The organism is Vibrio sp. A1-b2 (genome assembly GCF_021726015.1).
GTDB classification, from domain to species: Bacteria; Pseudomonadota; Gammaproteobacteria; order Enterobacterales; family Vibrionaceae; genus Vibrio; species Vibrio diazotrophicus.
Genome location: NZ_JAKKCI010000003.1, coordinates 457,879 through 573,221, shown reverse-complemented (window position 1 = coordinate 573,221; position 115,343 = coordinate 457,879). Strand labels below are relative to the sequence as shown.

General features: G+C 44.3%; 92 protein-coding genes (2 of these 92 only partly in view). 49 read left to right on the top strand and 43 right to left on the bottom strand.

The genetic code is table 11. From position 1 onward, the window contains the following. The 4 genes from L3V23_RS10070 to L3V23_RS10055 form a co-directional block, all read right to left on the bottom strand. Positions 1 to 228: the 5' end (the start) of a sugar O-acetyltransferase gene (locus tag L3V23_RS10070; protein WP_102965031.1), read on the bottom strand. The gene continues 327 nt to the left of window position 1, outside the view; the window shows 228 of its 555 coding nt (coding positions 1-228); its start codon is at positions 226 to 228; its stop codon lies beyond the left edge, outside the window. 111 nt (positions 229 to 339) lie between these two features. Beyond that, a complete protein-coding gene (locus L3V23_RS10065; RefSeq protein ID WP_102965032.1) occupies positions 340 to 933 on the bottom strand; it encodes a DUF1294 domain-containing protein in 594 nt (197 codons plus the stop codon). A 138-nt stretch (positions 934 to 1,071) separates the two neighbouring features. Beyond that, the gene (locus L3V23_RS10060) at positions 1,072 to 1,476 is read right to left on the bottom strand and encodes an OsmC family protein (RefSeq protein WP_042479654.1); all 405 of its coding nucleotides are present in this window, start codon (positions 1,474 to 1,476) and stop codon (positions 1,072 to 1,074) included. A 36-nt stretch (positions 1,477 to 1,512) separates the two neighbouring features. After that, the gene (locus tag L3V23_RS10055) at positions 1,513 to 2,091 is read right to left on the bottom strand and encodes an exopolysaccharide biosynthesis protein (RefSeq protein ID WP_237292285.1); all 579 of its coding nucleotides are present in this window, start codon (positions 2,089 to 2,091) and stop codon (positions 1,513 to 1,515) included. 942 nt (positions 2,092 to 3,033) lie between these two features. On the opposite strand from L3V23_RS10055, the gene L3V23_RS10050 reads away from it, so the two are divergent. The 5 genes from L3V23_RS10050 (at position 3,034) to L3V23_RS10030 (ending at position 11,076) form a co-directional block, all read left to right on the top strand. Continuing rightward, on the top strand, positions 3,034 to 3,504 hold the full coding sequence (locus L3V23_RS10050; RefSeq protein WP_042479650.1) for a cytidine/deoxycytidylate deaminase family protein: 471 nt from the start codon (positions 3,034 to 3,036) through the stop codon (positions 3,502 to 3,504). A gap of 201 nt (positions 3,505 to 3,705) precedes the next feature. Continuing rightward, positions 3,706 to 5,529, top strand: coding sequence for a bifunctional diguanylate cyclase/phosphodiesterase (locus L3V23_RS10045; protein ID WP_237292284.1), 1,824 nt, complete (start codon positions 3,706 to 3,708; stop codon positions 5,527 to 5,529). A gap of 384 nt (positions 5,530 to 5,913) precedes the next feature. Beyond that, a complete protein-coding gene (locus L3V23_RS10040) occupies positions 5,914 to 7,350 on the top strand; it encodes a glyceraldehyde-3-phosphate dehydrogenase (RefSeq protein ID WP_237292283.1) in 1,437 nt (478 codons plus the stop codon). A 244-nt stretch (positions 7,351 to 7,594) separates the two neighbouring features. After that, positions 7,595 to 10,705 (top strand): DUF748 domain-containing protein, encoded by a 3,111-nt coding sequence (locus L3V23_RS10035; RefSeq protein ID WP_237292282.1) that lies wholly within the window; start codon positions 7,595 to 7,597, stop codon positions 10,703 to 10,705. Between the two features lie 146 nt (positions 10,706 to 10,851). After that, positions 10,852 to 11,076 (top strand): hypothetical protein, encoded by a 225-nt coding sequence (locus tag L3V23_RS10030; RefSeq protein WP_102965036.1) that lies wholly within the window; start codon positions 10,852 to 10,854, stop codon positions 11,074 to 11,076. 65 nt (positions 11,077 to 11,141) lie between these two features. Here the strand turns inward: L3V23_RS10030 and L3V23_RS10025 are convergent, their stop codons facing one another. The 3 genes from L3V23_RS10025 to L3V23_RS10015 all read right to left on the bottom strand — a co-directional run bounded on the left by L3V23_RS10025 (position 11,142) and on the right by L3V23_RS10015 (position 13,205). Then, positions 11,142 to 11,756, bottom strand: a complete 615-nt coding sequence (locus L3V23_RS10025) for a LysE family translocator (RefSeq protein ID WP_102965037.1) — start codon at positions 11,754 to 11,756, stop codon at positions 11,142 to 11,144. Positions 11,757 to 11,829: 73 nt separating this feature from the next. Next, positions 11,830 to 12,759, bottom strand: coding sequence for a LysR family transcriptional regulator (locus L3V23_RS10020; RefSeq protein ID WP_180980238.1), 930 nt, complete (start codon positions 12,757 to 12,759; stop codon positions 11,830 to 11,832). 2 nt (positions 12,760 to 12,761) lie between these two features. Beyond that, on the bottom strand, positions 12,762 to 13,205 hold the full coding sequence (locus L3V23_RS10015) for an Lrp/AsnC family transcriptional regulator (RefSeq protein WP_042479640.1): 444 nt from the start codon (positions 13,203 to 13,205) through the stop codon (positions 12,762 to 12,764). A gap of 284 nt (positions 13,206 to 13,489) precedes the next feature. On the opposite strand from L3V23_RS10015, the gene yjeH reads away from it, so the two are divergent. Beyond that, entirely contained in the window at positions 13,490 to 14,743 is a 1,254-nt protein-coding gene (gene yjeH / locus L3V23_RS10010; protein WP_102965039.1) for an L-methionine/branched-chain amino acid transporter, read from the top strand. A 30-nt stretch (positions 14,744 to 14,773) separates the two neighbouring features. Here yjeH and L3V23_RS10005 read toward each other — a convergent pair whose 3' ends face one another. Continuing rightward, positions 14,774 to 16,897, bottom strand: a complete 2,124-nt coding sequence (locus tag L3V23_RS10005; RefSeq protein ID WP_102965040.1) for a methyl-accepting chemotaxis protein — start codon at positions 16,895 to 16,897, stop codon at positions 14,774 to 14,776. A gap of 302 nt (positions 16,898 to 17,199) precedes the next feature. Then, on the bottom strand, positions 17,200 to 17,661 hold the full coding sequence (locus tag L3V23_RS10000) for a TetR family transcriptional regulator (protein ID WP_042479636.1): 462 nt from the start codon (positions 17,659 to 17,661) through the stop codon (positions 17,200 to 17,202). 406 nt (positions 17,662 to 18,067) lie between these two features. Here L3V23_RS10000 and L3V23_RS09995 point away from each other — a divergent pair, with 406 nt between their 5' ends. Both L3V23_RS09995 and L3V23_RS09990 read left to right on the top strand, forming a co-directional pair. Further along, on the top strand, positions 18,068 to 18,370 hold the full coding sequence (locus L3V23_RS09995) for a YfcZ/YiiS family protein (protein ID WP_042479635.1): 303 nt from the start codon (positions 18,068 to 18,070) through the stop codon (positions 18,368 to 18,370). A 126-nt stretch (positions 18,371 to 18,496) separates the two neighbouring features. Further along, positions 18,497 to 19,111: a hypothetical protein gene (locus L3V23_RS09990; protein WP_180980102.1), complete on the top strand. Its 615-nt coding sequence runs from the start codon at positions 18,497 to 18,499 to the stop codon at positions 19,109 to 19,111. A gap of 84 nt (positions 19,112 to 19,195) precedes the next feature. Here L3V23_RS09990 and L3V23_RS09985 read toward each other — a convergent pair whose 3' ends face one another. Further along, positions 19,196 to 20,299 carry a 1-acyl-sn-glycerol-3-phosphate acyltransferase gene (locus tag L3V23_RS09985; RefSeq protein ID WP_102962254.1) on the bottom strand — a complete coding sequence of 368 codons (1,104 nt, stop codon included), beginning with the start codon at positions 20,297 to 20,299 and terminating at the stop codon, positions 19,196 to 19,198. 245 nt (positions 20,300 to 20,544) lie between these two features. Between L3V23_RS09985 and L3V23_RS09980 the strand changes: the two genes are divergently transcribed. Further along, positions 20,545 to 21,153 (top strand): AraC family transcriptional regulator, encoded by a 609-nt coding sequence (locus tag L3V23_RS09980; protein ID WP_102965041.1) that lies wholly within the window; start codon positions 20,545 to 20,547, stop codon positions 21,151 to 21,153. Between the two features lie 66 nt (positions 21,154 to 21,219). Here the strand turns inward: L3V23_RS09980 and L3V23_RS09975 are convergent, their stop codons facing one another. Continuing rightward, complete coding sequence (locus tag L3V23_RS09975; protein WP_102965042.1) at positions 21,220 to 23,040, bottom strand: hybrid-cluster NAD(P)-dependent oxidoreductase; 1,821 nt, start codon at positions 23,038 to 23,040, stop codon at positions 21,220 to 21,222. Between the two features lie 282 nt (positions 23,041 to 23,322). Here L3V23_RS09975 and pyrC point away from each other — a divergent pair, with 282 nt between their 5' ends. After that, a complete protein-coding gene (gene pyrC, locus L3V23_RS09970) occupies positions 23,323 to 24,351 on the top strand; it encodes a dihydroorotase (RefSeq protein WP_102965043.1) in 1,029 nt (342 codons plus the stop codon). 80 nt (positions 24,352 to 24,431) lie between these two features. Here the strand turns inward: pyrC and L3V23_RS09965 are convergent, their stop codons facing one another. From L3V23_RS09965 to L3V23_RS09950, 4 genes are read right to left on the bottom strand one after another with little or no spacing between them, the layout of a single operon-like run. Continuing rightward, positions 24,432 to 25,346 (bottom strand): L,D-transpeptidase family protein, encoded by a 915-nt coding sequence (locus L3V23_RS09965; protein WP_102939810.1) that lies wholly within the window; start codon positions 25,344 to 25,346, stop codon positions 24,432 to 24,434. After that, on the bottom strand, positions 25,336 to 26,763 hold the full coding sequence (gene phrB / locus L3V23_RS09960) for a deoxyribodipyrimidine photo-lyase (RefSeq protein WP_102965044.1): 1,428 nt from the start codon (positions 26,761 to 26,763) through the stop codon (positions 25,336 to 25,338). The genes L3V23_RS09965 and phrB overlap by 11 nt, the downstream gene beginning before the upstream one ends. After that, positions 26,763 to 27,566, bottom strand: coding sequence for a MerR family transcriptional regulator (locus tag L3V23_RS09955; RefSeq protein ID WP_102965045.1), 804 nt, complete (start codon positions 27,564 to 27,566; stop codon positions 26,763 to 26,765). The genes phrB and L3V23_RS09955 overlap by 1 nt, the downstream gene beginning before the upstream one ends. Next, positions 27,556 to 28,509 (bottom strand): DUF523 and DUF1722 domain-containing protein, encoded by a 954-nt coding sequence (locus L3V23_RS09950; RefSeq protein ID WP_042479623.1) that lies wholly within the window; start codon positions 28,507 to 28,509, stop codon positions 27,556 to 27,558. Before L3V23_RS09950 ends, L3V23_RS09955 begins: the two co-directional genes overlap by 11 nt. A 329-nt stretch (positions 28,510 to 28,838) precedes the next feature. Between L3V23_RS09950 and deoD the strand changes: the two genes are divergently transcribed. The 6 genes from deoD (at position 28,839) to L3V23_RS09920 (ending at position 36,169) form a co-directional block, all read left to right on the top strand. Then, a complete protein-coding gene (gene deoD, locus L3V23_RS09945; RefSeq protein ID WP_042479622.1) occupies positions 28,839 to 29,549 on the top strand; it encodes a purine-nucleoside phosphorylase in 711 nt (236 codons plus the stop codon). Between the two features lie 68 nt (positions 29,550 to 29,617). Further along, entirely contained in the window at positions 29,618 to 31,087 is a 1,470-nt protein-coding gene (locus L3V23_RS09940; RefSeq protein WP_237292281.1) for a lactate dehydrogenase, read from the top strand. 178 nt (positions 31,088 to 31,265) lie between these two features. After that, positions 31,266 to 32,729, top strand: a complete 1,464-nt coding sequence (locus L3V23_RS09935) for a hypothetical protein (RefSeq protein WP_102965306.1) — start codon at positions 31,266 to 31,268, stop codon at positions 32,727 to 32,729. Positions 32,730 to 32,732: 3 nt separating this feature from the next. Beyond that, the gene (locus L3V23_RS09930; protein WP_102965047.1) at positions 32,733 to 34,310 is read left to right on the top strand and encodes a GGDEF domain-containing protein; all 1,578 of its coding nucleotides are present in this window, start codon (positions 32,733 to 32,735) and stop codon (positions 34,308 to 34,310) included. A 348-nt stretch (positions 34,311 to 34,658) separates the two neighbouring features. Then, entirely contained in the window at positions 34,659 to 35,039 is a 381-nt protein-coding gene (locus L3V23_RS09925; RefSeq protein ID WP_042479618.1) for a DUF3302 domain-containing protein, read from the top strand. Then, entirely contained in the window at positions 35,039 to 36,169 is a 1,131-nt protein-coding gene (locus L3V23_RS09920; protein ID WP_042479616.1) for an HlyD family secretion protein, read from the top strand. Before L3V23_RS09925 ends, L3V23_RS09920 begins: the two co-directional genes overlap by 1 nt. A 79-nt stretch (positions 36,170 to 36,248) precedes the next feature. On the opposite strand, the gene L3V23_RS09915 is transcribed toward L3V23_RS09920, so the two are convergent. The 3 genes from L3V23_RS09915 to L3V23_RS09905 all read right to left on the bottom strand — a co-directional run bounded on the left by L3V23_RS09915 (position 36,249) and on the right by L3V23_RS09905 (position 39,355). After that, positions 36,249 to 37,634 (bottom strand): DASS family sodium-coupled anion symporter, encoded by a 1,386-nt coding sequence (locus L3V23_RS09915; protein ID WP_102965056.1) that lies wholly within the window; start codon positions 37,632 to 37,634, stop codon positions 36,249 to 36,251. A gap of 215 nt (positions 37,635 to 37,849) precedes the next feature. After that, positions 37,850 to 38,707, bottom strand: coding sequence for an alpha/beta fold hydrolase (locus tag L3V23_RS09910; RefSeq protein ID WP_237292280.1), 858 nt, complete (start codon positions 38,705 to 38,707; stop codon positions 37,850 to 37,852). 57 nt (positions 38,708 to 38,764) lie between these two features. Then, on the bottom strand, positions 38,765 to 39,355 hold the full coding sequence (locus tag L3V23_RS09905) for a TetR/AcrR family transcriptional regulator (protein WP_042479591.1): 591 nt from the start codon (positions 39,353 to 39,355) through the stop codon (positions 38,765 to 38,767). A gap of 182 nt (positions 39,356 to 39,537) precedes the next feature. Between L3V23_RS09905 and zntR the strand changes: the two genes are divergently transcribed. The 5 genes from zntR to L3V23_RS09880 all read left to right on the top strand — a co-directional run bounded on the left by zntR (position 39,538) and on the right by L3V23_RS09880 (position 43,959). Beyond that, positions 39,538 to 39,957 carry a Zn(2+)-responsive transcriptional regulator gene (gene zntR / locus L3V23_RS09900; protein WP_102985661.1) on the top strand — a complete coding sequence of 140 codons (420 nt, stop codon included), beginning with the start codon at positions 39,538 to 39,540 and terminating at the stop codon, positions 39,955 to 39,957. Position 39,958: 1 nt separating this feature from the next. Beyond that, on the top strand, positions 39,959 to 41,056 hold the full coding sequence (locus L3V23_RS09895; protein WP_237292279.1) for an SO_0444 family Cu/Zn efflux transporter: 1,098 nt from the start codon (positions 39,959 to 39,961) through the stop codon (positions 41,054 to 41,056). A 166-nt stretch (positions 41,057 to 41,222) separates the two neighbouring features. Next, positions 41,223 to 42,155 carry an AEC family transporter gene (locus L3V23_RS09890; protein WP_237292292.1) on the top strand — a complete coding sequence of 311 codons (933 nt, stop codon included), beginning with the start codon at positions 41,223 to 41,225 and terminating at the stop codon, positions 42,153 to 42,155. 129 nt (positions 42,156 to 42,284) lie between these two features. Continuing rightward, positions 42,285 to 43,310, top strand: coding sequence for an acyltransferase family protein (locus L3V23_RS09885; protein ID WP_237292278.1), 1,026 nt, complete (start codon positions 42,285 to 42,287; stop codon positions 43,308 to 43,310). A gap of 82 nt (positions 43,311 to 43,392) precedes the next feature. Further along, entirely contained in the window at positions 43,393 to 43,959 is a 567-nt protein-coding gene (locus tag L3V23_RS09880) for an START domain-containing protein (protein ID WP_237292291.1), read from the top strand. Positions 43,960 to 44,024: 65 nt separating this feature from the next. Here L3V23_RS09880 and glgB read toward each other — a convergent pair whose 3' ends face one another. The 3 genes from glgB to L3V23_RS09865 all read right to left on the bottom strand — a co-directional run bounded on the left by glgB (position 44,025) and on the right by L3V23_RS09865 (position 51,169). Next, positions 44,025 to 46,211, bottom strand: a complete 2,187-nt coding sequence (gene glgB / locus L3V23_RS09875) for a 1,4-alpha-glucan branching protein GlgB (protein ID WP_237292277.1) — start codon at positions 46,209 to 46,211, stop codon at positions 44,025 to 44,027. A 165-nt stretch (positions 46,212 to 46,376) separates the two neighbouring features. Then, positions 46,377 to 48,557 (bottom strand): 4-alpha-glucanotransferase, encoded by a 2,181-nt coding sequence (malQ, locus tag L3V23_RS09870; protein ID WP_102953299.1) that lies wholly within the window; start codon positions 48,555 to 48,557, stop codon positions 46,377 to 46,379. 158 nt (positions 48,558 to 48,715) lie between these two features. Next, positions 48,716 to 51,169 (bottom strand): glycogen/starch/alpha-glucan phosphorylase, encoded by a 2,454-nt coding sequence (locus tag L3V23_RS09865; RefSeq protein ID WP_237292276.1) that lies wholly within the window; start codon positions 51,167 to 51,169, stop codon positions 48,716 to 48,718. Between the two features lie 531 nt (positions 51,170 to 51,700). On the opposite strand from L3V23_RS09865, the gene malT reads away from it, so the two are divergent. Then, a complete protein-coding gene (malT, locus tag L3V23_RS09860) occupies positions 51,701 to 54,409 on the top strand; it encodes an HTH-type transcriptional regulator MalT (RefSeq protein ID WP_042479577.1) in 2,709 nt (902 codons plus the stop codon). 57 nt (positions 54,410 to 54,466) lie between these two features. Here malT and L3V23_RS09855 read toward each other — a convergent pair whose 3' ends face one another. Further along, positions 54,467 to 54,823 carry a YibL family ribosome-associated protein gene (locus L3V23_RS09855; protein WP_042479576.1) on the bottom strand — a complete coding sequence of 119 codons (357 nt, stop codon included), beginning with the start codon at positions 54,821 to 54,823 and terminating at the stop codon, positions 54,467 to 54,469. 233 nt (positions 54,824 to 55,056) lie between these two features. Next, positions 55,057 to 56,004, bottom strand: a complete 948-nt coding sequence (locus tag L3V23_RS09850) for a sodium-dependent bicarbonate transport family permease (protein ID WP_042479575.1) — start codon at positions 56,002 to 56,004, stop codon at positions 55,057 to 55,059. A gap of 134 nt (positions 56,005 to 56,138) precedes the next feature. On the opposite strand from L3V23_RS09850, the gene L3V23_RS09845 reads away from it, so the two are divergent. Continuing rightward, positions 56,139 to 57,089 (top strand): LysR family transcriptional regulator, encoded by a 951-nt coding sequence (locus tag L3V23_RS09845; protein ID WP_237292275.1) that lies wholly within the window; start codon positions 56,139 to 56,141, stop codon positions 57,087 to 57,089. Between the two features lie 124 nt (positions 57,090 to 57,213). On the opposite strand, the gene cyoE is transcribed toward L3V23_RS09845, so the two are convergent. The 5 genes from cyoE to cyoA are packed head-to-tail and all read right to left on the bottom strand — an operon-like array spanning position 57,214 to position 61,941. After that, positions 57,214 to 58,080, bottom strand: a complete 867-nt coding sequence (gene cyoE / locus L3V23_RS09840) for a heme o synthase (protein WP_237292274.1) — start codon at positions 58,078 to 58,080, stop codon at positions 57,214 to 57,216. Positions 58,081 to 58,086: 6 nt separating this feature from the next. After that, positions 58,087 to 58,401 carry a cytochrome o ubiquinol oxidase subunit IV gene (gene cyoD, locus L3V23_RS09835; protein ID WP_237292273.1) on the bottom strand — a complete coding sequence of 105 codons (315 nt, stop codon included), beginning with the start codon at positions 58,399 to 58,401 and terminating at the stop codon, positions 58,087 to 58,089. After that, positions 58,401 to 58,994 (bottom strand): cytochrome o ubiquinol oxidase subunit III, encoded by a 594-nt coding sequence (gene cyoC / locus L3V23_RS09830; protein ID WP_042479560.1) that lies wholly within the window; start codon positions 58,992 to 58,994, stop codon positions 58,401 to 58,403. The genes cyoD and cyoC overlap by 1 nt, the downstream gene beginning before the upstream one ends. Then, positions 58,984 to 61,020 carry a cytochrome o ubiquinol oxidase subunit I gene (cyoB, locus tag L3V23_RS09825; RefSeq protein WP_237292272.1) on the bottom strand — a complete coding sequence of 679 codons (2,037 nt, stop codon included), beginning with the start codon at positions 61,018 to 61,020 and terminating at the stop codon, positions 58,984 to 58,986. The genes cyoC and cyoB overlap by 11 nt, the downstream gene beginning before the upstream one ends. Before the next feature lie 6 nt (positions 61,021 to 61,026). Further along, on the bottom strand, positions 61,027 to 61,941 hold the full coding sequence (cyoA, locus tag L3V23_RS09820) for a ubiquinol oxidase subunit II (protein ID WP_102953287.1): 915 nt from the start codon (positions 61,939 to 61,941) through the stop codon (positions 61,027 to 61,029). A gap of 655 nt (positions 61,942 to 62,596) precedes the next feature. Here cyoA and L3V23_RS09815 point away from each other — a divergent pair. Both L3V23_RS09815 and L3V23_RS09810 read left to right on the top strand, forming a co-directional pair. After that, positions 62,597 to 64,258, top strand: coding sequence for a methyl-accepting chemotaxis protein (locus L3V23_RS09815; RefSeq protein WP_237292271.1), 1,662 nt, complete (start codon positions 62,597 to 62,599; stop codon positions 64,256 to 64,258). A 148-nt stretch (positions 64,259 to 64,406) separates the two neighbouring features. After that, positions 64,407 to 66,293 (top strand): methyl-accepting chemotaxis protein, encoded by a 1,887-nt coding sequence (locus tag L3V23_RS09810; protein ID WP_042479552.1) that lies wholly within the window; start codon positions 64,407 to 64,409, stop codon positions 66,291 to 66,293. Positions 66,294 to 66,413: 120 nt separating this feature from the next. Here L3V23_RS09810 and L3V23_RS09805 read toward each other — a convergent pair whose 3' ends face one another. The 5 genes from L3V23_RS09805 to L3V23_RS09785 all read right to left on the bottom strand — a co-directional run bounded on the left by L3V23_RS09805 (position 66,414) and on the right by L3V23_RS09785 (position 71,460). Further along, a complete protein-coding gene (locus L3V23_RS09805; RefSeq protein WP_102965068.1) occupies positions 66,414 to 67,289 on the bottom strand; it encodes an NAD(P)-dependent oxidoreductase in 876 nt (291 codons plus the stop codon). A gap of 167 nt (positions 67,290 to 67,456) precedes the next feature. Then, a complete protein-coding gene (locus tag L3V23_RS09800; RefSeq protein WP_042479547.1) occupies positions 67,457 to 68,176 on the bottom strand; it encodes a YebC/PmpR family DNA-binding transcriptional regulator in 720 nt (239 codons plus the stop codon). A gap of 72 nt (positions 68,177 to 68,248) precedes the next feature. Beyond that, positions 68,249 to 68,458, bottom strand: coding sequence for a DUF3283 family protein (locus tag L3V23_RS09795; protein WP_042479545.1), 210 nt, complete (start codon positions 68,456 to 68,458; stop codon positions 68,249 to 68,251). Between the two features lie 204 nt (positions 68,459 to 68,662). Beyond that, positions 68,663 to 68,860: a hypothetical protein gene (locus tag L3V23_RS09790; RefSeq protein ID WP_042479543.1), complete on the bottom strand. Its 198-nt coding sequence runs from the start codon at positions 68,858 to 68,860 to the stop codon at positions 68,663 to 68,665. 623 nt (positions 68,861 to 69,483) lie between these two features. After that, positions 69,484 to 71,460, bottom strand: coding sequence for a replication initiator protein RctB domain-containing protein (locus tag L3V23_RS09785; protein WP_042479542.1), 1,977 nt, complete (start codon positions 71,458 to 71,460; stop codon positions 69,484 to 69,486). A 1,256-nt stretch (positions 71,461 to 72,716) separates the two neighbouring features. Here L3V23_RS09785 and L3V23_RS09780 point away from each other — a divergent pair. Beyond that, entirely contained in the window at positions 72,717 to 73,934 is a 1,218-nt protein-coding gene (locus L3V23_RS09780) for an AAA family ATPase (RefSeq protein ID WP_042479538.1), read from the top strand. 7 nt (positions 73,935 to 73,941) lie between these two features. Next, positions 73,942 to 74,913 (top strand): ParB/RepB/Spo0J family partition protein, encoded by a 972-nt coding sequence (locus L3V23_RS09775; protein ID WP_102965070.1) that lies wholly within the window; start codon positions 73,942 to 73,944, stop codon positions 74,911 to 74,913. Positions 74,914 to 74,969: 56 nt separating this feature from the next. On the opposite strand, the gene L3V23_RS09770 is transcribed toward L3V23_RS09775, so the two are convergent. Further along, positions 74,970 to 76,001: a spermidine/putrescine ABC transporter substrate-binding protein gene (locus L3V23_RS09770; protein WP_102965071.1), complete on the bottom strand. Its 1,032-nt coding sequence runs from the start codon at positions 75,999 to 76,001 to the stop codon at positions 74,970 to 74,972. 220 nt (positions 76,002 to 76,221) lie between these two features. On the opposite strand from L3V23_RS09770, the gene L3V23_RS09765 reads away from it, so the two are divergent. Further along, the gene (locus L3V23_RS09765; protein ID WP_102965072.1) at positions 76,222 to 78,252 is read left to right on the top strand and encodes a GNAT family N-acetyltransferase; all 2,031 of its coding nucleotides are present in this window, start codon (positions 76,222 to 76,224) and stop codon (positions 78,250 to 78,252) included. A 51-nt stretch (positions 78,253 to 78,303) separates the two neighbouring features. Here the strand turns inward: L3V23_RS09765 and L3V23_RS09760 are convergent, their stop codons facing one another. Further along, the gene (locus L3V23_RS09760; RefSeq protein ID WP_102965073.1) at positions 78,304 to 79,974 is read right to left on the bottom strand and encodes an EAL domain-containing protein; all 1,671 of its coding nucleotides are present in this window, start codon (positions 79,972 to 79,974) and stop codon (positions 78,304 to 78,306) included. Between the two features lie 355 nt (positions 79,975 to 80,329). On the opposite strand from L3V23_RS09760, the gene L3V23_RS09755 reads away from it, so the two are divergent. After that, entirely contained in the window at positions 80,330 to 82,003 is a 1,674-nt protein-coding gene (locus L3V23_RS09755) for a FapA family protein (protein WP_042479528.1), read from the top strand. Between the two features lie 95 nt (positions 82,004 to 82,098). Here the strand turns inward: L3V23_RS09755 and L3V23_RS09750 are convergent, their stop codons facing one another. The 4 genes from L3V23_RS09750 to L3V23_RS09735 are packed head-to-tail and all read right to left on the bottom strand — an operon-like array spanning position 82,099 to position 88,257. Further along, positions 82,099 to 84,213 (bottom strand): type I secretion system permease/ATPase, encoded by a 2,115-nt coding sequence (locus L3V23_RS09750; protein WP_102953276.1) that lies wholly within the window; start codon positions 84,211 to 84,213, stop codon positions 82,099 to 82,101. Between the two features lie 17 nt (positions 84,214 to 84,230). Further along, positions 84,231 to 86,141: an EAL domain-containing protein gene (locus L3V23_RS09745; protein ID WP_102967505.1), complete on the bottom strand. Its 1,911-nt coding sequence runs from the start codon at positions 86,139 to 86,141 to the stop codon at positions 84,231 to 84,233. 5 nt (positions 86,142 to 86,146) lie between these two features. Next, positions 86,147 to 86,809: a transglutaminase-like cysteine peptidase gene (locus L3V23_RS09740; RefSeq protein ID WP_237292270.1), complete on the bottom strand. Its 663-nt coding sequence runs from the start codon at positions 86,807 to 86,809 to the stop codon at positions 86,147 to 86,149. A gap of 56 nt (positions 86,810 to 86,865) precedes the next feature. Further along, on the bottom strand, positions 86,866 to 88,257 hold the full coding sequence (locus L3V23_RS09735) for an HlyD family type I secretion periplasmic adaptor subunit (protein WP_042479522.1): 1,392 nt from the start codon (positions 88,255 to 88,257) through the stop codon (positions 86,866 to 86,868). A gap of 283 nt (positions 88,258 to 88,540) precedes the next feature. On the opposite strand from L3V23_RS09735, the gene pdxH reads away from it, so the two are divergent. Next, positions 88,541 to 89,176 (top strand): pyridoxamine 5'-phosphate oxidase, encoded by a 636-nt coding sequence (gene pdxH / locus L3V23_RS09730; RefSeq protein WP_042479520.1) that lies wholly within the window; start codon positions 88,541 to 88,543, stop codon positions 89,174 to 89,176. A gap of 88 nt (positions 89,177 to 89,264) precedes the next feature. Here pdxH and L3V23_RS09725 read toward each other — a convergent pair whose 3' ends face one another. Together L3V23_RS09725 and L3V23_RS09720 are read right to left on the bottom strand one after the other, a co-directional pair. Continuing rightward, positions 89,265 to 91,088 carry an SUMF1/EgtB/PvdO family nonheme iron enzyme gene (locus L3V23_RS09725; protein WP_237292269.1) on the bottom strand — a complete coding sequence of 608 codons (1,824 nt, stop codon included), beginning with the start codon at positions 91,086 to 91,088 and terminating at the stop codon, positions 89,265 to 89,267. A 167-nt stretch (positions 91,089 to 91,255) separates the two neighbouring features. Further along, positions 91,256 to 92,362, bottom strand: coding sequence for a PEGA domain-containing protein (locus tag L3V23_RS09720; RefSeq protein ID WP_102953272.1), 1,107 nt, complete (start codon positions 92,360 to 92,362; stop codon positions 91,256 to 91,258). Between the two features lie 451 nt (positions 92,363 to 92,813). Between L3V23_RS09720 and L3V23_RS09715 the strand changes: the two genes are divergently transcribed. From L3V23_RS09715 to L3V23_RS09655, 13 genes are all read left to right on the top strand, one after another. Then, positions 92,814 to 93,623 (top strand): AraC family transcriptional regulator, encoded by an 810-nt coding sequence (locus tag L3V23_RS09715; protein ID WP_167828586.1) that lies wholly within the window; start codon positions 92,814 to 92,816, stop codon positions 93,621 to 93,623. Between the two features lie 340 nt (positions 93,624 to 93,963). After that, the gene (gene putA / locus L3V23_RS09710) at positions 93,964 to 97,083 is read left to right on the top strand and encodes a bifunctional proline dehydrogenase/L-glutamate gamma-semialdehyde dehydrogenase PutA (RefSeq protein WP_237292268.1); all 3,120 of its coding nucleotides are present in this window, start codon (positions 93,964 to 93,966) and stop codon (positions 97,081 to 97,083) included. Between the two features lie 24 nt (positions 97,084 to 97,107). Then, entirely contained in the window at positions 97,108 to 97,806 is a 699-nt protein-coding gene (locus L3V23_RS09705; protein WP_102965077.1) for a 1-pyrroline-5-carboxylate dehydrogenase, read from the top strand. Between the two features lie 104 nt (positions 97,807 to 97,910). Further along, a complete protein-coding gene (gene putP, locus L3V23_RS09700; RefSeq protein WP_102965078.1) occupies positions 97,911 to 99,401 on the top strand; it encodes a sodium/proline symporter PutP in 1,491 nt (496 codons plus the stop codon). 207 nt (positions 99,402 to 99,608) lie between these two features. Next, positions 99,609 to 99,842 carry a hypothetical protein gene (locus tag L3V23_RS09695; protein WP_042479514.1) on the top strand — a complete coding sequence of 78 codons (234 nt, stop codon included), beginning with the start codon at positions 99,609 to 99,611 and terminating at the stop codon, positions 99,840 to 99,842. Between the two features lie 173 nt (positions 99,843 to 100,015). After that, a complete protein-coding gene (locus tag L3V23_RS09690) occupies positions 100,016 to 100,492 on the top strand; it encodes an Lrp/AsnC family transcriptional regulator (RefSeq protein WP_042479512.1) in 477 nt (158 codons plus the stop codon). Positions 100,493 to 100,513: 21 nt separating this feature from the next. Next, complete coding sequence (locus L3V23_RS09685; RefSeq protein WP_102965079.1) at positions 100,514 to 101,956, top strand: coniferyl aldehyde dehydrogenase; 1,443 nt, start codon at positions 100,514 to 100,516, stop codon at positions 101,954 to 101,956. A 267-nt stretch (positions 101,957 to 102,223) separates the two neighbouring features. Then, positions 102,224 to 103,102: a nitrogenase iron protein gene (gene nifH, locus L3V23_RS09680; protein WP_102962302.1), complete on the top strand. Its 879-nt coding sequence runs from the start codon at positions 102,224 to 102,226 to the stop codon at positions 103,100 to 103,102. Positions 103,103 to 103,151: 49 nt separating this feature from the next. Further along, the gene (nifD, locus tag L3V23_RS09675) at positions 103,152 to 104,618 is read left to right on the top strand and encodes a nitrogenase molybdenum-iron protein alpha chain (RefSeq protein WP_102965080.1); all 1,467 of its coding nucleotides are present in this window, start codon (positions 103,152 to 103,154) and stop codon (positions 104,616 to 104,618) included. A 77-nt stretch (positions 104,619 to 104,695) separates the two neighbouring features. Beyond that, entirely contained in the window at positions 104,696 to 106,267 is a 1,572-nt protein-coding gene (nifK, locus tag L3V23_RS09670; protein WP_102965081.1) for a nitrogenase molybdenum-iron protein subunit beta, read from the top strand. A 63-nt stretch (positions 106,268 to 106,330) separates the two neighbouring features. Next, positions 106,331 to 106,552, top strand: a complete 222-nt coding sequence (gene nifT / locus L3V23_RS09665) for a putative nitrogen fixation protein NifT (RefSeq protein WP_102939849.1) — start codon at positions 106,331 to 106,333, stop codon at positions 106,550 to 106,552. Positions 106,553 to 106,566: 14 nt separating this feature from the next. Continuing rightward, a complete protein-coding gene (locus L3V23_RS09660; RefSeq protein WP_237292267.1) occupies positions 106,567 to 107,277 on the top strand; it encodes a NifB/NifX family molybdenum-iron cluster-binding protein in 711 nt (236 codons plus the stop codon). Further along, on the top strand, positions 107,270 to 107,584 hold the full coding sequence (locus L3V23_RS09655) for a hypothetical protein (protein WP_102965082.1): 315 nt from the start codon (positions 107,270 to 107,272) through the stop codon (positions 107,582 to 107,584). Before L3V23_RS09660 ends, L3V23_RS09655 begins: the two co-directional genes overlap by 8 nt. A gap of 130 nt (positions 107,585 to 107,714) precedes the next feature. Here L3V23_RS09655 and L3V23_RS09650 read toward each other — a convergent pair whose 3' ends face one another. Continuing rightward, positions 107,715 to 107,954 carry a hypothetical protein gene (locus L3V23_RS09650; RefSeq protein ID WP_102965083.1) on the bottom strand — a complete coding sequence of 80 codons (240 nt, stop codon included), beginning with the start codon at positions 107,952 to 107,954 and terminating at the stop codon, positions 107,715 to 107,717. A gap of 246 nt (positions 107,955 to 108,200) precedes the next feature. Here L3V23_RS09650 and nifE point away from each other — a divergent pair, with 246 nt between their 5' ends. From nifE to L3V23_RS09620, 6 genes are all read left to right on the top strand, one after another. Beyond that, complete coding sequence (nifE, locus tag L3V23_RS09645) at positions 108,201 to 109,646, top strand: nitrogenase iron-molybdenum cofactor biosynthesis protein NifE (RefSeq protein ID WP_102965084.1); 1,446 nt, start codon at positions 108,201 to 108,203, stop codon at positions 109,644 to 109,646. Between the two features lie 10 nt (positions 109,647 to 109,656). Beyond that, positions 109,657 to 111,063, top strand: coding sequence for a nitrogenase iron-molybdenum cofactor biosynthesis protein NifN (nifN, locus tag L3V23_RS09640; RefSeq protein ID WP_102965085.1), 1,407 nt, complete (start codon positions 109,657 to 109,659; stop codon positions 111,061 to 111,063). Continuing rightward, complete coding sequence (locus L3V23_RS09635) at positions 111,060 to 111,542, top strand: NifB/NifX family molybdenum-iron cluster-binding protein (protein ID WP_102965086.1); 483 nt, start codon at positions 111,060 to 111,062, stop codon at positions 111,540 to 111,542. The genes nifN and L3V23_RS09635 overlap by 4 nt, the downstream gene beginning before the upstream one ends. A 94-nt stretch (positions 111,543 to 111,636) precedes the next feature. Continuing rightward, on the top strand, positions 111,637 to 111,927 hold the full coding sequence (gene fdxB, locus L3V23_RS09630) for a ferredoxin III, nif-specific (RefSeq protein WP_102939844.1): 291 nt from the start codon (positions 111,637 to 111,639) through the stop codon (positions 111,925 to 111,927). A gap of 277 nt (positions 111,928 to 112,204) precedes the next feature. Continuing rightward, the gene (locus L3V23_RS09625) at positions 112,205 to 113,503 is read left to right on the top strand and encodes an HD domain-containing phosphohydrolase (protein WP_102965088.1); all 1,299 of its coding nucleotides are present in this window, start codon (positions 112,205 to 112,207) and stop codon (positions 113,501 to 113,503) included. Positions 113,504 to 113,595: 92 nt separating this feature from the next. Next, entirely contained in the window at positions 113,596 to 114,873 is a 1,278-nt protein-coding gene (locus L3V23_RS09620) for an HD-GYP domain-containing protein (protein ID WP_102965310.1), read from the top strand. Here the strand turns inward: L3V23_RS09620 and L3V23_RS09615 are convergent. After that, a protein-coding gene (locus L3V23_RS09615) for a DUF2057 family protein (protein WP_237292266.1) crosses the window boundary here: on the bottom strand, positions 114,860 to 115,343 show its 3' portion. It continues 143 nt past the right edge of the window; only the last 484 of its 627 coding nucleotides appear in the window; the start codon falls outside the window, past its right edge; the stop codon is at positions 114,860 to 114,862. The two genes, L3V23_RS09620 and L3V23_RS09615, sit on opposite strands and share 14 nt — an antisense overlap.

Here is a 115,343-nt window from a genome sequence, read left to right as displayed (position 1 = left end):
TTCTTCACCAATAGAGATGGTTTTGCCAAATTCACAGTGAAAAGGTGGCTGAACTAAACTTCTGCCAATTTTACCAAACAGCTTTGACTGCAATACCAGACGCTCTTCTTGGTCAATACACTGATTGATGTCCAGTTTGAGTTGCGCTGTGGTTTTACGAAGTTCCACTATTTCTGGATCGAAGCTGTCAAAATCGAGGCCATTCATCATCTTTTCTAATTCTGTCATTACTACGTCCTAATGCTTGATACATCTTTGATGACTAGAATCGAAATATTACCCCTTTTTATTCAGCGAAAAACAGAAAAGTGTAAAAGATAAATTTCCTCATTAACTCGTTTAACACAGCGAGATTAAACGAACCCACTCACGAAGTTGAACGCTGCCCTCGGGAGTGAGACTCCACACTAAGAAGGCGATATGCAGTGCCATGACGAAGAAAAACAGTAGCTGAAACGTAAAGGATTTAGGCTGCAAATTAAACGAATACTGCCCGATAACTGCACCCGGCCAGCCACCCAAGAACGAGAGAAATAACAAGGCAGATTCCCCCGTCACAGCCTTGTTTCGTTTCTCATTGCGCTTATCCAGTAGATAAATGGCGAGCACAATTGCGGTCGCGCCGAGATAGTAATAAACAATGAGTAGCGGGTACTGCCAAAAATAAACGCAACCGCCTAATGTCGCGGCAAACCAGACAACAATCAGCGTAGCCCATGGAAAAGAACGAACACCTTCTACATGAGTAGCTCTACGGTTGCCATTTTCATCTTGAGCAATGACGAAGCGAACAGGCTGTTTTAACTCGCCTATATTGACTGAGTTCTTTACGTCTGAGAGAAGAAATTTGATCCTCAGCGCCCCTGAATCAGGAATGATATAGCCATAGCCTCTGTCTATATACCACTCTGAGATTGTCCCTTTTAACGCCATGCTTATCTTTCAACAATGATTGATTCTTTAATCATAGCCAAGCAACACACAACCGCTTGGAAACTGTCACTGCGTTTTTCTAGCAGGCACAAAAAAGGCCGAGCACATAGCTCAGCCTCTCAAAAATTAACGCTTAGATTATGCAGCAACAATTTCCCAACTGTGGGTCATATCAACGGCTTCACCTAACATCAGACAGACAGAGCAGTATTTTTCCAGCGAATCCGCCGTTACTTGCTCAACAATCTTGGCATCCAGGTTTTCACCCGTCACAACAAAGTGAATATTTACCTTAGTAAAGATGCGTGGTGCCGTATCACGACGCTCGGCAGAAAGTTTTGCCACACAACCGGTCACTTTCTGTTCCGCTTTTTTTAGACCATCGACAACGTCAACTGAACTACAACCACCCGCCCCGAGCAAAACCATTTCCATTGGACTAGGTGCAGTAGAACCGCCATTACCATCCATCACAATAGAATGGCCTGAGTTAGATTGGCCTAAAAACTTAAAATCTTCGACCCACTTTACTTTTGCTTCCATTTTAATACTCATTCTTTATTGTTTCAGAACCTGATATTACAACGCTAACATCAATGAATTCCACGCCATTCTCACCATAATTTGGCTGATCCACATCGCCATCAAAGCAATCGCGCTACCAATCAGCAGGCACAAGCCATCGCGCTCAATAATACCCAATGCTAGACAAATAATCGCGAAATTTGGCAGAAAGTTAATAAACGGCAGAGGCAGAATAGCAATGGCAGCGAGTACACAAATCATCGCGCCAATCACTCGGCGGGCATTCGCACTGGATAGAGGTTCCCAACGCGGTTTTACATATTCTTCAATACGCTCCAGCCAAGGCATTACCTCTTGAGTGAACTTCAGCGTTTTTTCACGATGAATACGCTGTTTTTGAATGATATTAGGAAGCCGAGGAGCATGGAAACCCAGCGCAATCTGTAACCCAAGCAAAAAATCAGCGACAGCCGCAAAGAAGGAAATACCGGGAATAAGTCCTGCCAGACTCAACATGATCAGCAGTGCACCGTATGAACGGCGCCTAAGTAACTCTAAAAGTTCACCAATAGTCAGATACTGCTCAGGATGAGACTTGAGCGTGTTGATAAGAAACAGCGAGGTTTTTTCCAAAGTGACACCCAAAATGTATAGGTAGCGACAAAGCAAGGTACTTCATACCTAGCGCTATGCGATGTGTACAAACATTATCAAATTTGTCATCAAAAGACGCAATAGACTTAGCGGTCGAAGACAAAAATGAACAAAGAATTTACGTTAGACACATTTGCTAGGGGATATTTTTGAAATGTGAGGTAAAAGAAAACCCCACTAAGTTTTCACTTAGCGGGGTTCTATTCTCTTCGCAGCAATCCGGCTACTAATAGGTGCTCCCTGCATCTATTCCTTGATAATCTGCTGGTTCCTTCAGCGCATTCCATTTCATCGCCATCCTAGCGGTGTCCTGAATCTGTCATCCTGACAGACGCTTAATCCCTTAAGTTGTCTATTAACCGTTCTAAAACAACCATCCTAGCTATTTCGAACTTAACGTTAATATCCTTTGCTTTCCTTGCCGACCATTCATCCTGAACAACCGAATCTTCGTCCTGAAGATACTCTATCCGTGAGCTTTTCCATTTCCGTGCTAGCGTCCTGCCAACACCTTAAGATTACGACAACGCCACTTAGTAGCAAGTACGCTACGCAATAAATATATTGAAGAGTTTTTTGAGAATACGGTAAATATCTACATTTACAAATACTTAGAGAAGAAACCAACCATTAATCTCAAGCATTTAAATCAAATATCCTACACGCCTTGTAAGAGATATCTCACAAGACACACGAGTGATATCTACATCTGATTAAATAGGCCGACTCGACTTGGGTCGGAAGCTTTTAGTTTCTTATCTTTTTATAGACTAAAAGACGCAAAATCAGGGTATTATTACAACCAAACTACTTGTCGCCATGATGACTAGAACAAGCGGATAACGCACTGTTCAGCATCCAGCATAGCTTCAAGTAACAGATAACTAGCGCAATTAATGATTTAGCAGAGGAAGCCTCACTATGATTTCGAAATGGTCACAACGTTTTTACCAAATGGCAGAACTTGTTGGCTCTTGGAGTAAAGACCCTTCTACACAAGTAGGGGCCGTTATTACAAAACAAAATCGAATTGTTTCTGTGGGCTTTAATGGTTACCCACATGGTATTTCAGACAGCGCAAACACAGACGATAGAGATATGAAATATCTCAAAACTCTACACGCTGAAGAAAATGCCATTCTATTTGCTAAACGTGACTTGGACGGATGCGAAGTTTACGTGACACATTTTCCTTGTCCAAACTGCGCAGCCAAAATTATCCAAACTGGTATATCAGCGGTTCACTGCCCCGAGCAAACCGAAGATTTCCTCTCTCGCTGGGGAGATAAAATTAAGGTGAGCCAAGATATGTTTTTGCAAGCCGGTGTAAAGGTTAACTGGTTACCACTCAACGAGTTAAAACCAATAAGTGAAATTCATAACGAATCATAAAAATAGCCCTCCAGATGGAGGGCTATTTTTTTATTTGGCGCTCAATTTTGTCTCAAAAGTGAAACCACTATGCAACTTTGAACTGTCATTAACAATTTTCCTGCATGCAACTCAATGTTCGACTTTAACAGTGACTACACTGAAGTTCAGGTATCCCGATATACGTTTATCCAGTGGTTATTAAAAGTAAAAGGATAATTCATGAAGTCCACTACAACTGCGAACAACAATCCTGATCAAAAACACTTTCTCATTACGATTTTATTTCTAATCGCAGTCAGTGCCGTGAGTTACACCTTACTGACCGAACATCAAACCTTCGCGCGCTACTACTTCATTTATCCACTGTGTATGCTTGCTGCGTACTTTATGAGTAATATTTGGTTTAAACGCGTGCTATCCGTAGTCACTTTTGCCTTGCTGCTGGCAGGAAGTTATCTCGAGCCGCTGAATATCAGTGTCCTTTCCCAATCCTTTATATTGGTGCCACTCTGTTATATCGCGATTTTCCCCGGCTCACTGTGGCCAATAGCGGTCGCATTAAGCATTCTCGGGATTTACATCCCACATATTACGGGTGCACAAGTATCTGAATTTGTCGAAGCATCAATTGAACTCTCCGCTATCGCCATTTTTGCCACTGGCGGCACTTTCTACAAACAGAAACTGAGCAAACAAGTTGAACGCTATCGTAAAGACAGCCTTACCGACTTCCTAACACAAGTATCCAACCGCAAAGCGTTCAAACAAGATTTAGAATCGATAGCCAAAATTGCGGGGGAAACCAGTAAAACCAAATTTGCATTGCTGTTACTCGACCTTGATGACTTTAAGCAGATCAACGATTCACTGGGTCACCAACAAGGCGACTTATTATTAATTCAGTTCGCAAAGCGCTTAAGCGATTTGGATTTCAACCGTATCAACATATACCGATTAAGTGGCGATGAATTCGCGGTGCTATTGCAAGATAAGTACGATGTAAACTTCTACTCTCAGCAAGTTGCCACCTACATCTTAGAAGCCAGTCAATCGGCCTATCATCTCGACAAACGCAGTTACACCATGACCATCAGTATTGGTATCGCTTCATTGGACGATGCGTTATACGACACAGATATCTGGTGCCGAAACGTCGATATTGCACTTAAAAGAGCAAAACAAGCAGGTAAGAACAGCATTCAATGGTTTGATGAGAACTTGATTGGAGAAACAGTCCGCAGTTACCAAATAGAGCGGGAGTTGAGCGACGCCATCGAGAAAGGCCAGTTGGCGTTGTATTACCAACCTAAAGTCGATATCAAAACCAATTTAGTGCATGGGGCTGAAGCCTTAATCCGCTGGAAACATCCTGATTTGGGAATCATTCCTCCTGACGAGTTTGTAGGCGTTGCCGAACGCAGCCAACAAATTATTCCTATCGGACGCTGGGTGATTGAAACCGCATGTCAGCAAGCCAAAGCGTGGGATCAGTTGGGCCACCCGATTTGTGTCGCGGTAAACGTATCGACCGTACAGTTTCTTTACGATGACATTTTCCATGTTGTGACCAAAGCACTGAGAGACTCCCAGCTCAATCCTCAGTTATTACAGCTTGAAATCACTGAAACCACATTGATGCAGCAGCCACAGCGAGTGGTCGATGCGTGCCACGACTTACGTACCTTAGGTATCCGAGTCGCCATTGATGATTTTGGTGTTGCTTATTCTTCATTGAATTACTTAAAACAACTACCGATCGATGTGTTGAAAATCGATAAGTCATTTATCGATGAGTGCTGCTCCAACCACAATGACCACATGCTGGTGCGAACCATCATTCAACTTGGCCACAATATGGGGAAAATCGTCACAGCAGAAGGCGTGGTCAATGATGAACAGCTCTATTTATTGGCTACCGAAGGCTGTGACGAGTACCAAGGCTATTTGTACTCTCGTCCAGTTCCTCCTTATGAATTTATGGCTCTTTTATCGAGCAGAAAAGACGTTGCAATCCCTCGCCCTCAAGTCGCCGCTCACGGATAAGCTCATATCCCATCAACTCATCAACATAAGGGGCTTTTCGCCCCTTTAATGTTTACTCTTTGCGTAGATAAAATGATATACAGCCAATTTTTATGTAATACCAATCTGCATTGCCACAATAGAAATCGGACATAAATACAGATAGACGCGAAATAAGTTACCTCAATCACATTCTGTCAATACGTAAAAACACTTAAAAACTCACATTAAAGCTCTAACAATGATCGAGTTAACAGTTAAAAATATGGGCATTATTTTTTCTAGCAGAATAACCTATCAGACATTACAATCCTGCCACATAAAAATAACAATACTTATCCCCAATACCAAACGCAGTAAAAACTGTGGGTATCAGCTCAACCATAACGTGAAAGGTTTACAGCAATGAGTCCAGAAAAACATCTACTCGATTGGCAGACCAGCCAAACTATCGCAGAATCGATGTCACCATTAATCGGCCAGCTCTATCGTTTAAAAGGTGTTGAAGTTATTTTGTATGGTAAGACACTGATCAACGCCGCCACCATCGACATCATTAAAACCCACCGCATTGCCCGCCGATACACTGGAACCGCACTCTCTCTAGAACAAACCATGCCGATTTTGCAGCGCTTAGCTGAGCTAGACTTGTCGCCTTGTCGCATCGATATTGGTCAACTTGGTCACCAGTATTGGCAGCAACATACTGATGAAAACAACTTAGATGATTTTCTTCAAACGGCTCTGCTCAGTAGCTTAAACGGCACTACGATTACGACACCAAAAGACGTGGTTCTCTATGGTTTTGGCCGTATCGGTCGATTACTGGCTCGCTTGCTGATTGAAAAAAGTGGCCCAGGCTACCCACTAAGACTGCGTGCCATTGTTGTTCGCGGTGGTAAACATGGTGATTTGGAAAAACGCGCAAGCTTGCTAAGAAGAGATTCGGTGCACGGTCAGTTCAACGGCAGCATCATTGTCGACAACGAACATAAAGCACTCATTGTTAACGGCAACTTCATCAAAGTTATCTATGCCAACTCCCCTGAAGAGATTGATTACACCAGTTATGACATCCACAACGCACTCGTTGTTGATAACACGGGTGTATGGCGTGACAGCGAAGGGTTGAGCAAACACTTAAGCTCTAAAGGCGCAAGCAAAGTATTGCTAACAGCTCCGGGCAAAGGTGATATTAAAAACGTAGTATTCGGTGTTAACGAATCCGTTATTCAACCTGAAGACACCATTATTTCAGCAGCAAGCTGTACCACAAACGCTATCACACCGATTCTGAAAGCGATGAATGATAAGTTTGGTGTGGTATCTGGTCACATTGAAACCGTGCACTCATTCACCAACGACCAGAACCTCATCGACAACTTCCACAGCGGTGAACGTCGTGGTCGTTCAGCGTCATTGAATATGGTTCTGACTGAAACTGGTGCTGCAAAAGCCGTTGCAAAAGCGCTGCCTGAATTGGCGGGTAAGCTGACTGGTAACTCAATTCGCGTTCCTACGCCAAATGTTTCCATGGCGATCGCTAACCTGAACTTAGAAAAGAGCACAGATAAAGAAGCGCTCAATACTTATCTCAGAGAGATGGCACTGAACTCTGCCCTGTCAGCACAAATTGATTACACAGAATCAACGGAGATCGTATCTTCTGACCTTGTAGGTTCACGCTACGCTGGCGTAGTCGATGGTGCTGCGACCATCGCTCAAGATAACCGATGCGTTCTGTACGTTTGGTATGACAATGAATTTGGTTATAGCTGCCAAGTTGTTCATTGTATGGAACAGATGATGGGTGTGCGCTACAAAACATACCCACAAAAGTAAGAATTAGACTCCACAACATAATAATAACCGATACTGACGAAGTGGTTTCTGACCCAATTAGCCACTGCTTCTGATGACATCCCCCCGTTTTGCCGCTCTATCCCTGATATGAGCGGCTTTTTTTCATCATTTTTACAAGCAAATTTGCACCAGCAAACTTAACTCTTTTGGAAAAATATAGTTAAACTAACGGACTATATTTTTGTGAGAATTTTCTGAAGCAAGAAAGAGGCTAATACTACCTATGAAACAAGCGGTATCTGTGTTTTATGCTCGTTTTAAATCGGCACCGAAGTGGTTAAGAGCCTCAACATATCTAGCGCTTACCTATGTGGCTTATGCCGTCATAATCGGGCTTATTGCCCCTGCGGTTATTCAGTCGCAAGCGCCCAAGCAACTTAGCCAACTGTTAGGTCGCAATGTCCAACTTGAAAAAGTCTCGATTAACCCTTTCCTGCTCAGAGCTCGGATTGAAAATTTCGCCATTCTTGAGCAAGACCAACAACAAGCATTCACCAAGTTTGCAATGCTGGAACTGGAAGTGAACTTTTGGCAAAGCTTACTAAGCTTAACGCCAACTGTAGACCATCTGTTTCTTGTCCAACCTGAAATTCAAGTACAACGCTTAGACGAACACAATGCGTTTAACTTCAGTGATATTCTCGAAACATTAGCCAGCAACAATCCACCACAAAATGAAGAGAATGCGTCTGAAGAGGCTACCACCAACACGATTCCTGCATTCAAGGTTAACGCTGTTGCTATCACTGAAGGTGATGTCCGATTTGCAGATTCCGTTACTGGTGCTGACTTAAATTACCAACAGATTTCCTCAAAGCTCAACAACATTGATAGTCAGGCTTACGCTCTGAGCCTGCCTGCTAACCAAGATGGAAAACTGAATCTGACCGAAAACGCTAACCAATACCAATTTTCGTTAGTGAGTGCTGATCAAAGCCCGCTCGCTCTCAATGGTCAATTTCAGCTTTCTCCATTTGAAATTAAAGGTGATGTGGCACTCAACGATCTGACGCTAACGCCATATTGGCCATTCGCAAAGGACCAGATAGCAGCACGATTGAGCGATGGTTCAGTCAGCTTCTCAACCAATTACCATGCAAAACAAGTTAATGACTCACTTTCATACCAAACTCAGAACGGGCAGTTCTCGCTCTCCAGTCTCGTTTTTAGTGATCAACAATCTGAAAAAGTAAAACTGCCTTCATTGGTTGTCAGTGATATTCAACTGTCTGGCGATGAACAACTGATCAACATCGCTGATATTTCAATGCAAGGCTTATGGTTTGACGCATTGTTGGACAAGAATGGGCTCGATTTAGCCGCGTTGTTCACGCCAAGAACCCAAACAAACGGTGTTGCGCCTAATCAGGATACTTCAGCTAATCAGGCAGCAAGCCAAGAATCAGCGACACCGCAGTGGAAGGTTCGTCTTGAGCAATTCTCAATGGCAGATTCGGACTTCAATGTGTTGGAAAAAGTTCAGTCACAAGGTGTGCACTGGCGCGTGCACCCTATGACGGTAACAACTAAAACGATTCAAAGCGACTTAATCGACCCTATCGAATATGACGTCGCTCTTGATGTGAGCTCAAGTAGCAAGCAACAGCCAGAAAACACTAGAGGATCTTTTGCAACTCAAGGAAATGTTGATGTTAAAGCACTTAAAGCAGATGGCAATTTGTCCATTGATTCACTGGATCTGACACAGCTACAGCCTTATCTCACCCCTTATCTGAATATTCGCTTAACCAAAGGCGCACTCAATACCAAAGGAAATTACAACGTCAGTGGTGCAGACGACATTAATTTCGACGGCTCGCTCAGTGTTAACAATCTTTTGATGCGTGACACCATCAAGCGAGAACCTTTGATGAAATGGCAGAAAATGTCTGTGGACTCACTGCGTTTTAGTTCAAAGCAAAACCAGTTGATCATCAAAACGGTGTTGCTCGATGCGCCTTACGCTAAAGTAATGATTGCCGATGATAAGCGCACCAACATTGGCGATATTGTGGTTACTAAGCAGAGTGATACCTCTAAGACCGCAAATGACAACACAACCACAACCAAAGCGACAGTGACCACGAAGGGCATTAGCAGTAAGCCTATGTCGGTCATGATTCAACAGATTAAGTTTGCCAATGGCTCCGCGTTTTTCGCTGACAACTCGCTAACGCCTAACTTTGCCTCCGGTATTGAGCTACTCGAAGGTTCAATCAAAAACCTGTCTTCAACTCCGGGAACGAAAGCTAGTGTGGATATTGCCGGCAAAATTGACAAATATGCGCCAGTAACACTGAATGGTGAAATTAACCCACTGATTGAAAAGCCTTATCTCGATCTTGCCTTAGTGTTTAGAAGCGTTGAGCTGACTTCCGTCAATCCGTATTCTGGAACCTACGCGGGTTATTACATCGATAAAGGTCAGCTTTCACTCGACCTGAACTACCGACTAGATGACAACCAGCTTCAAGGTACAAACCATCTTGTTATCGACCAGTTGCAACTGGGTAAACCCAGTGATTCCAGCCTCGCCACCAGCCTGCCTATCACTCTGGCGATTGCGATATTGCAAGATCGTCACGGCGTGATTGATTTGGGTGTTAACGTCTCAGGTGAAGTGGATGATCCTGACTTCAGTTTTGGTAGTGTGATTTTGAAAGCGTTCGCCAACATCATTACTAAAGCCGTGACAGCTCCGTTCTCGCTGTTAGCTGATCTTGTCGGTACAGATGAAGAGTTGAATCAAGTCACTTTCCAAGCCGGTATTGCAACCTTAGATGACGAAGAGAAACAGCGCATAGGTAAACTTGCACAAGCGTTGCAGGAAAGACCGATTCTTAAAGTCAGTGTCGAAGGCTCTGTCTCTGCTCCAGACGACAGCTATGCATTGGCTGAACAGAATGTACAGAAAACCCTACTCGCCAATAGTGGGCTGGAAACACTTCCGGAACCATTCAGTGCTAGCCGCATTACCGAATCTGCGCCGTTAGTCGATGCTCTTGAAGAACTTGCAGAGAAACAATTGCAGTTAGATATCCGCCAAGAAAGAGATAAGGTCGAACAGCAGCTGACTGAAAAAGCCCAAGGCGCAGAAGTGACCAAAGAACAAATTGAGACCGTTGTTCATATGGGGCTCTATAATCAGTTGGTCAAAGCGACCAACGTCGATAAAAACAGTTTGAGTAATCTCGCAGCAGAGCGCGCAAAAGCGGTCAAAGCGTATTTGGTGGAAGAACAACAAATCAGTCCAGATCGAGTGTTCCTGCTCGACAGTAAGACCGATTTGAAAACAGAAAAAAGTGGTGCTGAGTTAACCGTAGGCGCTGAATAACTTTCCTCACTTCCTCACTTCCTCAACTCTAGCCCAATCCTTTGTTCTCTAAGGGATTGGGCTTTTATCATCTATCTGAATGGCTTGTTCATGTTTAATTCATCTGTGCAGGGCTAAGATGGAGGCAATCAAAACAGGAGCAGACAATGAATAGATTTCTTATTACCGTACTGACGCTCATAACTGGATTTTTCGCACTGACATTAAGTTTGTTGCTCGTCATTCCATTGACGATTGCAGCACTCATCACTGGCAAAAAACTGCAAAATCAACTGCATCGTCGTCCGTTTTATCAGGCTCAGAACAATCAGACCTACGGCAATACCATCGATGGTGAGTTTGAAGAAGTGCCCCCCCATTCGAAGTATTAACAAAGAACCCCTCGTCATTGAGGGGTTCTTTTGTATTTATGGCTAGAAAATAACGGGAGCTGAACTTACACCGTAAGCAGAACTCGCGCAGCAAGCAGCAACAAAACAATCCCTGACAAACGATCAATCAATACCGCTCTGGAACGCAGCTTGTCGAGAATGAGTGGGCTTGATAGCAAGAAGGTAATAAAGGTATACCACAAGCCGTCAATGACAAACGGCGTCACGACAATGATCGCTTTACTACTCAACTCATGCCCAACGGCAACAAACTGACTGAACAAGGCGATAAAGAACAGCGCAATCTTTGGGCTTAATAATGAAATCAAAAAACCTTCGCGCGCAGATTGCCATGCACTTACCGTTTCGCCAGATTCCAACTTCGCGGCTACACCACCTTTAGAACGAATGGCGTTGAACCCCAAAAAAGCCAAATACCCAGCGCCAGCATAACTGATAGTTTTAAACAGCAGTGGCGACTGATGAAGTACCACTGCCAAGCCAATCAATGTAATAAACGCATAAATACCTATGCCGAAAGCATGAGCCCACGCTGTAGCTAACCCGTTGCGACGCCCGCCAGCAAGGCTGTGCTTTGCAACCATAGCCAAGCTAGGTCCGGGAGACATAGCCCCCAACAAACAAATAGTAAAAAGTGATAGCCAAACTGTTATTGTCATCCGAACTCTCCTAGTTAGTCCCTAACCGTACTCGTCATTTGTTATTATTTGAAATCATATTTTCTCATCCTAGCTATGATTCTGAATCATAACCTATCGAATACTCAGAATGATTCATAATGTCGTAGACAAGCTGTCTAGCCCAGACGTGGGAAGGTTCGTTATCAAATTTAGGGTGCCAAAGAAGCCAATATTTATGTTTTGGAGTCTTAACCGGTAGCGGTTTAAATACCACATCAAAATGGTTTTTCATGTTGCGAGCGATATGCTCAGGAACAACCATTAAGTAGTCACTCATAGATAACGAGCGAAATGCTGCAGAAAAAAACGGTACCTTTAATCCGATATGCCTGACCTGATTAAGTTCAGCCAGCGCCTGATCGATATAGGTGTCTTTATCACCCCCTCCGGTCACTTTGATGTGCGAAAAACTTAATATGTCCTCAACACTCAAATTGTTTTTTTCTGACAACGGATGAGATTGCTTCATCACGCAAACCGGATAATCCTCGCCAATTTGCCACGAAGAAACGCCCTTAGGAGGTTCAGGCGACATAGTGGAAGCGAGCTGAATTTCAGAGTTTGCCATTTCTCCAATTAAACTTGGCTGCCAAAGGCAGTATTTAATTGAGACTTTAGGCGCTTGAACCGTTAAGGCTTCAACCATTTCAGGTAATAGATATTGCGCAACATAGTCACTGGAGGCGAAAACAAATTCACCTTTCCAAGCGCTTGGTTCAAATTCGGCTTCGATCATCAGTTCATCAAGTTCAACAAACCAATGCTCAAGTTTGTTTAGCAAGCTCACAGCTTTCGGCGTGGGCACTAACTGGTTGCCATCTCTGACTAACAAAGGGTCAGCAAACATCTCTCGCAGCTGACTTAGCTGGCGACTCAAAGCTGACTGAGTAATATTTAACTTCGTCGCAGCCTGACTGACATGACACTCTTCAAGCAACACCTTCAGTGACCGCAATAAGTTGAGATTTATTTGTGACATCAAAACTACTTAGCCGTGTTAAACAGTTCTTTTAAAACCGTATGCGTTATCAATTGACGCAGTTGGGAGTAGCTTTGCAGTTCATCTCGAATCGCATTTAACTTCGCCATGCTTTCCACTTCAACGTACAGCATCATATCGGTTTCGCCACTAATCGCATGGCACCACTTCACACCGGGGATCAGATAGATCTTGTGAGCATACAGCTCACAGGAGTGGAGGCTCGCAGAGGTATCAAATTTTAGCGCAAAATAGGCACTGACATTATTGGTGTGATCTGGCTCTGCGATTTGAGCGTGATAGCCCAAAATCACTTTGTCTTGTTCGAGTTTCTTAATACGTGCCGTAACGGCAGAGCGTGAAAGGTTCACTTCGCGGGCAATGTCACTCACAGATGCTCTCGCATCCCCTTGCAATATCTCTATGATTTGTCTGTCAAATTTATCCATCGTACATTCCCATTCTTTTCGCTTCTCATACGTTTTTTCTCAAATAAAAACGTTGAAAAGTAACCAACTTATCCCGTTGATTCATGGCTAATTTGACACAAATTGCATGGCTAGACTACTGACAATTAACGGGAAGTCTCTTTATGAAAGGAGTTTCACCGTCAAAATGGCGGAAATTCGATGAAAAAGTGTCACTTTGACGCTAAAGCAGAACGTTTTGCCAGATGCATCACATCTCAGTTTTGAGTAAGCTTTCGGCATAATAAGAATCAGGGAATGAGAACATGAACCAACTCAAACAAGAGATCACTTTGCTTTCTGGTATCGGTCAGCTATCGACCACATTAATGGGTACCGGATTGTTTATGATCCCAGCCATTGCAGCCGGAATTGCGGGCCATTTTTCACTTTGGGCTTGGCTCATCTTGTTTGTTGCTGTTTGCCCTGTTGCTTTAACTTTCGCAGCGCTTGGGAAAAAATACCCGAGTGCTGGCGGCACCGCGTTCTTTGTGCGTAAAGCGTACAACGCACGACTAGAACGAGCGGTTGCCTGGCTATTTGTAAGCGTCATTCCTGTAGGCGTACCCGCGGCTGTCGCCTTAGCTGCGGGCTTTTTACAGCAATTGTTACCTGCTCAGTTCAATAATGCCATTTTGGCTCAAGTGCTCACTGTGGCACTTCTTATTGGAGTAAACCTAGCAGGAACAAAATCTTCTGGCCGACTACAAACGGCCATCGCATTGAGCATCTTTGCATTGGTGGCATCCTTTCTCTGGATTGGAGATGTAGGAAGCGCCGACTTAACTATGCCAGCACTGAGTATCGATTCTATTTGGTCAATTGGTGCTGCGCTAGGAGTGATGTTCTGGTGTTTTGTGGGAATAGAAGCCTTCGCGCATATGGGCGAAGAATTCAAAAACCCACAACGTGATTTCCCGATTGCCATTCTGGTCGGATGCTTTGTGGCTGGTGCAACCTATTGGGCGTGTTCGGTCATTATCTTGAAGTTTGGAGCTTTTGGTACACCTGAGTTTGATAGCGCCTCTATTCCTTGGCTCAGTGATAAGCTCTTTGGCTCTCGTATGGCAATCATAATCAGCATCATCGGCTTCTTTGCATGTTTTGCCAGTATCAACCTATATACGCAGAGTTTATCGCGTATGGTGTGGGCGCAAGCCAGAGAATATCGTCCTAACAGCGCACTGGCTCAACTCTCTCAGCGCGGCGTTCCAGCCAATGCAACATGGCTGATTGGCGGCATATTGCTGCTATCGTGTGTAGTCGGTCAACTGTCGAATTTGGATTTGGAATTCTTCCTGAAACTGGCGAATGGTGTCTTTGTCTTAGTCTACCTGTTAGCCATGTTGGCAGCGTACAAACTACTGAAAGGGTATCAAAAGGCACTGGCTGTTGTTGCTTTGATTCTCTGTACTGGCGTATTTATCTGTCTTGGCTGGTCAATGCTGTATGCTCTGGTTATTTTTGCAGCCTTGGCGGTGCCATGGCAAAAAGAGCTGAAAACACAACACCCAATTTAGTAGCAAAGGCGGGATACCCCGCCTTTTGTTTTATGACGCTTTACGAACTTCAAACCGCCCAACCAATTGTTCCAATCGCTGAAGCGAGTTCTGCATTAAGGTTGTCCTGCGCGATAACTGTGAAGAAGCTTCCTGCAGTTTCACCACTGTCGATTGCGCTTCGTCGGCAGTTTGTCTGTGCTCCTCACTATTACGAGCGATGCCTTGAATTAAAGTAAACAATCCAGTGACAGACGTTTGTAAACGTTCACTACGAGAAGATTCATCGACAATCTGAGTGCTGTTCTCAACGTTGGTAATGCCTTCTTGCATATAGCTCACTGCTCGCTCTGATTGGGTATGCAACGCCGTCATTAGTTCTCCAATGCTGTTCGCTGCCTGAGAGGTTTTGTTTGCCAACACTCGTACTTCATCAGCAACCACAGAGAACCCTCTGCCATGCTCGCCCGCTCTGGCAGCCTCAATCGCAGCATTCAGAGCAAGTAGATTAGTCTGAGCCGTGATTTCCGTAATAACAGAGACGATACTGCCAATCTTCTGCATTTCTTCATTCACTTCATTGACGGTATGTGCCGAAGCTTGAACGATATTTTTAATCTCTTGAGCGCCTTCCGCCGCTTTTTGATACTCAAGCTGCGCCGCATGCACCGTTTGCTGCATAAGCTCGTGCATTTCAGTCGCGGTATCATTGGCGCTGTTAATTTCCTGACTCTGTACCCCAGCCAGAGAAAGCATATCCGTAATTGATGTGGCGGTCATATCACTGCTGGTAAGCAGCAACTGACTGCGGCGGAACATAGATTCCGACACGTTTTTCACCTCTTTACTGGCGAATACCAGCTCTTGAATAATCCCTTCAAGGCTATCAATAAAACTGTTGGTCCAGCGCCCCAGATCACCCGTTTCATCAGACTTAAATTTGCTCGCATCTAATCGGCGGGTTAAGTTGCCATCCCCTTCTGCCAGTACCTGCATCACCTGTGTCATTGTCTCTAGATTATTTGCCATAGGCTTGGCACTGAAAATGTGGAACAAACCAATAGCTATTAATCCGAGCAGTACCGAAATAGACATCAGCTGAAAGTTTTCTAGTGGGTAAAACAGGTGAAGAACAAAAGGAATCACTAACGGACCAAACACACTAAGCGCGAATTGTTGGTTGAGTTTTTGTGCGACCGAACGATGACGATAGACTTCTTCTAAATCCGATTCGCACATCATCCCCCAACGGTCTTTCGACCCAGGCATAGTAAACGTCACGCCCTTACCAATCACTGGAATATGGCGATAATCAGAATAACCCGGGTAATCGATGTATAAGTTGTGACCATTGTTAATGGTTTCTCTTACCCCCGGATGAAGTTTGTTGGTTGCCGGATCATTAAACACAATTTCAAATTCGGTATGGCGACTTACTTTTACCACGCCCCATTTGGTATTCACGCCATCTTTCAAGTTCTCACCATGGGAAAAATGGTTATCCTCAAAACGAGAGCGTGAAAGCGCAACGCCTTGTTGAATAGAGGGGTCAAAATGAGATTTGACCATAAACAGGTAGTTGTCGCCCGACTCACTATAGATATGCCCAGCTTCGCGTTGAATCAGGTCGCCGATAACATCATTGGGGATTCGCCCACACAAACACCCTTTGGTATCGCCATCTAATTCGATCGGTTGATAGAACATTAAGGTCACTTCATCATGAAAGTGAGAGCTTGATGGACCAATAGCGAGCGTCACCGAATCGCGGTAAGGACCATGCAAAAATGGCTGAGCTAAACCCTCATTCAAAGCTTGAGTTGAGACGACCTTCTTGTTTTTCTGTGATGGGAAAGTGGATTCAAGGATCTCTCCTTGTGCAGAGACAATAAATAGCTCAGATAAGTCAGCGCTGCGGTTTAATAATCGGTTTAAGGTTTCCCGATATTCATGGGGAGACTTAGTCGATAAATATAACGACGCATCATGCAGGAATGACCATTGGTTTTCAGCCCAAGTCGTGAGAATTTTGACTCGGGTGTTCGCAATGTTTTCAAAAGTTTGTTCTAGAGAAGCTTTACGTTTACGGTTAAACCAACAGGCCTTGCGCATGCCAAGTTTACCTGTCTTGCCAAACCACGGCAGCCACCTTTTTTCCTCAGGCGTTAAATACATAAAATTTCCTTATTTTTGTATTGTTATGTGCACTAATGTGCAATAGGCGTTCCAAAAACAAGAAAAAAGTACGTTGCTCTGTATTTTAGCAAGAACTCAAACAGGTTAACTATACGAATAAAAATCAAGTAGTTAATATCACTTTCAACTTTCCGACCCTATACATTAGTACGCACTAATTCAGGGATAGATGCATCCACAATGCACCATGTTGGTTAGCCCATCTGAACCTTAGGCGCATGAAAAAGGGCTTGCGAATGCAAACCCTTAAAAATCTGTAACTCTTACTGGTCTCTAAGTAATTACTTACTCATTTCAATAAGTGATTTACCAATCAGCCACTCAACCTGTTTATCACTGCCTTCGCCTAACTTTTCGCGAGCCAGTTTGTATAAACGTCCTACACCTCTGTAGGAAAACTCTTCAGCTTTATCTGCAGCCACAATATGGTGGAAAAACAAACGCAAAATAGCTAAAAATTCTGAATTATCTAACGCCTTAATCCATGAGCTTGAGAAAGACTCAACGCCATGGTCTAAATCCAAATGTGCTACAAACAAATTAAAAATTTGGCCATCAAGCGCAAGAACAAAGTCTGTTTTTTTCGGGAAATGGTGGCTGATGCCTGTTCTGGATACACCCGTTTGTTGACTTAATGTGGTGTATGACATTTTGTCATAGCCTAATCTTAACAGTTGGTCGACAACAGCATTCATGATTGTTTGAATGGTCACTTCTGTATCTTCTTTACTACGCTTCGGCATATTAATAGCTCTTTGTATACAAACTCATCAAAAAATAAAATGAATCAAATGCCGCTGAAATAGTTCAACAGCCAACTCATCTTTGTAAGAAAATATTTTATTCATTCAAATTGAATGAATAAAATATCCTTTAAAAATTCATTTCAATATGGGAAAAGTCCATTCACGCCCTTATCCCCACGTAAGAATAATCTTACAAACAGTAAGGTATGACAATGCATCAAACGGTGTAATGACAAAAAAACGTCACCGTAACGCCTAATTTTCGACTATTATCACACTCCTATTTCTGTTACCTGCGTCAACAATATCAACCCGTGTTCATACATTTTTGCATTATCATTTATCTGGAACACCCACTAATACAGGGTTAGAATGTCCTTAAATTTTGTAAGAGGATTTTGAGATGAGTAACGAAAGCTGTGAAGTAAACCAAGTTTGTGAAGCTTGTGGTTGTTCTGCTGAAATGGGCTTTTTTATCAAAGAGGGTGATGAAGTTGCAGAAGTGACTATTTTCGCACCTAATCAAGACCAACTAAAAAGCGAATTAGACAAGTATATTGCTCTGGCAAAAGAAGTGTGTGCAGCGGTGGAATTCGAATCAACACCTATCGATGAGAGCACAACTGAGTTGAATGCACGTTTCAAATTTGAAGTGAGCGCAGAGAAGCTCATCTTCGAACTTAAATCGCGTTCGCTGATGCGATAATCTCCCTTCAAAAGCGAGCACCCAGCTCGCTTTTGTGATCTTCCCCCTGTGATTTTGTTCTTCATTGAAGACAATGCCACTCCTGCCGATACTATCGTTAATACTGTTACGAGATTTAGGAAGAACATGTCTTTTTCAACTTGGCGTTTATCTGCTTGGACGCTATGCATGGCTTTATGCTCATTACCTCTGAATGCTGCACCTCTCGACCAGTACCGCATACTTAATCATCTGGATAATTACGGTAACCTTGATTTGCGGAACAAGCCTTACACTAGCTTACCTGACGGATTAGAGGTTAAAGGCAATCTCAACATCGCAAAAACGTCGATCAAATCACTGCCAAAAGGCTTAACCGTAATGGGAAGTTTAGATGCGTCAAATAGCCAACTTGAACGCATTCAACGTGGCACAAAGATCCGCGGTTATGCGAATTTTCTCGGTTCGCAAATCAAAATCTGGCCTGCGCGAATTCAAGTAGGCGGGTTCCTTAATTTTACCGATACGCCGCTAGAACAATTGCCACCAGCGATGACAGTCAAAGGGGATCTAAGCGTTGCCAGAACACCATTAACTGAACTCCCCGACGGAATTGTGATTGAAGGCAGCCTTTATATTGGCGGATCAAAAATCGTTACATTCCCAGATACGATGACGGTGAAAGGTAATATCTTTCTTGGTGGCAACATCATTACAAAATGGCCAACCAATTTAACCTTGGGTGGTGTGGTTGCACGTTGAGTGGAAAATGGAATACAACCAACGAATTAGAAGTAAAAAGAGAAGCTTAAAGCTTCTCTTTTTTATGCCGTTAAACTTTGCTCGCTATTGATTACGCACTGGATTTGCGTAGCTATCAAGCAAGTACTGATGAGCGTTCAGTGGAATCTGAGACAACTTTTGTTCCAATTTCGCTTTTACCGCGGGTGTAATGTCTGCATCTTCACGACCAGCCGCTAACAAGTTAATTGGGTATAGCTTGTAGTTAGCGTGGATTTGACGGTCAATCTCTTGTGCAAGTTCTTCCGGCGTTTCGTAAGTCTCAGTGATCACCTCGCCAAATGCGACATGAACTCGACCTTTGTCGCCGATGATGCCCTGAATGATACTTTCGATATCTTCAAATTCGCCTTTTTCGTATTTACCATGAGTTGCTTTTTCGTAAAGCTCGCGCGCCTTGGCAATATCACAAGGATCGTTTTCATAAGAAATTGAAACAGGCACAATTCTTAGCGATTTAATGTACTCAGAAAACTCAACTTTCTGTTTGCGACCTTCGACGTTAAACATTTTTAGGATCGCTGGATCGGTAAAATCGTTACCGTCTTTAGCGCGACCTTCTTTTTGAGCAATCCAGATTGAATGCCCTGTATCCAAAGAGTGCTTGATATAGCCAGACAGAGTACCCAGCGCTTTCATCATTTCACGTGGAGCTTTGGCCGAACGCTTAACGATAAAGCTTTTGTTCAATCGCATCAGTTCTGTTGCACAAGGCTTCTTCAGTAAGTTATCGCCAATCGCAATACGAACTGTACGGTGCCCTGACTCATACAAACCGTAGTTAACCAACGCAGGATCCATCGCGATATCACGGTGATTAGACACAAACAAGTAAGCAGTATTCTTATCCAGTTTGTTCAAGCCACTGTAAGTCACACCTTTGGTGGTGTGTTCCAACGTTTTTTCTAAATACTTTTTCACTTCTAGCTGAATGGCATCAACCGAAGTCAGCTTTGCCCACTTAAACTTAAGGTAAGCTTTTACGAATGGGCCCATCATCATTTTTAGCCATGAAGGTTGACGCTCAAAACGATGATCGAGAATCGCTGTGATAAATTCTTCATCATTAATTAGACGTTCGATGGCTGCGGGAATTTCTTCGTCGTTATAGGGACGAATCTCTTGATACGGGTCGGTGGTTGAAGTCATATTCTCGTACATCAAATAAAAAACTGGCTTATTCTACGCGCACTCGCATTAGCTCGCAGCTATCATAAGCACATAAATTACAAGGTCAGACCAGAAAATCAAAAATAAGTTTCTGTCTGTTTTCCTTCTATCTCCTAACTGATAGGCATTGCGGTTAGGCCGCAGCTAAGAGATCCACAACTCGATATTTGGCTTTTGAGTGGATAAACGTTAATCTTAGCGCCCTTAATTTTATGAGGCCTTGTATGAACTACGCTATTCAATCTGAAACCTGCTTATTTCCATATCTGGAAGTCACACCGCGTAAGCGCGCAACAAAGCATAGTTTAGTCAAGGTTAACAATGGCCTTGCTCTATTCAAATTGGGCAAACAAGAGTACGCCATTGAAGCAGGACAAGCGATTTGGATCCCTATCGAATGTTTATGCTCCCTCACCTTTTTGCCAAATACTCACATCACTCGAGTCGATTTTTCAGTTCGTCTGCGAGATGATTTTCCTCATCAATCTGGATTCATCACACTGACAGAATTAAGTTCGGCGCTGCTTAGTCGCATACAGTCGACCAATGCAGGTGACGAAGTGTACCCGCATTTGTTGCAAGTACTCAAAGATGAAGTCAAAAAACTTGAGCCAAAGCTTGTAGAAAATAGCTTAAGCCAACAGTTTGCTCGCTGGCAGCCGAATCAGCAGGGAACCGTCAACAAAGAACATCATGTTGCTTTACTCGTAAGAGAAGCCATGAAGCGCAAACTCTCTGGCATAAAAACCCAGATGGTGATTGATGAACTGTTTTCAGGCAATGCCGTGCAGTTCGAACAAATGTGCCAGTTAGTGCTTGGCAAATCTCTTTAAAAGAAGATAAAAAAAACAGCCAGCTAATAATAGTTGGCTGTTTTTTTATAAGGCGAAGAAAAGCGCCTAGTTGACCACTTCAATATCCGTTTCTGGTACACAGCAACACGCTAAAGCCATTCCCATATTACGTTCGTGATCTTGCAATGCCGGAACATCTGGCTGATGAACTTTGCCCGATTCAACCTTCACTTTACAGGCACCGCAGAATCCGGCGCGACAACTGTTTGCAATAGGAACGCCTGCGGCTTCAGCTTGCTCTAACAGGGTGCTTTGGTTATTTCCTTCAAACAGATTGCCGTTAACACTTAACTGTAAGGTTTTAAACTCTCTGACGGTTTGCTGCGCTACACCAAAGGCTTCTTGGTGATAAGCGTTTTCAGCCACACCTAGTTTAAGCAATAAGTTCTTGGCTTTTTGCATAAACCCATCAGGGCCACATACAAACACTTGGCGAGAAGCAACATCTTTCACCTGTTTGAGGTGTGACAGAGATAAACGTCCTTTCAAACCAAACCAGTCAACTGATGGTTGGGAGAGAGAAATAAACACCTTCAGCTCGGGATGAGCAAGTTCTAGTTGATCTAGTTCTTCTCGACATGGAATGTCTTCAACAGAACGACATTGATGATAGAACACCACATCTCGCATCTGCTGGTTATCCGCCAGATAACGCAGCATAGACAGCATAGGCGTCACGCCGCTTCCCGCTGAAAGTAGCAACAGGGGCTGATTATGATGTTCAGAGGTTAAATGAAAGCTGCCGTCAGGCGTCTGGGTTGTTAATGTGTCACCAACCTGCAAGTTATCAAGCAACCAGTTCGAGACACGGCCGCCATCGATACGCTTAATAGAAATTGCCAGCCGTCCCGGACGAGAAGGGCTGGAAGACAAAGTATAAAAGCGACCAATGTTTTCACCATCGACAACAATCTCAATTGGCAAGTGTTGACCGGGCTGGTAATTCGGCAACACGCCGTGTTGAGGCTCCAGCCAGAAAGTCACAAAATCGCGAGCAATTTCTTCACGCTCAACACAAGTCATCAGGTAGTGACGCTGCCCTAAATCTGGGTAGTACTCTTTCTCTTTGTATTCTAGAACTTCTATCTTGTCTCCCGCATGAATCATACCTTCATTTCTGGCAACAAGATTCTGGCCGAAGAATACGCCGCCGCGCTCGTTAGCACGAAACTGGGAAAGGGTACGCAGTGGTTCTTTGGTTGGGCGATATTGGCCTTTTTCGAGATCCACCGTCGTCATAATGCAACGTTCACAAGGCTTCAGAGCCTCGAATTCCACCTTACCAATACGGATACGCTTCCAACCATCTTCCGCAAATGGTTCCGTACCTGATACAACAAGATTGGTACGGAACTGATCCATGCTGTGATGTTCAGGACTGCGACGGTTCAACTCATCCAGAGAGCCTTGGCTAATAATCAATAGCGGGTAACCATCCGCAAAGCTGACGTTATGGCCGAACTTCTCACGAACACGATTGGACTGTTGACCAGTGAACAACAGCTCAACACGCTGTCCCATAATGTCACTGAACCAGTCGTCTGCTTCATCTGTTGTGGTATACGCAATAAAGCTGTCATCCCAGACCGTTGCCGGCGACTCCTGCATTTTAAAGTCGGCGTAACGAATCGTCAGTGGCGATTTTCCCTGTGCGCTAAATATCAGTCCATCTGGCGTCAGACTAGATCGAATCTTTACCATTTGCGGGTATTTACGGGCTGTCACCATACTGCCATCAGCGAGTGCCAGCATAAATCGTCGGTCAAACATCAATCCTTGTTTCTCAACCCATGCGGTAGATAAAGAGAGTCCACCCACCGATTTCACTGGATACACATTGATTTGAGAAAGTACCGCTGACGACATGACACACATCCTTACGTATGGTTAAACAAAATAAATATCCGAGCCACCTAGGCGTCTCGCTTCCAGTGATCACAGAACAGGGCTATGAATGACACAAATACGCTATCGTTTCAATCTATTAGGCGCGAGAAACTGCTGTAAACAAACAGAACTGACAAATTAAAAGATGAAATGAGAAGCCAATTACTCTATCATCCTGTCGCCTAAACGGAAGCGTTTGCGTAACGCAAAATTTCTTTTTAGGCTCCAATCATTCCAATGACTTCATGGTGGGAGCAATTCATGACAACACTTACGATCACTCGTCCTGACGACTGGCACGTTCACCTTCGCGATGGCGAAGTTCTTGCTGATACTGTGCGTGATATCAGCCGTTACAACGGACGCGCGCTTATTATGCCAAACACAGTCCCACCCGTGACCAATACCGAAATGGCGCTTGCTTACCGTGATCGCATCATGGCGCAAAATCCAAGTGCTACGTTCCAACCTTTGATGTCTTTGTATTTAACCGATAACACCTCAGCTGATGATATTCGCCAAGCGAAAGCGTCTGGTGCTGTAGTTGCAGCAAAACTCTACCCAGCGGGTGCAACGACCAACTCTGACTCGGGTGTGACTAACGCGAAAAACATTTACCCAGTTCTGCAAGCAATGCAAGAAGAAGGTATGTTGCTGCTGGTTCACGGCGAAGTGACCACTCACGAAGTCGACATTTTTGACCGTGAAAAGACCTTCTTAGAAACCGTTCTTGCGCCAATCGTGAATGATTTCCCGAACCTTAAAATCGTTCTAGAACACATTACAACTGCAGAAGCGGTTAACTTTGTAAAGAACGCTTCAGACAACGTAGCAGCAACCATTACTGCTCACCACTTGCTGTTTAACCGCAACCATATGTTGGTTGGCGGTATTCGCCCTCACCTGTTCTGCCTGCCTATTTTGAAGCGTGCAACTCACCAACACGCGCTTGTCGCGGCAGCAACGTCTGGCAACAAGAAGTTTTTCTTAGGAACAGACTCAGCGCCTCACGCTAAAGGCAAGAAAGAAGCGGCTTGTGGTTGTGCAGGTTCATACACTGCTCACGCGGCACTGGAACTGTACGCCGAAGTATTCGAGCAAGAAGGTAAACTTGAAAATCTGGAAGCATTCGCTAGCCACAATGGTCCAGACTTCTACGGTGTTCCACGCAACACAGACACTGTGACTCTAACCAAAGCGTCTTGGGAAGTTCCTGCAAGCATGCCTTTTGGCGGCGAAACTGTGGTTCCAATTCGCGCTGGAGAAGCAATTCAGTGGCAAGTTGCTTAACACTGCTCTGCTTGAATGAAAAAGCCGCCCTGTAAGGCGGCTTTTTCATATGCAACTTTCGCTATTTTAGCGAACTAAGCTTAATCAAACTCTGGAGCAACCACTTCGACCGGCACTCCGTTTTGCGCCAGTATCACCGCTTTTGCTTTCACTTCCGACTTATCAAACTCATCCAGCCACCATTTTAGCTCTACTGGTAACACGAGATCTTTCTTGCTGCCATCGCTGCGAGTCAGTGGTTCGTGCGCTTCAACGAAAACACTTCTGTCAGGTTCCAATGCCACTTTGACTGGTTCGTCAATGATGCGAACCTTTTCGCCTCGCTCAACCTGATTGAACAACCACTCGATATCTTTCGGCTCCATACGGATACAACCAGAACTTACACGTAAACCAATGCCAAAATCTTTATTGGTACCATGTATCAGATAGTCACCATTACCAAATGCAAGGCGAAGCGCGTATTCACCTAATGGGTTCTCAGGGCCTGAAGGGACAACTTTTGGCAGCTCAATGCCTTTTTGCAGATATTCTTTTCGAATAGAGTCCGGTGGAGTCCAAGTTGGATTTGGTCGTTTCTGGCTGATCTTGGTTTCCATTTCAGGCGTATCACGTCCGATTCGACCGATACCTACAGGAAAAATATGTACCTTTCTCTCTTCAGGCTTGAAGTAGTAAAGACGCAGTTCAGCAAGATTCACCACGATGCCTTCATAAGGCACCATGGGTAAAATGATTTGCGACGGAATAGTCAGTACATAACCTTCTTGCGGAAGGAAAGGGTCAACGCCTTTATTCGCAGCCATCAAGCCTAAAAAACCGATGTCATACTGCTTGGCGATTTGCGCTAATGTTTCGCCTTTTTCAATCACATGGTATTGGGCATTTCCCACCATGCTGCTTCCTTCCATCGGAAAGTCATAAGTAGCTGCAAACACCTTTGTCATAAAACTGGACGCCACTATGCAACCAATGACCAATAACTTACGCAACATGTATATCTTTATCCCTTGCCTGCTTATACATGTCTAAGGTTACTTCTCTTTCCGCTTTATGATCAACTATTGGAGAAGGATATAACACCGAGTTAACACCCGACCATAACCAAGGTGCGTGAATATATTTGTCGGGTACCGAACTCAACTCCGGAATCCAGTGGCGAATGAACGCTCCGCTGCCATCAAATTTCTCACCTTGAGTGATAGGGTTAAAGATTCGAAAATACGGCTGACCATCACACCCCGTTGATGCACACCACTGCCAGCCGCCGTTGTTTGCCGCGTAGTCACCATCAATAAGCTTGCTCATAAAATAGCGTTCGCCCCAACGCCAGTCGATATGCAGATCTTTGGTCAGAAAGCTGGCAACGATCATTCGTAAGCGGTTATGCATCCACCCCGTTTGATTCAGTTGTCTCATGGCCGCATCCACAATTGGGTAGCCCGTTTCTCCCCGACACCAACGTTCAAAATCATTGTGCTCCTGCCACCATTTCACATAACGCCCCCAGTAGAGGAAATCTTTTCCTTTGCACAACTTAGGCTCAAAAGTAAGTAAGTGCTGATAAAACTCGCGCCAAATCAACTCACTCAGCCATGTTTGAGCGCCTTGAGACAAAAAGCCCATTTTGGATTCAGCGTAAAGCCTCGCCATACATTGCCTTGCCGACAACGCACCTATCGCCAAGTATGGCGATAAGCTGCTGGTGCCATCTATGGCAGGAAAATCTCGTTGCTCGTGGTAACTGTCCATACGCTCTTGGCAGAATGATCTCAGTTGCGATCGAATCGACTCAAAATCGACTTCCCAGCCAGAGCTGTCTTCTCTTGGATAACTAAATAACTGCTGTAGGTTCCAAACCAGAGGTTGCACTGCTTTCTCTAATGCTGCTTTGGCTGCACTTTGGGTAGCAGAAATGATGGGTACGCCAGCCACAGCAAGCCAAGCCTTTTTAAAAGGCGTAAATACCTTGAAATATTGGCCTTGTTTATTGAGAAGACTGCCTGCGGGGATGATGCATTTGTCGTGATACGACTGCCATCCGATACCTTGTTGTGCTAATTCGGATTGAGCTTGTTTATCTCGCACCTGCTCATTCACTTCGTAATCTTGATTGACCAAGACTTCGTTCGCTTCACACAGCTTCGCTATCTCAACAATGCTGTTTGCCGATTGCTCAAAATCACTCACTTCCTTATAAAGCAGCGGAATATTAAGCGCTTTAAGCTCTTGTTGCAGAGCACTCAGCCGACGATAGATAAAATCAGCCTGACGGGGAGCCATATGATGTTGATGCCATTGCTCAGGCGTGGCGATAAAGACAGCGGTGACAGGTTCTCCGCTCGCAATTGCGCTATTAAGAGCCGTATTATCAACGGCTCTTAAATCTCGGCGTAACCAAACAAGTTTCACTAATCCAATCCATTGAGTGTTTGCAGCACGTCAGACAGATAGCATTGATCGTTAAATTGCTTACGCAGCTTATCGATCGCAGTCATCTGAGCGTCTGCCAGTGATTTATGAGAGAACAATGCCAATGCACTGTATGATTCAACTGCTTCACTACCCACCAGCCCTGAGACGTCTTCAACACCATCAAGAAACGTCACATTGTAGCCCTTCTCGGACCATGTAACCGCCCAGAGCCAAGCCAGCAAGCTACCCACCGGATCATAACTAACACATAAACATTTACCTTTATGAGCCGCTTTGTTTTCTGCTTCCAGAATCGATGAAAGCTTATTGATCATCAGAGATTGAAACAGACCTTTTTGCAGAGAGCGCAAAGGGCCTTTCACTCGCTCTAAAGCATCAATCACCGGAAACGCAAACTGGCTCTCAACAATATCTAACGGATACTCTTTCATTACCGTGGCAATAATGTTCTCTGACTTACCTCGGTTGAGTTGAGAGAGCGCCGTAAGTAACTGCTCACACTCTTCCAGTTGTACTCGCGTTTCCTGCTGTAACTCATCAGTAGGAACGCCGCCTTTCAGCAACTCGCTGACTTTGCCTATGGATACGCCTTTAGCCAGCCATCCCTGAATCTCTTTAATGCTATCGATATTTTCTTGGTTAAATAAACGATGGCCTTTTTCCGTTCTTTGCGGCTGAACCAAATTGTATCGGCGTTGCCAAGCTCTTAGTGTTACAGGCTTAACACCGGTTAATTCTGCTACTTCACGAATAGCGTATAGCTTTTGTTCATAAGCCATAGCGTAACTTTAACTCCTGTGGATATGGGTCCAGATAGCGCTGCTGCATCAGGTAAGAATCTGGATATAACGTCAAATAGTGCTTAATCAGGGTAATTGGCGCGAGCAGCGGCAACATACCCTTTCTGTAATCATGAATAACTTCTGAGAGTTCTTTTTTCTGAGACTTATCAAGCGAACGTTTAAAGTAGCCCTGAAGATGCATCAACACGTTAGTGTGATTCTTTCTGCTGGCTCTGATTTTCAAAGCTTGCATCAAACCTAAACGATACAACTCAATAAATTCGTCGGGCGCGTAGTTTGCCACATTTGCCACTAACCGTCCCAGCTCACGATAAGAGGTTGGGTGATGAGCCATCAAAGTAAGCTTATAACGAGAGTGGAATGCCACGACTTTACCGGCGGTTGGTTCTTTACCCAACGTTTGATAGAAGTCATGCAGGCAATAAACACGTGTAATAAAGTTTTCCTTTAACACCGCATCATTGAGTCTTCCGTCTTCTTCCACCGGAAGCCAAGGCATTTTTTCCATCAACATTTGCGTGTAAAGCCCAACACCACTCTTTTCAGCTTCATGGGATTTATACACTTTGACTTTTTCCATACCGCAAGAAGGCGATTTCGCACACACGATGTAGCCGCACAAATGCATATCCATCAGTTGGTTTATTTTCTGCTCAGAATATTGCAGTAAACCCGCGGTGTGGTCTTTGGTTGGATCTTTAGTTTCAACCAGAGAAATACGTTCATCATTAGAGATTAAGCGTATTGGTGGGCGAGGCACCGGTAACCCCATCCCTACTTCTGGGCAAACGGGAACAAACTCGAAATAGGGCGCGAGTTCTTTATTAACAAATTGACTGGCTTTATGACCGGAATCAAAACGAACGTTCTGACCAAGAACACAAGCACTAATGCCCAACAAAATAGGTGAATCAGCCATATCAGCGCCCTCTTCTCTCAAGTGAATAACAACAATTATACAAAAGAAAACTTTGTACAAGTTATAGCACATTTAAAACTAGTTATACAATTTTAAAATTCGTACAAATAAAGCCAACGTTTTCCTGTATCGATTGCTCTATCAATTTCAACACTTTTCGTTATCAACCGTTAGACAATGCATCGCACTCGCTTTTTTTGTGACCAAAATCGCAAGAAACCCAGTTATTACTCACTAATATTGCGCCAACAGACAAATCCTCAGTCAACAGAATTAGTAATTTGACATACAATACTGTTTAACTGGCTGAACATTTTTGGAGAACAATTATGGCAACCCCACACATTAACGCACAACCTGGTGATTTCGCTGAAACAGTCCTGATGCCAGGTGACCCGCTTCGTGCAAAATTCATCGCGGATACTTACCTTGAAGACGTGAAGCAAGTGTGTGACGTACGTAATATGTTCGGCTACACCGGCACATATAAAGGCAAAAAAGTTTCTGTAATGGGTCACGGTATGGGTATTCCGTCATGCTGTATCTACGTTCACGAACTGATTGCTGAATACGGTGTGAAAAACGTAATTCGTGTAGGTAGCTGTGGTGCTGTACGTGACGACGTTAAACTGATGGACGTGGTTATCGGTATGGGTGCATCTACTGACTCTAAAGTTAACCGTATCCGTTTTAGCAACCATGACTTTGCTGCAATCGCTGATTTCGATCTACTAGAAGCGGCTGTTGCTCAAGCTCGTGCTCAAAATGTATCGGTTAAAGTAGGTAATATTTTCTCTGCAGACCTTTTCTACACTCCAGAGCCAGAAATTTTCGAGAAGATGAAAAAACTAGGCATCCTAGGTGTTGATATGGAAGCTGCAGGTATTTACGGTGTGGCTGCGGATTTGGGCGCTCGCGCTCTGACCATCCTGACCGTATCAGACCATATTCTACGTGGTGAAAAACTCAGTGCAGAAGAGCGTCAGAAATCTTTCCATGAAATGATGCAAGTAGCACTTGAAACAGCTATCACCATGTAATTCAAAATTTACTTTAGGGTTGCCGAGTAGCGCGCTTGGCACCCTTCCAAATTACCGAGGGGGAGATCGTGTCGACCGACCAATTACCTGCGGACGCTGATGGCTTGCAGCTCAACTTTTGTAAAACATTGGCGTGTGACAACTTTGGTTTGAGTGATGCAGAACGGTATGTTTTGCAACGCGCAAATCCTAAGCGTCCAACGATGGTTTGTCGTGAGTGCGGTGCTTTCCCCCCCTTACTTAATAACAAAGAAGTCCTCAACGAACTGGTTCGTTTACGTCAGCTTCACAGTGACGGCTTACCCGCCTGTCGCAATCTAGAATGTGAAAACGCTGGGCTTTCTGTTCATACACACAAACATCTTTATCATGCCTTCGGCTACAGTGGCGATCGTCAACGCTATCGCTGCAAATCATGTCACTCTACTTTTGTCGATAAGTGGTCTGGTGCGAACAAAAAACTCTTGTTCCAAGAAACCTTATTCGGGTTACTTTTCATGGGTTATTCGGTACGAGAAATCTGCCGTAAACTGAGCATCAACCCGAAAACCTTCTACGATCATATTGAACATATCGCCAGTCGCTGCCGAAGAAAACTCGCCATGATCGACGCGCGTTGGGTTAACCACGCCAGCAGTTTTCAGTTCTCCTCTCATTACATGGCTCTGCAACCTAAAAGCAACAATGGCGTGCTTTGGATAGCAACGGGAGAAGCAAACACAGGGTATATTCTTTGCCAGCACGTCAACTATTCAGCAAAAGAAGAACCTATTGGCTCAGTGGATCACAACCCTTATGAATTTCCAGCTCGATTCGTTTCAAGAGACCACTCTTCGGAAGCGAACGTTCCACAACCTGAGCCTTCACCTGTATTGAGAGAGCGTATAGATCAGCAATATCAAACGATACTGGCTCGCGGCAATGTTGAAGACCCAATGGGTAATCTTTCCACCTTTAACTACCCGTCAAAAGGCGCTTTGATTCGTCCACCCTATACCTCGTATGCGCATTACCTGCATGTCTTGGACATGTGCGATATGGATAAACACGTATCGATATTCATGCCTCAGGATCCGATTCTGCGCTCAGCAGCTTTGAGTGTTTGCCTATCAAGAATCCGACGTCAAAACGTTGACTTGATGTACGTAGAGGAAGACGACAACTGGCAAGAAGCCCAATCTTTTGACAAAGTTGATATTGTCCTAATGGGCTGGTGGCGAGACAGATGGGCGATAGCTCATCAAGAAAAAGGCTCCAAAGGAATCTGCTATCTTGCGGGGGCGAATCCAGAGCCAGAAGCTTGGTTGCAAAAGGCTTCAATAAAACAGACTGAGTTTTATCAGCAACGTTTTCAGCTGCTGTTTGAGTCTTTTATCAACGAGCCTAGACGCAAGTTACGTCCCGGAGGGCTGCAGCCTTTACTCGATATTTACCGCGCTTGGCACAATCTATGCTACCAAGATAAACATGGAAACACTGCTGCACAAAACCTAGGATTAACTCAGAAGCCTTTGACGTTAAAAGAGCTCTTGTCCTGAATGTTTAGACGTGGAGTGTGAGGAAGCACAAATTTATACACGAGCAAAATCATAAACATTTCCGATCTGCCGCCTAATTGGTGCTAAATGGCACTGATATTTAAACGACGCGCATTGCGGACAAGTGGCAACACATTGAAAGATGTCATGTGAGTCGTACAGCCAGGAAGTAATGGATTTGGATCAAAGCCAGTACCTTTTATTATCAGAACTTAAACAGCTTAAACTCCGTATCGAGTCTGAGCCTGCGGAAGTATTGGCTGTGGCAGAAAATGCCCTTGTCCAAGCCAAACAATCCCAGTTTCACGATGGCATTATTCAAGCGCTGATCATTATGTCTCGCTGTGCTTGGTGTGAAATGGATTACCGCCGAGGCTTAAAGTACATCAAAGAAGCGTATCAGTATCAAAATAGTCTCGATACTGACGAGTTCCTTCCTGAAATTCTTCATGTTCATGCGCTCCAATTCTGGGGTCAAGCCAAATACTATACCGCTCAACAATTTTGGATTAACGCTTTAGAGCAATCGGCGTTGGTCGACGAAATTGAAGTGCTGATAGAAAGCTTGATTGGATTAGGCAATATTTGGCGCATCACTAAGCAATATGACCAAGCGTGTTCAACCCACCAGCTTGCTGCCAAAGTCGCCCACAATATGGATATCTCGTGGCTAGAAGGCAAAGCCCGTATTTTATGGGCATGGGATTTGTACTTGCTTGAGCAATATGTCGATATGCTCACCGTGCTCGATGGCGCTGATGAAGCACTTATCGGACACCATGATAAAACTTGGCAGGCAGAAGTTTGGGATTTCCGAGGTTTAGCTCTTTTAGGACTTGAACGCATCGAAGATGCGCAACAAGCCACGCAGAAGGCGCACAAATTAGCTGTTGCTCATAACTTGTCTTGGATGAAAGCCCACTCTTACATCAGTCGGGCGAGAATTGAGTTATTGCGGAAAAACCTAGCCCAAGCCGCCCAGCTACTTATCTCAGCGGAAGAAACCGCACGTAGCTTCGACAATGGTGAGTTGCTTTCACAAATTTGCTATCAGCAGTCTCTCGTCGCTGAAGAGAGTGGCGATGACAAAACGGCTTTTGAAGCGTTCAAGAAATACCGAAAGTACTCGCTACAAATGCTGCATGAGCAGACGATGAGACTCGGCTCTGATAAAGCCCGCACATCCAAACGCCAGCTTGATCAGCGCGCAATAAAGCTGCTCAACCGAATTCGAAATCAGCATGATTTCCATACAGAAAAGCATTTATCGAATGTTGTGCCTGAGAATTACTGGTGGGAACAAATGGTGCTGCATAAAGTTGACCTCATGAATTCAACCTTTTCTGTGATTTCTATTCATCATTCAAATCCACTGTTTTTGGATGCCTGTACGGAACTCGTTCATTCTCTCTGTGGCTCTAAAGATCTTCTGTCACGTTTAAGCGCTAATTATCTGGGTCTTCTGGTCAACGAACATGGTGAAGCAGCAAAACATATGTTTGATGTACTTGAAAAAATGATTGAAATTTATCCTTGGGAGCGCAAAAAATTGCACGGTGCTCTTCCTGATACGACTCTTCATACTATCGTCAGCTTCCCTTTTACCCTTGAACAGCTTGAAGACATGGGCTGGGAGGAATAATCGATGGAAGCACTACTCAATAAAGTTCAAGAAGCAGGGTTAGACGCGACATCAGTAAGCGGTGAAGAGGCAGTTGCCTTTTGGGGCAAAGTTCGCAGAACCATAGCTTCCACCAAAGAAGAGAAAGCACTCTGTTTTATTGTCAGTGCAGAGTTCCACGCTGAAATGCGACAAATCCAGAACAGTATCAGTGAGCTAAGATCTGCACTCAATTTGTTAGATTCAAACAACGCAGAACTCATCCTGTCGGTTAAAAACAGTCTTGCGGAACTCCTGATTGAAAATGGCGATTACGTAGAGGCACTGCAAGAACACATCTCTTCTTCAGGCTTAGCTGTTGAGTATCGTTACATCGATGACTATGTCCTAGCAATACTAGGCATGGGTAACTTGTGTGATGCCTATGGTGATCATCGCAGGGCAATGAGCTATTACCTCAAGATTGACAGCCTTGACCACGCCATCAGCAGCCGTTCTTTAAGATTGCGATACAAGCTCTATATGCTTGCCTGCTATGTAAGCCTCGGCCGATTTGATGAAGCTGATGAACTGGTGCAAGAGTGTGAAGAGCTCAGTATTCTTGTCAGTGACAAAATTCTTGCCGGACAAACCATTTTGTACGAAGCCAAGATATATCGTCACCAAGGTGAGATAGAACAAGCGCTTCGAACCTTGTCGATGATTCAGTTTTCTCCGGGCAACATTCATTCGTACTGGCTTGCCAATATGGTTCGGGTTGAACGGGCAAAATGTTTTCTAGAGTTGGGCAAACCAGAATTGTCCAATATGCTGTTGTTTGGCACTGAAAAGCGCTTGAAACGCTTTCCTTCTCCTGTGTTGGAAAAAGGTTTATACAAAACTTTCAGCCGTATTTTTGAACGTCAAGGTCTCTATAAAGAAGCCTTACGTTATGAGCGTGAAGCGTTTGATATTGAATCAGAGTTAATACAAAAAATTCCCATTGCTGAGCTTGGGGCAACACAGTTGCGCCGTTTATCGCGATTTGAACTGCAACTAAAATTGATCGTTTCAGAACTTGAAAACCAAGAGCTGAAAGAGACCACGGAACACCACAAAAATGCGGTTGCGCGTCTGCAACAAGACGTCTTAACCGATCCTCTCACCAAATTGCACAACCGCCGTTGGTTGGACGGTAAGCTCAAAGAGCTGCTCCACAATGAAACCCCTTTTGCTTTCTTAGTCGTGGATATTGACCACTTTAAATCCATTAATGATGAACTTAGTCATCTTGTCGGTGACAAAGCTATAGTCAATGTTTCAAGTGAATTGGCGGAACACTTCAACTTCCCGCAAGCCTCTTGTGTTCGCTATGGCGGTGAAGAGTTCTTGGTCATTCTTGAAAACATGACGTTAGAACAAGCGCAAGCCGCTGCAGAAGCATTCCGTGAACGAATCTTCAAATATCACTGGCAGGATATCCTTGGTGAACGAGGATTAACCGTCAGTATCGGGATTACGTTAAACAAAGAAGGCGAAAATACGCAAAGAACCTTCTATCGTGCAGATAAAGCCTTGTATCGTGCAAAAGCAAATGGGCGAAACCAAGTCTGTTCAGAATAGTTCTTCGATATTTCGCAGAGTTTTGATTCCTGTCTTAGTGTCACTATGTTGAAAATCGATACTTTGCCCAAGATCGAATAATTTCACACTGAACAGGTAGTTAGGAGTGACTTAGTTACAAATAGGCGTATGCAACTGTGTTAATTCGCAAGTAGAATACGCTACGGTGTAAAAGAAAAACGTACTACGCTTTAATAGGCGAAACGGTACTCATCTGCGGTTTTCTCATAGCTATGTGACTTAACTTTAATTAGTTACCAACTGTGCATTAATAATTGGCTATGATTTTACGTGGTAAGCACTTTGTTATTCACGACTATAAGTATTCAATTTATATAGGACCACTCTATGTTTTTAGATTATTTTGCCCTAGGTATGTTGGTATTTGTGTGTTTGGTGATTTTCTACGGCATCATCGTCATCCATGACATACCGTACGACATTGCTAAAGAGCGCAATCACCCTCATCAAGATGCCATTCACGTGGCAGGCTGGGTAAGCCTGTTTACTCTTCACGTTTTATGGCCGTTCTTATGGATTTGGGCAACACTGTGGCGCGAAGACCGAGGCTGGGGTTTCCATAAACTTCAGGAAGAAACACACGATATCCATGTACGTGTCGATGAATTGACCCAACAAGTAGCCATGCTAAAAACTGAAATCGCAAAACTAAGTCAAAACCAAGCTCCTGAAGCTTCTGAGACCGCTCAAGAAGAGGAGCAAAAATAATGGATTTGTTACTTATTCTGACTTACACCGCGATTTGTATTGCCATTTTTAAAATTTTCAAGATTCCTCTAAACAAGTGGTCAGTACCTACAGCTGTATTAGGTGGCGTGGTGCTGATTGGTACCCTGATTCTTCTTATGAACTACAACCACCCATTTACCTCAATCGGAGGTCAAGCCTATAGCACAACGCCTATTGTATCCGGTGTTCGCGGCAAGGTTATTGAAGTGAATGTGGTTCCAAACCAGCCTCTTAAGAGAGGCGATGTGTTGTTCAAAATCGACCCAACACCATTCCAAGCTGAAGTTGTGCGTAAAGAAGCTGCGGTTGCAGAAGCACAGCAACAAGTTCTACAGTTAGAATCGGTTTACAAAGAAGCGGTGTCGAATACCACTAAAGCTGAGGCTGCTCGCGATAAAGCGAAAAGAGAGTTTGAACGTTATGAAAAAGGCTTCAAACGTGGCGCATTTACTGCTCAACAAGTCGATACAACCAATCAGGCATACAAAGGGGCTCAAGCTTCTCTAGAAGCTGCGCAAGCGAGTCAGGAATCTGCTCGACTAGCGTATGAGTCTGAGATTAACGGTGAAAACACAACCGTAGCTCGCGTTCAAGCAGAACTAACTCAAGCACAGTTCAACCTAGAACAAACCGTTGTAACCGCACCTACTGATGGCTTTGTTACTCAACTGGCGCTACGCCCGGGTATGATGGCTGTACCGCTACCGTTAGCTCCGGTAATGACTTTCGTTCACACCGAAGATGTCTACTTCTACGGCGCTTTCCGCCAAAACTCTATGCAACGTTTACAGTCGGGTTTTGAAGCAGAATTCGTATTTAGATCGCTTCCGGGTAAAGTATTCAAAGGCGAAGTTGTTGATGTAATCCCTGCGATTGCTGAAGGGCAAGTTCAGGCGAGAGGTTCACTGTTGGGTACTCAGGCAATTAATACGCAAGGCCGGGTGATGGTTAAACTAAGACTCACTGATGATATGAGCGAATACAATCTACCACTAGGTTCAAGCGCCGAAATTGCGGTGTATTCAGATAGCTTTGAACACGTATCTATCATGCGTAAAGTGCTTATTCGTATGAAGAGCTGGCAAAACTACCTATACCTAGACCATTAATCCTGTTTTCAAAGGGATAAAACGGACAGTAAAAAGGAGCAATGATTTGCTCCTTTTTTATTTTCTTTCAAAGCTAGGCTTACCAGAATGTCATTGCGATTGTAGACAGGATGGCAATACAGGCGATGTTCAGGATGAAACCGACTTTCATCATCTCTCTTTGGTCTATATGTCCTGTTGCAAACACAATAGCGTTTGGTGGAGTCGCTACTGGCAACATAAATGCACAAGATGCTGAAACTGCAATCAGTACTGATAACAGAACTGGGGAGACACCAAACACTTCAGCTACGCTTGCGAATACCGGAACAAGCAATGCTGCGCTTGCCGTGTTACTGGCAAATTCGGTTAAGAATACAACGAATACTGCAATAACGAACACGATGAAGAATAGGCCGAAGTCTGAAATCAACTGACTGAGTTCATTGGCAAGGAACACGCTAGTACCGGTTTGCTTCAAAACATTGCTTAAACAAATACCACCACCAAACAGAAGCAACACACCCCAGTCGGCTGTTTTTTCAATGTCTTTCCAGTGCACGACTCGAGCAAAACTCACCATGATGATGGCAGAAAGTGCAATCAGTGAGTCAAAACTCTTAAAACCACCGAGCATGGCATTCACTGGCTTACTGAAAATCCACAGGAATACCACCAGCGAGAAGATCGCTAATGTGACGATTTTGCCTTTATCCCAATCCACAGGTTCTTCATGAGTATCAAACTGACCACTGAGATCGGGCTTTAGCATGAAGTAAAGAATGGCCAAACAGATTGGCAGCATAACTAAAGTAGTTGGAAGACCAAATTTCATCCAACCAACAAATGTTAAACCCACTTCTGCGGCTGCAATTGCGTTTGGTGGGCTACCCACCACAGTTGCAATTCCACCAATACTGGCGCTGTAAGCAATGCCTAGAAGCACAAACACATAGGTAGAATGACCTCGCTTATCATCCACTTTACTTAAAATACCAAGCACTAGAGGCAACATCATCGCGGTTGTCGCAGTGTTACTGATCCACATAGATAGAGCGGCAGAAACACCAAACAGCATGAAGACAGCGACACTCATTCGACCTTGAGCAAGTACGAGAACTTTATCTGCGATGACTTTATCTAAACCTTGGCGATGCATAGCCGCCGCTAGGGCAAAACCGCCCAAAAATAGGAAGATAATAGAATTCGCAAAGTTGTTCAGGGCAGCTTGCGTGTCAAACACACCTGACAATACCGCCATCACAGGGACAAGTATCGCGGTGACGGTTACATGTAATGCTTCCGTCAGCCAGAGGATGGCGATAAACGTCAGCATACTTAAGCCTAAAACAACGTTGGACTCAAACGGGAGGGTAAACAGTAAGATGAAAAACAGAGCGAGATCGGCAATGACAATCATACTGTTTCGGTGAAAAAACCATTCTCGGGTGTTACTGGGTAAAGGGACACTATCATTTCTATTCATTATTATTTTTCCTTATAAAGGCCTTACGGCAACACAATGATCACACGTAACCAAACAAGGAGATAATAAATTTTTGTCAAGTTGTTAAACTAATCAACATTAAAACCAACAACTTAACATTATGAAATAAATAGAAATATAAATATCCCTTTTCGTTTGACTGATGATTAATAAAACATCAGTTTTAAACAGACTCCCAAGTAAAAAACGTAATCTTAAGAAAGCTGCTTAGCGATTTGATCAAATGCATTCATCACCTCAGGGCTTGTCATCACTCTGCCATGACCTTGGTTTTGGGTGGTGATAAGCGTAACTCTTTCCATCTCTTGAGACGCCTTTTGCGATACCGAATATTTGGCAAATTTATCGCCTTCGTCATGAACAATTATAGTCTGAGACTCACGCTGCTTAAGCTTTTTGTACGGGTCAATCGACTGAATTGGGTAACGGTATTCGTCTTGAACTTCGTTGACGACCTCTTCAAACAGACGCATGGAATAACCGGAACGAGCCACGGTGCTGAACAAGTTATCTAAATAGTCCAATACGGGTGCAATCAACAACATAGGGCAGTTTGCTATTTTGGCGTGTCGACACTCCAACGCGGTCGCATTACCCATGCTGTGTCCAATCAAACCAACCACGTCTTCTTCACTGTCTAAGATCGCTTCTAGCCCACGCACAAACGCAGGAATGTGCCCTAACGCCCCTTCACTTTCACCATGCCCAGGATGATCGTAAGCAAGAGCGGTAAAACCTAAAGATGCAATGTGCTCCATTAGAGGATAAAACTGATTTGAAGAACCTGACCAACCATGAGTTAATACCCAAACAGGTCCCTTACCCAAACGGAAAGTGGTTAACTGACCTTCTGGTGAAGAAACGTAAGATTTGATTAAACCCTCAGGTGCCTGATTCTTCGCTTTCATACGACTTGGAGTAAGAAGAAGCTTTCTAGCCGTTTTCTTTGCGTGCCTCGGAGCCAACGAATGGTGCAAACGTGTGGTGACATTGACTAAGCTACGACGCCAGTTAAAACGTTGTGCTGTATTGAAGTAAATTTTCTCACTCATAACTATCCTTAAACCAAAAACGTACGGTCGTGCTTTTTATTGGTAAATTTTTGCTGGTTAACGTTTCCAGCGATCAAACAAATCGCTGACTCCTTGCCAAAATCTTTGGTGGCTTTGCTCTTGTCCATAGATGGAATAGAACAAATGCGCGCTAAGATACAAGCCATAAAGCTCGTAACTCGCTTGCTTGGCATCCAAATCCGCCCGAAACTGGCGGTTCTCAACGCCTTTATCTATCTGAATTTGTAAATACTGAATCCAATTAGAAATGATTTTCTTGAGCTCTTGCTGAATGGCACATTCACTTTTTGCTGATTCTTTCCAAGCATCCAAAAACATACAACTCCCTTGGAATGAATGGTTCCAGCCCATCCAACTATCTAGGATAGAACGCAGTTTACTTTCGATATTTTTGTCACCCAACTCACGTGCAGGAGCGATAACTCGAGAAATAAAAACTTGGTTAGCGAAATCAACTACCGCTAATTGCAGGTTCTCTTTTGAATTGAAATGAGCAAATAAGCCGCTTTTTGACATACCACAGTGCTTGGCAAGCTCTCCTATCGTTAAGCTTTCCAGACCATTCTCACTGGCAAGATCAAATGCTTTGGCCAAAATGTTCTCGCGGGTAATTTTTCCTTTGCTCATAACTCATCAGATTCAGTTAACACGCCAAGAAGTTTAGTACGATCGTTCTTTTTTTACAAACCGTCTTTTTGTAGGCAGAGACACACAAAATAAATTTGCATTGAAACAAATAAAGTATTGACCTTGTACTTAACTACAAAGTTTATACTGTTAAAAAATGAATACTGAATCGAGGTTTGTAAATGGCGTCATTAACCCGAGGTCAACTGGCTAAACAACTCAACATAACCACTGAGGCTATTCGATTTTATGAGCAACAAGGCTTAATCGAACCACTGCGCGCCAACAATGGTTATCGTCAGTATGATCAAAACTGCATTGATAGGTTGAAATTCATCCTTCACGCTAAAGAAGTAGGTCTATCTCTGAGTGATATTCAGGAATTGCTTTCGATTCAGATAGAGCCGGATCAGCACACCTGCCAAGAAGTCAAAGACATCACACTGGCAAAGCTTCATGAAATTGAACTGCGTATTGCCCAGCTACAGCATATGCACAACGCCTTGAAAGTGATTAATGAACGATGCTGTGGGGGCGCTCATTCGGCCGAACACTGCACCATCCTGACGGCCCTTACTCAAACTCAACCAGAGGAAGCTTAATATGCAAGCTATCACGACCTTTTTAGATACCTTACTTGATTTGTGGCTTGATGCTTCTTTCTGGCTGATCATAGGTTTGTTCGTTGCCGGTATTCTTAAAGTGACGCTGAGCAACGATAAACTGAGTAAACACCTTACCGGAGATGGAATGTGGCCGAGTGTCAAAGCCGCGATTTTGGGTATGCCACTGCCGCTTTGTTCTTGCGGTGTTATCCCTGCTGCGGTTGGGCTTCGTCGAGGTGGCGCTTCAAAAAGCGCAACCACCGCCTTTTTAATCTCAACCCCAGAGACTGGCGTTGACTCCATTGCTATTTCCTATGCGCTGTTAGGGCCATTTATGGCGGTCATACGACCTATAGCGGCGACAACTTCAGCCATTGCGGCAGCGTTTTTGGTGTTGATCACAGACAAAGACACACAAACCCCACCGCCAGCAACCGAAGCCGTCAAAACTTCTTGTTGTTCAGGTTCTCACAGTTGTAGTAGCTCTGGCTCATCTACACACTCATCTCAACCAAAAGCAGAATCATGGTTAAACAAGTTATGGCAAGGGCAAAAATACGCATTTACCGATTTGATTGAAGACCTGTCACTGTGGCTCATTGTGGGTCTTATCATTTCAGCTTTGGTGGTGACGTTTGTGCCTTCTGAAGCACTAGTAGAAATCAGCCGTAGCCCTTGGGCAATGGTACTGATGGCACTGATTGGTGTACCTATGTATATCTGCGCGTCTGCTTCAACTCCAATTGCCGCAGGCCTAATGCTGGCAGGTGTATCACCCGGCGCAGTATTGGTTTTCTTACTGGCAGGCCCTGCCACCAACATGGCAACCCTAGGTATTGTGAGAAAAGAATTAGGAACAAAAGCACTGGTTAGCTACCTAGTCGGTGTGGTGGGTGTGGCGATTCTATTCGGTTATGCCACCAACTTTTTAGTCGATACTTTTGCTATCAATATCGACGCCCAGCTAGCGGCCAGCAATGAACTGTTGCCACCCGTGATCGCTTGGGCAAGCGGCATTGCGTTAGCGGTCATTATTGCGGTAGATCTGTGGAAGAGATTCAACCCGAAACAAGAAAAAGCAAGTTGTTGTTCATAACGTTAACCGTTAGAAAGCATATTCCAATCAACTACAACACGCTGTAGAGTATAAAAATCTTACAATAAGCACTGTCGTTTGTTAGAGCGACGGTGTTTATTGCTTCTAATCTCTATCTTCACCTGAAGTTCAAGGAATGGGCGTGGACAGTCTCTTTCAGTTATTGATGTTTTCGGCCTCAATCACCGGCCCTATTTGCTTGATGCTTGTACTCGGGGTATTTCTTAAACGTATCAATCTGATTAACGATAACTTTATCGAAGTCGCCTCCAAGATAGTGTTTGAAGTGACGCTGCCAACCATGTTGTTTTTGAGCATCATAAGTTCAAAGCACGATTTCTCTTCCAGCGCTTCTCTGATTATTTACGGCCTTGTGGCGAATTTTCTGTTCTTTCTGTTCACCACTTTTGTCACCAAAAAGGCGTTTAATCGCCCACAAGATCAAGGAGTGATCATCCAAGGCGCATTTCGCGCCAATACTGCCATTATCGCCATCGCTTATGTTGCTAACGCTTATGGTAATGATGGGGTAGCACTTGCGGCTATTTATGTGGCGAGCATGACATTGCTATACAACGTACAGGCAGTGATCGCTTTAAGCGCGAAAAGCGATACCAAAGGCACTCCTCCATCGAAAATCATCTTTCGAACGTTAACCAAGAACCCGCTGATCATCGCAATATTGTTCGGCCTCTTTTGCTACGGATTCTCCATACCAATACCTAAAATGGTCACGGATGCTGGGCGCTATTTGGGTAACATGACACTGCCTTTGGCACTTCTTTGCACTGGTGGCTCGTTAGACCTAAAAGCATTGAAAGAAGATAATGCACCCGCTTGGTATGCCACAGGGTTTAAGCTGATACTCGCTCCGCTTCTGACCACCCTTGGCGCACTGATGTTTGGATTCAGAGGCATGGAACTCGGACTGGTTTTCTTGATGAGCTCTGCGCCAACCGCAGCGGCAAGTTACGTGATGGCGAGAGCGATGGGCGGAAATGCCACCTTGGCAGCTAATATCATTGCACTCACCACTGTTTTTTCCCTGTTCTCATGCACCTTGGGTATTTTCCTGCTGTCCGCATTTGATCTGATGTAACGGAGCCGTATCCAGTTCACATATCAGAGTCATCGTTCGTACCAAGCTCTAATTTATTGATGTGAGTCGAAAGAGATGAGTTGCATATACAGTATTGTTCTCGCTTTCCTTTTTTCTGTGTAAGTACTTATGTCTTCGATAAATAAAATCAAGAGCCTAGAGTTCGGAAGAACCGTGGCTATGCTCGCTATTATTGGCCTTCACTGCCAGTTATTTACCACTCATACCTTTTACAATGATGAACCCTGGCTTGCGTATCTGTTTAATCAAGCCACTCGCTTTGCAGTTCCGCTTTTCTTCTTGATATCAGGCTATCTAATACAACCTAAGCTAAATGCGACGCCTTTCGAGACAGTGAAACGATATTCTCTTCCGCTGGTTCGTATTTGGCTGGTTTGGAGCCTTTTCAGCCTGCTGATGCCATTCAACTTTGCTGATGTTGCAGAAAAAGGTTACCTCGCAGAACGTATGAGTTACTGGGACTATCTGCTGATGAATCCTGTGAACTCTCTGCTCGAAGGCGGCTTAGTGCACCTATGGTTTATACCTTCATTGATTATGGCGATAGCAATTATTGCTGCTTTAGTTCGCTGGAATATGTCAAAGTGGATCATTCCAGTCGCGGCCATGCTTTACATCTACGGTGTATTGGAGGGAAGCTACAATGTAGTGACGGAATTGGAAGCACCATTTTTTACCCGTAATGGCCCGTTCTTTAGTACTTTGATGGTGACTATTGGTTATGTGATACGCGAACGCAGTATCACCTGTAACATAAAAATGGCATCGTTATTGGCACTATCAGGAATGGCTTTGCATTTTGCTGAAGCTTATGGATTACACCAATATGGACAAGTGTTTAGCTACAACGATTACCTATTCGGCACCGCATTATGGGGCGTTGGAACTTTATTTGTTCTGTTAGCAAAACCCAACTGGGGAAGTGCAACGTGGATACAGTCTTACGCTAGCAGCGTATTAGGCATCTATGTTAGCCACTTACTGGTTGCGATCATTGTGATGAACATTTCTGGGCTGTTACAACAAAGCAGTTGGGACAGAGACATCACGCTGTTTGCAGGAACGACGATTATCACTCTACTCTTAGTGAAAGGAATCGAGCGTACTCCTCTCAGGAGGATACTGTTTAGATAGGAGCTTTATGTTTACGCGCGCAATCACTTTATCGCTACTTTTCGCTCAAAGTCTGGTTTGGGCGAACAGTGACAACACCGACATGCCATGGAAACTCGCAAAAAGCGAAGATGGCATTCGAATTCACATTCGTGAACATCAAGGTGGCTTGGTCGAAATCCGCGCACAGATGTTTGCTCCCACTACTTATCAAGCGTTCTTAGTGCTGCTGGAAGACAGTGAAAATCTGCCCAATTGGCTGGATAAAGTCAGCAGCAGCAAAGTATTGAAGCAGATATCACCCAACGAAAACATCGTCTATACCCAGTTCTCTGCCCCATGGCCTGCCCGAGACAGGGATATGGTGACGTACTCAAAATACCAAGTTGACAATGGTGCGTTTAAACTGGAAATCAAAGACGCGGCAGATCAATACCCAGAACAAAAAGGCTACGTTCGGATAAAATCCGTTCAGGCGGATTGGACTTTAGAAAAGCTCACCAATGGCTTGACTCATATCGATTACACTGCATACGCAGATCCGGGTGGTTTTCTGCCTGACTGGCTGGCAAATCAGCTTTCTGTTTCGAGTGCTTTCAACACTTTTGAAGCGCTGAAAGCTCAGCTGCCTCAATATCAAAATCGGCAGCATTCAAACATCAATGAGTGATTGTTGAAGCGATAAAAAAGCCCCGATTTATAGTGTAAATCGGGGCTTGCTTTTCTCAGTACTTATTACGATTTTAGCTTGTAGAACAGGGTCGAAAGTGGCGGTAAACGCACCAATAGAGACTGATCTAAACCTTCGCTTTTTACTCGTTCAGTTTCGGCAACTGTGACCGTTTCAAAATCGCTGCCAGAATAATGACCGCTATCCGTATTAAGCAGCAACTCATAGCGTCCCTCATTTGGCACCCCTAAACGGAAGTGTTCATGCGGTACTGGCGTAAAGTTGGTAATGGCCAAGATTCTCTCGCCCTTATCACTGATACGCTCATGAGCAATCACGCTAATGTCCGCAGCATCTTGCAAACGCCATTCGAAGCCGGATGGTTCACAATCACGCTCATGCAATGCAGCCTCGTTCTTATACAGATGATTCAGGTCACGAACTAAACTTTGGATGCCACGGTGGCGATCGAACGCGGTTAAGAACCACTGGAGTTGATCATCATGATTCCACTCTGCCGTCTGACCAAATTCAGCCCCCATGAAGTTGAGTTTTTTACCCGGCTGCGCATACATATAACCAAAATAGGCACGCATATTCGCCGTCTGCTGCCACTCATCGCCCGGCATCTTGTATATCAGCGACTGTTTACCGTAAACCACCTCATCGTGAGATAAAGACAACACATAGTTCTCACTGAATGCGTAAATCAGCGGGAAAGTTAACGTGTTGTGGTGATATTTACGATGTACCGGATCTTCTTTGATGTACGAAAGACTGTCGTGCATCCAACCCATGTTCCACTTGAAACCAAAGCCTAAGCCGCCCATAAAGGTTGGCGCTGACACACCCGGAAAGGCTGTGGATTCTTCAGCAATGGTCATCGCATTCGGGAAGTATTTATAAACCTCTTCGTTCATCCACTTAAAGGTTGCGATGGCATCATAATTTTCACGGCCACCATCAACGTTTGGAATCCACTGATCGTGACTGCGTGAATAATCGAGATAAAGCATCGACGCCACAGCGTCCACGCGAATACCGTCAATATGAAACATATCGAACCAATACAGCGCATTGGAGACTAGGAAACGACGCACATGTTCGCGTCCAACATCGTAGATGTATGAGTTCCAGTCCTGATGCCAGCCACGACGCGGATCAGGGTCATGGAATAGCGGAGTGCCATCGAAGTTCGCCAAACCATGATCATCCGACGGGAAGTGTGCAGGAACCCAGTCAAGAACCACACCGATACCAGCCTGATGGCACATATCAACGAAATATTTGAAATCATCCGGCGAGCCATAGCGACTGGTTGGTGCAAACAAACCAACAGGTTGATAACCCCAAGAGCCATAAAATGGATGTTCAGAAACCGGCATAAGCTCTACATGGGTGTATCCCATATCAACCAAATACGGAATCAAATGCTGTGCTAACTCGCGATAATTGAGGAAGTCTCCATTTTCACCACGTTTCCATGAGCCTGCATGCAGTTCATAAAAAGAGAGCGCTTCTTTTCGCTTTTGAGTTACAGGGCGATGTTGCCATTCACTGTCTTGCCATTGGTAACGGCTATGATCATAAGTCACAGAGGCAAAAGAAGGGTGTTGCTCAGCGTAGAATCCCCAAGGGTCAGCCTTATGAGGTAAACCTTCACCATGTGGTCCTTTCAGTTCAAATTTGTATTGAACGCCCTCTTCCAGATCCGGAATAAACAGACCCCAGATGCCATAATCTAAACGTTGCATCGGATGACGACGACCGTCCCATTGGTTAAAAGAACCAACCAGACTACACGCCGAAGCGTGAGGCGCGTAAACAAGGAAACGAACACCTGAGATCTGCTTACCATCGCGTTCTAACGTGACGAACTGCGAGCCCATATGACGATACATCTCTTTCGGAGTATGCAGGTCATCATATTCGGCATAAATTTCGTGGTACTGGTAAGGGTCATCGACAATTTGTTCGGTACCCGCCCAGTCAACCGCAAGAGAATAATGGGTGAAGCGAAGGTCTCTGTCTGATTTAAGAACAAAACCGGCATCGGTTTCTCTTTCAAGAGCCACTCTCGGCTCTCCTTCCACCAGCAACTCTACTTTATCAGCACCCGGCATCCATACTCGTAGTGCTCCTTGAAAAGAAGAAATAAACGGACCTAAAAATGCAAATGGATCAGCAAAACCAGCGTGAGAAAGCTGGTTATAGGCAACTTGTGTTTTCGAAGGCTTTTTAGCTTTTTTCAATACTCTTCTCCCAGCGCAACAGAGAAATAAAAATGCCCGCTACATTGGCGGGCATACTAGCGTAAGTTCATCTTACCGAACTCAAAAGGGGTATAGAGTGACCTAACTTAAACTTCTTGGTGTAAATATAAGAATTCACTAATTTCCCTCTGAGTGCTTGCTCGATTACTGACTGGCTTTCGCACGCGTTTCCGTTAAACGTGCTGAAATTCGGTTCACATCTTCACGGGCAAAGATTTCATCCAAATTCATCGACAACTTACGACGCCAGTTTGGATACTCATCAACGGTTCCCGGAATGTTGACAGGATTATCCATTTCTAACCAGTCTTCAAGCTGAATACTGAGTAGGCCTGACGAACCTGCCGCAACATGCAGTTGCAATGCTTCACTCAGGTATGAATCCATAGGAACTAGACTTGCATCACGACCTACGCCTTCAGGCAAGTAACCATGCCAAGCCACAGAGTCCAAAATGCCTTGTTTGCACTTCAAACGATCCTCAAACAGCTCTGCCAGTTGTTCTTTGTCTGGATACAAGCCAATTTCGCTACCCATTTTCAGGTCAGCACAGTGCCAGAAACCACGCAGAGTCGGCATATCGTGCGTACACAAAGCCGCCATGGATTGAGGCGCATAGTGAGCAGGAGAAATAAAGCCGCCGTCTTCTTTCGATGTTTCGAAGAAGAAAACTTTGTATGAGTGAACACCCGCATCACGAAGCAGATCCACGATTTCGTCCGGTACAGTACCTAAGTCTTCACCGATCACACTGCATTGGTGACGGTGAGATTCCAGCGCAAGAATGGCGAGCATGTCTTTCACTGGGTAGTAGATGTACGCGCCTTTGGTTGCGTTTTCGCCTTTTGGAATCCACCACAGACGCAATAAACCCAGTACGTGGTCGATACGGAGAGAACCACAATGCTTCATGTTGGCACGCAATAACTTAATGTAAGCATCATAGCCAGTCGCTTGCAGCACTTGTGGGTTGAGTGGTGGTAAACCCCAGTTCTGACCTAGTGGACCAAGAACATCTGGCGGCGCACCAATGCTCGCATCCAGAATCAGGTTACCTTCATCCGCCCATGTTTCAGAGCCAGAATCCGCGACACCTACTGCTAAGTCACGGTATAAGCCAACCGCCATACCTTTTTCTTCAGCCAGCGCCTGAGCTTCGTTGATTTGCGTGTCAGCAACCCATTGTAGGTACATGTAAAGATGTACGTCATCTTGGTTGTCTTCAATAAAAGTTTGTACCGCTGGATTTTCAAAACGACGGTATTTTTCAGGGAAAACAGGCCAGCCCCAAACATTGCTGTCTTCTGCATGCAACTGTGCGTGCAGCGCATCAAAGGTTGCTTGGTGCAACAGGCTATCACCGCCCTCTTCCACAAAGTCTAGGAACGCACGAGCACGGTCAGTGTTTTTATCCAAATGACGGGCTTTAAATTCAGTGAACAACAATGGCAGTACGCTCATTTTCATTTGCGCGACTTCGGTGTAGTTCACCCAATGCGATTCACGTGCTTTTTGCAGACGTTGTTGGAACTCAGCACTGCCCACTTTTTGCTGTGCTTCACCACTTAGTGCGAACTCTGGTACTGAGCTCACATCAATATAAAGAATGTTCAACCAACGACGAGAAGACGGGCTGTATGGGCTCGCCCCTTCTGGGTTCGCTGGGAACAGAGAATGGATTGGGTTCAAACCGACAAAATCACCACCACGAGAAGCGATATCCGCAACCAACTGTTTCAAGTCACCGAAATCACCGATACCCCAGTTGTGCTGAGTACGCAAAGTGTAAAGCTGAACACTTGGTCCCCAAAGCTTCTTGCCTTTTTCCAGAGCAGGTTGTTTGAAACACGCTGTTGGCGTCACAATAACCGTCATCTCATACGGCGCTTTACGACGCTTGCGAGAAACAAACAGCTTGTGGTAACCCAGTGCTAGATCACTCGGCAAAGAGAATACTAGCGGGCCACCTTCTGCACGCTCATCACGAACGATTTGAGATTGCAGATAGCCTTCGAATACTTCGCCTTGTTCGGTTTCTAGTCGCCAGTCAAACTCACTTTCACGAGCGCTAGAACCTAGGTTAAGAGACACTTCTAATGGCTCTCCTTGGCGAATCACTAATACCGCTTCCAACACATCGGCTTTGTGTTTTTTCTCAGCCGATTTTAATAAGGTTTGATCATTGGTTGTGTCATAACCTAAAGAAGCCAAAAGACGACGAATGGTCTCGTCTTCTACTTTTGCTTCATCGCCCCAAGCACTCACATAGCTATCGGCAATTTTTGCCATCGCTGCGACTTGTTTTAATGCATTTTGTTCTTTCATCGCTCTCTCCGAAGGGACTGCATAATCCTTCAAATGTGTAGGGTGTGTAATTATTTAATCTATGTCGATTTGGCTTTTATTCATTCTGGAACATATGTTCGTTGAGAGTTATAAGCCATTCAGCCAAGGCTTACGCCTTGGCTGTTTGGTTCTATTTTTTAGCGTTTGACGACTTCAAGCTGCCAAATATTATTCACGTAATCGCGAATACTGCGGTCAGAGCTGAACTTGCCCACCAGAGCGGTGTTCAATATTGCCTTCTTCGCCCAACCCGCCTGATCACGGTACTGCTTATCCATGTCTTCATGCGCTTTCACATACGATGCGAAATCGGCAAGAACAAGGTATGGGTCGCCACCATCAAGCAAGCTGTCGTAAGTTGCGCGAAGCTTCGCTGGCTCACCCGGAGTGAACTCGTCTGACATCAATAGCTCCATTGATGCTTTGAGTAATGGATCCGCGTTGTAGTAGTCGTAAGGGTTGTAACCTTTTGCTTTTAGTGACTCTACGCCATCCACATCCAGACCGAAGATGTAAATGTTGTCATCACCCACTTCTTCACGAATCTCAACGTTTGCACCGTCCATCGTACCGATAGTTAACGCACCGTTTAGCGCCATCTTCATGTTGCCGGTACCTGATGCTTCTTTACCTGCAGTAGAGATTTGCTCAGACACGTCAGCCGCAGGGATGATGATCTCCGCCATGCTTACACGGTAGTCAGGAATGAAGACCACTTTCAGTTTGTTACCGATACGTGGATCGTTATTCACTTTCTCTGCAATCTTGTTGATTGCGTAGATGATCTCTTTCGCTAGGTGGTAACCCGGTGCTGCTTTCGCTGCAAAGAACACCACACGAGGATGCACATCAAAAGATGGATCGTTGATGATGCGGTGGTACAGAGAAAGAATGTGCAGCATGTTTAGGTGCTGACGTTTGTATTCGTGTAGACGTTTGATTTGAACGTCAAAGATCGCATTAGTATCAAGTTCGATACCCATGTTCTCTTTCACCCAGTTAGCCAAACGCGCTTTGTTCTCTTTCTTCACTGCCATGAACTGCTTCTGGAACTTCGTATCACCAGCGAACTGAGAAATAGATTCTAGTTGGTCGAGATGCGCTGGCCACTGGTCACCAATTTTCTCAGTAATCAATGCAGACAAAGCTGGGTTACAGAATTTCAGCCAACGACGAGGTGTAATACCGTTGGTCACGTTCTGTAGACGACTCGGGTACAGCTCGTTGAACTCAGGGAACAGGTCACGTTTTACTAGCTCTGAGTGCAGAGCAGCAACACCGTTTACAGCGTAAGAACCGACTACACAAAGGTTCGCCATACGCACCATGCGATGGAAGCCTTCTTCAATAATGGACAGCTTCTGTTGTTTAGAAACATCACCCGGCCATTTCGCGCGAACTTCCTGCATAAAGCGATGGTTGATCTCGTAAATGATTTCCATATGACGAGGAAGCAGACGCTGAATCAAAGACTCGCTCCATGTTTCCAATGCTTCTGGCAACAAGGTGTGGTTGGTGTAAGCGAATGTCTTAGAACAGATGTCCCAAGCCGCTTCCCAAGATAGGCCACGCTCATCGACCAAAATACGCATTAATTCAGGGATCGCGATGGTTGGGTGAGTATCGTTAAGCTGGATTGTCTCTTTCTTCGGTAGATCTTCCAGTGCAAAACCAGCACCTTCATGACGACGAAGAATGTCACGTACCGATGCCGCACTGTGGAAGTACTGTTGCATCAAGCGCAGTGTTTTACCTTTCTCATGGTTGTCGTTCGGGTAAAGCACTTTAGTAATGTTGCCCGCATCAATCAGAGAGTGCTGAGCTTCGAAGTAGTTACCGTTGTTAAAGCTCTCTAGTGAGAATGGTGCAATGGCACGACATTCCCAAAGGCGTAGTGGATAAACAGTATCGCTTTGGTAGCCCACAATTGGTAAATCCCAAGGCATCGCTTGCACTAACATGCCTGGAATCCATTTGCGAACTTCTTTGCCATTCTCATGGGTCACTTCAACGTGGCCGTAGAAACCGATTTCTTGTTTCAGTTCAGGGCGTGCGATTTCCCAAGGGTAACCTTCGATACCACACCAAGCATCAGGCGCTTCTTTCTGATGACCTTGCTCGAAAGACTGTTTGAATAAACCGTATTCGTAGTGAAGACCGTAACCCACTGTTGGGTATTCTTGAGCAGCACATGAGTCCATGAAACACGCAGCAAGACGACCAAGACCACCGTTACCCAATGAAGGGTCGCGCTCTTCTTCCAACAAATCTGTTAAGTTTTGTCCCAATTCCGCCATCGCTTCAGAAACCTGTTCATAAAGGCCCATGCTAATCAGGTTGTTACCTGTTAAACGGCCAATCAGGAACTCAAGAGATAGGTAGTTCAGGCTTTTCGCATTAACGATGCGCTCGTCTTGCTCTGTTTCAAGCATGTCGAACGTTGTTAATTCTGCTAGAGCATGACCCATAGCCAAATACCAAGAACGGCTAGAAGCATGTTCCACAGTGGTCGCGTATGTCGCGGTAAGATTACGCTTTACGTTCGCTTGGAACGCTGCTTTATCAAACGTTTTCTGTTGCGTAGGTTTCATCGAGAAATCTCTCTTATCAGTTCTAATTCATCTGTGCCATATCCTGCCCGTACAACAAAATGTAAACATCCTCCCAAGTTGTCATGAATTTAGGAGGAGGAGTGAGGGCGTAGAGGGTGTAGCACTTAAGTCGGAGTGATCAATCTCTCATTGATAATCCAATCCGCGAGATTCTGAGTGATTGAGATCACAACGACTGCCTCAATAACCTTAGACGGGGTTTAAACAGCTCGGAGATTCAAGCGGTGCTCCTTTTGCTCATAATGTATACTTCGTCACACTAAAATTATCGTTTTTACTCAAATTACATAAAATTTCGTACAAACCACCTGCCAACCAAACGGATCGCTAGGCAATTTTATTGATCAAGTTCACAAATTAGGGGCGTAGTCTGCTAAAGAATGTGAATAGTGCGAGATTCGAGAAAGGGATCAATAAACGTAGTGAAAAACATCAAGTAACATCATTGCCACAAAAGTGACAGAGATCTCTGTTTTCTCCTCTTATTATTTGATCGAAGGGAGATCAAGAATGTGGATTCCTTCTAAACTGACGCGCCCCGGCCGCCTGCACAACGCAATTGTTCGTCCAAGAGTGCTGGACATTTTGCATAACGCCACATGCTATAAGTTAGTGCTATTTCGCTCCCCTGCAGGCTATGGCAAAACTACCATGGCGGCTCAGTGGCTTGCAGATAAACCTCACGTTGGTTGGTACAGCATTGACGATAGTGACAACGATCCTTTCCGATTCTTGAACTATTTTCTACAAGCGATCAATAAAGCAACGGATCAAAGTTGCCCGAATGCGCAAAAACTGGCGGAAAAGCGTCAGTTCTCTTCGATTCATTCACTGTTTAGTGAAGTGTTCACCGAAATGGCTCACTACCACCAAGAATGTTATGTGGTGTTGGATGATTATCATCTGCTGTCTGATGACGAAATTCATGAAGCGATGCGCTTTTTCATCAAACACATGCCGGACAACATGACCTTAGTGGTGACCAGTCGCGCAGCGCCACCACTGGGCACAGCAAACTTGCGTGTACGTGATTTGATGATCGAGATTGGTAATGAACTGCTGGCATTCGACACCGAAGAGACCACCCGTTTCTTTAATCAACGAGTTACCGATGGCGTAGACGACTCTACAGCAAACAGCTTACGTGATTACGTAGAAGGCTGGCCTTCAGCGTTGCAACTTATCGCGCTGCAAGCGCAATATCAAAAGCGTACTCTGGAGCAAAGCGCGGAATCTGTTTCTCACTTCAATCATGCACATTTGTGGGATTACTTGGTTGAAGAGGTATTTGACCTTCTCGACAACGAAACCCGTCAGTTCCTGATGCAGTGTTCAGTGTTGGAACATTTCAACGATTCACTGGTCACCGCACTGACCAAGCGTGACGACGCGTTAAGTATGATTGAATCGTTAAACCGTTTTGGCTTGTTTATTTACCCGTTGGAAGGCGAACACAACTGGTATCGCTTCCACAATTTGTTTGGTGAGTTCCTTGCCCACCAGCGTCTGGCTCGCATTCCACAGCAAGAACACGACTTACACCGCGAAGCGTCACTGGCATGGTTAGAAATGTCTAACCCGCACCAAGCTTTGCGTCATGCCAAAATCGCTCAGGATACCGATTTACTCGCCACCATTTTAAGCAAACACGGCTGGAGCATGTTCAACCAAGGCGAATTGGAGATGTTGGAGTCTTCAATTAACCTGCTTTCTTCTAATCAGCTTTATAGCGAACCTAAGCTCTGCATGCTTCAAGCTTGGCTCGCTCAAAGTCAGCACAGATACAACGATGTCGGTGCCCTGCTTTCCAAAGCTGATGAAGAGATGGCAAAGCTTAATGTGGAACTGTCGAGTAAAGAGCAAGGTGAATTCAACGCATTACGTGCTCAGGTTGCGATTAACCAAAACGAACCGGAAAAAGCTTTAGAGCTCGCTGAATTAGCTTTAAGCCAGCTCGATAACACCATTTATCGCAGCCGAATTGTGGCAACGTCCGTTGTGGGTGAAGTCAACCACGTATTAGGTCAACTCAGCCGTGCTCTGCCAATGATGCAGCAGACCGAGAAACTGGCTCGCCAGTATCAGGTTTATCATCAGGCACTTTGGGCATTATTGCAGCAAAGCGAAATTCTGATTGCTCAAGGTTATGTTCAAGCCGCTTATGAAGTTCAGGACAATGCGTTCAAACTGATTGAAGAACATCAACTTCACCAGTTGCCATTGCATGAATTCTTGTTACGCGTGCGTGCACAAATTCTCTGGTGTTGGAACCGTTTGGATGAAGCCGAAGAGTGCGCCTACAAAGGGTTGGACGTTCTCGGCAATCACTCACCAAGTAAACATCTGCACAGTTATTCTATGCTGGCGCGTATCTCGGTTGGCCGTGGCGAACTGGACAAAGCGAGCCGCTTTATTGAGCAGATTCTGCATCTGATGAAACAATCTAGTTACCATGTTGACTGGACGGCGAACGCGTCGCTTTCATTGCTGCTTTACTGGCAAGCTCGTGGTGATATGGATTCGATTCAGAATTGGCTGAATACTTCTACTCGCCCAGAAAGAGCGTGTAACCACTTTTCGCAACTGCAATGGCGCAATATTGCCCGTGCTCAAATTAACTTAGACATGATGGAAGAAGCCCAGCAAACGTTGGAATTCATGCAAGAAGAAGCGAAGAAGTATCAGTTAATTACTGATATCAACCGTAACCTGATTGTTGAGTCGATTCTGGCAACGACTCTTGGTAAAGAAGAGGAAGCACGCGATAAGCTTAAGCAAGCGTTAGCACTCACTAACCAAACCGGTATGATTGGCAACTTCCTGATCGACGGTGCCAAAGTGGGTCATGTGTTGGAGAAACTGATTCAACGCGGTGAACTGGGCGATTTAGAACGCCACCGTGCGCAACAGTTAATGAAAGAAATTTCAACCACTCAACGCAGCCGCTCTGTGCATTTTGATGAAGAGTTTGTAGAGAAACTGATCAATCACCCGAACATTCCGGAGTTAGTACGTACTAGCCCGCTAACCCAACGTGAATGGCAAGTGTTAGGTTTGATCTATTCCGGTTTCAGCAATGAACAAATTGCACAGGAACTTGATGTGGCAGGAACGACCATCAAAACTCACATTCGCAATCTGTATCAGAAACTCAATATTGCCAACCGCAAAGAAGCGGTTCACACCGCTGAGAATCTGCTGCAGTTGATGGGATATTGATTCGACTAAAACGCAAAGAGCCAGCAATGCTGGCTCTTTTTATATTCTTTCTTAAGCTTAGAAAGGTTTTGGCGCGAAACCTGTCATCACTTCAATGCGCATGGCTTTACCAATTTTCGTCATTGGGTGAACAACCACTAAGCCTTTTACTTTCTTCTTAAGCTTACCTAAATCCGCTTGCTCTTCTTTGGTGATTTCACGAGAGAAAGCCATATCCGATAACTCTTTACGCTCTTTATTGAGATCGTACTCAGCTTTGTGCTTCAAGCTTTTTAGCTGCTTAGTCAGTCTATCGATGTCATCGGTAAATTTAGTGATCATCGCACTATCGCCGCGAGTCTTGGCTGCATCCAACTTGTGATGGCAAGTATCGATGCGATTGTTCAGTTGTTGAATGTCGTTCTTCAGACTCATGGTTTAGTCCTTACATAAAATTTGGAGGCGGAGTATAGCATAGCTGCTTCAGTAGGACATGTGGAATTTATATAGAATGAATTCGTTAGTATTTAGTCACTTCTATAGGCAAAGCAAAGGGATGACAGTGCCAAAGTGTGAACGTCGAGCCTATGATTACAGAAACTCAATTCACCTCAGTGAAGATCAAACATCAGCACTGAGGTGAAACCCGTGTAATTAAGCCAAAGCCTCTAAGTTAATATCGGCACGAGTTGATGATACAAGCCGATTCCTAGCAATACGTTGAATGGGAATGTCAAACCCAGAGAGCTCAACATCGCAAGACCTATGTTTGCTTCAGGTATTGCCGCTTTAATCGCAGCAGGAGCAGCAATATAGGACGCGCTGGCGGTTAAGCTGGCAAGTATCACTATCGACCCTTCGCTTAAACCAAGTAGACCGCCAATCACCACGCCGATTGAACCTAAACACATAGGAGCACAGAGTGCAAAGACCATCAATCGCCATTGCTGGACAGGTAAAGGTCTGAGTGTATGAGCAGCCGTGATACCCATTTCCAATAGGAATAGAGCCAGTACCGCTTTAAAACCGCCCATCAACAAATCAGTTACCGGAGCGCCTTCTTTACTGCCGTACATTAGACCGATAATCACGCCACCCACCAGCAATATAACGCCTTTGTTGGTTAATGCTTCATGCCAAAGCGCACCAATAGAAACCGGCTTCGCATTCGGTAATGCAGAGCTGTGACGACGGTATAACAGCAAACCAACGATGATGGCTGGAAGCTCCATTAAGACCAAATACAGAGTGACTTCGGCTCCAACGACGAGCTGTTGCGCTTGTGTGTACGCCAAAGCTACGGCAAAAGTACCAGCACTCACAGAGCCATAGTGCGCTGCGATACTGGCGCTGTCTGCCAAATTTAAGCCAATAATTTTTCGTAAAATTGGGAAGAAGCTTAATGGAATCAGAGCACCGATCATCAATACCGCAGCCATTTCAGGTACGAGTCCCCAGCTCACATTGCCATGGAGAGCCATCCCCCCCTTGAGGCCGATGGTCAGCATCAGCAATAAACTTAACATCTCATACATAGCTTTAGGGATGGTCAGATCTGAACGGACTAAACCGGCAAATAAGCCCAACACAAAAAACATTACAACGATATCTGGCATTTATCTTCCTTTTGTTCGGTGTTGTTTTATTACAGTTTTCATTCTGGGCGGGATAATAGGGGAGATTTACCATTGACAGAAATAAAAATATTGATAACCATCCATAGATAATTATCAATATTTAAAAGTAAACCATGAACATTCGTCACCTTACTTTTCGTTTATTGCAGGTATACGTGGATGTCATTCAAACTGGCTCTATCAGTGAGAGTGCTAAACGTCTGCATCTCACTCAACCCACTGTTTCCCTACAACTTAAGCGACTTCGAGAAGCGATAGATGATCCCTTATACACTTTAGAAAACAACAAAGTTGTCGCGACCGATACCGGACAAGAGTTGTATCGCATCTGTCAACAAACTTTAAGTAATTTCAATGACTTCAACCAATACCTAGATTCCGTTCAAGCCGGGCAAAGTGGTCATTTTAGTATTGCCATGGTGAGTACCGCGCAATACATATTGCCTCGCCTTCTCGGGCCATTTAGTCAGCGATTTCCCGCCGTCGATATCAAAGTAGAAATAGGAAACCGAGAGCAAGTTTTACGACGCTTTGAGCAGGGGCAGGATGATTTGTACGTGTTTAGTCACCCCCCTTCACTTGAACATGCATGTGCTGGACGCTTTTTGTTAAACCCATTAACTCTGGTTGCTCCCTCAGACCACCCCTTGGCGCAACAACGTAAAATTTCCTTTTCCGATCTGAAGCAACAACGATTTTTGCTACGTGAGCAAGGTTCGGCAACACGTATGTTGTTTGAGAGCTGGTTGCAAACACATGGGATGACGTTGTCCAGTAGCTTGCAAATGGCCAGTAATGAAGCGATTCGAGTAGGCGTCAGTTCAGGAATGGGATTAGCGGTATTGTCCAGCCATGTGCTTCCTGCACATGACCAAAGCATCGTCGCTTTAGATGTTGAGGATTTTCCTATTGAAAGCCACTGGTACTTTATTGCCCGTAACGATCGGCATCTTGCACCGGCAGCACTTGGTTTCTTGCGCTTTGCAGAACAACACCTTGAAACTTACTTAGGTAAAAAATGGGCGAGAAACGGATTAAAAGAGCTGCTCAGCAAGTTAGTTTGACCGCGCTAAAGCTTCATCCGCCTCCTTCATTCCAAATGGCTTTCATTGTTGTTTTATTACAAAAAGAAAAGGCACCTTTAAAAGGTGCCTTTGAGCTTGTGACGGGTTTTCTAAATAGAAAAACTTAAATTGAAAGTGGAATAAGCTCTATACCGAGTACGGTACTGATGCCCATGACAACCAGTAACGACACTTTGAATACCGCTTTTGACCATTCAACATAGTTTTCTTCAGTGACTTTCTTAAAGGTCACTTGTGTCCACATGAAACATACGCCTGCAGCAACAACCAAGTATTCATAACCACCATTTCCAAGCAGGAACAGGGCTAACGCCACAAGGTTGAACGCAACCACATAAGCGATCATGTGTTTACGAGCCTTTTCGATACCAGACACGACAGGCAACACAGGGATGCCCGCGTTTTTGTAATCTTGCATGCGAAACATGGCAATCGCGTAGGAATGCGGCATCTGCCATAAACAGAACAACGCAAACAGCAAAACAGCTTCCAAGCTGATGTAATTTGTCACCGCAAGGTAGCCGACCAATGGAGGGACGGCCCCAGATACGCTGCCGACCAGAGTTCCATACACTGAGTTGCGTTTGTACCACATGGTGTAAAAGAATACGTAGAACACGTAACCCAATAGCACCACCACAGCTGATAAAGGATTCGCCATGCTATAGAGCAAAGCTGTTCCCGCTAGCAGCAGTACAATGGCAAACACGAACGCATGATCAATGTTGATGTCACCCTGAGCCAGTAAACGTCCACGTGTTCTGTCCATTTTCAAATCAATATCGCGATCGAAAATATTGTTCACCACGCAGCCTGATGCGATCACCATTGCCACACCCGCTAAGGTGCACAACAGTAATAATCCATCCGCAGCTTCTGATTTAGCTGCGAGGAAATACCCCGCAGCAACAGAGATCAAATTGCCGATGATAATCCCCGGCTTAGTGATTGATAGGTAACCTCTGATCATTTCAACCTACATCGACATGTTGACGTTAAGGTTCCACATGATCCAGATAGACCCAACAATCAGTATCAAAACAACCAATACGGTGAACATCAGTGAAACAAAGTTCCACTTGCCTTCATCTGTCTTAATTTCCATGTGTAGGAAGTAGATGAAATGAACAATCACCTGAATCAACGCACACCCAAACAGGATTGCGTATGTGATGTCTTTTGGCAGACTTTGAGTCGCGACAAAGTAAAACGGAATAATGGTCAGTATCAGTGACGCAATAAAACCTTTTACGTAGTCGCTCTTCGCGCTATCTAAATGTTGGTTGCTCATTACATAACCCCCACTAGGTAAACGATGGTAAATACACAGATCCAAACGATATCGAGGAAGTGCCAGAACAAGCTCAAGCAGTTAAAGCGAGTTTCCATCATGTCGTTCAAGCCTTTGGTTGATAGCTGCCAGTAGCACACTGCCAACCAGATCAAACCAAAGCTCACGTGTAGACCGTGTGTACCAACTAGCGTGAAGAACGCAGATAGGAACGCGCTGCGTTGAGGGCTTGCGCCTTCAGCGATCAAGTGGTGGAACTCGTACAGCTCCATCGCAATAAAGCCAGCACCGAGAACGAAAGTAATCGCTAACCAACGTTTAAGAGCCGCAATGTCTTTGCGCTTCATTGCAATCATGCCGAAACCGAAAGTGATACTACTGAACAGCAGCATCATGGTTTCTACAAATACGAATGGCAGTTCAAACAGCTCTTTCGCATCTGGGCCACCAGCGGTCGCGTTAGCAAGTACTGCGTACGTTGCGAACAAGCTCGCGAACAACACGCAGTCGCTCATCAGGTAAATCCAGAAACCAAACAGTTTCAGACCACCAGTATCGTGGTGATCATGTGCATCATGAGTATTAGCGTGCATATGTCACCTCCATATCGCTGTCGTCTTCGTTCTGAGCCGATACTTGACCTCTCGCTTCTAGAACACGTTTACGGTGCGCTTCTTCAATCGCTTTGATTTCATCAACTTGTACGTAGTAATCGATGTCTTCATTGAAGCTATGCTTGATAGCCGTTACGACAACACCGATAAAACCAACAGCGGCCAGCCACCAGATGTACCAAATCATTGCGAAACCGAAAATCAGTGCAAAGGCAGAGATATACATACCTGTCGCCGTATTCTTTGGCATATGGATTGGCTGATATTCCACTTCTTTAGTGATGTCGTGTTCACCACGCTCTTTCTGGTACCAGAAAGCATCTAACTCGTTGCCTTTTGGAATCACAGCAAAGTTATAGAATGGAGGTGGAGAAGAAGTCGCCCACTCCAACGTACGGCCATCCCAAGGGTCACCAGTAACATCAGGGTTCAGGTGACGGTCACGAATACTGACGTAGATCTGAATGAACTGACACATTACGCCTAGCGCGATAATTGCAGTACCGAATGCTGCCACTGCAAGTAGCGGGAAGAATTCAGGATCGAGATTTTGGCTGATACGACGAGTCATACCCATGAAGCCCAGCGCGTAAAGTGGCAGGAATGCTAGGATGAAACCTGTAATCCAACACCAGTAAGCGCGTTTGCCCCAAGTTTCATCGAGCATGAAACCTGTCGCTTTCGGGAACCAGTAAGTAATTGCCGCGAAACAACCAAATACCACACCGCCGATGATGACGTTATGGAAGTGCGCAATTAGGAATACTGAGTTGTGCAATACGAAGTCTGCACCCGGAACCGCCATCAGTACGCCTGTCATGCCACCAATCGTGAATGAGATTAGGAAACCAACCGTCCACATCATAGGAGTGGTAAACGTAATACGGCCTTTGTACATGGTGAACAACCAGTTGAAAATCTTAACCCCTGTTGGAATTGAGATGATCATGGTTGCGATACCAAAGAAAGCGTTAACGTTCGCACCACCACCCATAGTGAAGAAGTGATGTAGCCATACAACGAAAGCAAGGATGGTAATAACGATCGTTGCCCAAACCAGTGACGTGTAGCCAAACAGTTTCTTACGAGAGAAGGTTGCCGTCACTTCAGAGAACACTCCGAATACAGGTAATACAAGGATGTAAACCTCTGGGTGCCCCCATGCCCAAATCAGGTTGACATACATCATCATGTTGCCACCCATGTCATTGGTGAAGAAGTGCATCCCCAAGTAACGGTCAAGCGTTAGAAGCGCGATGGTCACCGTTAAAATTGGGAAAGAAATAATGATCAAGATGTTTGAACACAGCGAAGCCCAAGTGAACACAGGCATCTTCATCAATGGCATGCTTGGTGTACGCATACGTAGAATGGTCGCGAAGAAGTTCACGCCAGATAACGTCGTACCTACTCCGGATATTTGCAGCGCCCAAATCCAGTAATCGACTCCTACTCCCGGACTGGCATCAATGCCAGAAAGCGGTGGATACGCAAGCCAACCAGTACGGCCAAACTCACCCACAGCCAGAGACATATTGGTCAGGATAATACCCACAACAAACAACCAAAAACTGAGGTTGTTCAAAAACGGATACGCAACATCGCGAGCACCGATTTGCAGTGGGACAATAATGTTCATCAAACCAATGACGAGCGGCATTGCCACAAAGAAAATCATGATCACGCCATGCGCGGTAAAGATTTGATCATAGTGGTGCTGAGGCAGATAACCTGCTTCACCCGCTGATGAAAGTAGCTGTTGGCTACGCATCATCACTGCATCTGCAAAACCACGAAGTAACATGATCATCGCTGCAGCAATATACATAAAGCCAAGCTTTTTATGGTCTACCGATGTAAACCACTCATTCCAAAGATACTGCCATTTACCCATGCGAGTAATAGCCGTAACAACAGCAAGGCCAACGATCGCAATCACAGCAAGCGTGATCATGATAATTGGCTCATGGTATGGAATGGAGTCTAAAGTAAGTCTTCCAAACATCGTCTGTTACCCTTTATGTTCTGCCATGTCCATGTGACTGTGTTGTGTCTCTCCTTCACTCATATTGAGTGAACCCATGTGTTGCATAACAACCGACTCGAATAGGTCTTGTGGAATGTGAGAGTAGTAAGTCACAGGAACGTTTTCACTTGGCTCTGCAAGCGCTTGGTAATCACTGAAAGCGTGTAGCATGGATGGCTGCTTTTTCACTTCACTAACCCACTCTTCAAAGCTTTGCTCGTCAGGTAGCGCATTGGCGACAAATTTCATGTGTGAAAAGCCTTCACCGCTATAACTTGACGATATACCTTTGTACTCTCCCTCATGGTTCGCAATCAGATGTAGACGTGTCACCATGCCGGGCATAGCGTAAATTTGACTGCCTAAACGAGGAATGAAGAAAGAGTTCATGATGTTGTCAGACGTAATTTTGAACGTCACAGGAACATCTTTAGGGAAGGCAACGTAGTTAACCGTAGCGATTTTTTGTTCTGGGTAGATGAACAACCATTTCCAATCCAGTGAAACCACTTCAATCGTGACGGGTTTGATATCACTTTTCAGCGGCACAGACGGTTCTAGCTCGTGTGTTGAACGCCAAGTAATCACAGCCAAAATCGCAATGATGATGATTGGAATCGTCCAAACAACCAACTCGATCTTAGTTGAGTGAGACCACTCAGGAGCATATTCAACTTCGGTATTGCTAGCACGGTACTTATAGGCGAAGTAAATTGTCATTAAAATCACAGGGATAACAACAATCAACATCAAGAAAAGAGAGGTAATGATCAACTCTTTCTCGCGCACCCCTACTAGGCCCTTGGGATCCAGCAAAGCAGACTGACATCCAGACAGGAGCAAAATTGCACAAAACAATCCCACTCGCGACAAGATGCTTTTATATCTTGAGGCTTCCATTGACTTTCTCGATTATGTTTACGGAATTCCTTAGCAAAAGTTGGCACTTTAAGAATCCGTATGAATTTATAAGAGTTTTATTGTGTTGAGCGTGTAACAAAAGCACTGCTGTATCTTTAACCCAGACAAATCTTTGAAAAGACATTCACACCTATCAAAAACTCATCAACGTAAAAGTTACAAAAGGAAACATTTGGTTACATCCGGCGCATTATGCTTACATAGAAACGGCATTCAAAGTGCAGCAAAATGAAATCTAACCTTCCAAAAATGAAATTCGCCTTCAAAATTAACCACTTACAAACAAAGGTTAATGCCCTTAACTTGTTGTAATACTGAGATAAAGCATTTATTGATCTAAATCAATAAATCGACCTATTGAACAGATAAATTACCCGCTATTTTTTTTAATTTTTATCCATGTATTGACACTGCCGGTTTTTGCACTCGGACCGTTACACGAGTAGCGCTAGAAATGTAACTCAGCGTCGTAGTTGCAAGAACTTCAAGACCTTAAGCAAGAATGCCGGTGAATTCCCTCAAGCTTTCATCTTCCAGTACAGAGTTTCTACAACTTCTGAACTAATCTTATTGATAACAACATTAACAACTAAAAAGCCAGTTGTTATGGTCTTTGACTAAAAAGGATGTGACCATGAATTTAACCATTCGAACTAGACTTTATATTCTGTCTATTGTTCCACTGTTACTGATTGCTGCCAGTATGATGTTTGTGAGTTTCACTCAGTCGACCAGTTTGAATAAACACCAAATGGAATCGACAAGTAACTCTATGATGGCGATGAAACAAACGGAGCTGAAGTCCTACTTACAAATCGCCGACTCAGCTTTAATTCCTTTGAAGAAAAGCAACGCTTCTTTGGAACAGGCGTTAGAAATCCTTAAAGAAGTTCAATTCGGTCAAAATGGGTATCTGTTTGGTTATGATTCAAAAGGGACTCGATTGCTGCTTGGGAAAAGCAACGCTGGCATCGGTGAGAACTTCTGGACACTACAGGATGCTCAAGGCAACTATCTGGTTCAAGATCTCATTCGCAACTCTAAAACAGGTAATTTCACCACTTACTACTTCCCAAAACCGGGAGAATCCACGCCTTTACCTAAGTTGAGCTACTCCGTTTACATCCCTCAATGGGATCTAATGATTGGGACAGGCTTTTACACTGATGATATCGATGCTGAAATTGCGATTATGGATAAGCGCGCAAATGATGATCTAATGCAAAGCTTATGGAGCTTAGCGACTGTAACGGCGGTTATCATACTTGTTGTCGGTGTATTTACTCTGTTCTTCAATCGCACCATAATGCGCCCGATCGAATTATTTGATGCTTCGATTCGCTCATTTGCCAGTGGTGATGCCGATCTCACCGCACGAATGGAGAAGTTTACCGTACCAGAATTCGCCTCTCTCAGTACCAATTTCAACGCTTTCGTTAGTAGCCTGCAAGAAATCATTAAACGAGTAAATCAAGTAGGAAGACAAGTGGTCGATGAAACGAACCTGATGTCACAGCGCGCAGCTCAGGTCGATGACTTAGCCACAAATCAACGCGGTGAAACCGAACAGGTTGCCACCGCAATGACAGAAATGACCACGACCGCCAATGAAATCTCAAACAATGCCATCCAAGCCGCACAGTCAGCTAAAGATGCTGATGACAATGCAATATCGGCGCACGAGATCGTAGATTCGGCAGCGCAATCGGTACAGGCATTAGCGGAGGAAGTCTCGCAAGCGAGCAATGTTATTTCTAAACTAGAAGGGGATGTGAAAAATATTTCAATGTCTCTGGAAGTTATTCAGGACATTGCGGAACAAACTAATTTGCTGGCGCTCAATGCTGCAATAGAAGCGGCAAGAGCAGGTGATCAAGGTCGAGGCTTTGCCGTTGTTGCTGATGAAGTGCGTAAGCTAGCCAGCAGGACTCAACAAAGTACGGGTGAAATCCATGCGGTTATCAATCAGCTAAAAACCGCTTCAGATGCGGCAGTGCATGCCATGGATTCAAGTCAAAGCAGAAGTGAAGCGGCTGTGAATGAAGCCAATGCTGCGGCAAAAGCTCTGGAGAAAATTCAGCAATCCATCGGCATGATTATGGATATGAATTCCTTGATCGCAACCGCAACAGAAGAGCAAAGCATCGTTGGTCAAGAAATCTCACAACGTATTGTTGTCATTTCCGATCAAAGTAGTGAGTCAGCGACTTTGGCAAATGAAAACCGACGCGGTAGCCAAAGCCTAAATGAACGAGCGCATGAACTGTACGATCTAGTTGCAAGATTTAAGGTGTGAGTAATTTACACTGTAAACAACGACTTTGAATAACATAAAAAGAAAGGGAAATGAGCGACTGTTTTAATACTCGACGTTCATTTCTCGCCTGTACTCCGACAAACACACAATTTTCTAATGAATGCACAAACATCATAAAGGCCTGTCTATGTTTAAAAATCTGTCTTTAAAAAACAAACTGGCAATCTCTGCCAGTATCGCCATCATCCTCGGTGGTGTATTAGTAGAAGCGTTATCATACAATGCCGCTCTTAAACGACTCGACATCGAAGTTGAACAGCGCCTACAAAGCACAACCACTTCTTACAACCAGTATGTTAACGACTGGCTTATCTCAAAAGAGCGAGCCTTGACAGCGCTATCAAGCGAATCAAAACAAGAAGACATTGTTACTCACCTAAAACAAGTTCGTGATTCTGCAGGTTTTGACAATGTATTCTTGGCATATCCAGATGGCTCTCAGCGAAATGCCAACGATGTAAAATTGCCTCCAGGTAATGACGACCCTCGAAAATGGGGCTGGTATATCAACGCAAAAGCGAATCCAGCAAAAGTGTTTATGGATAACCCGACAACTGCTGCAGCAACAGGGGCAAATGTTGTTTCTCTGGGTAAAGCACTGAACTTACATGGCCAGCAAGTTGTATTGGGAGCGGACGTAGAAATCACGGATATCGTCAACAACATTACGCAGGTCATTTTACCTGGCGAAGGCTATATGTTTATAGCCAACGAACAAGGCAACATATTCACTCATACCAATACCAAATTGCTAAACAAAAACGTCTCTGAATTAGGTATTGACTACGCTGACATCAAAAAAGCCGTTTCCAGCCAAACTGATCTCACCATTTCAGTGGCAGGCGAAGCGTACGTGCTTTACGCGAGAAACATAGACAACACACGTTTGACAACGGTAACTGTGATTAATTATGAATCGCTGGTGGCACCGTTATATGACGCTATTTTGGGTCAGTTGCTTGTAACAGCTATTGTGGTAATTCTCTGTACAGTCTTGTTCAACCTATTGTGTAACGTTCTCTTCCGTCCATTAAATAACGTGTCAAACGCGCTGGCACAAATCGCCAATGGTAGCGGTGATTTAACTCAGCGTATCGAAGTTGAAAATAACGATGAGGTCGGAACGCTAGCAAATAACTTCAATACATTCGTCGAAAGCTTAAGACAGTTAATCGAACATATTCGCCTACAGGCGCAGCACCTGTCCGAACAGTCAGAGCATGGCGCACATCGAGCCAATCAATCTGCGTCTGAACTTAATCATCAGCATCAAGAAGTGGTAATGGTGGCAACAGCAGTCACAGAGATGGCGTCGGCGACACAGGAAATAGCTTCCCATGCCGAGCAAACCGCTCAAGCGGCACAAGATTCAGCCATTAGCACAAATAATGGTCATGATTTAGTGATTCAAACGAAAGGTTCAATTAATAGTCTGGCAAATTCGGTGAGTGAAGCAAGCACGGTAATTTCAGCGCTCAATAAGCATGCTCTTGAGATATCAACTGTCCTCGCAACGATTCAAGGTATTGCTGAACAAACCAACTTATTAGCTCTGAACGCTGCAATTGAAGCGGCTCGCGCTGGTGAACAAGGTCGCGGATTTGCTGTGGTAGCTGACGAAGTTCGTGTTTTATCACAACGAACTCACACATCAACGGAAGAAATCAAAGCAACTATCGAGACTTTGCAAGATACCACCAAACAAGCGGTAAACTTAATGGAAAGCAGCTCTGAGCTCGCTAGAGATTCAGTAGAAGATGCAGATAAGGCAACGGTGGCACTGGAAGATATCAAAACAGCCGTAGCGCTCATTAGTGATATGGCTACTCAAATCGCAACAGCAGCGGAAGAGCAGACCCATGTGACCAGTGAAATCACGCAAAATGTCACGTCAATCAAAGATGTGACAGATCAGCTTGTTGTCGGGTCAGAAGAGAGCTTAAGCCAATCCAATGAACTGAGACACCAAGCCGATGAACTTAGAGCAAAAGTGGCGACTTTTAAACTCAGTTAATAAGCGTTAGTGTGATAAACAAAAGCCGCGCCCATTTCTGAGGCGCGGCTTTTCATTTGTTCTTTAACACTGTCTGTCTTCTACAAAACGGTGTCTATCAACACTCTATGAAGTAAGAAATTAAAGCTCAGCTTCTTTCTTAATCGCTTTGATCAAAATAGAGGTATCCATGCGACCTTCACCTTGTTCAGATAGAGACTGATAGGACTCAATCGTTTTTTGCGTCATAGGTAAAGTTACGCCCTGACGTTTCGCTTCATCAAGACAGAAACCAAGATCTTTGATCATCCAATCAATAGCGAAACCGAAGTCGAACTTATTCTGCGACATGGTTACAGCACGGTTTTCCATCTGCCAAGATCCTGCCGCACCGTTTTTCAAACACGCAACGAGAGTTTCAATATCAAGGCCAGCTTTTTCAGCCAGAATCAAACCTTCAGAAATACCTGTCAGAGCGCCAGCAATGCAGATCTGGTTAACCATTTTAGCGCGTTGTCCCTGCCCTACTTTGCCCATTAGAACAGAAGAGCGGCCATACGCGTCAAATATAGGCTGAAGATATTCGAAAACCTCTGGCTCACCACCGCACATAATCGTCAGAACGCCATTCTCCGCGCCTGCTTGGCCACCTGACACTGGTGCATCCATAAAGCGTACTCCAACAGCCTGAGCGGCTTCTGAGAGCTCTTCAGCAAGGAGTGCAGATGTTGTCGTATGGTCAACCAGAACAGCTCCAGATTTCATAAATGCTAATGCGCCGGTTTCGCTGGTGGTCATACTACGAACGTCGTCATCATTACCAACACAAAGCAAAACGACATCAGCATCTTTCACGCACTCAGCGACTGTTGAGCGATAAGCACCGCCATGTTGCTCCGCCCAAGCTTTCGCTTTTGCTTCTGTACGGTTAAAAACGGTAACGTCAAATCCTGCTTTGACCAAGTGACCAGCCATGGGATAACCCATAACACCTAAACCAATAAAACTGACTTTCATTTAAATATCCTTGAGAATTGAGCTTTTCTTAGCCAGTGGAGTGTAGCCATTCCATCTATAGGGATTCGCCTTATTCTTATGCACGGACTAAGTTGATTCTTGTAAACTGACTAACGTACACGATTAAAGTTCAAGAGCAAAAAACCGAGCCTAAGCTCGGTTTTTCATTATTGGATTTCAGCGTTGTGGTAAACCTGCTGAACATCGTCACAGTCGTCTAGTAGATCTAGGAACTTCTGGAACTTATCTGCGTCTTCACCAGAGATTGGGCTTTGGTTCTGAGGAACGAAAGTGATCTCTTCAACATCAAGTGTTAAGTCAGGGAATGCTGCATTCAATGCCGTTTTCACTTTGAAGAACTCTGTGTTTGGAGCAAATACCGTGATTACGCCGTCTTCAAGCTCGATATCCGTTACGTCAGCATCTTCCATCATCAATGCTTCTAGTACCGCTTCTTCATCATCGCCTTTGAACTGGAATACTGCTTGGTGATCGAACATGTGTGCAACAACACCAGGAGTACCGATTTTAGCGCCAGTCTTAACGAAGCATTGGCGTACGTCTTGGAAGGTACGGTTGCCGTTGTCTGTTAGACAGTCAACAATCACGCTTACACCGCCAGGGCCAAAACCTTCGTAACGAGCTGGTTGGTAATCTTCACCGCCACCACCACTTGCTTTATCTAACGCTTTTTCAATAACGTGTGCTGGTACTTGGTCTCTTTTCGCTTTGCTGATCAGATGGCGTAGAGACAAGTTCATGTCTGGGTCGATACCACCATTCTTTGCACAAACGTAAATCTCTTTACCGTATTTTGAGTAAACCTTAATTTTTGCGCCTTGAGTTTTCGCCATAGAGGCTTTGCGCACTTCGAAACTTCTTCCCATCGGGATGTTCTCTCTAGTTCAATTTAATGCGACGGATTCATGCAGAAAGCGAAGTTCCTGCTTAGGTGGGCATTACATGACGCCCATAACCCTTTTGTATTTGTCCACCGACTGTTGAAACCATTCTTTATCTTGTTCAGAAGTCAGAGTGGTTAGATGCTTAGTAATCTCTTCCGGTCCGCCTTTTGCCTGCTTCATTTTCCAAATCAAAAAAGAAGCCTGTTTATCCAGTTCTATTTTGTTTTTCTCATTCGCATCAAGCAGAGCAAGGTTGAAAGACATTAGTAAACCCACAGTCGATAAAAACATGGGGCGAAATATAGCATAGGAATGGCAAAAATTAAGAGTCAAAAATGTCGGATTCTATGACTTTCGTTACTAAGCGTACAAAAAAGCGAGTTAGGTGAAAATTTGATATTAGGCTGAATAACCACAAAATAGAAAGGGTGGCAACAGCCACCCTTGTAAACCTAGCAAGTGAGTATCTTAATGAAGGAGTCCGAGTTCCTTTGCTTCTTCAATAGACAAGCCACTTTCACGGATCTCTCTTAATGCTTCAATGCGACGGCGAGCTTCCGCTGATTTTTGTTTGCTTACTGGAATCTGAGTATCAACTTCTTCTTTGAAGTCCCACTTTTCTGTGATGCCAGTGATTTCATCATGGTTAATAGAATTAATGGACATTGTAACCTCCGAACAAACCATGCAAGGACATGTAATCTGTAGCAAAGGACCAAATCGGTGTTAAGTACATTTGAGCAAGAATGTGATTCAGACGATAGTTCAGAAATCTAATTTATAAATATCTCAATTATATTTTGTACAAGCTGAAAACTGGCAGTACATTTAGAGAATTCACTGCGAAAAATCCAACCTGATCCAGCGCAAGTTTTCTCTCTCCAAAGCCCCGTCATTTCTCGACATGCGCCTTTTATCCCCTATCAAAAAATGTTCAATTATTGCTTATCATTTACTCTAGCGTTTCAAGCAGTTTCCAACTCGGAATAGCTGTCCATATTTTTACTTGAGTTCAACAGCTCGGAAAAATGATCAAGGGAATGAGGAGAAATACGAAAGCATGATCATGGAGGATTATTCGAACACCCCAAATTTGAGGCAAAAAAAATCGAGTCCTTGGGGAGAACTCGATAAAAAGTATTCAGAATGAATGTAACAATATGAGCCAATCTTTAAATTCATCAGATAGGGCAAAAGGTTGTCTATTCGGTTGTAACTTTAGCCAACAAGCGCGGACATAATGTCAGACATATGTCAGCGTTATGTTCAAAGTCTGTTCATTTGTTGAGTTAAATCCCAATAGCCACTTCATCAAGCGCTCTGAACACAGATTCATCCAGATGTCCGTCAAAAACCTGCTTACACACTTTTCTTCTTACCGCTAGGCCAGAGATCAGACGTTCGATCGAAAGGTGCTTGTTCTCATTCTGAGTGTTATACAGCTCGATCATCTTACTCAAAGTCTCATAAGGTATGACTTGATCATCCACTCGTAGCCAATCAAGCTTGTCAATCAACTCTAAGCACTCTTCTCTGATTGATGAAGGGGCATGCCCGGTCATTGCCGCTAACGCGCTTATACTGCGTTCTAGAGCTTCTGACGAGGTGTACTTAGATAACGTAATGGTGATCTCATCAGCATTAATTTCAACTAAGTGCTTACGCTGTTTTACCCGACGCCCTAATTTGCCTCTTGGAGAGGGTGATTTACGTTGGATTGGTTCAAATTCACCATCAATGATCTCAGAGAGCTCAGCCAACTTCTGTTTCGATACCATTTCATGGCGAAGCGGGTTAGGTAAGGTTGGAGCCATATTACGTTTACCGGCATTCGTCATTTTCGCTCGTGAGTATCGTAAAACTTCTTCAACATCGCATTTGATATCTACTTGGTAATCAACAACCTTCCCTTTATCGATCGAGGTCGTGATCGTCAGATGGTAACCCCACAGGTTAACAACAAACAGATCGTCATTACCTTTGCCATCAGAGAGACGTTTCAGCTCTCTGATCAGATCCATTGAGAATCTACGCCACTCGATATTACGCGCAAGCTTCTGGTTAAGTTCGCTTAACATCATCACGTCTGTATGTCGGCGTGACATGCGGCTTCTGAAGTACGAGTACAACTGGAAGACCAGCGTGTGTTGCTTCAGGATTTCAGGTGGAAACAGGAAGAAGTAATCACGAGTCATCAACTCTTCGAAAAATGAAGGCTCCCAAACCAGAATGTACAGATTCGGTTTGATCCTGATTTCACCATCACTTCCTTCCGTTGGGGCTTCCTCTGAAGCGGTGATCGTTCTTGCTAGGAAACGGAATCGATCACTCTTAAAGCCTTCAGGCATGTTCTCGCTCAACCAGCGTCCTGTTAACTCATGCAGCTGGAAATCCGTAAATTCGATACGATCAATACTGTCACGAATGGAATCACGCGCAGGGCCACTGTCTTTCTTCCCTCTCAGTGAAAGAATGTCTGTGATGTAGAGCGGTGTCTTGTTCGGCACGTGACTGGCATTGAGCTGATAATCTTCATGGTGATGATCATGGTATTGCACTGTAAGCGTAAACAGAGCGAACAACGTCATAAGATCATCAACTGTCATGATGTTCTTTGATGAACGCGTTTCGATTACCGCTCGGGTACCAGAAATAGAAACCATTGATTTTTGGTAGCTTTTTCTTGTTCTTGGTGGCGCCAACGCTTGATCAATAATCCCTGCCCAGTTTGTTGGCGAAACAACGAACTGCTCGGTTTCATCTTTCATCGCTGGTGGCGTATTGAGTCCGTGTTCATTAAGCAGTCGTTTATTGACTTGTGTTTGAGCAAGCGCTTTAGAGCGTTTTTGTTTTTCTGATTGCTTAACAGATTCAGTCACTAAACTTGTGGAGCCTAATACAGAAATAAGCTGGTTTGGATTGATAAAACGGTGAAGCATGGTTTTACCAGCTAGGCCTTCTTCAAATCGCACTGGGATTTGTTGAAACAGACCAATACTGACTGCTGCACGCAATCTTTGCTGGATAGCTGCTCGTGTCAGCTGACCGTCTGTTGCATCTATCAATTCTGTTGTTGAAACCAATCCATCTTTACTGCTAAAGCCACGAAGTGAGATAAGATTAAGCAGTTCGATAATACTTTTCGTCACACCTTTAAAATGTTGATACTGCTCTATCCAATCGATCGCAGATTCAGAAACGGCAAAAAGATGTCCATCTTTGTGGCTTCTTGGTGCTTTGATCAGTATTTTTTCTTCTGATGCCATTATTAGATCTATCCCACACTAACCGTAATATCGCTATAGTTCCAAAAGAATAAAGAAAAAAAGATCATAAATAAAGAAAAAGTTGTTGCTCTTAAATAACTGATCTTTTTGATTATAATGATTAATAGTGATTAGAGTGATCATATGATCTGAGTGAGAATTTACTTGTAACTAATTGTATTTACAATAGATATTTTTTTCACTTTCAGAAGCATGATCATAGAGTTCCCGAAACCATGATCATTAACTCTTTGAAAGCATGATCAATATTATTTAGAACTATGATCATGATGATTTCGAATGAATGATCAAAGCAAACCTCAAAGCATGATCATGGTGGGTACACAAGTTATCCACAATTCTAATTTATATTTGCTTGTCCAATCATTTCACTCCTTGGTTTTTAGGGAAAATCACTTCGGACGCATGATCAAGGATTTCAAATAAAAGCGACTTATTGAACGAATTTTAATCGTATCAGATAGAAATGCATCTTCAATGAACACTTAGTGCGCAAGCCGTATTTACGGGGTACTTCATGAAAGCATGATCATGGAATAATGAGTATTTCCCTATTGTCGTTCTAATTCGTATTGAAAGGAGTGTGTTTACTGCCAGATTTCACTAAATCCCCTATTACGACTGACATGCACCGTAGTTTGGTCGATTTTTTTCATGCTTCCGAACGATGTATATCTCTTGATCATTGATCCGAAAATGGATCTTCAGATCAAACATATTTGTAGATGAAAAGTGAGAACCTGAATCCTTGATCATCGTTCCTATTGTCCCAGAAATATTCGGAACGATGATCATCATAGCTACCTTGATCATGCTTCCTTAATTATTTTGATAAATGTGTTAGTAATTGTGGGACTCAATGAGTTGCCCTGCTTTTCTGTCAATTTGTTTCTGCTTGATTATCTTTCAGTTGAATTTACACCTACCGTAATTTATTCGGACTGTTTAATCGTTCCGAGAGAGTAAGAATCGGTTTGTTCGTCAATCTCCGGTTTACATTGTAAATAAGTGACACTGTAATATTTAAAATCTTTGTAGCTTTCCCTAACTTTATTCAGGTTAATAAACGTTATTATCAGGCTCATTTTTTACCATTTCAGCGTTAATTCATTTAAATGATACTATTTTGTCATTTTAATGTGATTTTTATCTAAAAGTGATTGTTCACCTTTTTATTGTAAAGTAAGCTCAATGCTGTACAATCTTTTGCAAGAAACTAATAACGGAAATTGGCTATGAAAAGAGAACAAACAATCGATAATCTCTACAAACTCGCCGAACAAACACAACAGGTGCAGTCTGACCGTATTGAGATTGTTTTAGAAGAACGTCGTGATGAGCATTTTCCTCCGATGTCAAAAGCTTTGATGGAGACGCGCTCAGGTTTAACTCGTCGTAAGTTAGACGAAGCGATAGCGAAAATGGAAGAAGCTGGCCACCAATTCACGAAGAATAACGCTAACCACTACTCCATTTCTTTATCTGAAGCACATATGCTCATGGATGCGGCGGGCGTGCCGAAGTTCCATGAACGTAAGAAGAACTCAGAAAACAAACCTTGGATTATCAACGTACAAAACCAAAAAGGTGGTACGGGTAAATCAATGACAGCCGTTCATTTAGCGGCTTGTTTGGCTTTGAATTTGGATAAACGTTACCGTATCTGTCTGATTGACTTGGATCCACAAGGTTCACTTCGTTTGTTCTTGAATCCACAGATTAGTGTGACTGAGCACAGCAATATCTACTCTGCAGTGGATGTCATGCTGGACAACGTTCCAGAAGAAGTTGAAGTGGATAAAGAGTTCTTGCATAAGAATGTACTGCTTCCAACCCAATATCCGAACTTGAAGACCATTTCAGCGTTCCCAGAAGATGCGATGTTCAACGCGGAAGCTTGGCAATATCTATCTCAAAATCAGTCGCTTGATATCGTTCGTCTACTGAAAGATAAACTGATTGATAAAATTGGCGATGATTTCGATGTCATCATGATTGATACCGGTCCACACGTTGACCCCCTTGTATGGAACGCTATGTATGCCTCAAACGCCCTTCTTATTCCATGTGCAGCTAAGCGTTTAGACTGGGCTTCAACGGTTAACTTCTTCCAACACTTGCCAACGGTCTATGAGATGTTCCCTGATGACTGGAAGGGCTTGGAATTCGTTCGTTTAATGCCGACCATGTTTGAAGATGACAACAAGAAGCAGGTTTCGGTGTTAACGGAAATGAACTATCTGTTGGGTGACCAAGTAATGATGGCGACGATTCCACGTAGCCGTGCATTTGAAACGTGTGCAGATACCTATAGTACTGTATTTGATTTGACTGTGAGCGATTTTGAAGGCGGTAAGAAAACCTTAGCAACCGCGCAAGATTCTGTTCAGAAAAGCGCGTTAGAGCTTGAGCGTGTTCTTCACAGTCACTGGACTTCATTAAATCAGGGGTAAGTAAGTTATGGCAATTAAGACATCTGATCTGAATGCAAAATTGTTTGGTAAAGTTGATAAGCGCCGTGCAACTACGCCCAAGGAAGCTCAGTCAGCAGCAAAAGATCAGGCGCAAATTATTGAGTTAGCCGTTGCTGGTGAACAAATGGTAACGTTTGAACTGACACGGATTCCGGCTGCAGAGGTCGAAGCGAAAACGCAAGTATTCGCAGCAAATGCTCGTGAGCAAAGCTTTTTAAATGAGCACGCACTTTCTGACATTCTAAGCACGTTACGTGAGCGTGGGCAGCAATATCCCGCTGTTGGTCGCCGTATGGCTGATGGAACCATCGAAGTTCTTGATGGTAGTCGTCGTCGTATGTCGTGTATTCTGGCTGAAAAAGAGTTCCTTGTTTACGTTGCGGATGACATTAATGCGGAACATGCGAAGTTTTTGTCTGATGTAGCGAATGCTCATAAGCCGCTTTCTCTTTATGAGAAGGGTAAAGAGATGCAAGCTAAGCTGGATAGTGGTGAAGCGGAAGATCAAAAAGCACTGGCAAAGATGTTCCAATGCAGTGAAGCTCTTGTTAGTGGCGCTCTGAAAGCTGCGGCGTTACCTCTAGAGCTATTGCAAGCCTACCCTAACGTGGTTGAACTGGGACGCCCTACTATTGTTAAACTGCATAAGCAATTTAATGAGCTAAACGACAAGCAACGTTCTGCACTGTTAAACAAGTGCCACGAAGAAGAAGGCTTTGTTTGGCAGCGTTGTCAGTCACAAGGTGTTGCTCGAATCACAAAAGAAGTGACGGAAACTTTAGAAGAATGGATTCACGATTTGGTTCCGCCAAAACGTGCTGTCAACAACAATGTTGACTTGATTAAGGGACGCGTGAGTTATGCGCGTAAAGGCAATAATCTGACCTTGAACCTGAAGAAAATTGACGATGCTTTGATGACGGATATTCTCGAGTTTTTAGAAAGTAAAATCGACTAATAAAAAATCCCGCGAGTTTCGCGGGATTTTTTTATCTATGCATGTTTAAAACAGGATTAGTTTCTTAGGCGTTGCCAGTATTTCTCGTAAATCGCTAGAGCTTCTGGACCTACGTCGTTAATGAATTCGCCGTTCGCGATATCTTCGTCTGTTGGGAAGATAGTTGTGTTGTTTCGTAGCTCATCCGGTAGTAGCGCACGACCAGTCGTTGTTGCCGATGCGTAACCCAAGCTGTTAACGATTTCAGCCTGGTTATCTGCTTGATACATGAAGTTAATAAACTTGTGCGCCAGTGCTTTGTGTTCACTTCCTGACGGGATAGTAAAGTTATCCATCCACAATACAGAACCCTCTTTAGGGAACACGAATTTAAGTTCCGGCATATCCACTTGGCCTTGATATGCGTTTCCGTTCCATTGCATACCTACAGAGGCTTCACCAGACACGTAAGGAACGTGTGGAGCGTCTGAGTTGTACAGTAGAACGTTATCTTTAAGTTCAACTAGAGATTGATACGCTTTTTCGATCTCTTTTTCATTCTTAGTATTGATGCTATAGCCATTCAGTTTTAGCGCCATACCGAATACGTCACGGATGTCATCAATCAACATAACTTGTTGAGCGTATTTTTTATCCCATAGATCAGCCCAGCGAGTTACGCCTTCAGGAAGAGCAGCAGAGTTGTAGCTCAAACCTGTTACACCGAAGATGTATGGTAGAGAGTATTTGTTCTCAGGGTCATGAGCTTGACCTAGTAGCGCTGGCAGAGCATCTTTCATATTTGGAATTTGGTTATGATCTAGTTCTGCAAGCAAGCCTTCACGGCCCATCTTCTCAATAAAATAAGCGGATGCGAAAACAACGTCATACCCAGTGCCTTTAAGAAGCTTGAGTTTGGTATACATTGACTCATTGTTCTCAAATGTTGAGTAGTTAACCGTTACGCCTTCTTGCTCTTCAAATTGTTTTAGCGAAGCCTCTGGCAGATAGCCGCCCCACGCATAAACGTTTAGCGTCTGCATTTCTGCACTTACTTGAGCAGATCCAATTGTTGCAGCTAATACCAATCCTTTGATGAAAGTATTCATTAATAATCATGTCCTGACAGCCAGTACCATACTGGGGTTCAAATGAATAATTAGGCAAATTGTTTGCTCAATAAAGCAAATATAATTTGTCGTCAGGGAAAATTTTTTTGACCTTAAATAGTAAGAGCCTACAGGGTGTTATAGACAGGTTCTAACTGGGCTTATTGTCTATTATTGGGGTGTGTTACCATACGATTACTTTCACTGATTGCGTAAATTTATGTCTTCTGAAACCACTCAATTTGTATCTTATCTATTCTCGCTACGTCAGCTTGCACTCAAGCACCAATTTCGTTTTGGTGTGTTTTTGCAAGGGAGTCAAGAATGGAACTACTCGTTGATTCAGCATTGGCTGAAGGATTCAAACAGCAATACCGCTTTCCAAGTTGGTGGTGATGCTTTTGATGGCGTGCGATATGTTCCGTTTAATAAAGGCCAACAATTGTTAGGGCAAGAGTGCGATCTTCTGATTTGCGATTTATCCACTGGATGGGATGCAAACAGTTTTAGCGCTGCACTGGGTACGCTTATCGGAGGCGGGATTTTGCTTGTGTTAGGTGCAAACACTGTTTCTGCAAACCCTGCTGAAGTGTGGTTAAAAAGAGCTTTAGACAATTTGATTGTCATGTCTCCTGACATTCTACCTTCCCTACCCTCAGTGTCTTCTGAAGCACATAAGATTGATTATTCTCAGCAGCAGCTAGCGGTAGATAACATCGTCAAAGTGGTTACTGGACATCGAAAGCGACCTCTGATTTTAACTGCAGACAGAGGTAGAGGTAAAAGTAGTGCGTTAGGAATGGCCGCTGCAAAGCTGATGTCAGAACGCAATATTCGGATTGTAGTTACTGCTCCAAGCCTGGCCTCTGTCAGCCCGGTCTTTCATTTTGCGCAGAAATTGTTGGTTGGTTCATCTGGTCAGAAAGGATTGGTTGAATACGAGCACTCTATTCTGCGTTTTATTGCGCCAGATGAGTTATTAAGAAGTCGACTTGATTGTGATTTACTCTTGGTTGACGAAGCGGCTGCTTTGCCTCTTCCTATGTTGAAAGAGATGGTGAGCTGTTATCACCGTGCCGTGTTTTCTTCAACCATTCATGGTTATGAAGGTTGCGGTCGAGGTTTCTCTTTGAAGTTTCAGTCGTGGCTAAAGGACGTTCGTCCGGAAATGAAGCTACAAAACATGACTCAGCCAATTCGTTGGAGCCAAGGCGATCCGCTGGAAGCATGGCATCGAGAGAGTTTTTTACTTGATTTTGATTTTCAACCAATCAGTGTTGAGGTTTCGGTTGACGCTTTGCAATTCAGTTGGGTGACTAAAACGAACTTATTGGATGATCCAGCATTGCTTCATAGCATTTTCAGTTTACTGGTCAATGCTCATTATCAAACATCACCGAGTGATTTATTTCATTTGTTAGGTGATGAAAAAATGTCTGTATACATAGCAACACATCATGATGTTTTGGTGGGGTGCATTCTATCCGTGGAAGAGGGCGCACTGGACAAAGCTTTAATTGAAGATATCCAACTTGGGAAAAGAAGACCTAAAGGTCACTTGTCTCCCATCACCATTGCTAACCAACTTGGAATCGCAGAAGCTGCTGTAGCAAAAAGTCAACGAATCATGCGTATAGCGGTTCACCCTGATGTGCAAAATAAAAACATTGGTTATGAGTTGGTAAAACACTTTGCTTTGCAGAATGCCTGTGATTACCTTTCGACGAGTTTTGGCGCCTCCAGTGCATTGGTAAATTTCTGGCGAAAATGCGGTTTTCAAACCATAAAGGTTGGCTCACTGCGAGATCAGGCAAGTGGTTGTTATTCTGTTCTCATGGTGAAAGGAGAAAACGTCGATTGGCTAAAGCTGGCTAAGCAGAAGCACGCACAGCATTTTGATTTTGAGTTATCTGATTCGCTACAGGCGATGGAGCCAAATTTAGTTAAAACTTTGCTGAGCGAAAACCTGTGTTCTGATACTCGACCGCCAATCGCTCTTGTTCACAATTATGCGCTTGGTGGCTCAAACTATGAAAGTGCCGCTGTTTGGTTACGGTCATTCGCTTTATCGATAGGTGAGGAACAAGTAAACACTCTTTCGGATTTGTTCGTATCGAAAGTTGTTCAGCGATTGTCGTGGAAGGAATGTGCCGAACGACATCAATTAACAGGAAGAAAGCAAGTTGAAACGAATATCAGAAAAGAGCTACTTATTCTAATCGACGATTTACAGTGTAAACCGGGGTGGTAATGTTAGATATTGTATGTTTTACACTGTAAATTTATGTTATCTATTTGATTTTTATAGGTTTAAATTAACCGAAGGATTTAAGCCATCAATCAGCATTGCCTGTTCTACAGGCATTGGCCTTGCTATCAAATAACCTTGATATGAACTTACATTGAGTTGCGCGAACGTTTCAACCATCTCTCGATTTTCGATACCTTCGATGGTCATTTCCATTTGCTTGTTCTCACATAAAGTCGATAGGAATTGAAGGTAGCCCAAAGCTTCGTTTTCAATGAGAGACTGATTGGCAAGTTCTCGATCCACTTTTAACATTTTGAACGGTAGCTTGAAGATAGAAGTAATAGAGCTATATCCAGAACCAAAATCGTCCATAGCCAAAGGGAACCCCATGGCATTTAACTCATAGAGTCCTTCCAAAACTTGCTGGTTATTATCGATAAGAACTGATTCTGTAAGTTCCAAAACTAAGTTTTCAGGCTTGGCTCTTTTATCATGAGTTAATTTCAACAGTTTTTCTGGAAATGCCTCTTTCAGCAATTGGAGTGCTGAAATATTGACGTGCACTTTTAGGCTACAGTTCCAAGCCTGATTGTATTGCACGATGAAATCAGCTGACTTAGAAAATATCTTATTACCGAGTAAAGAAATAAGGCCGAGAGTCTCTGCGACAGGAATAAATTCATCGGGACGTATAAAGCCAAATTGTTCTGTTTCCCAGCGAGCTAACGCTTCAAAGGATTTTAGTTGGCCACTTTTGGCATCAACGATAGGCTGTAGATGTATCGTTATTTCATCATTTTCGATCGCTTGCTTTATATGGTTTTCCACATAAAAGTATTTGTCGACTTCAGGTTTTACTTGGTCGTTATAAATTACCCAATTCTTCTTGGATTTTTCGACTGCATATTCACATGTCTGATAGGTAGAATTAATAATTTCTTCTGAAGAAAGCTCGCATTCTCGACAAACGTAAATACCTATATAAGCATCACCAAAGTAAGAAACGTTATTGCGTGCAATTGTTTTGAACTGCTGGATGAATTCGTCGGCCAATTTTCCCAGCTCTTCGTCGGGTAGGTCTTTCGCGATGAGTACGGAAAAGGTATCCAAACTGCTTCTGTAGCACTGGCTCTCATAACGGCTAAATAGGTGGAAACACTCTAACAAGCTTGCTATGAAATCGGTCAGGATGAATTCGCTGTATTGACTGACGTAGGATTTAATGCCCGAGACATGAATGGTTATCATGGTAACGCTGGAGGTACGCTTCGATAAATCTAACGTGAGCTTATCCTTGTTTGGCAGGCCTGTTAGTTTATCAAAATAGGCCAATTGCCAAATTGATTCTTCCAGCTTCTTTTGTTCAGTGACATCTTTATGGTTACCGACCATATATTCACCGGAATCATCCACTTGGTTGATTCCGGTACCTTCGATCCAGATGTAATTGCCATCCTTCTTTTTTACTCGGTATTGGGTAATGACGCGGCTGTCATCACCCACTGCTTTAACGTGAGTTGTCACATTACTGCTGAAGGGTTTTCTATCTTCTGGGTGTATTAGCTGAATCCAGTTATCAAGAGTGGTTTGGCAGTCAATGTCGAATTGTTCATAAAAACGTTGATTGTAGAAGGAGACCTGCCCATCAGGCATCATCATCCATAAACCTTCTACGGCTGAATTAAACATGTTGTTAAAACGTCTTTGGATCAATTCATCCATATCAAGGAATATCCTTTCTCTCGCTGAATGCTTACGTTTACAGTACGGTAAGCATCATAATACATGTGTTACATGATTTATATCAATTACATTAATATCATTAACATGGTGTGTTGCCTCATCTCGTCCGGTAAATCCAGTAGTTGCCTGTTTTAAAACTTATAGATAAGGTGGTTCTTGTATTGCTAGTGTAAATGATTACAGCAGCTACAATTTACACTGTAAAGGCGCGTAGTTGGCGGGTATAACTTTTAGGGTGATACACGCCTTAATTTGAATATATGGATGTTTGGTATACGTCTCAGTTTCGATACACTGGAAATCAACGTTATGTGTACCGTAAAGGTTTAGTTGTATGTGGAAGGATGTCATTACACTCACGGGAGATAAAACTCGTGTAGTCGCTAAATTAACGGATGGTAAATTCGACAAGAATGGGGCCACTCAAGAAAGCTTGGTGAGTGCGCTACAACATCTTGATGCTTCCAAATTCTATCTAATGGAAGATGAAGTAACGCGTTTCATTAATTGTGCCAGTGAAGGTAAAGGTGAAGCGTACGAAGGTATTGTCATCGCGGAAAAACGTAACGCAAGCTTACTCGTGGTGCTTAGCGAACATGACATGATTGCGAGCATGGTCGTGACTGGCGCGTATGGTGGACGAGGGCTTCAAAGTAGTGAAATTATTCAAGCTTTGGCGGACGCAAACGTAATTAAAGGTATAAATAAAGCCGCACTAAAAAAAGTCTTTGTTGTTAGTAACAAATTGGCTGGCGGCGAGACGTTTACTCAGCCTGTCGCACAAGGTAAAGAAGCGATTAATGGTAAAGACGCGAAGTTCTTACCACTCGTTGAAGATGTAAATAAGCGAATTCTTGCGCCTCAGTCGGTTAAAGGTCAAGACAAAATAGATATGCGTGATTTGGGCGAAACCATTACGGTCAGCGAAAACGATCCAGTAATGCGCCGCCAACCCGCGACTAAAGGTGAACCTGGATTTACCGTTCAAGGCAAAATTCTACTTCCTAAACCCGGTGTCGATGCTGCTCTGGTTGCGGGTAACGGCACTCATCTTAGCCCTACCAATCCTAATCTATTGCTGGCGTCGATTAACGGCATGCCTGTATTTAGAAATAAAACCATCGATGTAGAAAATGCGATTTGTCTGAATAACGTGAGTGTCGCAACAGGGCATGTGAAGTTTAAGGGCAATGTGGTTATCACTGGTGATATTGAGCCGGGGATGATTGTACGTGCTACAGGTTCAGTGACTGTCGGTGGTTTTATTGAATCAGCCGATGTTCAGGCGCAGGGTAATATTGAAGTAGGTAAAGGCATCATTGGTCACACTGCGACCGAAGGTGAAGAAAAGAGCTGTACTGTTAAATCGGGAAGCACGATAAAAGCAAACTATGCTCAATATGCAGAACTGCAGGCTGGGGAAGATATTCATCTTGCCGTTCACAGCATGGGGAACGTTATTCGCTGCGCTAAAGACCTAATTGTTCTTGATGAGAAAGAGACTCAGGGGACATTAAGTGGAGGCACAGCCAAAGTGGGTGGGAAAGTCGTGTGTCTTAATTTAGGCGTTGAAGGCGATACCGTTACTCACCTTGAAGCCTTTGCCAATTTTAACCGCTTTAAAGAACGTATTGCCAGTCACAAAGACCAATACAAGCAGGCTCAAGAAGGTACGATGGATGCCATTCGTAAAGAACTGGAGTTCAAGAAACGTCCTAAAGCAGAACGTACGGAAGAAGAAGAACTCGAAATTAACGAGAGAAAAGAAAAAGCTAATGAACGTTTAGAGAAGGTTAAGAACTCACTTGATTTGCTGAATGAAGAGTTCGAACTTGCTATGGCAGCCAATACAGTAGAAGCAAAAAGCAAAGTGTTTACTCATGTTACGGTTCAGTTTGGTGAGGAGAAAGTCGTGACTAAGCGAGTTCGTGGCCCATCCATATTTTCATTCAATCAATATGAAATCCAAGTGTCTTCAAAACTGGAAGATGAAGACGTTGGGGTTTAAATCTAGAGCTGAAAATGAAACAAGGCTGAAGAATAAACAAGGCTGAAGAATAAACAAGGGGAGCATTCGCTCCCCCTTTGTTCATGTATCTGCTATTAATTCACTGCGCGTATCTTGCCGTGTTTAAGATCGTTAAGAACCATAGATTTCGGCCCATCGGCAATGATGGTTCCTTTTTCCATGACAATTACACGGTCAACCACATCCAGCATCGATGTTTTATGAGTTATCAGAATCAATGTTTCAGTTGGTGTGAGCTGTTTCATTTGATTCTTAATGTGCATTTCAGAACGATTATCCATCGCGCTGGTTGGTTCATCCATTAGTAATACCGGAGGACGCCCCAACAGGGCTCGTGCGATAGAAACCGCCTGGCGTTGACCTCCAGATAATAACAAACCACCTTCACCAACTTGGCGCTCTAAGCCGGCAGGATCTTGCTGTGTAAACACTGTCACACCTGCTCGGTTTGCCGCATCCATGACTTCTCTGTCGTCCACCAGCGGGCGACCGAGGGTTATGTTATCTCTGATAGTGCCGTAAAACAGAACGCTCTCTTGAGGCACACAGCCAATATTACGACGAATATCGATGTGATGGAGCTGCTTAATATCGGTATCGTCAATGCGTACATGGCCTTCAGTCGGTTGATACAAGCCCATGATTAAGCGTTCTAGCGTGGTTTTACCTGAGCCAATACGACCGATAATTGCCACTTTCTCACCCGGATTGATGGTCAGACTCAAATCACGAATCGAGGCAATCGGAGAGTCAGGGTAGTGGAACGTCACCTTATCCAGTTCAATTTTCCCTTGAATCATTGGGCGGTGAATATAGCGCTTACCTTCTTCTTGCTCATCTGGCAGTGCCATTACTTGTTCGATGATTTTCAAAGAAGCTTTCGCTTGGTTATAGCGGGTCGATAATAGAGATAATTGAACCATAGGGCCAATGGCGCGACCGCTCAGCATCGTTGCCGCAATAAGACCACCCATCGTCAGGTTTCCTTGGGCTATTAGGTATACACCCAAAATAATCATCCCAACGCTCGATGCCTGCTGAACCAGACCAGCTGTACTTTGAATGCCATCAGTAATTCGGCGGCTTTTGATATTCCAGTTTGCCATATGGGAAATGGCTTCTTCCCAACGGTGTTGGAACTGGCCTTGTGCGCCAAAAAGTTTCACCGTTTCAAGACCAGCTAAGCTTTCAATCAGGTTCGCATATTTCTGAGATGCAAGGCGTGAGCCTTCTTCAATCGCCCGACGTAGAGGTGCCTGAATCAGCAGAGAGTATATGATCAGAACACACACACCGATAATCGGTACGTAAACCAGATCGCCAGCCATTAACCAAATAATGATCAGAAATAGAATCGAAAACGGCAGATCAATTAGCGATGAAACGGTCGCTGAAGTGAAGAACTCTCTTATGGACTCAAACTCTTGAAGATGACGAGCAAATGCGCCCACTGATGGCGGACGAGATTCCATGCGAATCCCCATCACTTTACTGAACAGTTTTGAGGAGATGAGGATGTCCGATTTCTTACCTGCGATATCAATAAAGTAGTTGCGAAGCATCTTCAATGTGAAGTCGAACAGAAATATGACAAACACACCACTGGCCAAAACCCACAAGGTTTCAAAAGCAAGGTTAGGAAGCACTTTGTCATACACTAACCGAGTAAACATCGGTGCCGCGATAGCAAACAGGTTTATCAGCAGCGAAGCGAACATCACATCACGATAAATGCGCTTTGATTGCCAAATTGTGCCCCAGAACCAGTGTCCTTCACGGGTCTTGAGAATTTCTGGTGAACGTTCATCGTAGCGAAATTGCTTTTTCACCATGAAGTAACGGCCGATAAAGCGGGCATTCAACTCTTCTAACGGGTACGCAATCGGCACCATGCCGGATTCAGCAGTAACAATCTCGGCTTCTTGTTTCTCTTCATTAATGCTATTGAGAACACAAGCTTCATTTCCTCGCAGTAGAAGAATAACAGGGAAGACTAAACGAGGGATTTCTTTTAGGGTTGAACGGTTTTCTTTAGCGATAAGTCCCGCACGCTCAGCAGCGCGGGGGAAAAGAAATGGTGTCAGCTTGCCATCTGTCAGCGGTAATCCATTGATTAACGCATCAGGTGAATTCGCCAATCCATAATAACGACTCACATAGACCAGTGAATTAAGTAGCGTATCTTGCATTAAACTGACCTTTATCCTTATTTATCAACGATGAAACCTTGGAATACTTCAATAAAGTGTTCCGATAGGAAATCCAACTGAGCCTGAGTTTCAACGCGAGAAGCGATGGTCTTAATACCTAGGTTATGCGCAGTTCTTGAAATAGAGGTTAAAGTGAACTTTTGCTTCTCATCGTCTAAGTGGTGAGTAAACAGATAATCCAGCTTCACGTATTTAGGTCTAAATTCGTTGATGTAATCCAAAGACTGGAAATTACGTCCATAGTTATCGACACCAAACTCAGCCCCCGCAGAGCGAATCGCGTTGCAGAACAGTGCCGTATGATGTGGCGCATTGATAAAACAGCTTTCTGGTATCTCAAAGTGGAGCAGGGCGCAAACCTCTTTATGTTTGGCCAGTTTTTGCGTGATCCAGCGGATAAAGCTTGGCTGTTCAATACTGCTTTGAGCGATGTTGATCGCCAGTGGCGCGTTAAACTCGTTCGCCTCTAGCTTCTCAATCATTTTATCAATGACGTATTCATCGAACTGGTGGCTTGCATTTAACTGTTCAAGAGCAAACAGATATTGGTTGGCGGTATAGCGTTGTTCACCGTTATCAATCGCAGAGAACACTTCACGGTGGAAGGTCTCACCCCAGCCATCATTCGCCGCCTGAAAGCGGTATTGGAACCAGTCGTTGTGCATGGCTTCTTCAACCAGTGCTTTCCACTGTTGTTTACCCATAATGACTTGGTCTGATTCGGCTTGAATAAAGCCATATTTCACTTCCGCGTTGGCTTTAGAAGCCGCGACTGCGTTATCTAGCAACGAAAGTATCTGTGTTGAATTTTTCTTGCTCTGGTTATGCACAATGCCCAGATAGACTTTCTCTTGAGTCATGCCTGTAGGGTCTGCACTGATATCCTGAACGCAGCCGAAAATGCTCTCTGCAACCATTTTCAGCTCGTTCTCATCCATATTTGGCAAGATGAAACCAAACTCATCGGTAGAGATACGGGCAATGGTGGTGTTTGGTGCGGAAAGCGTGACTTTTAAATGTTCAGCTAAGTTACCAATCATGCCATCTCCGGCTTCATAGCCCTTATCATCGTACAACTCTTTAATGAATTGAGCCTGAAGAATGGCCACGCCACCAATTGCGCTTTCTGCCAACCAGCTATTAAGTTGGTTCATGTAGTACGCACGGTTACCTAAATGAGATACAGGGTCAATATAAGCACGCTCACGAAGTTGTTGAGCCTCTTGTGCTTGCGCTTTGAAAGACTTTTCAACTTGCGCAGACATACTATTTATACCTTCCACCACAGAAATAAGATCTTTGGTTTTTGGTAGTGGAAGCGGATCGCCAAAATAGTTGCGAGCCACTTGTTCCATCTTATTGACGATCATCTGCAATGGACGAAGTGCGCGTCTGACGATGATGGAAATCGCCACCAAACCAGCAAAGAAGATTGCGCCGAAAGCAATACTCAGACGAATAAGCGCATTCCATAACTGTGAATAAGCTTCACCAGGGTGGCTGATGATTTCGACTTCTGCAAGTTGCATCCAGCCACTGGTGACGACGCGTTGGTCAGTAATCGGTTGAAATAAATTTAGGTTCGTAAACCAAACAGGAACCGAACTAGGCTTGATAGGGTAGGCACGTTCAATCTGTTGGTCGTCGTCGAGAAATTTCAACCTAACTAGCGAGTAGGTACTTCCATCAAACAGCGCATTGATAACAGACTCAACCGCGACGGTATCTTTTTTCTCAAGGTAAGGTGCGAGAGCTAAACCAACGGTATTGATCGTATTACTCACTTCAGAGCGTTGTTGTTGCTCTAAGTTGTCACGAGTCGTGTTAAATTCGATAACGAATACCGAAGCTAACAGCAGAACAAATACAGTTATCATCCCTGCGACCAGTTGTTTATATAGTGTCATAGTACCTACTCATCGTAACTGATTAGTGGTTTATTCAGTTTAAGAGAGCGCTCTCGAGCGCGTAAATCATTCCAAAGGCTAAGACGTGAAGAGTCGCCAGCAAGCTGACCGTTCTTAGATTTCATTAGCCACAAGTTTTTACCGTTGAAACTGTATATAGGTAACAAGTCTCTACGAGTTGAAGCGGGTTTTATTTCCCCGTTGATGTTGTCCAAAATCAACGGTTCTGCATTCGGTGTTGAGTAGTAGGCAAGAACCATGTGGAACTGGTTAAGCTCAATGGCTTTAACGTACACAAGGCGCAGTTTGATATCCGATACGCCAAGTTCAAGCAGAGAGAAATACTTCGCAATCGTGAAGTCTTCACAGTCACCTGCATTACTGCCGAGAAATTCCAACGGTGTTGCCCAGTAATCGTTTTTACCCCATAGCTGGATATCGTTAACGAAATAAAGCTGGTTAAAAAAGCGGTTCACTTGAGTTAATTGTTCTTTTTCTGACAAGCCTTTATAACGGGTCATTTCTGAACGCCAAGTCGCCACGCGCTTACCTGCTCTTTGACCATAAGTCGTAGAGACAGCATCAATCCACTGTTGCTCCTGTTTACTGAGAGCCAGTGATATGGATGATGTCATTAGGATAAGCGTTGCAGCTAGCCAGCGCTTCATAGCGTATCCCAATCACTATTGTTTAAATGGGTCAGTTCGTGGTTGAGCATTCGGTATTATTCCCGCAAGGCGTTTGTCTTTGCTCTAAGAATCGGTTCAAGTAGGTACTCCATCACTGTTCGTTTGCCGGTAATAATGTCAATCGATGCAGTCATTCCCGGAATAATGGGCAGATTTTCATCGTGACCAAACGACGTCTCAGTGGTACGCACTCGAACCAAATAGAAACTGTTGCCTTCTTCGTCTTGGGTGGTATCGGCGCTGATATGTTCTAGAGTGCCTTCTAAACCACCGTATTTAGTAAAATCGTAAGCGCTGAATTTCACAATTGCATGTAAATCAGGGCGTAAGAATGCGATATCCTGAGGAGCTATCTGTGCTTCCACAAGCAGTGTGTCTTCTGTCGGTACTATCTCGACGATGTCCATACCCGGCTGGATAACACCGCCCACGGTATTTACATTCAGTGTTTTCACAGTACCTGTAACCGGTGAAACAACCACAGTTCGGTTTACACGGTCTTCCAATCCCACCGCAGACTCTGTCATCGAAGAGAGCTTATCTTGAATTTGGTTAAGCTCTTGTTGCTGCTGAGAACGGAATTTCTGTGCGGTATCAATTCGGCTTAACATCGCTTCGCGAATGTTTGACCTCAATACCGGCACTTTTAGTTCGCTGGAAGTGAGTTCACGACGGGTGTCGTTCACCTGACGTTGCAGTTTCAGCAGCTCAATACGTGGCACCACGCCTTCATCGGCTAAAGGTTTTGTGATTTCCAATTCTTTATTAGCAAAATCATAGCTTTGTCGAAGGTTCTTGATTCGCGCTTGAATCTCTATCAGCTCTTGCTGCTTCTGCTTAACTTGCTGTGTCATTACAGAAATTTGGTTTCTCAAATTATCCAAATCTTGTTGATATTCTGCACGTTGACGAGCCACCAGCTCAGGCTGTGTATCCTTGAGCAAGGGAGGGAAGGCAAGCTTGTTGTAATCAATACGAACACTGTTCTCCCAATTGTTCTCAGAAAAGTCTTCGTCGATAGTGACACTGGAAAGTGTCGCGGAGAGCTGCAGCACGTTTGCTGTTAAGTTGGCTACCTGTTGTTCACGTTCGCGGAAATCTGAACGGAAGCGAGTGTCATCAATTAGGATTAGTTGTTGGCCTTTTTGAACTTGTTCGCCTTCGCGAACCAAAATCTGCTTTACCAAACCGCCTTCCAAGTTTTGGATGACTTGGACTTGAGAAGAAGGAACGACTTTTCCTTGGCCTCGAGTGACTTGATCGATTTCGGCCCAAGATGCCCATGCGGAAGCAGCGATAAAAAAAGCGATCATCACCCAAAGCATTACCCTCGCACTACTCGGAGTGTTTAGAAGCAGTGCGGCTGTTTGGTCGTCGACATACTCGAGTTCTGTCGCGGAGAGCTTATTGTAACTACTCTTGCTCATGGTGTTCCTTGATATTGCGGTTCGTAACTAATCGCTTATTGATTTACCTATAAGAATAAATGTTAATTATGGAATGCGTATAGCTATTTCCATTTAATTTTTGAATTCATTCGTTTTTTCGATAGATTTGTTGAATTGTTAATGTGCTTATTTGGTCTGTGAGCTGTTTTTCTTAACTTTAGTTAAGTTCATAATTTCTCGCCGTTATTACTATCTGCGGGTGAATCGCTTGAGTTCTGTAACAGTTCAGAGGACAATCGGCAAAAAATTACGAGGAGTAGAAATGGATCTTTCAGATATTCGCCGTGAGTACATCCGAGGTGGTTTGAGACGTAAGGATTTGCTTGCCGATCCCATTGACCAATTTAACTTATGGTTACAACAAGCGATTGATGCAAAATTAACTGACCCGACAGCGATGACGGTTGCGACCGTTGATCAAAATGGTCAGCCTTTTCAACGTATTGTTCTGCTGAAGAACTTAGATAAAAATGGTTTCGTTTTCTATACCAACTTGGGAAGCAGAAAAGCGCAGCATATTGAACATAACAACAAAGTCAGTATCCATTTCCCTTGGCATCCTTTAGAAAGACAAGTTCATATTACTGGTACGGCAGAAAAACTGAGCGCACTAGAAAATATGAAGTATTTCACTTCTCGTCCAAAAGACAGCCAAATTGCGGCTATCGCTAGCCATCAAAGTAGTCGCATTTCGGCTCGCGGCATTCTCGAAGGTAAATATTTAGAACTGAAACAGAAGTTCGCCAACGGTGAGATTCCAGTGCCGAGTTTCTGGGGTGGATATCGAATCAGACCTGAAAGCATTGAGTTTTGGCAGGGTGGGGAACATCGTTTACATGACCGTTTCTTATTCAGCAAAACAAACGACACGTGGACGGTTGACCGTTTAGCACCATAATTAGTTTGTTACTTTCGCTAAAAGAATTTGAGCAAAAGAAAAGGGGGAATATATTCCCCCTTTGTCACATTTGTTGCTCGTATATTGCTTATTCCAGCTCACGTAGGATACGGAAACCCACATAGTTGGCTGCAGTAGAAGGTCCTATAAATAGCTGTTTGTCTGCTTTTGCCATCTCAGGTGAGAAGATCCAAGCACCACCTTTAGCCATGCCTCTTTCATCGTTGGTCCATTCCCACACGTTACCCACCATGTCGTAGAAGCCTAGACGGTTAGGTTCAAATGCTCTCACTGGAGACGTGCTCTTATTGGACCACTGAGTACCACCCCAACCAGTATTCGCTTTACCTGACCCAAAGTTATCGCCCCACCAGTAGCCGTTCTGGCTACCTGAACGAGCGGCAATTTCCCACTCATCTTCACTTGGTAAACGGTATTTGAAACCCGTTTGTTGAGAAAGCCAACGTGTGTAGGCGACCGCATCATTTTTGCTGATACAGACGGCAGGTGATTGAGCAGATTGTTTGAAGCCTGGATTACGCCAATAACTTTCGGCTATAGGAGTCACTTCAGAATTGTCGACCGTAATACAGATGTTTTTAAGCTCTGCATCTGTTTGGTAGCTGGTTTGATTCACGAATGTCTCAAACTGACCGACAGTAATTGGTGTCGCACTCAATGCGAAAGCATGATCAAGGCGAATTTGTCTTGAAGCTTGATCACCCAGCAGATATTCACCTTTTATCATGGTGATCATCTCAGGGGCTTTTGCATTGCCCTTCAATGAATCTGCAAACTTATGACCCGGTTTCAAAACGTTTTCATATTCGTTCAGGACTGCACGTAGCGTCTGGTCTGCTGTAACTTCAATTTCACTGTTGAAAGAGCGATAGCCTTCTTTCTCAATGATGATGTGATGTTTACCAACGGGCATCAGCACTTCTACAGGCGTACTGCCATATTGAACGCCATCAACGATGACTCTGTCTGCATATTGATTTGAACGTACTGAAAGGCTTACCCAAGCTACTTCTTTTTGCTTCTCACCAGTCTGATTACCTTCACCCGGTGCAAAACAGTATTGGGAATCTAAGTTAAGAAGCTTACAAGGTGCATTTTCAGCAGGACGAGCATCAAGCTGGGCTGAAATCACGGTGCGGAATTTGCTGCCATCTGAGAAGCCAGATTCAACAACAGAGTGCTTTAGAACATGAATATTGAGAGAAACATCAGATAGGTATTGTTTGACGATAGCTGATTCGCTGGTCTCGTCCACAAGCCAGTTCTGGAACTGTTTAACCGCTTTTTGTAGCCCGAGTTCATTTGTCTGGCTGCTACATTGAGCTAATGTCATGTCCGCGTTACAGGTGTTGGTAAAGCTGACTTTTTGTTCGCCTGTGCGTTTTAGTTCTTCACGCAAACGTTCCACACGAGCGCGAAGTTTGTCTTGCTCTAAACCTGCTATGTTCTGCTCAACAACGCCTTGCGCAGATTTTTTCTGAGCCAGGGCTGTTTGCAGTTCTTGTAGCTTTTGTTCAGCTTCTAAGCGAGACTTTTGGTTCTGCTTCACTTCAGACCACGCATCTTGATACGCCTGTTGCGAAGGCATTATGTCAAGATCCGGTTCATCTATCATTTTGAGATAGTCGCGCTCCAAATTTGCTTTCGCTGTTTTTAGCTTCGCATCGAGTTTGACTGTCAGTTGATTAAGACGATCCAATTCTTGTTGTTGATTGTCGACAGCAGTCTGATCGGACTGGGTTGCCTTTTTTGCATCCTGCAACTCTGAATGTTTACTGAACAGCGCGTCATCAATGGCCATTACAGAGGAAGGCGTTCCTTCTGCCAACGTCGATGTCGCCATTAAGCAAGGTGAGAGTGCTATTAGAAGAGCGGATAAACCTTGTCGCATTGTTGTCTACTTCAGTTAAGTTTTAAAAAATGTTTTGGCTATTCTAAACGAAAACGCCATTTTGTCAGAAGTTATCTTTCAATAACTTGGTAACAAAATGGCGTTTTAACATAGCCTTATTTATCAGCTTTGTGAATCATCACAGAAAAATCACTGTATTCCGTCGCCTAGCCGTTTTTGTTTGGTCTTAGTTTTACCCAGATAGAATCGTTGCCATTCACAGTGATAACACGGTTGTAAGTTTCAAAACCGTCTTTAGACACAGTAACTTGATGACGACCCGCTGGTAGAACGATTTCTACAGGAGTACTACCATAGTTAATACCATTGATGGTCACAGAATCGTTATATTGGTCTGAACGAACAGTGACATTTGCCCACTGTTTATCGTTCTTTTTGTTTGCGCTCTCGTCAGCTGCACCTTGTAGGCAGTAGCGAGTAGAAACATTCAGCAACTTACACGCTGCGACTGCTTCAGGTTTCGCTTGTAACTGAGCTTGCATTTGAGTGGTGTAATCGTTGTTGCCTTCAAAACCACTCTTGATGATTTGGCTTTCTTGAACGTGAATGTTGAGTTCAACACCGTTGGTGTTTTGCTTAACAAGCGTAGATTCAGTCACACCGTCCAGCAACTTAGCACGAAACGTTTTAACAGCTTTTTGCTTAGTCAGGTATTTGCCTTGGTTAGCACATTCGCCAAGCGTCATCGTTGTAGAACAGGCGGTTTTGTAGCTTGTTTCTAAAACACTGCTTTCACGAAGTTCAGCTTCAAGGCGCTTAACGCGCGCTTCAATACGGCTTTCTTCCAAGTTGGCAAATTCAGTTTTTAAGCGAGCTTGTTTCTGCTTAATCTGAGACAAACGCATTTCGCTTTCTGTCACAGCCTGTTCGTTGGCTAACTTTTCAGACTGATTCTGTTTTACCGCAGCCCAAGTTTCTTGGTATTTCTTTTGGAAGGTAATCAGGTCAGTTTCAGGATCATCCAATAGACGTGAGTATTGTTTATCTAGAGCTGATTTTGCTCTATTACGCTTCGCATCTAATTCATCTGCTTCGCGTTGGAGGCGTTCTTCTTCATTTTTCAATTGTTGAAGTTTGGCACCTTCCGCTTCATAGTCTGAAGAAATCGTGTCAATTTCATTTTGTTTGATACTTATCTTCTCATCGATGCTCGCCACAGGATCAGCCTGTGTTACTTGTTCTGCGTTCACCGATGCAGTTACCCAAAGAGGGCTTAGCGCAAGCAATAGCGCTGGGATGCGATATTTGATCATAGGTCCCTGCAACAATTTAACATTTAACCACTGATAATAGTGGGAAAGACAATCTTTTGACAGCTTTTAAATAAGCCGACTCATAATGCAAACTCTGTAGCTTTTTTAGCTTCAAAGCACTAAAACTTACTGAAACCTGCTACTAGGTCTCTGATTTTGTAAATCTTATAAATGTGCATTTCCCATTTTGAGCAGATTCATAAAATATGCAAGCACCGATTTCTGATTCACAGCGCTGTTTTTCGATTGAATACACATTGACCGTAATTTATGTGCACTTGATCATTGTTCCGACTAGATGAATAACCCTCATTTCATCACCATAAATTATCGCATATGCTCACTGTTGATTATTGGTGATTGAAAAGTGTACAGCATTATCACTGAGGGGAAATTTGGTATAAAATTAGAGCCAATTTCAAAAAATGACATGGTCTTGAGTGAGCAAAGTATGACAACTTCTGCCTATACAGAGCAAAGAGCCAAAGTTTTGTCGCCTCGCCCGGCGCAGTTAATTACTTTGCCTGCATATATGGATTGCCATGATCACAACTACACGCAAATTGTAATTGGCCTAAAGGGGCAAGCGGAGTTTGAAGTGTGCGGCAGTGGCAATGTTGTCGGACCGGGGCAGGGTTGTGTTGTTACCTCCGGAACCGATCATGCTTTTGGCGGCATTGTCGGTCAGTCAGATATCTTGGTTTTGAACTTGCCTCTTCCTTCTGACGATGACCCTTTAGCCTTGCAAAAGATAAATGATCTTTCTCGCAGTGATGTGTACTTCCAACTCGATGGCCAAATTCAAAAACTGATTCAACTATTAGTGTTGGAAATGCAATCTTCTCCCGATGACTTACTTTTGAGTCGCGCTTGTAGCGATACAGTGACAGCTCTATTGCAGAGACACATATCCAGCTTTTCTACTCATAGAAAAGACTCGCGCTTCGACTTAGAAGCGGTCGATCGCTATATCGAACAGCATTTAAGTCGTCGAATTTCTGTCGCGCAGTTAGCGGGCAGCGTATTTCTTGGAGAAAGCCAATTTCATTGCCTGTTTAAAGAACAGCTTGGTATCACACCACACCAGTATGTGTTGGGTAAGCGTGTTGATATGGCGAAATCCCTCATAGAACAAGGTCGTTTAAATCTAGGTCAAATTGCAGAACTGACAGGGTTTTCAAACCAAAGTACCTTTACCCATACTTTCTCTCGTTTGCAGGGTATTTCACCTTCGCAATTCAAGAAAAGCTGTCGCAACTAAGCTTCCAAATTAAGAAATCACACCGCAATTTTGTTTTTTTCTACGTTCGCTAACATTTGTCCATAGCGATCTTCACTATTACTCGCCTTAATTAATGATAATTATTCTTCTTTAAAGCGTGATTTAGTCAATTAAAGGTTACTTATTTGCGTTATCTGGTAAAAAATTAGCATATTCTTTTGTTGTAAATGATGTGATTCTGTTTTCGCTTTGTTAATAAACCAAGTTTTTAGCAAAAAGCTCGGAGTTTTTGACAAGTAATCCTCGTGCGCTCAAAATACACTGCTGCCATTGTAGGAAGCCCGTATTGGATAAACGGGTATGAGATTGAGGAAAACGCGTGTTTACAGCAACTGATGTGTTGAAAGCCGAATTTGTAGAGCAACCGCTAAACAAATTGTGGTCGCAGATCTCTCCACTCTATATGGTGGATGAATCCCAATGGCTAAAGGAACTTTTACCCCTAGCAACGCCGACTGAAGATGAAAAGTCAGCGATAGCGGTTAAAACAACCGAACTGATTGAGACTATACGTAAAGACAAGCAGTCGATTCAAATGATTGATGCGCTTCTGCTTGAATACAGCTTAGATACTCAAGAAGGTATCTTGTTGATGTGTCTCGCTGAAGCTCTAATGCGTATTCCCGATACGGAAACTGCAGACGCCTTCATTAAAGATCGTCTCGGTGTTGCAGACTGGAAATCGCACCTTAAGAATTCAGATTCTGTATTTGTTAACGCTTCAACTTGGGGCTTAATGTTTACAGGTAAAGTGATTGGTCTTTCTGACGCAGATAGCACCAGCCCTATCCAAGCGGTTAACCGTTTAGTGAACAAGTTGACTGAGCCTGTGATTCGTAAAGCAATGCATCAAGCGATGAAGATCATGGGTCACCAGTTTGTTCTTGGTCGTAACATTGCTGAAGCGCAAAAAAATGGCCGTAAGATGCGCGACAAAGGTTTTACCTACTCCTTTGATATGTTAGGTGAAGCGGCGCTAACCACTGCTGATGCGAAAAAGTACTGCCAAGACTACTTAACAGCCATTGAAGCTGTAGGGCGCGACAAATATGGTTTAGACACCAGCCCAGCTCCGTCTATTTCTATCAAACTTTCTGCACTACACCCTCGTTACGAAGTGGCAAACCGCGATCGAGTAATGAGTGAGTTGTACCAAACGTTAATGCAATTGCTTGAGAAAGCAATTGAGCTTGATGTTGCTATCACGATTGATGCTGAAGAAGCAGACCGTTTAGAACTTTCTCTTGAACTGTTTGAAAAAGTTTACCGCAGTGAACTTGTAAAAGGTTGGGGCAAGTTTGGTCTAGTAATCCAAGCTTACTCAAAACGTGCTCTGCCAGTTCTGGCTTGGTTAACAGCGCTGGCAAAAGATCAGGGCGACCTAATTCCTGTTCGTCTTGTAAAAGGTGCGTACTGGGATAGTGAGATTAAGTGGTCTCAACAAGCGGGTTACACTGGCTACCCTGTATATACTCGTAAAGAATCTACCGATGTTTCTTATTTGGCGTGTGCGCGTTTTCTACTCAGTGAATCTGTCCGTGGCAATCTGTTCCCGCAGTTTGCTAGCCACAACGCGCAAACAGTCACTTCTATTGCTGTGATGGCAACACACAGAGACTTCGAATTCCAGCGTCTACATGGCATGGGGGACGCTCTTTATAACCATGTAATGAAAGCGTACAAGCAATCGGTGCGTATTTATGCTCCGGTAGGCAGCCATAAAGACCTGTTGCCTTATCTTGTGCGCCGTCTTCTAGAGAACGGCGCAAACAGCTCGTTTGTTCACCGTTTAGTTGATGCACGCTGCCCGATTTCATCTTTGATTCAGCATCCGGTCGATATGCTGCTTGAGTTTGATTCCTTCAACAATACTCAAATTCCATTGCCGCCAGCTATCTTCTCGGAGCGCCGTAATTCTTATGGTGTGAACATAGATATCGAAAGCGAAGCTAAACCATTTGAAAAGCAAGTTGAGTCATTTGCTGGTCATCAGTGGAAAGCTGCGCCAATCATCAATGGCAGCTCAAAGATCGAAAGCATGATCAAGGATGGTGTTAAACCTGTAGTGGTCACAGCACCGTATGATCGTCGTATCGAAGTGGGTCAAGCGTACTTTGCTTCCCATGATCATGTTTCCGAAGCGATCGAATCTGCGCAAGCTGCATTTGCGAGCTGGAACCAAGAGCCTGCATCTGTTCGTAGCGAAAAGTTAGAGAAGCTTGCGGATCTATTGGAAGCGAATCTGGCTGAGTTAGTCGCAATCTGTCATCACGAAGCGGGTAAAACCATTCATGACAGCATTGATGAAGTTCGTGAAGCGGTTGATTTCTGTCGTTACTACGCCAAACAAGTGGATTGCTTAGGCGAATTCACAGTGGATGGCTTTGATGGAGAGAAGCGTACGGTACAACGTGAAGGTCGTGGTGTATTCGTTTGTATCAGCCCTTGGAACTTCCCTCTGGCAATTTTCCTAGGTCAGATCTCTGCTGCACTAGTTGCTGGTAACACTGTGGTTGCAAAACCAGCAGAGCAAACCAGTTTAATCGCTGTTCGCGCGGTTGAATTGATGCTTGAAGCAGGTTTCCCTGCTGGAGTTATTCAACTACTTCCGGGTAAAGGTTCAGAAATTGGTAGTGCGCTTACTTCTCACCCAAGTATCGCGGGCGTGGCGTTTACGGGCTCTACCGCAACAGCGCAACGTATTAACCAAACACTGGCTGAGCGCGATGCCGATCCTGTTCCGTTTATCGCGGAAACCGGTGGTCAGAACGCAATGATCGTAGACAGTACAGCGCTACCTGAGCAAGTGGTTCGTGACGTTCTTCGTTCAGCGTTTGCTTCTGCGGGTCAACGCTGTTCAGCGCTACGTGTTCTTTTCGTTCAGCAAGATATTGCCGACCGCATTACCACGCTTATCCAAGGTGCAATGCAAGAGCTGTCGATTGGTCTTCCTTATTTGCATACTACTGATGTCGGCCCTGTGATTGATGCGAAAGCAAAACAAACACTGCTTGAGCATATTGACCACATGACGAAGACGCAGAAGAAAGTTGCTGAGCTTAGTCTGGGTGAAGATTGCCAACACGGTGATTTTGTTGCACCGACAGCGTTTGAGATTGCAGATATTTCATGTCTGACGGAAGAAAAATTTGGTCCGGTACTGCACATTGTTCGCTTCAAAGCGAGTGAACTGGCGGATGTGGTGAATCAAATTAACCAGACAGGTTTTGGTCTGACTATGGGTATTCATAGCCGCAACGAAACGACCTATCGCTGGATTGAAAAACATGCACGTGTTGGTAACTGCTACATCAACCGCGACCAAGTTGGTGCTGTGGTTGGTGTTCAGCCGTTTGGTGGTCAAGGGCTATCGGGTACTGGCCCGAAAGCTGGTGGTCCACACTATTTATACCGTTTTTCTCAGGTTCAATACCGTTAATCGACTAAGCGAAGGAGACCAAACATGGTTCATCAAGTAACTCGTTTTTCTGACGCTTTTTCGGCTTGGGAAAACTGGAATTTAACAAGTTTTGATTCTAAATGTGAGTGTTTACTTTCATTGAAATCAAATTTAGAAAGCTCTTCTCCGCAACTTGCGAAAGTGATTTCTTACCATCTTCAACAGGCAGCGACCTTGCTGGCGCATACGCACCAACTGGTTGGTCCTACCGGAGAAACTAACGAGCTGTATACGGCGGGTCGTGGTGTTGCACTGATCATTCAAGATGATGATAGTGCTGCTGCGAAAAAAGCCGTTATTGCTCAGTTAACAGCTGCATTAGTTGCGGGTAACAGCGCAGTTTATTGCAGTGATGATGCTGAATTGTTTTCAGCACTAAAGTCTGCTTTCGAGCAGTCAACTCTACCTGCGAACGTATTGCAATTTGCGACGTTTGACGCGCATCACCAGTTGATGGAATCGGATGTTCGCGCTGTGGGCTATGTTGGTAAAACGTCGGTTGAGCGTCGTCTTAACCGCGAACTGGCAAAACGCACAGGTGCTATCGTTAGCTTAGTATCAGAAACGGATTTGGATGCCCTTCCTGTGGCACACGATCCACACTTATCACTGCGCTTTATTACCGAACGTACTCGTACAATTAATATTACGGCAGTGGGTGGTAACGCGACCTTGCTAGAGCTTGGAAGCGAATCTCACTAGGTCTGATGGCCTTAAAAGATCTTCAGACCTTAGATCTTTTATCTCTCCCCCTCTCTTTGAGGGAGGGGGCATGGAAGATATTTTATATTTAGAGGACTTACACAATGGAAAATAGCTTTGCTATTACGACCACCTTTATCGTCTACCTCATTCTGATGTTGGCGATTGGTGTTTACGCATATCAGCGAACGAAAAGTTCATCGGATTATTTCCTCGGTGGCCGATCTTTAGGTCCATGGCCTGCAGCGCTTTCTGCGGGTGCATCTGATATGAGCGGATGGTTGTTACTTGGCCTACCTGGCTATGCATACGCAGCGGGTTTTGAAGCTTTCTGGTTAGCTGGTGGCCTGTTAGTCGGTACTTGGGCAAACTGGCTATTAGTTGCAAAACGTCTACGTACATACAGCGTAACGACAGATGCACTTACACTGCCTGAATTCTTATCGCGTCGCTTTAATGACAAATCTAAGCTAATTCAAACAATTTCAGCTTTCTTTATCCTTCTATTCTTCCTTTTCTATACCAGTTCAGGCCTAGTGGCTGGTGGTAAATTGTTTGAAACTGTATTTGGTATTGATTACACCATCGCGGTAGTTATCGGAACAATCTGTGTGGTTTCTTACACACTATTTGGTGGCTTCTTAGCGGTATCTTGGACTGACTTAGTGCAAGGTCTTCTAATGGCAGCGGCGCTTCTTATCGTGCCTTTCGCTGCTCTTGACGGTGGTTTCGGTAAGCTGGATGCAGAGCTAACGGCAATTAACCCTGAACTTCTTACTCTTTGGAATGGTATTGACGGCAAACCACTGTCTGCTATCGCGATCATTTCTCTAGTTGCATGGGGTCTGGGTTACTTTGGTCAGCCACATATTTTGGCTCGTTTCAAAGCTTCACGTTCAAACAAAGATCTAACCACTGCACGCCGTATCGCTGTTTTGTGGACAGGTCTGTCAATGTTTGGCGCATTGTTAGTAGGCTTCGTTGGTTTGGTATACGTAACGAACCACGGGACCATGCAGCTTGAAGACGGTGAGAAAATCTTCATGCTATTAGTGAACGCGATGTTCCACCCGGTTATCGCTGGTATTCTTCTAGCGGCAATTCTTGCAGCAATCATGAGTACAGCGGACTCTCAGTTACTGGTTTCTTCTTCTGCTCTGGCTGAAGACTTCTACAAACAAGTCTTCAAGACTGACGCAAGCTCAGAAGAGATTGTGCGAGTAGGTCGCCTAGCGGTAATCATCCTATCTGTTATTGCACTTATCTTGGCAATGACTCCAGATAGCTCTGTATTAGGTTTAGTTTCTTACGCTTGGGCTGGTTTCGGCGCGGCATTTGGTCCTGCGCTAGTACTGAGTCTGTACTGGTCTCGCATGAACCGCAATGGCGCTCTGGCTGGTATCATCGTTGGTGGTGTCACTATCGTAGTGTGGAAACAGCTGTCTGGCGGTTGGTATGACGTGTACGAAATCGTACCGGGAATCATCCTATCTACAATCGCGATTGTGGCAGTAAGCCTACTGACAGGTGAACCTGAACAAGCGGTGAAATCTCAGCATCAAACATACAAGAAGCAATTGATTGACCTAGACTAGGTTAAAAGTTCACTGTTTCTCTGAAAACCCCACGCTGTGGGGTTTTTTTGTCTATGTTAAAACCGTTTGCTAGCAGAATTTACTTAGAGTGTATGTAGGATGTTTTAGATCCTTATCACACATTTAAATGAAATGTTTGAGTGTTTGCTCGAAAGTGATTAAATAAACGTCGAGTTTTCATTTTAGCCAATTAGAGAGGATCCCGTTATGCCAGAAGCGTTTTGTAACTGTTGCCGTAAAACCACACAGCATAAAGTTGTTATGAGACGTTGTTCTACGGAATCGGAATCTGGTTGGCAAGCTGTACATGCTTTTCTTTCAAAGCTTTTTAACGGCGAACATTACTACCCGATGGAACAACAAATGTTCTGCCGTGAATGCAATCATAAGCTGGTAGTGACAAGTAACAAATACTCAGGTTCCAATACCGTTAAGGTTTAGCCTTCTATCACAGACTACAAATGAAACTAAGAATTTTCTTCTCAATAAAGGGCATCATCTGATGCCCTTTGTTTTTGATTGTGACTATGCTCACAACACATAATGATGAGGTTCATCCTGCCCTTATTAGTCAGTATTGTATGGCGCAATGACTCTTGAAAAAGTATTGAGCTATGAATCTAGACCGTGTGGATCAACAAATCCTGCGCATATTACATACTAAAGGCAGACTGCCAGTGGTTGAACTGGCGAAGTTAGTGAACCTTACTACATCGCCTTGTTCTGACCGAGTTAAGCGACTAGAAAAAGAAGGCTACATCAAAGGCTACCACGCTGAGTTAAATCCAGAAAAATTAGGCTTGGATGTACAGGTATTTATTCATATTCGTTTAGACCAAACCTGCTTCTCTATTTTTGAACGCTTTGCTCGCGCAGTGGAAGATATTCCAGAGATTGAATCTTGCTATTCTTTGTCGGGGGACTTCGATACCATGATTAAAGTTCGCGTCAAAGACATGAAAGCGTACCAAGCGTTTATGTCCGGACGATTAGGTACACTGCCGGGCGTGATTCAGACAAGAAGTGAGTTTGTGATTGAAGAACACAAGACAAGCTTTGGCATTAACCCAGAACTTCTTTCCACGTTATAACGTTGTCTGGTAGGAGATAATATGAATCGAGTATCCGCTGTAGAAGCTCAGTGGCAAAAATTACAAGTGACTGAGCTAGAAGTACTGCATGCGCAATACAGCCGTCTTCGCCTTCAATACGCTAATGACCCGTCACCCAGTTTCGATCAGAGACTACAACGCCTTTCAGCGTTGAAATCTGCACTGTTAAAAGAGAAAAAAGCGCTCGTGGAAGCGCTCAGTGAAGACTTCGGTTTCCGTCCGCATTTTGACAGCACCTTCTGTGATGTACTGCCTGTTATCAACCAGATTAAGTACACCCAAAAGAATCTTAAAAAGTGGATGAAACCATCGCGCCGTCATGCGGGGTTATTGGTTTTGCCTTCGAAAGTGCAAGTGCACTATCAACCCTTAGGTGTAGTCGGAATCGTGGTTCCTTGGAACTTTCCTGCAATGCTGAGCTTGTCTCCGCTTGTTACTGCTATCGCGGCAGGTAACCAAGCGATGATTAAGTTCAGTGAATACACGCCTGCAACCAACAAGGTGCTGACGAGAATCATCAGTTCTTTGGGTGATATTGCGGTGTGTGTGGAAGGGGACTTAACCATAGCAACAGCATTCAGCTCTTTGCCTTTCGATCATCTGCTTTTCACTGGCTCAACTCCGGTGGGCAAAATCGTCGCACAATCGGCGGCAAAAAATTTAACGCCTGTCACTCTGGAACTGGGTGGTAAATCGCCGACAATTGTCGCACCGGATGCAGACTTGGTTCGTAGTATTGACAACATCATGCAAGGCAAAGCGATTAACTCTGGGCAGATATGTATTGCACCAGATTACGTGATGTTGCCCGCCGACAAGGTTGAGCAGTTTGTTGAGTTGTATTTGAAGCGTTTTGCTAAACGTTTTATCAACAAACATGGTGTATTGGATTGTGCGGGTATCATCAATCAAGCGCAGTTAGAACGTCTGCAAAGCTATCTTGAAGATGCCAAACAGAAAGGCGCGCAGATTTACACTGTAAAGCAGTCGGTTGAACTGAAAGCAACGCAGATGGCGCCAAGTCTAGTCACGAATGTCACTGACGATATGTGGCTAATGCAAAATGAAATCTTCGGCCCAATTTTGCCTGTGATTGGTTATAAAACCATTGAAGAGGCAATTGAGAGAGTGAACTCCCACGCTCGTCCGTTAGCGCTCTATCTCATGACTGATGATAACGATATTGCTGAATATGTTCTCAAGCACACGCACAGTGGCGGAGTGTGTATTAATGATACTTTGATGCATGTTGCTGCTGATTCTGCGCCATTTGGTGGTATCGGTGATTCAGGTATGGGGCACTATCACGGCATTGAAGGCTTCAAGACCTTTACCCATGCTAAAACGGTGGTGCGTTCGTGGAGTAAGTTACCACGCAGTTCATGGATATTGAGCAATCGTAAATCGATTCTGTATCTGCTTAATCGTTTCTTAATTCGCTAGTTTTACGCTCTAGTTCTAACTACCTCATTTATAAAGGCGCTTATGCGCCTTTTTCATTTTAATCGACTCTCGATAGCCACTTCGCTAACCAATCATTCTCACCATTAACCCCTCCTACAATCAGCCGACAAAGGCTTGTTGCAAAGCAGACAATGTTTGATTGTCGCTTCTCACACCAAGAACTAACTGCATGAAAAATAGCTGATTTTCTGATGGTACAAATATCGCAATAACGACCGTGAGTCTAATTTAACAAGGAGATAGACCATGGCAATTCGTCAATGTGCAATTTACGGAAAAGGCGGCATCGGCAAGTCCACTACCACTCAGAACTTAGTGGCAGCGTTGGCTGAAGCGGGTAAGAAAGTAATGATTATCGGTTGTGACCCTAAAGCGGACTCAACTCGTCTCATCCTGCACTCAAAAGCACAAAACACCATCATGGAAATGGCAGCGGAAGCCGGTACGGTTGAAGACATCGAATTAGAAGATGTATTGAAAGTCGGTTATGGCGATGTTCGTTGTGTTGAATCAGGCGGTCCAGAGCCAGGCGTAGGTTGTGCAGGTCGCGGTGTTATCACAGCAATCAACTTCCTCGAGGAAGAGGGCGCGTATGAAGAAGACTTAGATTTCGTTTTCTACGACGTATTGGGTGACGTTGTGTGTGGTGGTTTCGCGATGCCAATTCGTGAAAACAAAGCGCAAGAAATCTACATCGTATGTTCTGGCGAGATGATGGCAATGTACGCTGCAAACAACATCTCTAAAGGTATCTGCAAATATGCGGCGACAGGTAGTGTGCGTCTAGCGGGGCTGATTTGTAACTCTCGTAACACAGACCGTGAAGATGAACTCATCATGGCGCTGGCTGACAAAATCGGTACGCAGATGATTCACTTTGTTCCTCGTGACAACATCGTACAACGTGCAGAAATCCGTCGTATGACGGTTATCGAATATGACCCAACGTGTAAACAAGCGGACGAGTATCGTGCTCTAGCAAGCAAGATCATCAACAACCAAATGTTTGTGATTCCAACGCCAGTCACCATGGATGAGCTGGAAGAATTGTTGATGGAATTCGGCATTCTTGAAGAAGAAGACGAAACCATCATAGGTAAAACAGCGGCAGAGCTAACAGCGTAAGTTAAGCACTGATTCTTCTTATTTGGTTAAAGACAATGAGGATTCACTTATGTCTATGAACAAAGAACAAAAACAGGCGCTGATAGATGAAGTTTTGGATGTCTATCCTGAGAAAGCGCGTGAAGATCGCAAGAAGCATATTGCGATCAGTGATAGCTCTGCTGAAGGCACTTGTATCACGTCAAACCGCAAAACACTGCCAGGTGTGATGACGGTTCGTGGTTGTGCGTATGCAGGTTCAAAAGGGGTAGTGTGGGGACCTGTGAAAGATATGATTCACATTTCTCACGGTCCTATCGGCTGTGGTCAGTACTCTCGTGCGGGTCGTCGTAACTACTACTCAGGTACAACGGGTGTTGACTCTTTTGGTACGTTGAACTTTACCACTGACTTCCAAGAGCGTGACATCGTATTCGGTGGCGACAAAAAACTCTCTGCCGCTATTGATGAGATTGAGTCATTGTTCCCGCTATCGAAAGGCATCTCGATTCAATCAGAGTGTCCGGTGGGTCTGATTGGTGATGACATTGAAGCGGTAGCGAAAACAAAGAGTGCTGAAACGGGCAAAACCATTGTGCCTGTACGTTGTGAAGGTTTCCGCGGCGTATCTCAATCGTTGGGTCACCACATCGCGAACGATACTATTCGCGACTATGTGTTGGATGCCGCACAAGAGAGCACTATTGAATCAACACCTTACGATGTTGCAATCATCGGTGACTACAACATCGGTGGCGATGCTTGGTCTTCTCGCATCATCCTCGAAGATATGGGGCTGCGCGTTGTGGCTCAATGGTCAGGCGACGGCACATTACCTGAGATGAAAAACACACCTAAAGTGGCGTTAAACCTTGTTCACTGTTATCGCTCAATGAATTACATCGTGCGTTACATGGAAGAGAAAAACGGCATTCCTTGGGTGGAGTACAACCTATTCGGTCCAACCAAGATCGAAGAGTCTATGCGTAAAATTGCCGCATTCTTTGACGACAAAATTAAGCATCAGACTGAAGAAGTGATCGCGAAATATCGTCAGCAATGGCAAGCGGTGATTGATAAATATCGCCCACGCCTAGAAGGCAAGACGGTGATGCTTTATGTCGGTGGTTTGCGTCCTCGTCACATCATTGGTGCGTACGAAGATTTGGGTATGGAAATCGTCGGTGCGGGTTATGAGTTTGCTCATAACGATGACTACGTGAAAACCACGCCAGATGTCAAAGATTCAACCTTGCTATTCGATGATGCCAGTGCCTATGAGTTGGAAGAGTTCGTTAAACGCTTGAACCCAGATTTAATCGGTTCTGGTGTGAAAGAGAAATATGTCTTCCAGAAAATGGGCTATCCATTCCGCCAAATGCACAGCTGGGATTATTCCGGTCCTTATCACGGTGTCGATGGTTTCGCTATCTTCGCTCGCGACATGGATTTAACGCTGAACAACCCATGCTGGAAGAGCATGAAAGCACCTTGGTTGGAAGAAGCATCAGACGAAGCGTTAGCTAAATCTGCTTAAAGTGAGTTGGAAAGGATTTCCAATTAATGTAACCCGAGCCGGCGTTCACAGATTAGTGGCACGGTAGGAGAATACTCATGACTCAAAAAGTTGAAGACATTAAAACTGGTTATGCGCTATTTCAGCAACCAGAGTATCAAGAGTTGATGGCCAACAAGCGCGCAACTTTTGAAAATGCCGTTGATGCTAAGAAGGTTCGCGAAACCTTTGAATGGACAACAACGAAAGAATACCAAGAGATTAACTTTGCCCGTAAGCACATTACGATTGACCCAGCGAAAGCGTGTCAGCCACTCGGTAGCGTTTTGTGTTCTCTCGGTTTCGAAAAAACACTCCCTTACGTGCACGGTTCACAAGGTTGTGTGGCTTACTTCCGTTCTTATTTCAACCGCCACTTTAAAGAGCCAATTGCGTGTGTTTCTGACTCAATGACAGAAGACGCTGCGGTGTTTGGTGGTCAGGAGAACATGTTTGACGGACTTAAAAATGCCTACGCCTTGTACAAACCTGAAATGATAGCAGTCTCTACCACCTGTATGGCGGAAGTTATCGGTGACGACTTAAACGCCTTCATCAATAACGCCAAACACAATGAACATATTCCAGCGGATTTACCGGTTCCATTCGCGCACACTCCTTCGTTTGTGGGTAGCCATGTGACTGGCTGGGATAACATGTTCGAAGGCATTCTGCGCTATTTCACTATCAATGGAATGGAAGGCAAAGTGACTGGAAGCAATGGCAAAATTAACATTGTTCCGGGGTTCGAAACCTATCTTGGCAACTACCGCGTCATTCGTCGTATGTTGGACGAAATGCAGGTGGAATACTCTTTCCTTTGTGACCCATCAGAAGTATTGGATACCCCAGCAGACGGTGAATACCGTATGTATTCAGGCGGTACGCCAATCGAAGAAGTTAAAGATGCACCGAATTCTAAAGCCACTTTCTTACTTCAACCTGATCAACTTGTGAAAACCAAGAAATTCATTGAAGGTACTTGGAAACAAGACGTGCCAGCACTGAATATCCCTATGGGATTGGAGTGGACAGATAATTTCATCATGAAAGTATCTGAAGTCACAGGCAAACCTATTCCTGAGTCAATCACCAAAGAGCGTGGTCGTCTTGTGGATATGATGACTGACTCCCACACTTGGCTGCACGGCGTGACAGTTTCACTGTACGGTGATCCTGACTACCTATTGGGTATGTGTAAGTTCCTAACCGAGCTTGGTTGCGAAATTAAGCATGTGCTTTGTAACAACGGTGCGAAGCGTTGGCGCAAACAAATGGAAGCTCAGCTTGCTGAAACGCCATATGGTCAAAACGCAGAAGTGTTCATGGGTAAAGACTTATGGCACTTACGTTCTCTGATGTTTACTGACAAACCGGATCTATTGATTGGTAACTCATACGGCAAGTTCATCGAACGTGATACCAAAGCGAAAGGTCCTGAGTTTGAAGTTCCTTTGGTTCGTATCGGTTTCCCAATTTTCGACCGCCATCATCTTCATCGCCAGTCTACTCTCGGCTACGAAGGTGCAATGACCATCTTAACCACTTTGGTGAATGAGGTTCTGGCGAAGCTGGATCGTGAAACAAGCGACTTAGGCAAAACTGACCTTGGTTTTGACTTGGTTCGCTAGTGACAATGGCCGACGGAGTGTTCTGTCGGCCTTTTCTTTATCAGCCTAACAGAGGAAAAGGTTATGGCGAATGTAATGATTCAGTACAACGAAAATGGTGCGCTTTCACTTTACTTACCAAAGAAAGACTTAGAAGAAGTGATCACTTACTTTGAGTTTGATAGCGACAGCAAATGGGGTGGCGAAGTGCGTTTAGCCAACGGGGCGATCTATCACATTGACCCAATGGCAACAAAACCTAAGTTGCCAATCACGGTAAAAGCCAGACGACTACAAGCAGCGTGATTTAGGAGGACGATATGATGATGGACAATACCATTTCCGACCAAGCGGCGATACGCATTGCTTTAGCGTCTAAGTCGTTGCCCAATATCGAACTGCGCTCGCTATTAGGGCTGTTGATTCAGCACCTTGGTGAGCCTCTGACCGAAACCAAGTTAGTCGGTTTGTCTCCGAAAGTTTTTCGTTTAATGGTTGGTTCATTAGGTTCAGGACCAACTCGCAAAGACGTTTCTAACGCTTTGCATGTGCTTTGTAATCCAGACATCAGTGATGTTTCAGCGCCAGAAGTCTCTTTGCAAGAGTCTATCTCTGGACCAAAACTGCGCGTGGCGTTGACATCCAACCAAGGCGAGATGGTCAATGGGCATTACGGTTCGTGTGTGCGTGTTCTGATTTATGAAGTCAATGCAACCCAGCATCAACTGGTTGACGTGCGTGAAATGCCGACCGAGAAAACAGGCGAGGAGCGAGCCGTTGCGATGCTGGATAGAATCCGCGATTGCCATATGCTGTTTACCCTTTCGATTGGTGGGCCTGCTGCTGCGCGCGTTACTCGCGCCAATATCCATCCCATCAAGAAAACTGCGCCTGTAGAGGCTTCTGCCGTGTTGAAGGATCTCTCGCAAGTGATTGCAACCAATCCACCACCATGGGTGAAACGAATTCTTGGTTTCGAAAAGAGTGCCGTTGAGTTTGCGCAATTGGAGCTGGAGGAGAGCTATGAGTGATGTAGCGATAGAGGCTTCTGCACCAATGCAGCTTGCGTATCTTTCTCCGATGGTATTGTCGGACATCGTTGCCAAGCTTGAGGCACAGTCCGACATCAATCAGCAAACGTTGGATAGCTTGAAACTAAGCTATCCTGAACTGCGGTTTACTCTTTGTTTTGAGCAGGAGATGGGAACTCGTGAAGCGTATCTTGAAGCGAACCACTTTGATCTACATTTAGTCTCGCACAGCTTGTCGGGCTGCAGTTCATTGACCTTTGATTTAGCCGCATGCAGTGGTCTTGTGATTGCACTTCGCGATGAATGAAGTGTGGGATCGTTTCATCACAACCTCCTTGTCCGCTTCACCTTGTTTTCTTCAAGCGAGTGTTCGAGGAGGTGACGTTTTGATTGAACGATTGGAAATTGCCAAGCATAGATGTTAGCAATAGAGCCCGTTAGTAGAGCAGCCAGTCAGTCGCATAAATCACTACGATCACTAGAGTGACGAGAAAGGCTAGTATCATCGCCATCTTTTTCATGTAGCCTGATCTATCAAATACAACGCCTTCTTCTTCCCTTATCCTTGCTTCTTCGTCAAAGTGCCACTTAATGGCTAAGTAACCGCCAATGCCTAATACAATTATCTTCAACGCTCCAGCAAAGTACGGAAAGACGTTAGCCCAACTGCCGCTCATCCTCTATCTCCATCAAGTTAAAAATCGGATTTACGGTAGCATAGCCAAAGGTGCATGTTCATTTCTTTTTTGTCGTATCTTCTATTTCACTTTGTTCGTTTTACGACAATTGTTCATTTCATCTCCTAAATAAACTCAATTTATCAATAAGTTATTTTTGGCTTTCTAATTGCAATTCCACTGATTAATACGACATTCAGGGATTGAATGTAACAACATCGTCAGATGTAGCCAGTTGGAGGCACCATGAAGCAGTCCGAAATCAAGCAATTACAAGATGAACCTGCCTGTGAGCATAACTCAGGCAGCAAGAGTGGCTGTAGTCGACCCAAACCGGGTGCCACGGCTGGTGGTTGTACTTTCGACGGTGCGCAAATCAGTTTGTTGCCGATTGCCGATGTTGGACATATTGTCCACGGTCCGATTGGCTGTGCTGGTAACAGTTGGAACAATCGAGGAACACGGGCAACAGGTACAAATCTGTTTCGCTATGGTTTCACCACGGATCTGAACGAGCAGGACGTGATTATGGGGCGCGCGGAGAAGAGACTGCTTCATGCGATTAAACAGTTGATAGAAAAACACGCTCCGCCCGCCGTGTTTGTCTACATGACCTGTGTTCCTGCTCTCGAGGGCAATGACATTGAAGCGATATGCCAGTTGGCGAAAGATCGCTGGAATATACCTGTCATCCCTGTTGATGCCGCAGGCTTCTATGGCAATAAAAATCTTGGCAACCGTATTGCGGGCAATGTGATGTTTGAACGGGTCATCGGCAGTGCAGAGCCACCAGCGAAACCGTTGATGAAGCATGACCCGACACGTCACGTGCACGACATTGTATTGATTGGTGAATACAACATCGCCGGTGAGTTTTGGCATGTTTCTCCGTTGTTTGAACAGCTCGGTTTGAGAGTGTTGTGTTGCCTAGCTGGTGACACTCAGTTTCATCAAATTCAAACCATGCATCGCGCCGATGCGGCGATGGTGGCTTGCGCCCGAGCACAAGTCAACGTTGCCCGTAAACTAGAAGAAAAGTGGCATATTCCCTGGTTTGAAGGCAGCTTTTACGGCATTGAAGATACATCGGCAGCGCTGCGTTCATTTGCTCGTTTAATCAAAGATGAGCGTTTAATCAAAGATGAGCGTTTAATCGAAGATACGGAGGCTTTAATTGCCCGAGAAGAAGCCCAAACTCGAGAAGCATTAAAGCCTTATGTTGAACGCCTTAACGGTAAAAAAGCACTGCTTTATACCGGTGGGGTGAAATCCTGGTCGGTCGTTAGTGCGCTAAAAGAGCTTGGCGTGGAATGTGTTGCAACTGGTACGCGTAAATCCACTCAGTCAGATAAGAAACGCATTATGGATATCATGGGCGAGGAGGCGCTAATGCTTGATGAAGGTGGAGCATCACTGCTTCTAGATACCTATCATCGTTACAACGCTGACATCATGATTGCGGGTGGCCGCAACATGTACACCGCGTTAAAAGCGCGCCTGCCATTTCTCGACATCAACCAAGAGCGTGAACATGCCTACGCGGGGTATAAAGGCATGATCACTCTTGCTCAGGAATTGTGTCGCACTTTAGAAGCGCCGATTTGGTCAAAAGTTCGCAGTGAAGCGCCTTGGTCGCTGCAAACATCATCGGCTAGCGTGTCCTCATCTAATGCTGTTGTGAATGCCAAGTAAGGAGATTCAAATGGTGACTGAAAGAAATGCGAAAGTAAGAAAAGTGAATTCTCCTTTGGTTTCTCAGCCTTTGAAAACCAGCCCTGCAACGGGGGCAACTCTGGCATCACTCGGTTTTCATCGTTCTATTCCGTTGATGCACGGCGCTCAAGGATGCAGTGCTTTTGCCAAAGTCTATTTGATTCAACATTTGCGCGAGCCCATACCTCTGCAAAACACCGCTATTGACCAAGTATCAGCGGTGATGGGCGGAGATGATAACCTCAGCGAAGCTTTGCAACTGTTGTGTGAAAAACAAAGCCCAGAGCTTATTGCAGTAATGACGACAGGTCTGACAGAGATGCAAGGCTGTGATGTGTTTCGAGTGATTGCGGATTTCAAACATAACCATCCTAAGTTTGCTAACTCTCGAATTGTCTCAATGGCTACGCCGGATTTTGTGGGCTCAATGCAAACCGGTTTTTGCGAAGCTGTTCGCAGCGTGGTAAAGCAGCTTGTTCAGCCTCCAACCTTGCGTCCTCGTCAGCGTCAACAGGTCAATGTGCTCTGTTCGTTGGGGATGACGGCAGCTGACATTGAAACCATCAAGCAATATGTCGAAGCGTTTGGGCTTGATGCGGTCGTCGTACCTGATTTATCACTGTCACTTGATGGACATTTGGACGAAGCGGAATACAACGCAACCAGTACTGGTGGTACGTCAGTGATGGAAGTGGAATTGATGTCTGACAGCATCATGACTTTGGTGCTGGGTGATGGTCTGCTTGATCTTGCCCAATGGCTAAAGCAGCGTTTTGATATTCCTTATCAGTCGTTTGGCATGGGTATGAATATGGATGTGGTGGATGATCTCGTGATGACCTTATCCCGCATCAGTGGACACGATGTACCGAGTTGGATGACTCGAGCCAGACAACGGGTGCAAGATGCAATGTTAGATACGCATTTTCTGCTCAGTCGAGAAGAGTATGTGATTGCGCTAGAACCCGACCTTGCCAAAGGTTACGCTGAATTGCTTCTCTCCGTTGGTGGTCGAATTTCTCAACTGATCACCACAATTGATGCGCCTCATCTATCGGATATCGATGCCGATGACATTGTTATAGGCGACCTCTCTGCGATTGACCTGAATAACTTACATCTGAAAGCGGTGATAAGTAACACTCATGCTGCGCAGATGTGTGAACCACAAGTTCCGGTTTTGCGTGCTGGTTATCCTTGTCACGATCAGTACGGAAACATGGACATACGTCAGTTTGGCTATGAGGGAATTCGTGAGCGCCTGTTTGCATTAGCCAATTTGCTATTACGTAATCACAAAGATGAAGTCCCTGTTCATGTCAGCGCTTACCGCTTTGAAGCGCATGAAGTCATGCAAAACGAGATGGCTGGATTTGATTCCAAGGAGGCGCGATGAGCATAAACAAACGCAGATTACACGTCGAACCTAGCCTAGATGACAGTAGCTTCAAAGTGAAAGTCGCCTTTGCGACCCATGATAGACAGACCGTTGATCAACACTTTGGCAGTTCTCTGGGAATGTTGATCTACGGGATCTGCGAACAAGACTGGCATTTGATTGAAGCCATTGAATATTCAGTATCGGATCGTGTTCACGACAAACTACCAAGCCGAATCAATGATCTTGCGGATTGTTCTGCGGTGTTTTGTAACGCATGTGGCGCAGCCGCGATCCGGCAATTGATTGAGCAAAACATTCAGCCAATCAAAGTGCGCGAAGGGTACGACATTCATCAGCTCTTGTCAGAAATGCAACAAGAGTTGCAGCAAGGGCCTTCTGGCTGGTTGGCTAGGGCAATGAAGCAACGTGAAGATGTGCAAACGGCTGAAAACAGTCAGCAACGTTTATCCCAACTGATGGATGAAGAGTGGTAAAGGCACTGAAATTTGAAATCAATGGCTGACGTAACAATGGCTGATGTAATAAGCCATGAACAGGAATGTTTAAATATCAACAAGGAAGAGAATGGTGAGCAATAGAGTAGGTTATACCCAAGGCGGTGATGAATGGGTACCGCAATTCATTCAGGCCATCGACAAACAAAACTGTATCGGCTGTGGACGCTGCTACAAGGTTTGTTCAAGAGATGTGTTTGATCTGGTGGAAAACGAAGATATTGACGAAGACGATGATTATTTTGACGACGATGAAGTGATGATGGTTATGACGCTGAAAAATGCAGCAGATTGTATTGGCTGCGAAGCTTGTTCAAAAGTGTGTCCGAAAAACTGTCAGAGTTTCGCTGCTGCCAATGCTTAGTGGCAGGCTTTCAAGGGTAAAGAATGCCAGTTCCTTACCCTCCTTAGCTACTTAAAACTTAGTCAACACCAGACATTTACAATATGCACCAAGTTGGATTTCGATCACGAATTAAAATCCATCCCGTTTTCAAATCTAACAAGATGTCATTCTGCGAAAATTATGGGTCACATTTTTTAAGTGATCCGTCGATATCCCTGATTATATCAAGGACAAAAGTATGACATTCATTTATATTTTCTAGCCTTATAGTTTAGGTGAGATTGCTAGTTTTCGTATGGATATGTCAGGTGACGATGCAAGAGTCAATTTGCGTCAGGCTTTGTTAGGTATTGCTCAAGCGTTAGACGCGATCGAGCATGAAGTCCCTTACCATGGCTACAACGTGGCATATATTGCCTATCGGTGTGCGGTATTTATGGGGTGGGATGAAGAACAGGCTCAGTTAGCTTTTTCAATAGGGCTAATGCATGACTGTGGTGGCACACAATCGACTAATCTTTTACCTCTGTTTCCACACTGTTTAACTGGCAGTTTTTCCCGCCATTGTGAAAAAGGCTATATGTTGCTGAAAGAGTGTCAGCCGTTGTCTTGTTTTGCCACGCCAATTTTATACCACCATACTCCTTGGCAAGAGTTGAGAAATCTGCCGTTATCCGATACCGATAAACAACTGGCTTCTCTGATCTTTTTAGCCAACCGTTTAGATCATCTCTACCGTCTTCATAAGAAAGACAAATTTGGTAATCTTTCCGCTGTCGAGAAAAAAGCGATTTGTGATGAGCTGATCCATCATGCAGATACTGTGTTTGAACCGAATATGGTCCAGCACATGACGGAGCTGGTGGATAAAGACGATTTCTGGTTTGCAATGAAGCCAAGGTACATTGAGGAAATGTACTTTCGAATGCAGCCTGTGCCGTTTTTTTCTGGCCGCGTCGATTTGGATGGCACCATAGAGATCGCTGAATTTTTTGCAAAAATTGTTGATGCAAAAAGCTCTTTCACTTTCCAGCATTCGTTGAAAGTGGCTCAGCTGGCTCAGTTCATCTCTAAGCAGCTTGGGTATTCTCCTAAAGTGCAGAAGATGTTGTATCTGACAGGATTAGTGCACGATATCGGAAAACTTTATACGCCGGATCCAGTATTGCACAAAGCAGGTAAGCTGACTTCCGAAGAGTATACCTGCATTAAGAGCCATGCCACGGACACACGCTTTATCCTGCAAGCTATTTTCCGCTCTCAGCGTATTCTCGAATGGGCATCCAACCACCATGAACGTTTGGATGGTTCGGGCTATCCGTTAGGTAAAATGGCAGATCAACTCGATAGGCCAAGCCGGATTATTGCTGTTTCGGACGTGTTTCAAGCTCTCACTCAATCACGACCTTACCGAGCGGGAATGCCGTTGGAAGAAGCTTTGGGGATAGTTCGTTCACTCGTTGATAATAATCAGTTAGATAGAGAAATTTTTGAGTGTCTGGAACGCCACTCTCACGAGTGTTATCAGCTATCTATTGGCGAACAGGACGAAATTATCGATTATGTGCCAGCCTTAACAGTTGGTGAAAAGTGATCGAACCTAAGTTTAACCACTAGCCATTGTTCTACTATATTTTCATTAGGGTTGTAGTATTCAACTGAAACAGTAGAAACGAGCTGCATATGATGAGTCCTGTCAAAATAGAGTGGCATGTTAACTTAAGGCAAACATTCTTTTGTATCGCGAGAGCGCTAGATTCAATTGGTATTGATGATATCAATCACGGTCATCGTGTAGGCTACATGGCCTACGCTTGTGCTAAAGCGATGGAATGGAGTGAAGAAGAGTGCCAGTTGGTATTCTCACTTGGCTTAATTCATGACTGCGGTGTCGCGCAAAAACGTGATTTCTATAATTTGCTTGAGAATATGCAGCCCGACAATGTTCGTCAGCACTGTGTGCGAGGATACGAACTCCTTTCTCAATGCCCACCATTGGCTCTTTTTGCCGATACTATCTTGTACCACCATACCCCTTGGGAAGAGTTAAAGCACATTGATATCCCAGACAGAGATAAGCGTTTTGCTGCGCTGATATTTCTCGCCGACCGGGTCGATTATCTTAAAGAGCTCTACCCAAGAGATGAGTTCAGCAATGTCACTCAGGAAGCTCGTAATGAAGTGTGTCTTGAAATTGGGCGGCTCAGTGGCACCTTGTTTGAGAGGGATTTGGTGCGTCAAATGCAAAGCCTGTTGAGCAAAGAATTCATCTGGTTCTCGATGGAGTATCATCACATCGAAGCATTGAGCCAAAGTCTACCTTCAACGCCATTTTTCGAGCAAAAGTTAGAAGTAGGCGATGTAGTGGCGATTGCAATGCTGATGGCAAATATCGTCGATGCGAAGAGCCAGTTCACTTTTTATCACTCTCAGAAAGTCGCCGAGATTTGTCACAGTTTGGCTCGGCAGTTGGGGTTGAATTCTGAGATGCAAAAAGCGCTGTATTTAACAGGGCTGGTACACGATATTGGCAAGCTACACACGCCGGAGGATATCCTACATAAACCGGGTAAACTCAATGAGAGTGAATACCTCTGTATTCAGCGTCATTCAACGGATTCACGCTATACATTGCAAATGATGTTTGGACAGTCTGCTGTTTGTGAATGGGCGGCGAATCACCATGAGCGTTTAGATGGTTCGGGATACCCGAGAGGTTTGCAAGGCGCAGAAATTGATTTACCTTCACGTATCATTGCGGTAGCGGATGTGTTTCAGGCTTTAACTCAAGCGCGGCCTTACCGAGGAAGAATGACCCTTGAAGAAGTGATGCAAATTATGTCTCACGAAGTGAGCTGCGGGCGATTGGACAGCAAAGTGTTGGATGTATTGGTGAAGAACGAGAAAGAGTATTACGAGCTCTCTATTCAAGAGAGCTCGCCTGGTTGGGTTAGTGCCCCTTAACGTATTCTCTAAAGCGTGCTTTAGTTTCTGCGTCAGCTTTGTTGTACCAGAAGTGCAGCATTTCTTCTGCTGTCGAATCTGCGGCTATTGGCTGGCTGATAGCCATTGAAGCAGCACTTTTATCAGCAATAGAAGCCACGGCACCTGTTTGGTTGTATTCTTTGGTTTCTTGATAGAAATTGCGGCCGAGCTGCATACCTTCTTTGATTAAACGATCTTGGTCAATGCTGATTGCTGAGCCACTTTTATCCACCAAAGACCAGTCAAAAGATTTAATCTTTTCTTGCGCCATTTTGGCATCGCGATACTCAGGCAATGAGAAAACCAATTCTTTATCTTGTGCAGTAAATTTAGCGATCACAACATCGCTCGCCACACCTACACGGTCATCACCTTCCGTAAAATAGGGTTCAAAACGGAATACGATCTGATTTTGTCCATCTTCCAATTCAACGCTTTTGGTTGAAGAA

Coding starts and splice junctions, on each gene's coding strand:
- putP (WP_102965078.1), top strand. CDS start 97,911: ATGGAAAATAGCTTTGCTATTACGACCACCTTTATCGTCTACCTCATT.
- L3V23_RS09975 (WP_102965042.1), bottom strand. CDS start 23,040: ATGTCGTCAGCGGTACTTTCTCAAATCAATGTGTATCCAGTGAAATCG.
- L3V23_RS09855 (WP_042479576.1), bottom strand. CDS start 54,823: ATGAGTCTGAAGAACGACATTCAACAACTGAACAATCGCATCGATACT.
- L3V23_RS09695 (WP_042479514.1), top strand. CDS start 99,609: ATGCCAGAAGCGTTTTGTAACTGTTGCCGTAAAACCACACAGCATAAA.
- L3V23_RS10035 (WP_237292282.1), top strand. CDS start 7,595: ATGAAACAAGCGGTATCTGTGTTTTATGCTCGTTTTAAATCGGCACCG.
- L3V23_RS09895 (WP_237292279.1), top strand. CDS start 39,959: ATGCAAGCTATCACGACCTTTTTAGATACCTTACTTGATTTGTGGCTT.
- L3V23_RS09770 (WP_102965071.1), bottom strand. CDS start 76,001: ATGAATACTTTCATCAAAGGATTGGTATTAGCTGCAACAATTGGATCT.
- L3V23_RS09745 (WP_102967505.1), bottom strand. CDS start 86,141: ATGACACTATATAAACAACTGGTCGCAGGGATGATAACTGTATTTGTT.
- L3V23_RS09930 (WP_102965047.1), top strand. CDS start 32,733: ATGGAAGCACTACTCAATAAAGTTCAAGAAGCAGGGTTAGACGCGACA.
- L3V23_RS09735 (WP_042479522.1), bottom strand. CDS start 88,257: ATGAGCAAGAGTAGTTACAATAAGCTCTCCGCGACAGAACTCGAGTAT.
- L3V23_RS09890 (WP_237292292.1), top strand. CDS start 41,223: ATGTTTTCGGCCTCAATCACCGGCCCTATTTGCTTGATGCTTGTACTC.
- L3V23_RS09920 (WP_042479616.1), top strand. CDS start 35,039: ATGGATTTGTTACTTATTCTGACTTACACCGCGATTTGTATTGCCATT.
- L3V23_RS09655 (WP_102965082.1), top strand. CDS start 107,270: ATGAGTGATGTAGCGATAGAGGCTTCTGCACCAATGCAGCTTGCGTAT.
- L3V23_RS09765 (WP_102965072.1), top strand. CDS start 76,222: ATGTCTTCTGAAACCACTCAATTTGTATCTTATCTATTCTCGCTACGT.
- L3V23_RS09715 (WP_167828586.1), top strand. CDS start 92,814: ATGACAACTTCTGCCTATACAGAGCAAAGAGCCAAAGTTTTGTCGCCT.
- L3V23_RS10025 (WP_102965037.1), bottom strand. CDS start 11,756: ATGACAATAACAGTTTGGCTATCACTTTTTACTATTTGTTTGTTGGGG.
- L3V23_RS09785 (WP_042479542.1), bottom strand. CDS start 71,460: ATGGCATCAGAAGAAAAAATACTGATCAAAGCACCAAGAAGCCACAAA.
- L3V23_RS09905 (WP_042479591.1), bottom strand. CDS start 39,355: ATGAGCAAAGGAAAAATTACCCGCGAGAACATTTTGGCCAAAGCATTT.
- L3V23_RS09800 (WP_042479547.1), bottom strand. CDS start 68,176: ATGGGAAGAAGTTTCGAAGTGCGCAAAGCCTCTATGGCGAAAACTCAA.
- nifT (WP_102939849.1), top strand. CDS start 106,331: ATGGCGAATGTAATGATTCAGTACAACGAAAATGGTGCGCTTTCACTT.
- L3V23_RS09845 (WP_237292275.1), top strand. CDS start 56,139: ATGAACATTCGTCACCTTACTTTTCGTTTATTGCAGGTATACGTGGAT.
- deoD (WP_042479622.1), top strand. CDS start 28,839: ATGGCAACCCCACACATTAACGCACAACCTGGTGATTTCGCTGAAACA.
- L3V23_RS09760 (WP_102965073.1), bottom strand. CDS start 79,974: ATGGATGAATTGATCCAAAGACGTTTTAACAACATGTTTAATTCAGCC.
- L3V23_RS09650 (WP_102965083.1), bottom strand. CDS start 107,954: ATGAGCGGCAGTTGGGCTAACGTCTTTCCGTACTTTGCTGGAGCGTTG.
- malT (WP_042479577.1), top strand. CDS start 51,701: ATGTGGATTCCTTCTAAACTGACGCGCCCCGGCCGCCTGCACAACGCA.
- L3V23_RS09690 (WP_042479512.1), top strand. CDS start 100,016: ATGAATCTAGACCGTGTGGATCAACAAATCCTGCGCATATTACATACT.
- L3V23_RS09995 (WP_042479635.1), top strand. CDS start 18,068: ATGAGTAACGAAAGCTGTGAAGTAAACCAAGTTTGTGAAGCTTGTGGT.
- cyoA (WP_102953287.1), bottom strand. CDS start 61,941: ATGGAAGCCTCAAGATATAAAAGCATCTTGTCGCGAGTGGGATTGTTT.
- L3V23_RS09950 (WP_042479623.1), bottom strand. CDS start 28,509: ATGGCTGATTCACCTATTTTGTTGGGCATTAGTGCTTGTGTTCTTGGT.
- L3V23_RS10050 (WP_042479650.1), top strand. CDS start 3,034: ATGATTTCGAAATGGTCACAACGTTTTTACCAAATGGCAGAACTTGTT.
- L3V23_RS09865 (WP_237292276.1), bottom strand. CDS start 51,169: ATGAAACCTACGCAACAGAAAACGTTTGATAAAGCAGCGTTCCAAGCG.
- L3V23_RS09775 (WP_102965070.1), top strand. CDS start 73,942: ATGGCAATTAAGACATCTGATCTGAATGCAAAATTGTTTGGTAAAGTT.
- L3V23_RS09685 (WP_102965079.1), top strand. CDS start 100,514: ATGAATCGAGTATCCGCTGTAGAAGCTCAGTGGCAAAAATTACAAGTG.
- L3V23_RS09720 (WP_102953272.1), bottom strand. CDS start 92,362: ATGATCAAATATCGCATCCCAGCGCTATTGCTTGCGCTAAGCCCTCTT.
- L3V23_RS09910 (WP_237292280.1), bottom strand. CDS start 38,707: ATGAGTGAGAAAATTTACTTCAATACAGCACAACGTTTTAACTGGCGT.
- L3V23_RS09795 (WP_042479545.1), bottom strand. CDS start 68,458: ATGTCTTTCAACCTTGCTCTGCTTGATGCGAATGAGAAAAACAAAATA.
- L3V23_RS09790 (WP_042479543.1), bottom strand. CDS start 68,860: ATGTCCATTAATTCTATTAACCATGATGAAATCACTGGCATCACAGAA.
- cyoB (WP_237292272.1), bottom strand. CDS start 61,020: ATGTTTGGAAGACTTACTTTAGACTCCATTCCATACCATGAGCCAATT.
- pyrC (WP_102965043.1), top strand. CDS start 23,323: ATGACAACACTTACGATCACTCGTCCTGACGACTGGCACGTTCACCTT.
- malQ (WP_102953299.1), bottom strand. CDS start 48,557: ATGAAAGAACAAAATGCATTAAAACAAGTCGCAGCGATGGCAAAAATT.
- L3V23_RS09740 (WP_237292270.1), bottom strand. CDS start 86,809: ATGAAGCGCTGGCTAGCTGCAACGCTTATCCTAATGACATCATCCATA.
- L3V23_RS09755 (WP_042479528.1), top strand. CDS start 80,330: ATGTGGAAGGATGTCATTACACTCACGGGAGATAAAACTCGTGTAGTC.
- L3V23_RS09955 (WP_102965045.1), bottom strand. CDS start 27,566: ATGGCTTATGAACAAAAGCTATACGCTATTCGTGAAGTAGCAGAATTA.
- yjeH (WP_102965039.1), top strand. CDS start 13,490: ATGAACCAACTCAAACAAGAGATCACTTTGCTTTCTGGTATCGGTCAG.
- L3V23_RS09780 (WP_042479538.1), top strand. CDS start 72,717: ATGAAAAGAGAACAAACAATCGATAATCTCTACAAACTCGCCGAACAA.
- pdxH (WP_042479520.1), top strand. CDS start 88,541: ATGGATCTTTCAGATATTCGCCGTGAGTACATCCGAGGTGGTTTGAGA.
- L3V23_RS09980 (WP_102965041.1), top strand. CDS start 20,545: ATGAACTACGCTATTCAATCTGAAACCTGCTTATTTCCATATCTGGAA.
- L3V23_RS09915 (WP_102965056.1), bottom strand. CDS start 37,634: ATGAATAGAAATGATAGTGTCCCTTTACCCAGTAACACCCGAGAATGG.
- L3V23_RS09965 (WP_102939810.1), bottom strand. CDS start 25,346: ATGTTGCGTAAGTTATTGGTCATTGGTTGCATAGTGGCGTCCAGTTTT.
- L3V23_RS09850 (WP_042479575.1), bottom strand. CDS start 56,004: ATGCCAGATATCGTTGTAATGTTTTTTGTGTTGGGCTTATTTGCCGGT.
- L3V23_RS09990 (WP_180980102.1), top strand. CDS start 18,497: ATGTCTTTTTCAACTTGGCGTTTATCTGCTTGGACGCTATGCATGGCT.
- L3V23_RS09815 (WP_237292271.1), top strand. CDS start 62,597: ATGAATTTAACCATTCGAACTAGACTTTATATTCTGTCTATTGTTCCA.
- nifK (WP_102965081.1), top strand. CDS start 104,696: ATGACTCAAAAAGTTGAAGACATTAAAACTGGTTATGCGCTATTTCAG.
- L3V23_RS09635 (WP_102965086.1), top strand. CDS start 111,060: ATGAGCATAAACAAACGCAGATTACACGTCGAACCTAGCCTAGATGAC.
- L3V23_RS09810 (WP_042479552.1), top strand. CDS start 64,407: ATGTTTAAAAATCTGTCTTTAAAAAACAAACTGGCAATCTCTGCCAGT.
- L3V23_RS09705 (WP_102965077.1), top strand. CDS start 97,108: ATGGTTCATCAAGTAACTCGTTTTTCTGACGCTTTTTCGGCTTGGGAA.
- L3V23_RS10040 (WP_237292283.1), top strand. CDS start 5,914: ATGAGTCCAGAAAAACATCTACTCGATTGGCAGACCAGCCAAACTATC.
- L3V23_RS09925 (WP_042479618.1), top strand. CDS start 34,659: ATGTTTTTAGATTATTTTGCCCTAGGTATGTTGGTATTTGTGTGTTTG.
- L3V23_RS09805 (WP_102965068.1), bottom strand. CDS start 67,289: ATGAAAGTCAGTTTTATTGGTTTAGGTGTTATGGGTTATCCCATGGCT.
- nifE (WP_102965084.1), top strand. CDS start 108,201: ATGAAGCAGTCCGAAATCAAGCAATTACAAGATGAACCTGCCTGTGAG.
- L3V23_RS09725 (WP_237292269.1), bottom strand. CDS start 91,088: ATGCGACAAGGTTTATCCGCTCTTCTAATAGCACTCTCACCTTGCTTA.
- L3V23_RS10045 (WP_237292284.1), top strand. CDS start 3,706: ATGAAGTCCACTACAACTGCGAACAACAATCCTGATCAAAAACACTTT.
- L3V23_RS10060 (WP_042479654.1), bottom strand. CDS start 1,476: ATGGAAGCAAAAGTAAAGTGGGTCGAAGATTTTAAGTTTTTAGGCCAA.
- L3V23_RS10005 (WP_102965040.1), bottom strand. CDS start 16,897: ATGTATTTAACGCCTGAGGAAAAAAGGTGGCTGCCGTGGTTTGGCAAG.
- cyoD (WP_237292273.1), bottom strand. CDS start 58,401: ATGAGCAACCAACATTTAGATAGCGCGAAGAGCGACTACGTAAAAGGT.
- zntR (WP_102985661.1), top strand. CDS start 39,538: ATGGCGTCATTAACCCGAGGTCAACTGGCTAAACAACTCAACATAACC.
- L3V23_RS09625 (WP_102965088.1), top strand. CDS start 112,205: ATGGATATGTCAGGTGACGATGCAAGAGTCAATTTGCGTCAGGCTTTG.
- L3V23_RS10065 (WP_102965032.1), bottom strand. CDS start 933: ATGGCGTTAAAAGGGACAATCTCAGAGTGGTATATAGACAGAGGCTAT.
- L3V23_RS10015 (WP_042479640.1), bottom strand. CDS start 13,205: ATGGATAAATTTGACAGACAAATCATAGAGATATTGCAAGGGGATGCG.
- L3V23_RS09620 (WP_102965310.1), top strand. CDS start 113,596: ATGAGTCCTGTCAAAATAGAGTGGCATGTTAACTTAAGGCAAACATTC.
- L3V23_RS10000 (WP_042479636.1), bottom strand. CDS start 17,661: ATGCCGAAGCGTAGTAAAGAAGATACAGAAGTGACCATTCAAACAATC.
- L3V23_RS09885 (WP_237292278.1), top strand. CDS start 42,285: ATGTCTTCGATAAATAAAATCAAGAGCCTAGAGTTCGGAAGAACCGTG.
- L3V23_RS09660 (WP_237292267.1), top strand. CDS start 106,567: ATGATGATGGACAATACCATTTCCGACCAAGCGGCGATACGCATTGCT.
- L3V23_RS09880 (WP_237292291.1), top strand. CDS start 43,393: ATGCCATGGAAACTCGCAAAAAGCGAAGATGGCATTCGAATTCACATT.
- nifN (WP_102965085.1), top strand. CDS start 109,657: ATGGTGACTGAAAGAAATGCGAAAGTAAGAAAAGTGAATTCTCCTTTG.
- L3V23_RS09985 (WP_102962254.1), bottom strand. CDS start 20,299: ATGACTTCAACCACCGACCCGTATCAAGAGATTCGTCCCTATAACGAC.
- nifD (WP_102965080.1), top strand. CDS start 103,152: ATGTCTATGAACAAAGAACAAAAACAGGCGCTGATAGATGAAGTTTTG.
- nifH (WP_102962302.1), top strand. CDS start 102,224: ATGGCAATTCGTCAATGTGCAATTTACGGAAAAGGCGGCATCGGCAAG.
- L3V23_RS10030 (WP_102965036.1), top strand. CDS start 10,852: ATGAATAGATTTCTTATTACCGTACTGACGCTCATAACTGGATTTTTC.
- cyoE (WP_237292274.1), bottom strand. CDS start 58,080: ATGATCAGAGGTTACCTATCAATCACTAAGCCGGGGATTATCATCGGC.
- cyoC (WP_042479560.1), bottom strand. CDS start 58,994: ATGCACGCTAATACTCATGATGCACATGATCACCACGATACTGGTGGT.
- L3V23_RS09750 (WP_102953276.1), bottom strand. CDS start 84,213: ATGCAAGATACGCTACTTAATTCACTGGTCTATGTGAGTCGTTATTAT.